We start from the raw sequence: 84,192 nt of genomic DNA on the forward strand, positions 1-84,192 counted from the left end.
TGATCAGGTTCTATTACAACATCGTAGTGATGATCACTATTGGGGATTGCCAGGTGGTATTATGGAACTTGGCGAAACAGAGAAAGAAACCTGTATCAGAGAAGTTAAGGAAGAAACCGGGTTAGAAATAGAGGTTATATCATTTTTAGGGACCTTCCATAATAAGCATAAAACATGGCCAAACGGTGATGAAGCACATGTCATTTGTGCTATATTTACTGCTAAGGTGACTGGTGGTACTTTACATACAAACAATGAAGAGACTCTAGCACTAGATTTCTTTTCCTCAGATAATTTACCTAATATTGATGCAGTCGATCATTTAGAAGCATTAACCTATTACTATGATATAAAACGAGGTGACTAACATGAAGAAACGCAAAAAAGATATCCAACAAGATGTTTTATTAAAAATCGTTAAGCAATTTGCGAAGGTATGGATGTTATTCGACGCTAAAGTTAAGGCTATTTTCCATGGAGACTTTTCCAAGAAACGACAAACACCATATGTATTACTCGCAAATCATACCTTTTTATTCGATGTAGTACATGTGCCATTGCGACTCAGAAAGACCCCATTTATAATCGCATCACATAACCTATTTACAACTCAGCCTACAAAATTTTTATTAACAGAAATTGCCCATGCTATTCCAAAGTCTAAAGGAGCGAGTGATATTCGCGCAGCCCGTGAACTGATCGGTGCAGTTAAACGTGGGTACCCTATCTTGATTTTTCCTGAAGGAAATACTACCTTTAATGGCGAAACTAACTACATTGAGGAAGCGACAATGAAACTGATAAAAAAACTAAAAGTAGATGTGATCGCCTGTAATGTTAAAGGTGGCTACTTATCTAAGCCACGTTGGGCCACAGGGAAGCGCAAGAAACGACAAATTCAAATGGATTATTTTAAGATAATCGATAAAGAGGATTTAAAAACTATGCCACTAGATGACATTTCTCAAAAAGTGAACGAAGCATTGTATTTTAATGCCTATGAATATCAACGGAAACATATGATTAAACACCCTGGTAAAACGCTCGCAGAAGGTATTGATAATTTACTTTATTTGTGTCCCCATTGTCATCATGTAAACACGATCGAAGCAGAAGGGAATACGTTTTACTGTACACATTGTGACACAATAGGGACTTATGATGAGTATGGGTTTTTAAATGGATTTAAATTTGATAATACCGTCGATTGGGATAATTACCAAAAAGAACACAACCATTTACTGTTAAACGCAGCGTTTTCATCACCTGCGAAATCATATCAGGTTAATTCGAAAACGTATGAACGAACATTTTTAGGTAATGTTACCCTTACCTACAAAGATCATGCGTTTCATATAACGGGTGATTACGAGATGATATTACCGTTTGCGGAAGTATCCAATCCAACAATAACCCTCAGGCGCGACTTTAATATTTTTATGAAGGACACCCAATATGTCTTTAAGATAGAGAGTCATGTCATGGCATTTTTACGCGTCGTACAAGATAAATATTAAAAGATGTTTAAAGCACTTAGCAATGTATGATATAATTGAAATAGGAGGCGATTGTTATGAGTGAACCAGTACGTGCTGGCGATGGACCACAAAAAGTTACATTAGAAAAAGGGAAAACGTATTTATGGTGTCAATGTGGCCGTTCAGATACCCAACCATTCTGCGACGGATCTCACAAAGAAACCGAGTTTACGCCAAAGAAGTTTAGCCCAAAAGAAACCGGTGATTACTATCTATGCATGTGTAAACAAACGAGTAATCAACCTTATTGTGACGGATCACATAGAAAAAAATAAAATTAGTGGACATTCCACTAATTTTTTTCTGTGAAATTATGATATAATAAATCATTGAAGGATGTGATATGATGACAGAACTTATATTACGATTAATAACACTGATAGTTATTGGGGGATTGATTGGTTATTTCACCAATAAACTGGCAATAAAAATGCTTTTTAGACCCGTGAATCCAATCAATATTTTAGGCTTTAAAATTCAAGGTGTCTTTCCTAAACGAAAAGATAAAATGGCTAAATCATTGGCAGAAATTATCGAACGCGATTTACTAACGAAAGATGTGTTAGTAGAGGAATTGCTTAATGATGAAAATATAGGCAATTTAAAAGTGAAAATCAAAGACCATTTTATTGAAGCAATTAGTGATAGTATCCCACCGATGGTGAAAATGTTCTTAGGCGAAAATCCAAAAGCTAAAATAGCTGAAATGATTGAAAAACGTGGGGATGCAATTCTCGACCAGCTTGTAGAAGTCTTGAAAGCAGAAGGGTTCGATAATATTGATGTTTACGCTATAGTGAAACGGAAAATTGATGAACTTGACTTTATAGAGTTTGAACAACTCATCTTTGGCTTAATGAAACAAGAACTTAAGTTTGTCGAAGTAGTGGGACTTTTCTTAGGAGCCTTTATTGGCGCCTTACAGTTTGTGATAACGCTAGTATTACCAATGATTTTATAAAAGTAAGAGCTATGAGTTGCCTCATAGCTCTTTTCATTTATACAGTTTATTTTTTAAGAGGATCTAATATCACATTTAGAGCTTGCTCTATGGCATAAGTGACTTCTATCAAGGTTTGTTCATTGAATCGTTTAGCTAAAAAGTAACTACCAATTGGCATGTTGTCTTCATCTAATCCTAATGGAAGAGTTAAAGAAGGAAATCCACAAGTAGGACCTAAAGATGTATAATTAGCAAAGAGAATAACATCTATATGATTATTATCAAAAGTATTATCCAGTGTCTCTTGTAAAGTTTTTCGCTCACTCAGACCTTCAACATATTCCACTTCATTACATCGGCCGCTCGTATTATATTCACTTTCTTCTAAAAGATGTTGACCATACTTAAGTCTATCGTACGAATATGCTCGGTTTTGTGTGATTAATTCATGCAACGATTTCACTGGCATATCTTCTGTATTTAAGTAATGGTTAAAACATTGCTTGAACTCATACAATAATATATTATACAGTTTTTTAGGCTCATTAAGTTCAAAATCAGTTATTATCTTAGCACCTAAACCTTGTATAGTGTCTACAAGGTGGTCAAATTGCTTCTGAGATTCTTTAGACAGGTCTTCGTACCCTTTTTTATGAATCCCGATGGTCTTACTTTTGAGTGATTTTGATAGGCTTGAAAGATCAATCTTATCAATAGATTTTGTCAGTGTAATTGGATCTTCCGAGTCCGCTGTCATCATACTATTTAATAAAGTGGCAACATCTTTTACCCGGTTTCCTATGGGTCCAGCAGTGTCAAGTGTTGTCGATATTGGAACGATACCTGTTCGACTTACTAAGCCAATTGTTGGTTTTAATCCGATAACACCATTGGTGCGCGAGGGGGAAATGATACTCCCTGATGTCTCAGTTCCAATAGTAACTGGTGCTAACCTTAAACTCGCAGCTACGGCACTACCTGTTGAACTTCCTGATGGGTCGTGTTTGACATCCCATGGACAACGCACATAACCACCATAAGATGAATAGCCGTTCACATTATTTAAAGTCATAAAATTAGCGAGTTCGGTCAAATTTGCTTTACCAAGAATAACTGCACCATCTTTGAGTAGACTCTTCACCAAAGTTGCATCATCGCTAGCATAATGATTTTTAAATGCTAGTGCGCCTGCGGTTGTATGCATTTTGCCTAATGTCGAAATGTTATCCTTTAAGATTACTGGTATACCATGAAGTTGACCAACATCTTTATTTTGACCTCTTTCATAGTCTCTTTGCTGTGCTTGATTTAAAGCGTCAGGGTTTACTTCTAGAATACTGTTATATCGTGGTTCACCTTGATCGATAGTAGCAATACGGTTTAAAAAATGCATTGTTAAGGTATATGAGGTGAGTTTCCCCTCACGCATAAGTCCTTGTAATTCTTCAATTGATAGATCATGAAAATTTGACATAATCATTCCTCCTTTTTATTATTATATCATATATTTTAAAACATTCGTTTTTTGTTTGTTTGATATCATGACATTTAGTATAATATAAGTGGTGATAAGATGAAAGCAGACTTACATATGCATACGACCTTTTCAGATGGTCGTAAGACACCTGAGGCGTTAATTAACCGTGCTAAAGCTAAAGGGCTCGACATTATTGCAATTACAGATCATGATACTATCCAAGATGTTGAGCGCATTCAAGAATTGGCAAATCAAGCTGGTATACGTTATATTCCTGGTGTTGAGTTGTCGACAGTAGTAGAAAACATAAGTGTTCACATATTGGGATACTTTAGAGATGATTCTTATAATGGAGAGCGTCTACAAAATTATTTCAGATTTATCAAAGAAGCGCGTGAAAAGCGTGCAAAAAAAATCATTACGCGATTACAAAAATATTTTGATATCGAGATTGAATATGATCGTGTATATGATATAGCGAGTGGCATTATCGCAAGACCTCACATAGCTAAAGCCATTACTGAAAAATACCCTGAGTATACACATGATGATATTTTTGATACAATGATTGGCGAAACATGTAAAGCGTATGTACCAACAAGCGAGTTGGATGTAGCTTCTGGTATCAAGCTATTAAAAGATCATAATTGCTTGGTTGTATTGGCTCATCCAACATTAGTGAAACCACAAATCAAAGATAAGGTTTTTACCTATGACTTTGATGGTCTTGAAGCAAAATACTATAGAAATAAACCAGGTGAGGAAGACAAGTTTCGTTCTTTTGCGAAAGAGAATGGAATGATTATCACAGGGGGTAGTGATTACCATGGCATTGCAGGTGATACAAAACATGGGGACCTAGGCGAGGTCACATTATCGGGTAAAGATTTAGATATATTTTTAAAAAACATTAAAAAACGTGGTTAAATTATTCAAATTACGTTATAATAGAAACACGAAAAGGATGTGATGATTATGATGGAAAGCAAAGCAGTACGTGAAACGTTACGTTATAAAGACCGCGGAGAAATTGAATATGTTATTATAGAAGGTTTTGACGGGGCTGGAGATTGCTTAACGTTAAACTATAAGGATGATCAAAAAGAATATACATGGGAATACCATTTCAGTAATGATGGAAAAAGTCCATTAGAACATGTTAAGGACACCAGCTATGAAGAACTTAAGAAAGGATTTGTAGAAAACCTTTATGAAAGAGGATATAACCCACATAAAGGAGAATATCAACTATTAAAAGAATCAATTGTAATCTTTGTCAGTCACAAAGAATACATCGTTGATATTTGTAAGATGAATGGACTATGCTAAAGATCAGCCAAAGCTGATCTTTTTTATTGCCCACTTTTACCATAGTTTGATAATACACGCGCACTAGGATCGGATACTTTACATCCTTCCCATGATTTATTTGGCATCCAATAGTCTTTTATGAGATGACTATGATTAGGATAATATTGATCGAAAATTTCACGATAGAGTAGTGCTTCTTTTGAAAGGGGGATTGGGGCATAATTCAACCGTTTTTGCTCGTAAGCTTGATCTGTATAATGTGCGTTCGCATAAGCTTTTAATTCATCCACAAGAGAATGCCCAACCGCATCTGAAAAAGCCGCTTTTTCTCGGTATAATATAGAATGTGGTAGATAGTCATTTGAATCGAATGCTTTACGTAAAATGAACTTACCTGTTTGATATTTATTCATTTTAAACAAAGGATTAATTCTTAAGACGTATTGGGCAAAATCAGGATCTCCAAACGGAACTCTAGCTTCTAGAGAGTTCGCCGCCAAACATCGATCTGCACGTAAGACATCATACATATATAGTTCCTTCACCCGTTTAATACTCTCTTCTTGAAATGCCTCTTTACTTGGCGCAAAGTCAGTATACTTATAACCGAATAGTTCATCACTAACTTCCCCTGTTACTAACGCTTTGATAGAAGTGTTTTGATGTATATGTTTAGCTAATAAATACATACCTATGCTTGCTCTAATCGTTGTGATGTCATAACTTTCAATAGCGTAAATCACAGATTCTAATGCATCAATAACATCCTCTTTAGTCATTGTTACTTCGGTATGATCAGTTCCAAGATATTCAGCGACTTGTTTCGCATATTTTAAATCTATTGGATCTGTATCCATACCGATACTGAATGTTTTAATAGGTGCTTTTGTATACTTTTGAGCAATGGCACAAACTAAAGATGAATCTAAGCCTCCACTCAGTAAAAATCCTAATGGAGCATCACTTATTAGTCGTTTTCTAACCGCAGCAACAAGTTTATCGTGAATGCTATTTGTGATATCTTCAAAGAAATGGGTATGATAATGGGAGATTTGTGTTAAATCACTGTATTCAATAAAACGCCCATTTAAGTAATAAAACCCTGGTGGAAAGGGGATCACTTTTTTTACGTGGGGTAACAGTGCTTTTACCTCACTCGCAAACATGATAGCGCCATCTTTTTGATGGTACCCATAAAATAATGGCCGAATCCCGATAGGATCTCTAAAAGCAATTAACATATCTTTCTTTGCATCATACATCACTGAGGCAAATTCACCGTCAAGATAATCAATAAAATTAATTCCAAGCGCCTCGTATAGGGGGAGCAATATTTCACAATCAGAATGTGATTTAGGTGTGAAATCTGATAGGTCATTAAGTAACGACTGATTGTTATATATTTCTGCGTTTGCGACAAGAATAGAATCCCCATGATAAAAGGGTTGGTTACCGGCCTCGGAAAGACCCATTATGGCAAGTCGTGTAAACCCAAACTGATAGGTATGAAACCGCTCAATTTGTTGTGTATCTGGTCCACGTTTCATTAAAACTGTTAAATCATCTTGTGTTAGTGGTTCTTGTGAAGTACTGACAATAATTCCGCACATCAAATCAACTCCTTATTAATATTAAAAAAAGCCCGCCCCAATATGGGACGGACTATTGTCCGCGATACCACCCAAGTTGCATGAAAATCACGCCACTTAACATGATAACGGAATGACCGGCTATATCTACTATTATTTCGATACAGCAACTCATAGGTGTTCAGAATATCTGCTTATTTATCTAGCTCTCACCATCCTAGACTCGCTTTAAAACAGGGAAGATACCTGGTGTCCTAATCATCGTTTTATGCGCTTAAATATGCTTCTTTAATTTTATCATCGTTTAATAAATCTTTAGACTTACCTGATAATGTAATCTTACCTGTTTCTAACACATAGGCTTTATCAGATATGTGTAACGCTTGATTAGCGTTTTGTTCAACAAGTAGAATCGTTGTACCTGCCTCATTTATTTCACGAATGATATCAAATATATCTTTTACCAAGATAGGGGCTAGACCCATAGATGGCTCATCTAGTAATAAAATTTTCGGATGACTCATTAAAGCTCGTCCTATCGCAAGCATTTGTTGCTCACCACCGGATAAAGTCCCAGCGATTTGATTGAGGCGCTCTTTAAGTCTTGGAAAACGGATGAACACTCGTTCTAAATCCGACTTAATCTTGGCTTTATCTTTACGGTAATATGCCCCCATTTCAAGATTTTCTAGCACTGTTAAATCGGGAAAGACATGACGTCCTTCAGGCACATGAGAAACACCAATATGGACAACATCATGTGCCTTGTAGTTACTTAATGAGTTTCCTAAAAAGGTGATATCACCATCACTTTTATCAAGTAATTGTGATATGGCTTTTAAAATCGTTGTTTTACCCGCGCCATTTGAACCAATTAATGTGACAATGTCACCTTCGTTAACTTCAAATGAGACGCCTTTAATGGCGTGTATCACACCATAGTGTACATGTAAATTATCTACTTTTAACATTTTACTCACCTAAATATGCCTTTATAACGTCTTTGTTTGTACGAATCTCTTCTGGATTACCTTTCGCAATTACTCTGCCATAATCAATCACGACAATCCGTTCACAAATACCCATGACAAGTTTCATATCATGTTCTATGAGTAATATGGATACTTTAAATTGGTTTTTAATTAACTTAATTGTTGCCATGAGTTCTTCAGTTTCTTGCGGATTCATCCCAGCAGCTGGTTCGTCTAATAAAAGAATTTGTGGATTTGTTGCGAGTGCACGAGCAATTTCTAGCTTACGTTGCTTACCATAGGGTAGATTTTTAGCTAAATGGTCTTTAAACTCTAGTAAATCAAACACATCGAGTAACTCTTTCGCGATGCCATTTGCTCTTGATTCTTCAATTTTGTATTTACGCGTTTTAAAAATACTGGCTAATAACGTGTAGTCCATCCGGTTGTGATAGGCAACTTTGATATTATCAAGTACTGTCATATTTTTAAACAAACGAATATTTTGAAATGTTCGTGAACTACCTAATAAGACGATATCACTAGGACGTTTACCAATGGTGCTGACACCATTTAACCGAATAGTACCTTCAGTTGGTGTGTAAACGCCTGTTAGGAGGTTGAAAATCGTCGTCTTACCTGCACCATTAGGTCCAATCAGACCCACAAGTTCATTATGATCGACTGATAGATTAAAATGATCGACAGCCTTTAGACCACCAAAATGAATACTCAGGTCGTTAATTTCTAAAATAGCCATTAGTGATCACGCCCTTTACGGAATCTCGTTTTAAGTCGTGTAACAACACGTGATACGCTTGCCTTAAATTGAGTGAAATTAAATTCTTTGGTTCCCATCAATCCTTTTGGTCGATAAAGCATCGTAATAACCAAAATAGATGAGTATAGTAAGTATCGATATTCTTTAAAGTCACGTAGATATTCTGGTAAGAAAACAAGTACTATTGAACTTACAATACTACCTGACAAGCTTCCCATACCACCTAATACGACAATAACGAAAATCTCAACAGACTTTAAGAAATTGAATGATACAGGTGCTAAGAAACCTTCTTTGAAGGCAAACATTGCACCACCTATACCAGCAAACATTGATGCCAAAACAAACGCTATGAGTTTGTACCTCGTAATATTGATACCAACACTTTCGCTGGCAATTTCATCTTCACGGATTGACAGGATCGCGCGTCCGTGTCGTGAGTTCATAAATAAGAAAATGACAGAGACGATTAACACGGTTGTCCAAAACGCTATCGGGAAAGTCATAATTCTTGGAATACCAGCCAGACCTTGTGCCCCGTTTGTTATAGAGGAAAGATTGGTAATTAAATTTCTAACAATCTCGCCGAAGCCTAAGGTCATAATACCTAAGTAATCCCCGCGCAGTCTCAAGGCAGGTGTCCCGACTAATAATCCAGCAATGCCAGCTAATGTCATAGCGCCTATAGCACTTACTACAAATAACAGTAAATCAGCCCCAATGTACGGTCTTAATGCAATACCGATAATCGCTGCGGTGTAGGCACCAATCCCCATAAATCCAGCGTGGCCAAGAACAAGTTCACCTAAAAATCCTGTCGCAATATTCAAACTGGTTGACATCACAATCATAATCAGGACCATAACCAGTAAGTTATAAATATAACGGTTGACTAATTGAAATTGAATGAGTGTAAACATCACAATAAAAATACTTGCAATAAGTGTATAATTGACAAAACGGGGATCAAGTAAAAATTCTTTAATGGTTTTCACTTTTGCTTTCATCATTACACCTTCTCTTTTCTATTTTTACCAAGAATCCCAGATGGTTTAAATAGGAGAATGACAATCAATAAACCAAAGACAATAACATCAACCCATTTACTGGAGATATAGGCTTTTGTCATTGTTTCAATGATCCCAATGAGATATCCACCAATCATTGCCCCACCAATACTACCAATACCACCAAATACAGCTGCGATAAATGCTTTTAATCCTGGTAAGACACCCATTGTTGGATAAATTTGCGAATAGGTCATCGCATAAAAGATACCACCTAGCGCACCGAGTGCACTCCCAATCGCAAAGGTTAAAGAAATGATGTTGTCAACATTGATTCCCATCAGTATAGCTGCTTCTTTATCTTGGCTGACTGCACGCATTGCTTTTCCTGGTTTTGTCTTGTATACAAATAAAGTTAATAAAATCATAAATAAAATACTTAAACCAATTGTTAATAGCGTTAATCGTGAAATATCAAAATTTAAAATTGTAATTGGTGTTGTATCAACAAGTGGTTTCATTACATAAGGGGTAGCACCAAAAATGAGCTGTGCGAGATGTTGTAAAAATAAACTCATTCCAATAGCTGTGATTAAGGCGCTAATCCTTGGTGCTTTACGCAGTTTTTTATACGCAACACGTTCAATTAATATACCGAGTATTGCCGCAAAAAACATTGATAATACAATCACCACAAGAAATGGTAATTGAAATGATAATGAAAATGCAAATAAATAGGCAAAATATGCCCCAAACATCATGATCTCGCCATGAGCGAAATTAATCAGTTTGATGATGCCGTATACCATTGTGTATCCAATGGCAACTAATGCATAAATACTCCCTGTATTTAAGCCGTTTATAAGTTGACTAATAAATAGTTCCATTCTATCACCTCGAGTTAAAAAAAGGGGGAAAACAATTTTTCCCCCGTATTCTGTTATTCGTCCCCAGCTTCTACTTTAGCAAAGACTTCATGGACACCATCGACAACTTGAATGATTGTTATGGATTTAATCGGATCTCCATTTTCATCAAATGTGATTGGACCTGTGACGCCATCTAAGAAATTTAGATTACTTAACGCAGTCACTAAATCGTCTGCCTCTAAACTATCCGCATTTTCAATAGCTTCAACCATTGCATAAACAGCGTCGTATGCTAAGGCAGCAAGTGCGTTTGGTGCTTCACCATACTCAGCAGTATAGTTCACGACGAAGTCTTGTACATTGCTTGCTTCATCTGTTTTAGAATAATGATTTGCGAAGTAGAATCCATTTGCGACATCAGCGTAGTCTGCTTCAATACCATCCCAACCATCACCGCCAATAAATGGTAAGTCTAACCCTAAGGTATCTGCTTGAGTTAAAATCGCGCCAACTTCTGCAACGTATGCTGGTAAGAATACAGCGTCATATGATCCATCTTTGATATTTGTCAATAATGCACTATAATCATCATCTTGTGCGCCAAACTCAAATCTATCATATGACAACCCGCGTGCATCAAACTCATCCATAAAGGCTTGAGCTAATCCTTGAGAATACGCATCGTCTCGGTTATACATGACAGCGGCATTCGTAACATTTAGTTCAGTGTTCGCAAATATTGCGGCGGTACTTCCTTGATAGGAATCGGAATAACACGCTCTAAATACGTTCGGTGCATCTAATGTCACGGTATCATTTGTTGCAGTTGGTGTTAAAATTGGTATATTGTCTTGTACAGCCAACCCTTTAATAGCTAATGTGACACTACTGAATGTTCCCCCGATTAATGCATGAATTTCATCTTGATCGCGTAAGCGATTATAGGCATTAACACCCTCAGTTGAATCACCTTTACTATCGTATGCGATGATATCAATATCTTTATCTAGCACACCGCCTGCCGCATTAATTTCTTTTGCTGCAAGTTTTGCCCCATTTTCAACCGCAAGCCCATACATTGAATATTGTCCTGTCAGTGGTCCAATCACACCTAATCGAACCGTATCATCTGTCTGTCCACATGCTGTGAGTGTAGCGGATAATAATACGACACTCACAATTAACAATAATTTTTTCATTAGAAATACCCTCTCTCAAATTGTATTTTGTGAAAATGATACACCTTTTTATTAATAGTTACAAGGCTTTTTACAAAATGAAAACGTTTATATTTAATGAAAATGTTTTCATAGAATTATATTGCAACTATATTTGAAAAGAATATAAAAACCACAGCCATTAGACTGTGGTTTGGATTAATGTTTGTTTGTCATCAACCAATCAAATAATGCAAGTGCTGCTTCTTCAGGTCCTTTGCGTTCAAATCCTTCTATTGCTAGTTTTGTATACATTTGACCAACAGGAATCGCTGTATCAAATAACGTGTCATATGTTTTGTCGATGATATCTAATGTTTGATCTTGCCGTTGTAAAGGGCCAAATGGGTTAGCAAAGAAGGAGGTAACAACACCTGTTTCATTGGTTGTACCTTTTGCTTTTCTAGCGCCTTTAATATAGGTTTCTTTCGCTTTTTCAACATTTTCGAATAAAACGATTGTCTCATCATTATCTTCAAAGTTGTTGGCATAAAGCAAGACATCGACAGGGTAACCTTTTTGGATGGTCTGATACGTTGTTATTGGGAGAATGACACGGGCATTGATTCTGTTTGGATTCATGAATATCGCGCGATCCATTTCTTTGAAAGAGTAACCCATATCGAGATCATCTAATCTAACAAAAGCGCCAATTTCTGTACCGTAGCCTTTGACAGTATTGTCTTCAACTTTAAATGTTCCCATATCGTCAAAGATAATTTTCATTTCTTTCAAATGGTCTTCACTTAGCGTTCTAAGAGCTTCTAGGCTTTCACTTTTACCGGCACCGCTATCCCCTATAATAGCGATATTGGCGGATAATCCATTTTTTAAGGTGATATTTACCATGGCGCCATGCATTGGTAAGTGACCCTGGTTAAGCATTTTGACATTGTGTAGTGTTAGAATCATTTTCTTCATGTATCCAAAATAGTCAATTGATTCTGTATTACTAACATAGCCTACAAGTAGATCATTCTCTTGATCATCATAAAAGACTGTTTCTTTTGTTTTGTCACTATTTCTAGCGCCAAAAACATAAATTAAATCAGGGCGTTTGCCTTTGATTTCTTCTTGCGTTGCTAATTCGAAAAGGTTTGCCAAAGCAATGCCTTGTGACAAGAAATCCCGGTGAAAATAAATGTAGGTAAAAAATTCTCCCACTTTTGCAGGATAACAGAAGAAGTGGTCTGTGTTGATAGCTATGTCTTCTAATGGATTTGTAAAAACTTCTTCAAAAAACCCTTCACGTTTATTCATGATTGGATACATTATAAATGGGGGTGTCAGGATTATTTTACTGATTGTATTAATCGGTTTTAACTGATTGTATTGTTTTGGCAAGTCAGTCTCAACATGTGATAAAACAAAACCAACATTAATCCCTGCATGTGCTTGGCGATAAACATTGGGATAACTGTTTGTGATATTATGTTCAATCAAACGATAGGTTGTTAAAATTAAGTTCGCAAAGTTATTGTTTGCTTTTATGAACTGATTGTGTTCAATACCACTTGTGATATTGTCTTTTTGAATTAACGCATATCGTTCAAGGTGACGCCAATAAAAATAAAGACCTTCTACAAAGTCAATAATATCCGTTGTATCTTCTAAAATAGCGTGGTATTCTGGATTTAAGTTTTTTACCTCTTTGGTATCAAGAATAAGTAGTAACTTAAATAATTCTAGTAATATGTCGCTTAATGGTCGCTCTTGACTAAATGATTCAAGACGTTCAATTAAAAGAGTATCTTCCTTCTTTTGTTGTCTAATGAAGTGTTTTAAAACGGCGAAAAACCCTTTTGATTCTAACAACTCCTTAGATGTTTTACAGTAGTTAAGCGAGAAATTAAGGATGACATTGTTTCTGTTATGTGAAAATTCTTTAACCATAGTTATCACTCCGTATCGCTATTTTACCAAACAAACTGCAAAATAACACAAAGAAAGTGTTTTCATACATAGGAACTGCAAGTGAAAATGTTTTCATTGTCAAAAATAGTGAAGTAATGTTATCATAAAAGAACAAGGTGGTGATGAGATGGTTTTAAGTACACGAAGTAACCATATAGTAGATATTGAAACAGCCCTCTTAAATGGGTTGGCAGAGGATGGTGGACTCTATGTAATTGATGAGTTACCAGCGTTTTTTGATCACTCTTTAAAAATGGATAATTATAAAACCATTGCATTTAAGTTATTACACACGTTATTACCATTTGAAGAGGCAGATTTGATACAGCTGATTAATGACGCTTACAAACACTTTCCTAAAGAGATTATTAAATTATCACATCATGATAGATATAGTTTTTTAGAGTTATACCATGGACCGACGTTCTCATTTAAAGATATGGCCTTACAACTCTTGCCACAATTAATAGAACATGTGAAAACAAGACAAGGTATCAAACGACAAACACTTGTTTTAACCGCAACATCAGGTGATACTGGTAGTGCTGCTTTAGCGGGATATGATTCTTTTAAGAACGCCAAAGTGATTGTTCTATACCCTAAACAAGGTGTGAGTCCTTTTCAGGAACATCAAATGAACAGTTATCAAGATGATAACCATCATATATATGGAATAGATGGGAACTTTGATGACTGTCAAAGCGTTATCAAAGACGCTTTTCAAAACGTGAATCGTAATGAGGTCCTTGTAACCTCTGCAAACTCAATAAATATTGGACGATTAATCGCTCAAATAATTTATTACTTCGCCAGTTATAACAAGTTTATGAATGCTCATAATTTAACATATGGTCAACCGATTAACGTGGTTGTACCGAGTGGTAATTTCGGGAATGTATTATCCTGTTATTATGCGAAACAAATGGGACTTCCTATCCATAAAATGATTATAGCTTCAAATCAAAATAATGTTCTTACAGAGTTCTTTAAGACAGGTATCTATAAAGTTGATTCAGAGATTAAGCAAAGCTATTCACCGTCAATGGATATATCAATTCCAAGCAACTTAGAACGATATATATTTGCATTATTAGACCGTGATCATCAGGCGTTAAACAACTTGATGAAAACACTCAAAAAAACACATAAAATAGAAGTTAAAGAGGTATTAGAACAAACGGATTTTTATGCCAATTATGCTTCGGAAGAAGATACTTTAGAAACAATTAAAAACGTGTTTCATAAAGAACGAAAAGTGATTGATCCACATACGGCTGTGGCAAAAAAAGTCTATGACAAATATTGTCAAGAAACACAAGACGATACACGGACCATGATTGTCTCTACAGCGAGTCCATATAAATTTTCTAAAGCAGTATCTGAGGCACTTTCCTTACCGAAAAGTCATGATCTTTTAACACAAATAAAACAGATTGGTCAACTCGATCAATTATCAATTGATCCACGCATTATATCGCTCTTTGATACTACCGTCATCGAAAAAGAGCTATCTAAGAAAGGCGCATTAGATCAGGTGTTGAAGACACTTGACAACGACTATGTTACGAGTTAGAGTACCAGCAACAAGCGCAAACCTTGGTAGTGGGTTTGATATGGCTGCGCTCGCATTAGATTTGTATAATCAGTTTGATATAAAACGGTATCATCGGTTAGTATTTAAAGGATTTGACCCCCGGTTTAATCATCCAGATAATTTAGTTTATCAATCCTATTTAAAGGCGTTAAAACACATAAATCCTATGACAGAAGCATTCACGTTCCATATTACGCTTAGTGAAAATGCGATACCCGTCGCCCGAGGACTTGGCAGTAGTGCAAGTTGTATAATTGCAGGGATTATGGCTGCGAACCACTTTCATGAGCTTAACTTAGAAGGGCGGGATATATTTCAATTAGCTGTCAAACTAGAAGGCCACGCTGATAATGTAGGGGCTGCTATTTATGGTGGTTTAATTAGTGTTATGCAAACAGGTAAGGAGTATACGATCATTAAGCATGATATCCATAAATCTTTTACATTTGATCTTTTTATACCGGACTTTACAGGAGACACAAAAACATTAAGAGACGTCGTACCTACGGATTTTCATCGTCAAGATGTTGTCTATCAATTAGAACGTGTTGCTGCATTGTTTAAAGCATTTAAAGATGGGGATATTACGTTATTAAAAGAGGCTGTAAAAGATGGTATACACCAAAATAAACGTATTCAGGTATTAAAACTTTATACGTATATTCACGCATTATCAAATGATGATTGTGTTATGGTATTAAGTGGATCAGGACCGACTTTGTTAAGAATCCGTGGGAAAGGTAAGGTCTTGCCGGAACAAACGACTACATTAAATAAGATAGAATCATTACAACTAAGTAATGGGACAACAATAGAGGTGTTAAAATGAAACAATATAATGTCGCAATAGTTGGCGCAACAGGACTTGTTGGGCAGACATTTTTAGAAATCTTAAACAATACGGACTTACCGATTAAGTCATTACGTCTTTTCGCATCAGAAAAATCTAAAGGAAAAACCTTATATTATAAGGATCAACCGATAACAATTGAGACAATTGAAAAAGGAGTTTTTGAAACTGTCGATTATGCCTTGTTTAGTATCGGAAGTTTACTTAGTAAACAATACGCCAAACAAGCAAATAAAGAAGGGTGTAAAGTTATTGATAATTCAAGTGCATTTCGTTTTGATGATGAGGTTCCTCTTGTCGTACCCAGTATAAACTTTGATGATGTCATAACTCATGATTTGATAGCGAATCCAAATTGTTCAACCATTCAAAGTGTCATTCCGCTTGATGTGATTCGTCAATTAGCAAATATTTTAACCGTTCGTTACACCACTTACCAATCAGTATCCGGTAGTGGTCATAAAGGCCTTGAAGCGCTACATGAAAACACAGGCTTTTATCCTGTTGATATCAAACAAACGGTTTATCCCAAAATTGATGTTTTATTAGATGATGGATACACCTTTGAAGAAAAGAAAATGATTGATGAAACACAAAAAATATTACATGATCCTCATATACTCTTAAACGCGACATGTGTACGTGTCCCGGTAGAACGAGGTCACGCCGTTTCAATCGAAGTAAAAACAGATAAACAGATTGATCTTGATGTCTTAAAAGCGGCTCTTAATGACCATCCGATGATCACACTCGACGCATTTCCTAATACAGTTGATGTGAGTCGTAAGAATATCGTGAGTGTAGGGCGCATTCGTCGCGATAAAATTGATCAAAATGGGATCTTGCTATTTATCGCTGCGGATAATTTATATGTTGGTGCTGCGCAAAATGCAGTTGATATCTTACAAAAGATGATGGCTCATGAAGCGTGATATTAAAGTCTGTAAATTTGGGGGGACATCTGTCGCATCAAGTCAGCAGTTTAAACAAATACAACATATTGTTTCATTAGACAATACACGTAAAATTATTGTTGTGAGTGCTCCCGGTAAAATAGCAGATAGCCAAGCAAAAGTGACTGATTTATTATACTTATTATATGAACATATTAAATATGACACAGATTACCGCCATTTACTACACCAAATAACTGATCGATTCATTGAAATAAAAAACAATTTAGGATTATCTTTTGATGTTAAACAGTACATGAGTGATCTTTCAAAAAATCTAAGTAAGACGGTTCATCGTGATTGGCTTGTGAGTCGTGGTGAATACCTCACCGCAAAACTTATGAGTGAGTTTTTAGGGTATACCTTTTTAGATAGTTACCAACATATTTTTGTCAATTATGATAAACAAATTGATTATGATAAAACAGAATCAACTATGGCAAAAATTAATGTAGATCATGGCATTGTGATGCCAGGGTTTTATGCCACGACACCGAATAAAGATGTTACCCTGTTATCTCGTGGGGGTAGTGATACCACCGCAAGCATTATTGCATATGCACTAAACGTAAAGGCTTATGAAAATTTTACAGATGTGAATGGCGTATATGTGACCGATCCAACAATTGTCAAAGATGCTAAAATCATTCCTGCTTTAAACTATAGTGAAATTAAAGAACTATCGTATCGCGGAGCGAAATTGTTTCATCAAGAAGCAATCACACCTGTCGCAAAAAGAGATATTCCAATTATCATTAAAAACACCAATCAACCAGAAGAAGCGGGTACGATCATTTCTTCGAATGCCTCACCTAAAGAGCATATTGTTACGGCTATTTCAGGAAAAAAAGAGTTTACGATATTTAACATTACTAAAACCGGAGACGAGGCAAAAACAAAAATATTACAATCAATCATCACTATTTTCATGCGTCATAATATTGAAATAGAACATATCCCAAGTGGCATTGATTCGTTTAGTGTGATTGTGTCACATGACCAAGTGGATACATCTAAGTTTATGATTATGAGTCAACTTAGTGAATTAGACGGTATAGAACGGATTGATATTGAAGAATCCCTTGCATTAATTGCCGTTGTGGGTAAAAATATGGCCAAAACTCCTGGTGTGGCTGGTAAGTTATTTAGTGCATTAGGAAATGCCAAGATTAATATTAAAGTAATCGCCCAATCATCAACAGAGTTAAGTGTCATCGTTGGTGTTGATGAACCCGACTATAGTGATGCTATTACGACCATATATCATACCTTTTTTGAATAAAGAAAAAGCCTGCTAACTTGACAAGGTCAAGCTAGTAGGCTATTTTTTTATATGCGTTCTCCTTTTGTATAGCAAGTGTGGAGTAAGTCATGTGCTTTTTCCCCGTATGGATCGCCAAGAAAATCTTGATATAGTTTTAATACCATCTCATTTTCATGACTCTTACGTCTAGGCATTGATTTATCAATCTCATAAATGGCTTTTTGACGTGCTTCAATAATAGACATATCTCCATGATGATAAGGTTGTCCACCACCACCGATACAACCACCAGGACAAGCCATGATTTCAATTGCATGATAATCAACATTACCAGCTTTAATTTCTTCTAATAAGTGTCTTGCATTACCAAGACCATGAGCAATACCAATTTTTAAGTCTAAATCATTGATTGTAATAGTTGCTTCTCTAATGCCTTCCATACCACGTAACTCTTGGAAATCAATACGTTCTAGATTATCCCCAGTCAATAACTCGTACGCTGTTCGTGCAGCAGCTTCAATGACACCACCTGTCGTACCAAATATAGCAGCAGCACCCGTTGATTCTCCTAAGATATTATCAAATTCACCATCTGGTAACTTCTCAAATTCAATCCCAGCTTCTTTAATCATATGACCAAATTCACGGGTTGATAAGGTGTAATCCACATTATGTAGATTTTCTTTTGATAATTCAGGACGTGCACTTTCAGCTTTTTTTGCCACACAAGGCATAATTGAGACAACTTTGATTTGCTTACTTGGTAAGTGTATCTTTTCAGCATAATAGGTTTTTGCAATCGCCCCAACCATGGTTTGTGGAGACTTGCACGTGGATGGCACATCTAACATTTCAGGGAACTGATGTTCAATAAATTTAACCCACGCTGGACAACAACTCGTTAACATTGGTAAGGTGCCACCGTGTTCAATCCGGTGAACCAATTCTCTAGCTTCTTCCATAATGGTTAAATCTGCGCCAAAGTTGGTATCAAATACGGCATCAAATCCAAGCCGTCTTAAGGCTGTAACAATTTTGCCTGTTGAAATACTGCCTGGGTCCATCCCAAACATTTCACCTAAAGCAACCCGCACAGCTGGGGCAACTTGTACAACCATATGATAATTTTTATTCGCAAGCCGTTTCCATACCCGTGGGACATCGTTACGTTCTGTTAATGCTCCTGTAGGGCAGACTGCCACACATTGTCCGCAATAGGTACATGATGTATCAGCCATATCTAAGTTAAACGCTGGTGCGACAACCGCATCAAAACCACGTCTTAACCCACTTAATACTCCAACAGTTTGAACCTCGTTACACATTGTTTCACAACGTCGACACATGACACATTTATTCGGATCTTTCACTATTGATTTGCTCGACTGATCAATCGAATAGGCCATTTTTTCACCTGTAAATGAGATTTCGCGAATATTGAGTTCCTCCGCAAGGGATTGTAATTCACAGGTTAAGTTTTTTGTACAAGTTAAACATTCAAACGGATGATTACTTAATAATAATTCAAGATTATTTCGACGCGAATTAATCGCACGAATACTATCGGTTTTAATATGCATACCTTCATAGACTTTTTCAGCACAACTAGGTACCAAAGCTTGACGGTTTTCAACTTCAACAACACACACGCGGCATGATGCGACTTTATTGACAATACCGTATTCTTCTAAATTTAAATGGCAGAGTGTTGGTATTTTAATGCCTGCTTGATCACATGCATCAAGCACAGTAGTGCCTTTTTTTACCATCATTGGTCTACCATTGACATGGATATTTACTGTATTCATAGTGACCTCCTAAGGTTTAATAATGGCATCGACTGGGCAGGCATTATAACATGCGCCACAGGCAATACATTCAGACTCGTTAATAACATGAGGTTGTTTAACCTCACCAGTAATACAATCAACTGGACATACACGTGAACACTTAGTACACCCAATACAGTTATCTTTATCGATACTGTATGTTGTTTTCTTCGTTCTATATGCATACGCTTCATACTCTTCACGGAAACGATCAATGGTTGATAAAATTGGATTTGGTGCACTTTGTCCAAGACCACATAACGAACTATCTTTCACATTGTGCGCAAGTTCTTCTAATAAGTCTAGGTCTTCAGGTTGTCCTTCCATTGATGTTAAGCGATCTAAAATTTCATATAAGCGCTTTGTTCCAATTCGACACGGTGTACATTTTCCACACGACTCATCTTGGGTAAAGTCTAAATAGAACTTAGAGATTTCAACCATATCAGTATCTTCATCTAATACAATCATTCCGCCACTACCCATCATACTACCGATTTTACGAATAGATTCATAATCAATCGGAGTATCAAGATTTTCTTCTGTGATGACACCACCACTTGGACCACCTGTTTGAACAGCTTTAAAAGCTTTGCCATCAGCAATACCACCACCAATATCATAAATGATGTCACGCAGTGTTGTTCCCATCGGGACTTCAACAAGACCAACGTTATTGACTTTCCCCGCTAAAGCGAATACTTTAGTTCCTTTAGAATGCTCGGTTCCGATGGTGTTGAACCAGTCAGCACCTTTCATAATAATAGCTGGTATATTCGCAAACGTTTCAACATTATTCACACTCGTTGGTTTTCCTCTAAACCCACTCACACTAGGAAAAGGGGGTTTTTTATTTGGTTCTCCACGTAGTCCTTGAAGGCTGTTAATCAGGGCGGTTTCTTCACCACAGACAAATGCCCCAGCACCTAATTTTAATTCAATATCAAAGTCAAAACCACTATCAAAGATATTGTCGCCTAATAGGCCATAATCTCTAGCTTGATCAATCGCAATTTGTAAACGTGAAATTGCTAGTGGATACTCAGCACGGATATAGATATAGCCTTTATTAGATCCAATCGCATACCCTGCAATTGCCATTGCTTCTAATACAGAATGGGGATCACCTTCTAAAATAGAACGATCCATAAATGCCCCAGGATCTCCCTCGTCTGCATTACAAATAATATATTTTTCATCACTTTGTTCGCGTGCGGTTAATTCCCATTTTAAGCCCGTTGGGAATCCACCTCCACCACGTCCACGCAAGTGGGCTTCTTTCACAATATTTATTACTTCTTTAGGCGTATACTCAGTTAACGCTTTACCTAAAGCTTGATAGCCTTTAACAGCAATGTATTCATCGATATTTTCAGGATTAATAAAGCCACAGTTTCTTAAGGCAATACGGTATTGTTTAATCGGTTCAGTTTGTGTCATCTTAAAGCACCGCCTTATCAAAAGATTGTGTAATTAAATAGTCATCAAATGCCTTACGGTCCTTTAAGACTGTATCGACAAACTTCTCAGCCATCTTTTCTGTAATAGGGCCATAAAGACGTGGCGTTTCCCCTGGAATATTGACTTGAATAGTTGGTTCTATATGGCAGTAACCAATACACCCAACCCCAACAACAGTCGCATCAATATCTGTTTCTTTAATCCGTTTTTCAATCGCCATCATTGTATCATCCGCACCAACCGCAAACCCACAGGTCGCAAGGCCAACAAGGACTTCAATTTGATCTGATGATGATTTCCCCTCATGACGTAAACTTACCTGATTTTTTAATGCCTTTTGTTTTGCTTGCAATTTATCTAAGGTATTAATTTTCATTATGTTCACCCCGATAGTAATCAATAATATCTAAGGCTATATCTTCAGTGGTATGCCCATAGACTTTTTCACCAACAGTGACAACAGGTGCTAAGCCACATGCCCCGATGCATCTCACGTCGCGCACACTAAAGAGACCATCGTCTGTCACTTTTCCCTTTTCAATTTCTAATGTGTCAAGCAATGTATGAAGCACCTTTTCAGCACCTCTTACATAACACGCTGTTCCCATGCATACACTAATATCATATTTACCTGGCTTGTCTTCATTAAAAAACGAATAGAAGCTTACCACACCATTTACACGGGCAGCGCCAATATGTAACTGTTTAGCGACAAAAAACTGTAAATTATGCGGAATATGCCCAAATAGTTTTTGGGCACGGTGTAACACATGAATTAATGATTCTTCAGGACGTTCTAGTTCATCAATATACGTTTGTAGTAATGCTAATTTTTCTTGATCTAAGGTATCAACATTTAAATGAATGTTTCCCATTTTGTTACTCCTTTCAACAGTAATAACACGCTTACATTTATTAGCATAACAAACTATTTCGATAACTCACGATTTCTTTATTTTTTTTACTTACTAAATTGGCCATATGTCCCCTTATAAAGATGTAAGCGGAAACATTTTCAATATAATATAAGAAATGGATCGAATGAAAGGTGTTACATCGATAGGTAAATTTCAATCGAAATCTTGTGAAATCCTTAATAGAAAAACGTACAAATATCTACAAAAGGTTAAACCTATAAAGCGCTTTTTTAAGACGATAACAAAAACCTATTTAATCTCTATTTAATTAGAAGAAACTGGTTTTTTCAAAAAAATACGAAAACGGTATAGTAAATTTTTTTAATCTATGCTATACTATTAACGAAAACGGTATAGTAAATCGCTTACATTTTATTCAAAAGGAGTTTAAAAATGATTGTTCAATACCAAACGACCAAAGATCATCTTTGGCAAATAATAGAGAAAGAAAATAAGCTTTATCGCAACCAAAAATCATTAGTGGTTGATTCAAGTACAACTTTTCAAACCATGCTAGGATTTGGTGGCGCATTTACAGAAGCTGCTGGATATACATTTGCACAGTTATCAAAAGAGAATCAAGATAAAGTATTAAAAGCATACTTCGATCCGGTTGTTGGATTAGGCTATAATTTGGGGCGTGTATCGATTCATAGTTGTGATTTCTCGTTAGATAATTATACATATGTAGAAGACAACGATACGGAATTAAAAACGTTTGATATTAAACGCGATCATGATTATGTGATTCCGTTTATCGAAAAAGCCGAAAAAGTGGCGGGTAAACAAATGAAATTGCTCGCATCACCTTGGAGTCCACCTCCTTGGATGAAAACAAATGGTGAAATGAATAATGGCGGTAAATTAAAAGAAGAATATTTCCAAACATGGGCAGATTATTTTGTGAAGTTTATTGATAGTTATCGTTCCATTGATAAAAATATTTTTGCTGTGACGGTTCAAAATGAACCAGCCGCAAAACAAATTTGGGATAGTTGTTTATATACGAAAGAAGAAGAACGTGACTTTGTAAAAAATTATTTAGGGCCAACGTTGAAAAAAGCATATCCTGATATCCATATTATTATTTGGGATCACAATAGAGATATTATTGTAGAACGCGCAGATGCAATTCTATCTGATGAAGAGGCACGGGAATATGTTTGGGGCACAGGCTTACATTGGTATGTGAGTGAAGAGTTTGAAAAAGTCGGTAAAGTTCATGAACTTCATCCTGATAAACACATCTTATTTACAGAAGGATGTATTGAAGGTGGTGTTCACTTAGGTGCTTGGCACACGGGGGAACGCTATGCACGTAATATGATTGGAGACTTCAATAATTATTGTGAAGGCTATATTGATTGGAACTTAATCTTAAATGAAATCGGTGGACCAAATCATGTTGGAAACTATTGTGACGCACCAATCATTGGTGACACAAAGGAAGATACCATACATTTTAATAGCTCATATTATTACATTGGGCATTTTAGTAAGTTTATCCAACCAGGGGCTAAACGTATTAAACATACATTTGACGATAACGACCTAGTGACCGTCTCATTCATCAATCCAGATAAACGGATTGTGACGGTGGTCTTAAATGAAACTGAAGAAGAGAAAGAAATTACTTTAAAGATGGACACAGAAGAACAAGTTGTGACCCTAGCACCAAGAAGTATTTCGACATTTATAAAGGAGTGATTTCATGAGTGATTATAGCTTTGATGGCAGAACATTTGTGATAAAAAATTATTTGAACCAACAAACCTTTTCCAATTTTCTACCAGGATTAGCCGGTAAAAAGGGGATCCCACTATGGGCTTTTTACGTTAATCGTGGTCAAGGAATTAGTGGATTCGGACTTCAAAACAAAAATCGTCCGATTATGGAATTTAGCCCAGCAAATAAAGCCTATGAGTCTGTTGGGCAAATTGGGTTTCGAACATTCTTAAAAGTGAATGATACCTATTATGAACCATTTAAATTAAGTAATCAAAAACCTCATGAAATGGCAATAGACCGTGAACGGTTCATTATTCAAGATAATAACAAAGACTTAGGCGTTCACACAAAAATTACCTATTACGGATTGCCAACTGAAAATATTGGTAGACGCTTATTTAGTTATGATGATGGCGGGACTTATATGCGTAGTGACTCACTAGCAGTCTATTTAGAAGTGCTTGAAACATATCAAGATATTGGCTACCATATTGCTCCTAATGCCTATGCGTATCAATATACTAATGGGTATTTAGAAACACCGCTTTATAATTCCCAACTTAAATACTTTGATGATTTAGTCCCATTACTACAAATTGTATTAAAAGGGTATATCCCAATGTATAGTCCAATGTTAAATTATAATTCACTTGGACAAGAACAAATTCTCGCATTAATTGATTTTGGTGTCTCACCAACCTATATTTTGACCGAACAACCATCAAGTCGTTTAAAAGACACTGACGTTGAAAATTTTTATACCACAGAATTTAATTTATGGAATGACTCAATTGTTGATACGTACCAGTATATTGACGGGGCATTAAGTCATGTCATTAATGCATCAATAGTTGATCGTGATGTATTAGCTTTAGGGGTTGTAAAAGTGACTTATGATAATGGTGTTACCATTTATGTCAACTATACAACCAATGATGTGACAACTGATGATGGCATGATAGCACGTCAAGATTATTTAGTTGTAGGCGGTGATCAGTCATGAAGAAAGTGATGGCAAAATTACGTGCCTTAGGTCAAAAAGTGATGGCAAAAGTGATCGCTATTCCAAAGAATCATCCCAAGTTTTGGGAAGGTGTAACAAAGGTTGGTCATGGGGTTGCTAAAATTGGCGTATTCATCAAAAAAATAGGCTATGTTTTAACCCATAATAAAGTCTTGAATACAACAACCCATCATGTCGTTGTACTTGGTAAAATTAAATTTAAGATCACCAATAAACGTCGTGAAGCATTACTTGGGTTATCATTTATCTTCATCTGGATTGTTGGATATTCCATCTTCACGTTATATCCTGTGTTTAATTCATTATACTTAAGTTTCTTCAAAGTGCGATTAGATGCGGAGGGTATTCAATCGACATTTGTTAACTTTGATAACTTTAAAGCTGCGTTTATCTCTGATCCATACTTTGTTGAGATTTTGATTGAATATGTCTTAGAAATGATCCTGAATGTACCAGTTGTTATTGTCTTTGCCTTAATCATTGCGATGTTGATTAATCAAGATGTGAAAGGAAAAGGTGTCTGGCGTACGATTTTCTTCTTACCAGTCATTATTTCAACCGGACCAGTAATCTCTGAATTGATGCAGCAAGGGGCAACCACATTGCCATCGATTGAGAACTATGATTTTGTTCAATTGGTGTTAGATAATGTCAGCGAAGCAATAGCTAATCCTATTCAAGCTTTGTTTGACACCATATTACTGGTCTTATGGTTTGCGGGAATTCAAATCTTAATCTTACTCGCTGGATTACAAAAAATAGATCGTTCAATTTATGAAGCATCCATGATTGATGGCGCAAGTCCATGGGAAAGTTTTTGGAAAATTACATTACCATCGATTATGCCATTAATTAGTGTTACAATCGTCTATACCGTTGTCAGTATGAGTGTCTTCTCACTCAACTCAGTAGTAGTCTATATTCAAGACAAAATGTTGGCGGAATCTACCGTAGGAACCCTAACAACAGGGTATGGATATAGTGCCGCATTAAGCTGGATTTACTTCTTAGTGATGGCTTTACTGATTTTAATTTTTATTGGCTTAATCAATATTAGAAGAAGGGGGCGTCATTCATGAACATGATCCGAAAAACACGTCACTTCTTTAAGGACATGAAAGCGCTAATTAAAGCAAAAGAGTATACGCAAGCACGTACGAAAATGAAACGATTGCTTGTTGGTATGAAGTTTACAGATGGGTTAATTTATACCTTATTAATTTATACCATGCTTATTTCTCTTGGCTATATTTATCTTTATCCAGTGCTTTATATGATAACGAACAGTTTTATGACAGTTCAGGATATTATATCCTCAACCGTCAAATGGATTCCGTCATCATTAAACTGGGAGAATTACCGACTCGTATTAGAACAAATTGATTATGCGAATAGTTTGCGCGATGGCATCATACTTGCTGCGTTACCAGCAATTAGCGCTACCGCAAGTAGTGCGTTAGTGGGTTATGGATTTGCACGCTTTGATTTTCCACTGAAAAAAGTTTTATTTGTCTTAATGATTGCTAGTTTTATCATTCCGCCACAAATTACGATGTTACCAACCTTTAGAATGTATTCAAACTATGGGTTACTTGGAAGCATTTGGGCGTTTATCTTGCCAGCTATTTTAGCACAAGGATTAAATGGTGCAATCTATATTTTAATTTTCTATCAATTCTTCAGAATGATACCAAAAAGCTTAGAAGAATCTGCTAAATTAGACGGCGCAAGTAGTTTTAAAATATTTACTAAAATTGCGTTACCGCTTGCGATCCCATCAATAATTATTGTTTTCTTATTTAGTTTTGTATGGTATTATAATGAGACGTACCTCTCTGGATTATTCTTACGTGATAGTGGTCTAATGACTTTACCGTTAAGACTACAAAATTTCTTCAATCAATACTCAAGTATTTATCCAGAAGGATCCCGTGCTCGTGAATTAATTCAAGCCGTTAAATTAGCAGGGAATATCTTAACATTATTCCCATTACTCGTATTATATTTCTTTACACAACGATATTTCGTTGAAAGTATAGACAGAACAGGAATTACAGGTGAATAATTATGAAAAGATTTATTATTATAACTTTAACACTCGTTTCTACACTCACATTAAGTGCGTGTGGAAACGGGAATTATAACGATCGTACGCTCGTCACTGACGAATGCGATCACTTAGATAACATCAATGAATGGCAACCCGTTTGGTGTGATGAGTTCGAGTATGAAGGACTCCCAGACGATACGAAATGGGACTATGATGTTGGTGGTAGTGGTTGGGGGAATAACGAACTACAATACTACACTGAATCAGATTTAGACAATGCCTTTGTTAAAGATGGGGTATTAACGATAAGAGCGCTCCAAGAAGCAATGAGTGGACGTAACTATACCTCGGCACGTTTAGTCACAAAATACCGTGGTGATTGGCAATATGGTAAGGTGCAAGTGTGCGCTAAGTTACCTGCAGGTCGTGGAACCTGGCCAGCTCTTTGGATGTTACCAACAGATTGGCAATATGGTGGATGGCCTGATAGTGGCGAGATTGACATTATGGAGCATGTAGGATATGATGAAGGTACTGTCCATGGGACCATTCATACAGCTGCTTATAACCATGCGTTAGGAACACAAATCGGATACTCAAAAACAGTTGAAGATGCCACGAGCGCGTTTCATGTCTATGAAATGGAATGGGAGCCAAGTCGTATAACATTATATATTGATGGTGAACAGTATGCTGAGTTTGGATATAACCCTTATGCGAATATTGGGACACCAAACAGTGATGCTTGGCCATTTGATCAAACCTTCCATCTTATTATGAATATTGCTGTTGGTGGATTCTGGGGTGGTGCACAAGGTGTCGATTCGTCAGCCTTCCCAACACAAATGGAAGTTGATTATGTCCGTGTCTATCAAAAAGATTATGCAGGGATGGACAATGAAGACCCAGATACTGTCACAGATTTAGGATTATTAGATGCAACATTTAATACTGTTCAAGTCATGTGGGAACATGCTGAAGATGATGTTATGACAGAAATGTATGAAATATTTGTCAATGGGGAACTAGTGGGAGAAACCACTGTCAATAGTTTTATTATTGAAGACTTAGACCCAGAGACATCCTATGAAATTGGTGTTGTTGCAAAAGACTTTGCAGGCAATAGAAGTGATATGGAAACCGTTAATATTCAAACCGAAACGCTTCCTTTAGTAACAGAAAGAGTTGAAGCGGAGAACTATGTTTTACAAGTTGGTACAATGCGTGAAGACACTACAGATATAGAAGGTGGTCAAAACGTTGGCTACATTGATACTGGTGACTATTTAGAGTATTTGGTGTATGTTGAAGAAGAGGGTACCTATCAAGTAACTTACCGTGTTGCTAGTGAATCTGGTGGCGGTGAAATTGAGTTTTATGGTAAGGGGAATTTCCCACTAGCTAGAACAGAGATTGCCGCAACTGGCGGTTGGCAAACGTGGACCGATGTAACTAGTGAGACCTTTACCTTATATGAGGGTGTTCTTAGAATACGACTTACCGCAAGCTCAGGAGGATTCAACATCAATTATTTTGATATAGAGAAGGTGGACTAATGGTTACAATTAAAGACATATCCAAAAAATCAGGATTCAGTGTTACAACGGTATCAAAAGCACTGAATGATTATCCGGATATTTCGTCGAAAACAAAGACCAAAATTTTACAGCTATGTGAAGACATGGGATATGTACCAAATTTAAGTGCTCGAAGTTTGGTCAATAAGAAATCATATACAATCGGTGTCATTTTTGAAGAGATTACGGGACTTGGATTACAACATCCATTATTCAGCAAAATCTTAGAAAGTTTTAAAAATGACGTCGAAAAAAGTGGGTATGACATCTTATTCTTGAGTAAAAAAATGGGAGAGAATAATGGGTCCTATTACCAACACTGTTTACGTAAACAAGTGGACGCAGTGCTTGTCGTATGTGCTGAGTTTGATAGCGATGAAATGCATGAACTGTATGATGGTGATATACCGACTGTCGTGATTGATTTTGCGTACCGGGATATATTGAACATTACATCAAACAACCGCTTAGGTGTTAAACAAGCTGTTAAATATTTAAAAGATCTCGGTCATGAAAAGATTGCGCATATTCATGGGAGCTTACAAACTTATATTGGTGGCATTCGTCATGACTACTTTAAAGACTATATGCAATTATATGATTTACCACTCTCTGAAGACTACCTTGTCAATGGAGAATTCTTTAGTAAAGAAGACGGATACAATGCAATGCAAAAGATATTGCATCTAAAGGATCAACCAACCGCAATATTCTGTGCGTCAGATATGCTTGCGATTGGGGCCATCCAAGCCATCCAACAAGCCGGTAAATCTGTCCCTGAAGATTTTAGTATTATTGGGTTTGATGGTATTGATATCGGACAGATATTCTCACCAAGACTGACAACTATCAGACAGGATTCCCGTAAAATGGGTAAAATCGCTGCGAGCAATGTACTGACAATGATTACTGAAAATCAATTTAAGAAAAATAATACAATCACAGTAGACACATATTTAATTACAGGAGAGACAACGAGGGTGTTACGATGAAAACATTACTAGATATTGATTTTACACAAACACACATATTAGATGACGATATATTTAATATAGCTGTTGGTGAAAAATGGGCTAACAATGAATTACAACACTATGTCAATAAGCCTGAGAATCTATTCTTTACGGATGAGGGATTAGTTTTACGCGCAACACATCCTAAAGCGGGGATTTATGAAAGTGTTCGAATTAATACGCGTGATAAATTTAGTTTCCAATACGGTGAAATCAAAATTCGCGCTAAAGTGCCAAAAGGTAAAGGAACTTGGCCGGCGCTTTGGATGATGAGCCAAGAAAACCGGTATGGCCACTGGCCAAAAAGTGGAGAAATTGACATTTTAGAACATGTTGGTAGAGATGCAAATAATCTATTTTTATGCCTTCATACAGAAACCTATAATCACCGTAATGATGAAGAATACTATACAGAATATCACCTTGAAAATGCCACAACTGAGTTCCATGATTATGGGGTTCGTTGGACTGAAGAAACCATTACATATATCATTGATGGGAACGAGATTGTAACGTATAGTAAGTATGATAAAGCGGACTCATCACATAAAGGATGGCCATTTCATCAACCGTTTTATTTGATTATGAATTTAGCCATTGGTGGTAAATTTGGTGGGCCTGTTGATGACAGTATTTTTCCCAAAGACTTTATCATTAAGCGCATAACTGTCGTACAATAATGATTCCTGACTTAGCAATTGTTAAGTCAGGGTTTTCTTTTACAATAATTATGGATGATTTTTTATACGAAATATCATATAATAGGATAAAAGGAAGTGATTAACTTGAATGTCATTGTGACTGGATTTGGCCCGTTCGCAAATCAAAAATATAATCCAACAAAAGCCGTCTTAGAGGCCTTAGAGAACCGTGTTAAAGACAGTACTATTTATCCAATTGAATTGCCTGTCATTTATGATGAATGCTTTACCGTATTAGAAGATGCGGTTGAAACATACAAACCAGACCTAATATTATTATTAGGTGTTGCCGCAAAGCGTGATAAGATTAACCTAGAACGCGTTGCGATAAATCTTAAAGAAGCCAACATACCGGATAATTTAGGTATTATGTTCCATGATGAACCCATCATAAAGCATGGTGAAACCGCGTATTTTTCAACCTTAGATTTAAAAGGTGATTTGCGCGCCTTAGAAAATGCTCAAATTCCAACGACGATATCGAACACCGCAGGAACCTTTGTCTGTAATAACATCTTTTATTTAACGATGCATTATCTAGACACACATAAGTTAGATATACCAGCAGGGTTTATTCATGTGCCTGACATCATGGCATCTGAAGAAGAAGAGACAATAAACATCTATACACAAATGATTTATACCATTATAGAAAATGAACAAAAGAAAGAGGGATAAAGGATGGGAAAACGTTTCACAGTAACGGGTAAAAACGACTGCCCTATAGCGGCCATTAAAAAAGTACCACGCAAGCCGAAAGCTATTGTACAAATATTTCATGGTATGGGAGAACATAAAGAGCGGTACATACCATTTATGGATTTTTTGTATGAAAATGGGTATGGTAGTTATATTCATGATCATCGTAAACATGGTGAAAGCCTAAACGAAGCAGATGAACTGGGGATATTTACCCACTATGATTTATGGCAAGATGTTTTAGATGACTGTTATTTCATTAGTCGTAGAATCTTAAAGGAACATCCCGGGGTACCAATTATTATTATGGGTCACTCGATGGGCAGTATTATCGCAAGAGGTTATATTACGCGATATCGTACCGTAGCGAAAAAAGCAATCTTCATGGGGACATTACCCCCATATGGGTTTTTCAAAGCGATTATACCACTAACCTTAAGCAGGATTATTGGACTATTTAAAGGGAATAAACCGAGTCCATTTCTTGCTGAAAAATTAAATCAACCCTTACTCAAAAACTTAGAAAAAGCAGATAGTAAGTTTGCTTGGATATCAAGTGATGAAAAAGTCGTTAAAGCCTATGAAGAAGATATATTATGTGGGTTTCCATATAATCCTCGGTTTTATCAAGAGTTTTTTAAAGCCATTATTGATGTCAACAAATCAAATACCATTGCCTTAACCAAAGATATTCCATTACTCTTTATAAGTGGACAAGACGATCCTGTTGGTGAGTTTGGTGAAGGTGTTGATGCTTTAGTAAAACTTTACAAAGGTCATGGTATGACCCAAACCAATACCTTGATTATTGAAGATGCCCGTCATGAAGTTTTAAATGAAACCAATAAAGACGTCAGTTACCAAGCTATTTTGAGATGGTTAAACGACGCATAACACACGCCCCTTCTAAGTTGTCTTAGAAGGGTTATCATTTGATTAGGGTTTTTTACTCTTTTTTTGTATAATAAAACCAGGTGATAAAAAATGAGTCGATTTTGTAATACATGTATATATGAAACCTTACCAAGCCGTCAAGTCAACATAAAAAAAGGCGAGTTTATCTTCCATCAAGGCGATGACTTGCATTCTATTTTTTACATTCGCGATGGCATTGTTAAAATAACAAAACTCCATGAAGATGGTGAAGAAAAAATTCTTGAACTTGTTGGTCGCGATGACTTTATTGGATTATTGGCTGTATTGAGAAACCAAACGACCTATCCTGCAAGTGCAGAATGTCTTACCGATGTCACAATGACTGTATCCAGTAAAGCGGACACGTTACAAGCCTATGAAGATCATCAACCGTTTAAAGAGGCATGTATGCATTGTGCCACAACCCGAGCTGATGTTTTCCAAAGTCAATTATTTCAACTATCGAATCGCTCGACTGATGATAAAATTGTTGGCTTTCTAACACAGTTAGCGCAGCGCTTTGGGACGTATAAAAATGATCAATATTGTGTTGAGTTGCCGTTAACCCAACAAGAGTTAGCTAGCATTATTGGCTTAAGGCGAGAAACCTTAAGTCGACGACTGAATGCATTAAAAGATGAGAGCATCATTGATTTTAAAGGCAGCAAATATATTATTAAGTAGGTGTGATTTGAGTCACAGCCTGCTTTTTTTATATGTGATATACTTTCAGTAGGAGTTGATATAATGAGCGAGTTTATTAATAACAGTCAAGAACGTCAAACAGTATTAAAAGAGATTATTCATAAAATTCATGATGGGATGCCACTAGATGAGGCAAAAGCCCTATTTAAACAACATTTTGAGACTGTCAGTACGGAAGAAATTACCCAAATGGAACAGAGTTTAATCGAAGAAGGGATGCCTGTTGAGGATGTGCAAGGACTCTGTGATGTCCATGCGAGTGTATTTGATGGGTCTATTTCAGATATTCATAAGCCAAGTGATGCGTTAGAAATACCTGGACACCCCCTACATGTCTTAACGGAAGAAAACGATCGTATTTTAGCGTTGATTGAAGAAGAAATCCGTCCTTACATAGAGAATGATACCAAACATAACCAATTAATGTTGCGTGTTGGATTTGAACGGTTGAGTGAAGTGAGTCATCACTATAGTCGTAAAGAAAATCTATTTTTTCCCTATTTAGAAGAAGCAGGGATTACCTCTGTATCGAAAGTCATGTGGGGTGTTGATAATGAAATCCGTCAAGAAATAAAAGAAGTATTAACTATCTTGTCACAAGCATCGTACGACTACGATCACTTAAGTCAAGCAATAGATCAGGTCATTACCAAAGTAGAAGATATGGTAACTAAAGAAAATAATATATTACTACCAATGTTGAAGGAACATATTGATTTTTATGGATTTATAAAAATTGACATCGCATCTAAAGAAATGAATTACTTTTTAGAACCACCAAAAGCGTCGTGGGCAAAAGAACCTGAAGATACTATTGAACATGATGAAGATATCACCAAAACAATAGATGGTGAGATTGCAATGGACGCAGGGAGTTTATCGCAAACAGAAGTGAACGCGTTATTAAATACGCTGCCACTCGATATGACTTTTGTTGATAAAGATGGCATCGTAAAATACTTCACACAAGGTAAAGAACGCATCTTCGATCGGCCTAAAACGATCATTGGCCGTCATGTCAATATGTGTCATCCACCACAGAGTGTTCACATTGTTGAAGAGATTGTCAAACGCTTTGAAACAGGCGAGAGTGACCATGAAGACTTCTGGATTCAAATGAAAGATGCTTTTGTTCATATCCGGTATTATGCCGTGAGAGACGAAAATAACGCCTTTTTAGGAACCTTAGAAGTTACCCAAGATATTCAACCACTCAGAGAACTAAAAGGCGAAAAACGGTTGTTAGACTAATGCGTGTTTTCTATGGTTCCTTGGGCTTTTTAACTTTTGGTCTTGGGACAATTGGGATCGTCATGCCAGTCTTACCGACAACCCCGTTTTATTTATTAACAGTGTATTTCTTTTCAAAAAGTTCTCGACGTTTCTCAGACTGGTTTGAACAGTCATCATTTTACAAACACCATCTCGAAGAATTTATGACGACAAAAGCCATGACCAAACGAAAAAAATGGCAACTGATGATCTGGGTTGATACGATGCTTCTCATTTCCTTCTTGTTGGTTGACAATTTATTTGTTAAACTATTATTAGGAATATTAGCCATTATTAAGTACTGGTATTTCTTTACTCAAATAAAAACAATCCCACAAAAGGAGTGAGAAAATGGAAGTATTTCAGTATGATGAAGATAAGATAAAACGCTTGAATGAGTTTATGAAAGCATTTGAAGAAGCTGATTCTGGAAAAGCAAGACGACAAATCTATATGACGTATGAAGATACCATTGATTCGGTGCAGGCATTAGATTTATTCTACACCCATTTTTACGGAGAAACTTCAAATAAGTCAGTGGATAATATACTTGAATCAGCCGATTTATTTGTCAATATGTTTTCTACCCCATTAGAACGCCATAAACCTGACTATAATCATGTCTATTTCAAGCTTTTTACAGACGAAAACAAAGCCATAACAACACGCTTTGATCAAGCAAAAGCGATTATTAAGCGCAATGACTTAAAAAAGGATAAAGATGACTTAAAAGAAGCACTAGGTAAACCGTATGAAATCAATAAAATGTTTGTTAAACGGGAAAACATTTTATTTCCGCATCTAGAAGAAGTCGCCCCAAGTGATAAACCACTACAGGTACTTTGGCAACTTCATAATGAAGCAAAAGCATCGTTAAAAGAACTGATTAATCAATTAAATAGTGATGACTTTGACGATAAAAATATGCGGTATTTAATAGGTGAATTTTATTTTCTACTCTATGGCATTATTACAAAAGAAGAACTCATTTTATTGCCAGCAGCACATCACTTATTAGATCGTAAAACGCTAAACCAGATGACCAAAGAATTATTTAATTATGGCTTTGCCTATATTCATCCAAATATGCCCGATTTATCTAATGATGACACAGATAAGCACGTAGCAGATTCATTAGATGAAGCTCCTAAGAACTTAGAAAGCCCATTTTTCTCAAGTGAGACAGGCTCACTATCAATAGAACAAGTCCGTTTAATCTTTGGCACAATTCCCCTAGATATTACGTATGTCGATGAACATGATCAGGTAGTTTATTATAATGACCGACCAAGTCGGCATTTTCCGAGAAATCCTTCGATTATCGGACGATTAGTTGAAAATTGTCATCCACCGAAGAGTGTCCATGTCGTTAAACAAATTGTAACAGACTTTAAGTCTGGTAAACGCGATATGGCAGAGTTTTATATAAACTTTCAAGGCGTTTTTCTTTACATTACCTATTATGCGGTAAGAGATAAAGAAAACACGTATAAAGGAGTGCTAGAGGTGTCACAAGATGTTACTCACATTCGTGAGCTCGAAGGTGAAAAACGACTACTCGATGAATAATATTGACCATACCACCAATTTTTGGTGGTATTTTTGTGAAATAATTTAAAAAAATCACAAAAAAGTGTTAAAATAAATAATAGGTGGGAAAAAGGAGGAAACTGTATGGCAAATACAAAGGAAGATATTTTAAAACAATTAGAAAAGAATTATTATGATTTGCAAAAACAAGAACTGCAAATTTATGACAACAATCAGACATTACGCAAAGAAATTGATGAGGAATTTAAAACGTTAAAAAAAGGTTTAGAGGAAGCCATCAAGGTTCATAAAAACACTTTTGAAGAGGCAAAAGAAGCTAAAGAAGAACGTGACAAATCCATTAAAGCAAAAACAAAGAAACAATTAAAAACATTAGAAAAAGCGTTAAGTGATGCTGAAAAAGAACATGATAAGACTGTTGAAGAGATAAAGCAAACATTTGAAGAGACTAAAGAAACTATTGAAGATCAAATCAATGAAGAAAAGAAATCAACGGAAAGTCACAAACAAAAGCTCTTGAAAACCTATGAAAAGGAACAAGAGAGATTTGATCATGAAATAGCAAAATTGAAAGAAAAAATAAGTGATATACAAGCCGATTATCAAACAAAACGTGAGAAGCGTAACCGTCGCTTTGATGAAGATTTGAAAAAAGAACAAAACAAATACGATCAAGCGCAAGAACATGAAAAAGAAAAAGCCAAAGATAAAGAGATTGAACTAGAAGAAAAAATCGCGAAAGAAAAAGAAAAAGTCACAGAAAAAATCGAACTGTTAAAGCCTGTTTATGAAGAAGAACTTGAAGAAATCAATGATAAAATCAAGGCTGAAAAAGCAGATTTAGAAGCGAAGCGTGCAGATGTTATTGACAGCGCAAATCAACGCATTGAGGTACGCAAGAAACATTTAGAACGTGCAGAAAAAGAAAAGGATAAACGCAGCATTAAACAACATAAAAAAGATATTAAAAAAATTACTAAAGAACGCGATAAAGATGTTAAAGTACTTGATGAAGACATTCAAAAAGCAACAAACGAATCTGAAGAGTACCGGTTTAAATTTATGCGTGATCATCATGAAAAAATGCATAAAATCAATACACAATTACAAGAGTATATTCACGATCAACGACACAAAATTAGTGAGCGAAAAGAAGCGTTAACCCATGCATTAAACTTACTTGAACAGGATTTTAAAGATACAAAAACACACTTACAAGAAACGCTTCAAGAAGCATTACTTGAATTAGATCAAGAAGAACTAAATACGATCAAGCAATTAAAAGTAACCATAGAAAAACACGCATTATTGAAAAAAGAGTCTGAGTTAGACTATGAACACGCAACGAATAAAGCAGATCATTTACTTAAAGATCGTATTAATGTCTTAGAAACACAATTAGATAAAGCACGTGTTGAGCGCGATCGTGACATTAATATCAAAGATATTGAGTTACAAATTGACAAAGCAGATATTGATCATCAAACAGATATTGAAGATGCCCAAGAAAGTTTTGACTATTATATGAGTGATGTTCGCTTAAAGCAAGACGAGGTTGATTACTTAGTGAACGTTCAACAAAGTCAAAAAGAGTCATATCTAGATCTCCAACAACGATACAAGCCCGTCATAGAAGAAAAAGCTGAACGGATGTATGACTATGAAGCACATCAAGTGGATACTGTCATTGAACAAAAGGTTAGTTTCTTAGAACATGAAAAACAAGATCTTGCCACATATTACGAAGACTTAACAACACAAATCAACGCTGAATTTGATCAAGACAGTAAACCATTCTTAGAAGCGATTAAGTCATATAAGAAACCTCATGAACACGTGTTAGAAGATTTCAAAGAAGCTTACAACAAAGATAGTGAGCTACTGAATAAAAAACTTAATGCCGCTGATAAGCGCAAAGATAAAAAAACAATTGAAACTGAACTTGAAGACCGCACTGCTTCATATGAAGCAGCTGTTGCTAGAGAAAATAAAGCGTATGAAAAACAAATCTCACTCTATGAAGTCGCTATTGAAGATGCGCGTAAACGACGTGACAAAGCTTTAGAACAAGCAGATAATGTTTATCAAATGCAGCTAGACCGGTTCGACCAAGCAATTGCAGAAACACATGAAACCAGACAAGCGCAGAAAAAAGATGCTGAACAACGGATGCAATCATTATTACAAGGTGTGCATGCCTTTGATCAACACGCAGAAAAACGTGACGATGCCCATGAACAGACGCTAGAGACATTCAAAAAAGCGAAAAAACAGAATATTCAAGATGCCATTGACACAAGAACAGAAGCCTTTAATGATACTGTTAGAAAGGTTGAAGAAGACTTCAATCAAACAAAAGAAGCCTTAAAAGACAATATTGAATCCCTTAACCAACAGTATCAATCGGACACGAAGACAATTGATGAGAATAGAGAACAGAAAAAAGCTGAGATTGAAACGGCTATTGCTGAATTGAAAGCACGCATCGACCAACAAAAAGAAGCCGCTGAAAAGAATTACAAAGATGCGGAGGAAACAATTAAAGGAGACATCAATGCTCGTGAAGAAAAATTATTAACCATTCGAAAAGAACAACACACCGGGTATAATGATATGTTAGATGCGATTGAAAAAGCCAAAGAAGATGAACAAAAACGGCATGAGCATGCCTTGAAAACCATCGAAAAAGATACCGAAAAAGAAAAAGAAGCATCCCTTAAAGCACTCGAACAAGAAAAAGATAAAACAATCGCTAGTTTACAGTAGTGAATAATTTTAAAGAACGCTCTAGAAAGAGCGTTCTTTTTACGCTATAATAACCTTAGGTGAGTAAAATGAAAATGAATTTTAAACGCAATGTGTGGATTGGATTAATTCTTGTATTAGCCATCATTGTACGAATTGTCTTTGAAATTATCATAAGAACGTTTCGCATTGACTATTCTTTTGCGAACTTCTTATTACAATTTTTAAGATACTTTGTCCGTTTTATAGCTGTATTAATATGGTTGAGAATTGTTTATAAAAGTGAATATACAATCAATAAATTACCCTGGCTATTATTCTTGATTTTAGATCCTCTAACAGGTACGGTCTTTTTCTTAACGTTTGGTCGTGATTTTAGAGAGAGCTACCGATATGCATCACACCCTTTAATGCAAGATGGACAGTATCTTACGCATGAACCACTCACAAACTTTAATAATGCGTTACTTAGTAAGATGGATACAGAAATCACCGATATCTATAAGACAGCGTATAATATAACGCATCATCACGTATATCAACATGATAGTCAAGTAACCCCTATTACAAAAGGGGATGTATTCTTTAATGAACTTGAATCGCATATCTTAAAAGCACGATCATTTATTTTATTCCAAACCTATATCCTAAGAACAGACGATACCGGTAAACGGATTTTACATGCCTTAAAGCAAAAAGCCGAAGAGGGGGTTGAAATCTATTTACTCTATGATGCGGTAGGTAGTGTGTTTTTAGACCGTAAACTGATGAAGGCATTAAAAGAAAGTGGTGTCATAGTACATCCAATAGATTCTGTCTACTTTGGATTTTTTGATACGCGTATCACTTATAGAAATCACCGAAAAGTGTGTATTATTGACGGCGAGACAGCCTTCTTAGGGGGCATGAATATCGCAGACGAGTATCAAAACCAATCGAAGAAATTTCCGCCGTTTAGAGATACGCAACTAAAAATAAAAGGGCAAGTGATTAATAGTCTTGTCCAACTGTTCTTTAAAGATTATTATTATGTCACAGATACTTTAATTGACGATGACAGATTTTATAACGCTAAACGAGTGAGCTCTAATGGTCTCGTTCAAGTGATTCCGTCTGGACCAGATGATAAATACCCACCCATTCGTAATGTTTATGTTAAAATGATCAATAATGCCAAAGCCTCGATAAAAATCATGACCCCGTATTTAGCGCTTGATAATGAACTCGCCACATCGTTAATTATCGCGGCACGTGGCGGCGTGAAAGTGGATATCATTGTCCCCGGTATCCCCGATAAAAAATCGGTGTACATGGTCACTCAATCTTTCTTTGATGAATTGTTACAAGAAGGGATAAACATTCATTTATACAATGATGCGTTTTGCCACGCTAAAGTGTTTATCATTGATGACCGATTAGCATCATGTGGTACGTATAATTTTGATAATCGTAGTGCAAGAAGTAATTTTGAAGTGACAATGTTACTATATCAAACTGGTGTTGAAGCGTTAGTTGAAGCGTTTAATTTAGATCTTCAAAATGCAACTAAAGTGATTGAAAACGAATGGGAAAATAAATCGATGTTTAAACGGTTACTGTTAGGGATAATGAACTTATTTGCGCCACTAGTCTAAATTCTGAGGAGAGATACAATGTTTAATGAAATCTATGCTCAAACGTTTCAACTATTTTCGATTATGCACATCATTCCTGTAGGCATCATTTTTATAATTATTACCTTGATATATATTAAGCGTGATTGGCTAAGAGATTCTAACAAAGAAACAATATTACGATACAGTCTAGCTGCCTTAATTGTGCTTCAAGAGATAACTTTACAAGTGTATCGTTTGGTCTTTAATACTTGGGAGTTAAGCACGAGTTTACCATTACAACTATGCGCTATTGGTGTGATGATGACCGCAGTTATATTAATCACAAAATCAAAAACACTGTTTTTAAAAACGGTTTTCATTTTGTTTATCGGTGCGTCTTTAGCACTGATTACCCCAGGGATTGAAAACAATTATGGATTCCCCCATTTTCGCTATTATCAATTCTTTGTATCACATGGCTTAATTGTTATTAATTTAAGTGTTATTCTATTTGTCTTTAACTTTCAAAAAGACATCCGGTATAAGCATTTATTAGATAATTTTGTCAGTCTCATGCTGATTGCGATAATCCTTTATATAATCAATATCATCACTGGGGGTAATTACATGTATTTAATGGAAAAACCCGCCCCAGGTACTTTATTCGATGCCTTTGGACCATATCCTATCTACATTGTTCAGATTTTATGTTTCGGCATACCGTTTTTCTTTCATCTGTTTTATATTCCCTTTTTTATCCGGGATTTTAGAATGTCAAATACGAGACAAAACGCATAAAAAAAGCGCTTCTAAGCGCTTTTTTTTAGTTACTATCACCCATATCAATAACAGTGAAATCTTGTACTTCAATGGTGATGGTATCGCCAATATCTTTTTCGATAAAGTATCGCATTTTATCAAAACTAAAGGTCGATACATTGATAACATAGTACACATCATTATCGATTTGTACCCAGTAAATCGTATTACCTTCATTGACATAAGATGTCACATCGGTAATCTCACCTGTAATGTTGGTTAAGTTCGTTTGATTCGATATCCCTAAATTAAGAAGATAGTCACTATAGGCATTTGTTTTTTTCTCTGCAATACCATAGGTTTCTAAATCTGTTACATTCATAAAGACATGGCGGATGATTCTGCCATCTTCCCCTTTGATTAAAATATAGTAAGTTGGCGAACCATTGACGTTGATTGGAATCGGGAATGATGTCGAAATGTTGTTTTGTGGAATCAAGGTTAAGGTTTTACTCATCGCCGCATATTCTGTAGCGCCAGGGAATTGATATAAGGTGGCTTCTTTGGTTTTAACATTCATATAGACAAAACCAATCGTTGATTCATCGCTTCCGGCGCTGGTTAACCCAGTAAAGTAATACAGTCCATTATTGTTTTTAATCGTCCGTTTGCCATCACTTGACTTTAAGACACCACGTTGTGCTAAGAAACTATTGAGCCAGCCATCTTGTAAAGTACCCCAGTAGTCTAAATGTTGGAGTAATAGTCCTGGCGGATAGACACTTTCGACCCAATCAGGTACGTCATCGGGATCGTAAATATCGACATCTCCTGTGACCGCATCAACAACGGCAATCTTCGCAATATCATCGCCCCCATTTAAAAAGATTGTCGGTAATGAATACTGTAAGATATAATACGGATGACCACTTTCGTCAATTTCGAAGTAGCTTTGTTCAAACCGGTATTTGTTCAAACCATTCATATAGGCATGACGTTTTAAATCTTGTTCAAAGAAAGCACTTGGTGTGTATTTTAAACCAATATCTTCTGTAGCACTCAAGTTGACAAGGGTGGTTTCTGAGGTGACTTTATTAATTAAAATATAACCTGGCGTTCCTTCGTTATTATTGTTTAACCATTTAAAGATACCACGGTATTCTAGAGGTGATACTAAGTATTGTTCCCCTTGATAAATGATATCTGAGTATGCGCCTGGTTCAAACTCCGAGCCAATACCAGGATACTCTCCTAGTTTTAATGATCCGAGTTTGACGCCATAACTCTTATCTACAATCGGTAAGGTATTCACATCAACCGTTTGAACATCATCATCAAAGACTTTTTCATCAACATGTAATAATTCACTATACGCTTCACTATGTAAAAAGACCCGTCCACCAAATAATCCATAAACAAAAATAGACAAAATAACAACAAGGCCAAATAGGGCACTTGAGGCTTTTACGACATAGTCATGGGCTAAGTTAAAGTCACGATAAGTCAACTGTAATCCTAAAATGACAAACGCAACGCCATAGATAATGATCGCGAGGTACCGCAAATTAAATTTAAATAATACAAAGTAATTAAATGCCCAGAATAAGAGTAATAGACCAAGTAATTTCAAAACACCTATTCCAATATCTTTGATTGTGGGTGTCGATACTTCTTCAATATGATCATGTGACTTGTCAAATATAGTTTGAAAGGTATATGATGCGACTAAAAATAATAAGATTGTACCAATTAATGCTAGAATGCCCATTAAATCAACTCCTTGAGTATAGTATATCAAACTTCAAATCAATCCTAAAACAAAATCCCTTTATTTACAAAAAGGGATTCAGATAATTGAGTAATATAATTAGTAAATACAACGCCATACTGTAAATCAGTACGACAGTTGGTCCAAATAATAAACCTGTGATAAAGCGTTTAATTTGAGTACTTTGATAGTGGCTGTTATGTTGAAGATAACCATCAATGACGAGTGGTAGACCTAAAATAAGATACACCCAGTAATATATTTGCCAATAAATCAATATCCCCGTCATAGCGATGCCGACCATAATCCCAAGACACCGTACACAGATAGGAAATAGTCGTGTAAGCATTGATAGTGACCGTGAGCTTTTCTGGTGGCAATTAAATAGTGCGGCTAAATAAGGGCGTTTTAAAATATACCCTAGTAACGTAACAAACACGAGGACACTACTTAAGGCAAAGTACCCATATAAAACAGCGTGATGTGATAACGGCAGATATACTTTCGGTAATATGATGAATGCACTCATTGATAAAAACATCATAATACTGATCAATATAATCCGTTCAAAAACCTTTAAAGGAACGGCATGTATACATGCGTTTTCCTTGATATCACGGCCACACTGACGACAAAACATGTTAATCAATAACACCAAAGCCAAAAATACTCATAAAAAACATGATATAGATAAAAACAAAGGTTAAACTCAGTCCTACATATACTAATGCCCCAATACCTGCAGAACGTGCATTCAACGGCTTATCATCTTTCCAAATTAAATAAACAATTAATCCTGCGACAGGTACCAAAAAGCCTAATAGACCCCATAAAAAACCACCTTCATCTTTGACAGATGATAAGGTATTTTGTGATTGTCTATGACGTTCTTTACCACAGTGTAAACATACATCTTGTGTGGGAGTGACTTCCTCACCACAGTAATAACAATATGTCATCTTCTCACCTCACATAAAAAGGGTGCAATGCACCCTTTTAGTCATCTTAAAATGATGCTGCGCCAGCCAAAGCAAATACAACAATGTACATAAAGATTGAAATACCGACTGAAATAAGTGCACCCATTCCGGCAGCTTTAGCAGTCAATGGGCGTTCATTTTGCCAAACAAGAAATAAGATAAGTCCGACAATTGAGACACAGAAACCTAATAATCCCCACAAGAATCCACCTTCATCAACGGGTGCTTTAAATCCTGAACTTTGGGATTTTAATTTGTGGCCACAGTTTAAACATACGTCTTGATCCTCGTTAACTTCATTCCCACAATTAGGGCAATAAGCCATAGTAAACATTCTCTCTTTTTTACGTTTTTTAATTGAAATGAATTATAATTATACTATACATTTTAAGTCTATACAAGGATATTTATGCGATAGCTATAATTATCAAACAAAGAAAAAACACTCAAAAATTTGAGTGTTTAAACACGCGTTTTCACATCTAAATAAAATTCAGTGAGGGTTGCTTGCATGTATGGTCCAACATAGATAATCGCAAGACCAAAAGTAATCGCAACAAGAAGTCCCCAGAAAAAGAATGACAGACCTAAGAGGAACAAGTCCATTTTACGACCATCCATCATGCGCATACTGAGTTTAATTGCTTCACCAAATTTCACATTTGGATAATCATCATCAGCTAGTATAAATGGCGTCATCGCATACGACAAGGCTTTAATAATCCCTGGGATGATTAATAGTAATGCCCACAAAAAGATGAGCAATCCCATCAATAGTAACGTAACTAAGTTACGTAAGTAATGCCCATTTGTAAAGGCATCTAATAAGTTCCCTACTTATGCAGGTTTATTTTGTGCATGAAGTAAATAAAAACGGTGATATCCAACCGTAATAGGAATCACTAAAACGGCAATGATTGATCCAAAGAAGGTAGCGTTGTCACCTAAGACATTCACGCCATTTGGAATCGATTGAACTAAAATGTAAATTAAGGTAGCGGCAATCGCAGTACCCCAAAAGCCTTCTAATTTGGCTTTGGCTGTTTCCTTATATCTCATAATCCTCTCCTTTAAAGTGTTAATCATCTTATAACAAAAGGTATTTATAAATAAAAGGATTTTTGTTACAATTAAAAGCGTAATAGAAGAAGTGTTTTATGATAATGATAAGGAATCTATCGGTTGTACCTCTTATTTATGAGTTTTTTTACAAGATATGATAAATTAGAAGGAGGATATTATGCGCACAATTATTGACGTTAAGCATTTAGTCAAACATTATGAAGACATTCAAGCTGTAAAAGACATTAGTTTTACTGTTGAAAAAAAAATAGTTTTTTTGCTTTCTTAGGACCTAACGGCGCAGGAAAAAGTACAACAATTAATATTATTTCAACGTTATTAAGCTATGATCAAGGTGATGTGAGAATATTTGATCAAACACTTGGAAAGCAGGATGCTTTAATAAGAGAAAAGATTGGTGTTGTATTTCAAAAGAGTATGTTAGATGATTTATTAACGGTATATGAGAATTTAAAAATACGCGCAAGTTTTTATTAACTCGACAAAGCAGACTTTGAAAAACGGTTACGTGAACTCAATGATTTTATGAATATTACTGATTTTTTAGATCAACGATATGGTGACTTAAGTGGAGGCCAACGCCGTAAAGCAGATATTGCCCTTGCATTATTACATTGGCCATAACTCTTAATGTTAGATGAACCTACGACAGGGCTTGATCCGAAGAGTCGAAAAGATATTTGGGCATTAATTGAAAAACTACGTCAGGAAAAAGATATTACCATTTTTTAACTACCCAATATATGGAAGAAGTTAAAGATGCCAATAAAGTCGTTGTCTTAGATGAAGGGAATATAGTGGCAGTAGGAAGCAGTGAAGCCTTACGCCGAGAGTATTCGTTTGATCGTGTTAAAATGATCCCCAAAAAAGGATTAGTCGCTGCATTACAAAAAGCCAACATCGATTATTATCAAGTGAATGATACGATTAATATTAAAGTTGAGTCAAGCTTTGATGGGATTCCATTGGTCAAACAATTTGAAGAGTATATTGAAACCTTTGAAATTATTCGTGGTGACATGGATGATGTTTTCTTAAATATTACCGGCCGTAAATTAGAAGGAGGTAGCCAATGATATTACTGAGATTAATTGAACGTAATTTAAAACGTTATTTACGTGATAAAGCTGCCGTCTTTTTTAGTTTTTTAAGTGTTATCATTATCATTGTACTCTATATTTTATTCTTAGGGAAAATGCATGGTGATAATCTAACGTATGAAATGGGTAATATCGACGGCATTGACTGGATGATTTCATCTTGGATTATGGCGGGGATTATCATCGTCAGTACAGTTACCGTTCCTTTAGGCGCTGTGGGTAATTTAATTGATGACAGGGACGATGGGATGTTAAATGATTTTTATTCGTCACCAATTAGTCGGAATACTTTAGCCTTATCGTATTTAATCAGTGCCTGAGTGATTGGATTTATCATGGTCATCGCAAACTTAGTGATTGCCCAATTTTACGTGATGACACAAGGTGGCGACATGCTATCTTTTATGCAGTTAGTGAAAGTCATTGGTTTAATCATATTATCGATTATGACCTTTAGTAGTTTCTTTTTCTTCATTGCCATTTATATGAAAACGCGTAACGCATTTGGCACTTTGTCGACATTAGTTGGCACCTTTATCGGATTTTTAGGCGGAATTTATATCCCGATTGGCGTATTGAGTAAAAGTGTCCAAAATGTTGTTAACTTAATACCAACGGCACATGCCGTAACTTTAATGCGCCGTGTCTTTATGCAAGGGGCAATTGATCAAGTATTTGATGGCGCACCTGAGGAAGCCTATCAAAGTTATGCCGATATCTATGGACTGAATGTGAATATCTTTGGCTATACGATGACAAACTGGCAGATGGTATTATCAATGGTTATATTTATGACAATATTCTACTTGTTAAGTGTTATTAAACTATCGCATTCTAAATTATAATGAAAAAAGGTTCTGGTCATCCAGAACGTTTATTTAGTACATTGGTGTAAAAGTTTGTTTAAATTAATTATAATAAAGATGAGGTGATCATTTTGGGAAGTCCAGAAAACTATGACATTGCATTAAAACATAAAAAACGCGTTCAAGACAGATACACTGTCTTTGAGTTTGAACGTCCTGATGGATTTACGTTTACACCGGGGCAATATGGTGTATTTAAACACATTAATAAAGCGGTGAACGGTCGTAAGGTACGAGCCTTTTCACTTGCGATGAAACAAGATGAAGACTTGATTCGGATTGCGACTCGAATTGAAGCACCTGTGAGTGATTTCAAACAACACCTTGATGCCTTAACATATGGCGATAAACTAACAATGCAAGCGCCTGTTGGTAACTTTACTATAGTAGATCCTAGCCCTGCGGTCTTTTTAGTTGGGGGCATTGGTATTACGCCGGTATACAGTATGGCCTTGAGTCATCCAGTCTTAGATAAAACACTTGTGTATTCTGAACTTGATCACATTTATCCGTTTAAAGAGGAACTTGAACAGATTGATCACTTAACCATCCATTATACCAGTGGGGTAGAGCCTACCCAACATGCAATCAAAGAAGTCGTGAATACCCATTCCGATGCGCTTTACTATGTTGTCGGTAGTCCTAATTTTGTGAATGGGATAAAAGCCTTTTTAAATGAACTTGGTGTCAACCCCAAACAGATCTTTAATGATTCTTTTTCAGGATATTAAAACACACTAAAAAAGTTGGCATTTATGCCAACTTTTCTTTATAATAAAAGTAGATAGACATCCGATTAAACAACTTTTTTTAGAAGAGGTGAATATGGGTATTGTATCGAACAAGAGAAAGTTTGATGACAGTAAGGCATTGATTGAACCGAGTGAACGGTTACCAAAGTTACCAAATATGCCAAAACGTGTTGTCTTAACCTTTTTTAGGACAGAAGTAGAACGGTTGTATGAAGATTATGAAATTGAAGTCATTTATACATTAGAAAGTGAAATGGGTGAACAGCCCGTGTTTAAATTTCGCGATAGTGATATTGCCTTAGTACCTCTAGGCATCGGCGCACCACTCGCAGCCGGTATGTTTGAGGAGATTATTGCTTTAGGCGGAGAAATCTTTTTCTGCACGTGCGGCGCAGGAACATTAATTAATAAAGAACTTGGCGCACTGATTTTTCCAACCAAAGGCATCCGTGATGAAGGGACAAGCTATCACTATGTCAAAGATCAAGAAGAGATTAAAATACATCGTCATACAAATAAACGCGTCCAGGACATTTTAAGCGAATTAAAGATTGATTATATCGAAGGGACCACTTGGACAACGGATGCCTTTTATCGAGAAACACCATCGAAAATTGAAGCGATGAAACAGCGTGGTTGTCTAACAGTAGAGATGGAATTTACTGCCTTAGCCGCAGTTGCTGAGTTTCGAAATGTTCAGTTCGCAGAACTGTTATATTGTGGAGATAAGCTATCAGACAATAAATGGGAAGGAAGAGAGTGGAATAAACAAGAACTGTTGCGAAAAGATTTAATCTTTTTGGCAAAGGATGTCGTCGCAAAAATGTAACGCAAATCAAACTATAAAAATTCTAAATTATGATAAAATTAGACTAGGTGATAAAAATGACAACTTTAAATGGAACAGACTTATTTAACATGTTTGCGCACGGTACATCGCATGTCATGAAACAACGACATTTATTAAATCATATTAATGTGTTTCCTGTGCCCGATGGGGACACAGGAAACAATTTAGTCCACACGATGCAGACGATTTACAGAGAAGCAAGCCACTCTGAAGACTTTAGTGAAAGCTTGGAATCAATTAGTGATTCTGCGTTAGTTGGTGCTAGAGGAAATAGTGGTGTTATTTTTGCGCAGTTTGTCAATGGGTTAAATTTATCTAATCAAACAGGCGCAAACCACGTTAAAGTATCGGATTTTGTCGATATGGTTTGTGAGAGTGTAACACATACGTACAACTCACTCAGTAACCCTGTGGAAGGAACGATGATTACAGTCATTAGACACTGGGCAGAAACCTTGAAAGAACAACTTGGATCAATTGAAAACATTAAACTACTTTTTACAAATGCTTTGGAAAAAGCAAAAGAATCTTTAGAAAAGACGAAAGAGACATTAGCAGTCCTTCGTAAACATAATGTTGTTGATAGTGGCGCACAAGGGTTTGTTTTGTTCGCAGAAGGCATGTTATCTTACTTTAATGGAGAGACCTTAGATTTAGATGAAAATGAAGTGGTTGAATTAGAAGATACGCATGATTTTGAAGGTGACATCGCCTTTCGGTATTGTACAGAAGGATTAGTAAGAGCGAATAATATTGATGAAGATAAGATTAGAGAGACATTAAAGGACCTCGGTGATAGTTTAATTGTTGCGATGGGGAAACATATGTTTCGGATTCATATCCATACAAACAATCCCGAACATGTCTTTAAACGCTTAAGTGAATTTGGACAAATCGAATCACAGAAGATTGATGATATGAAAATGGATGTGGCGTTAAAAAATACAGATAAAAAACGCGTCATTGTGACCGATTCAATTGGCGATATAGCCAAAGATGTATTACTCGATCATAACATTGTTGTGATTCCGATATTTGTCAATGTCGATCAGGTTCAGTATTTGGATAAATTGAGTATGACAAATGAAACGTTATTTGACTATATTGATGATGCTCTTGCGTACCCAACCACAAGTGCCCCGTCAATTAAGTATGTCAATGATTTATTTAATAGACTCTTGTTGCGCTTTGATGAAATCTTAGTCTTTACGGTATCATCTAAGTTAAGCGCAACATATAACATTATTAAAGGTGAAGCTGATAAATTAGCGAAAAAAGGGAAAAGTATTAAAGTCATTGATACATTAACGAATAGTGGAGCACAAGGATTGTTGGTAGCAAAAGCTGCTGAAATGCTAGATGAAGGTGTTCCAACGGATGAGATTATTGACACCATTAACAACGATAAAAAAGAGACTGAAATTCTTGTGTGTTTAGAAACATTTAAATACGCAACAATGAGTGGTCGATTGCCTAAGGTGGTTGGGAAAATCGGTATGACACTTGGCATTAGACCAATTATGACAATTAACAAAAAAGGTGAGGGGTCAGCCTTCGGTATGGCCCTCAGTCAAAAAGGAATTACGAAAAAAATCAGAAAATATGTCGAAAAAACATTAGCCAAACATGATATAGAACGCTATAGTTTAGTTCATTGTTTAAATGAACCATTATTAGAAGAATATGACGCACTATTTACAGAGATTATTGGCAAAACACCAGAATTTAAAACTGAAGTTTCTAGCGCTGTTGCTGTTCATAGTGGCATTGGCAGTGTGGCAATTAGCTATATAAAAACTTAGGAGTGGTAAAATGACACGCATTGATGACTATAAGATGATTTCTACTAAAAAAGGTGATAAAGGGACCTCAAAGAATTATTCAAACGAAGCCTTTAGTAAAAGCGATACTGTCTTTGATACACTGGGCGTACTAGATGAATTATCTAGTTTTCTTGGCCTGAGTTATCATTACACCCCTTTTAAAGACGATATTAAAACCATTCAAACGACAATCCAACATATCAATTCTTTAATTGCGACGAATCCTGATGATACCAAAAAACGCAATCTAGCACAGATTAGTGATGAAGATATTGATAAATTAGAAGCAATAGAAGCACGTGCGATTAACGATACCAACATTCAACCTAAGTTTGTATTACCCGGTAGTGAGTCTACAAAGCCTGGGGCCTATTTGGGTGTATGCCGTGCACTTGCAAGAAAAGCGGAACGACAAGTGAATCGCTTTTATGAAGTAAAACAACGGGATAAAAATGATTTGTTACTCGCATACTTAAATCGATTAAGTGATGTGTTATTTATTCTTGCCAGATCGCAAGATTAATGAGGAGAGGAACTATGCAAGAGAGATATGATGAAGTAATTGAAACTGACTCACCACAACAAGCCTTATATCTTATGACAAAAGCGTTTCGCATTCGCAATAACTATGCCTTGAATGCGTTGACGCATTTTGATCAAGATATGCGCCACGTTGTGGTTTTTCATACAGATGAAAAGAACGACAGAACCAATCATTTTTATCATCAGCTAACGCAGGATTTACCGGAAAAACTTACCCAAATGACCGAACATGTCGATATCAAAAACACCCTTGATGATATCAGTGATTTGATCAAAGACGTTGATATTGTGTATACTGATAAAGCGTATTTAAAAGAGGATAAACACCGATTCAATCAATTAAAAACCATGTGTGAAAAGCATCATACAGGACTCGTCACCGTTGAAAATAATGTGTTTGTTCCTGTTGTCATCGCAAGCGATAAAGAAGAATACGCCGCAAGAACCATTCGCCCGAAAATTAATCAGAAACTTCAAGACTTTAAGGATACAGTCTTGATGGAGTATGATGGGTGCTTAGGAGAACGTGAAGCGTATGAAGTCTTAGAATCTTTTGTCAGACATAAGTTAGATCATTACGATCAACGCAATGATCCTGCAAAAGAAATGACCTCAGGCTTAAGCCCATATTTAAAGTTTGGGTTTATCTCACCTGTCCAAATCTTTCACATTATTAACGAACAATCATCTCCGAATAAGGATGCATTTTTAGAAGAGCTGATTGTAAGAAGAGAACTCGCATATAATTTTGTCTATTACAATGAAGGGTATGATACGTTTGATCAAATGACCTATGGTTGGGCCTATCAAACGATGGATAACCATATATTAGATAAACGGGAACATCTCTATACGATAGAGGATTATAAAACGTTTAATACACATGATAAGTATTTTAATACGGCGATGAAAGAAATGATATATTTTGGTGAGATGCATGGGTATATGCGGATGTACTGGGCCAAAAAGATTATTGAATGGTCAAAAAATTACGAGTATGCCTTCAATACAGCGTTAAAACTGAATAACTATTACTTTTACGATGGCAATACCCCAAACGGGTATACAGGTGTCGCGTGGTGTTTTGGTAAACACGACCGGGCTTGGACAGAAAGACAAATCTTTGGTAAACTTAGGTATATGAATGCGAACGGTTTAAAACGAAAATTTGATATCGATGACTATGTCGATATGATTAATCAACGAGTGGAGGATATGGATGAGTAATTTTAAAAAACCGAATATTGTATTAAGTGCGTGTATTGAGCATAAGCATGTACGCTATGATGGCTCAATGATTTCAAGTGAGTTTGTCAAACGGCTTGAGCCGTTTGTCAACTATATATTAGTTTGCCCAGAAACAGAAATTGGCTTACCGAGTCCACGAGAAGCTTTACGACTGGTGAGAGAAAATCATGATGATGAGATCAAACTCATCTCAAGTATTCACGGTAAAGATCATACCAAAGCCATGGTCGAATTTACGAACAGTTTTATTGAATCATTAGATGCGCGTGAAATAGATGGCTTTTTACTAAAAGCAAAAAGTCCAACCTGTGGCTACAATGGCGTTAAAGTCTATCGCGGGGTAGGGAAAGCGAATGTATATAGTCAAAAAGTTCCAGGGTTCTTTGGCGGGGCTGTTGTGGAACGATTCCCAGATTATCCTGTTTCAACAGAAAGACATATTTCCAACTTTGTGATTCGTGATCACTTTTTCACAAGTATTTTCACATTAGCTCAGTTTCGTCATTTGAAAACACATCACAAAATAGGACACTTACGTGATTTTCATGCCGAAAACAAATACTTATTGATGACCTTCTTTCAAGATGGCGTGAAACGCCTCGGTCAAATTGTGGCAAATCATGATAAACTACCAAGCAAAACAGTCTATGAATTTTATGAAAAAGCGCTCCGTGATTTATTACAACATGAGCCAACAAAGGAAAAACGAGTGAATGTTTACACGCATATGTATGGCTACTTTAAAGATAAAATCAAAACCAGTGAAAAAGATCATTTCTTCGAGACATTAAATGATTATCAAAACGATAAATTACCCTATACCAATGTTTTAACCTTGCTTTTAGGCTATGCGGTAAGATTTGATGAAGATTATTTATTAGATCAAACGATATTTAGTCCATACCCTAAAGACTTATTACAAGTTGCGGACAGTGGTAAACAATTATAAGGGATTGTTAATGTGATTTTTGCTTTGATGATTGTCAGAAGTTGATGAACTTGATATTTGTATTTAAGAAAATAATCCAAAAGAATTTAAAAACGGCTAATATTAGCCGTTTTTTTGTGATAACTTATCAAAATCAACAAACATCTTTAAGTAGTCTAAAATAGATGCGATGAGAACGACAACCCCGGTGAAGATGAGGGCATATTTAACCACATCCGTCACAATATCTAAATTATAGCCTTCAATGAGTGTCATGTTAAAGATGTTTTGTGTTGCCATGTATATCAAGATAATACTGACAAAGATACCATTCATTAATGCCATCGTTTTTGTAAAATAATTTTTACGCCGTAAGAATGCTTGGGTGGTGTGAATAATGATTGAAATAAAGATACTAATATTAAACAGTGGTAATACGCGACTGAAATGATCGTTAAGTAAAGGGATTTGATTGCCTTCAAAATATATGGCAATCAATCCTTGCTGGTAGTTAAGTATATACAATATAGCAACGTTGACGAGAATGCCTATGATATTTCCAACAAGATTCGTTCTGAATACTTTTGTTGGTGCGTCTGGTAAATCTCTTGGGTCGAATGTGTCATGGTCTACAGTAAACCTTGGTTGAATATACCGTTCAATTAAGACAAAGACAATGAAAATCATACCAATCATCGATAACAATGTACTGATGATGACAGGGAGTTGATACATTAAGTGCAATAACAGCTCCATCGTTGTAAAGGAATTATGTGAGACTAAAAATTCAATCAGATTCACAAACAACAACAAAAGAGGTAATGCGATTGAAATGATTTTGATCATCATTTCAATGATTGGTTCAAAATCTCTACTGATTAAGGTGGTACTTCCCCGGTACTCCCTAGCGACATCTCTTGGATGTCCCATTTCCTGTAAGACATCAATGATTGATTAATCGTTATTTTCATCAACTTGTTCTAAAATGTTTGCGCGTAATTCTTTGATGATGTCATCTCTTTCTTTTAAGGGTAAATACCTTTTTACCTGATACAAATAATTATCTATAAGCGTCATGTTCATTCCCCCATTAATTGTTTTATTACTTTATGTAGTGCATGATATTCGTCTTTAAGTGATGCATAAATCTTTTTACCATACGTACTAAGTTGATAGTATTTTCGTGGTCGAGCACGCTTTGTATCCCAAGTGGCCGTTAAAATATCTTGTTTTTCAAGTCGTCTAAGTAAGGGATAAAGCGTATTTTTATCAATATCTAACCCCTTTTTTTGTAACGTATCAACAAGACTATAACCATAGTGTTGAGTTGATAACTGTGAACAAACGGCAAGCACTAAGGTGCCTTTTCTTAACTCTTGAATTAAATTATCGAGTGTGTTATCTCCCATCGTATCACCTCAATACTATTATAGTGTATAATGCACACTATTGTCAATATCAAAATAATCTAAATTTAAAACGCGTATTAGGGTTCCAGAAAGTGACAAGATATAGTATAATACATTTAAGGAGTTGATTGTATGGGTTTTATTAAATTATATTTGATATCATTTATTGTCTTTTTAGCGATTGATGCGATATGGCTAGGACTTGTTGCGCCAAAGTTTTATAAGAGTCAAATCGGTCATTTAATGACTGAGACACCAAACTTTATTGCGGCGTTAATCTTTTATCTCATCTTTGTTGTTGGGATTGTCTATTTTGTGCTTATGCCTAATATAGATGGTAATCTTAGTGGTGTAATTATCTCAGGCATGCTATTTGGTTTTATCACGTATGCAACGTATGATCTCACCAATTTGGCAACGTTAAAAGATTGGCCAATACTCGTGACAGTTGTTGATTTAGCGTGGGGAACATTTTTAAGTACTTCAGTAGGGGTAATTACTTACTACATTGTACAATTATTTTAAAATAACAGGCGAAAGCCTGTTTTTTAATGCATATATTTATATTTTAAGATATACTAAAGTTATCAAGACGTAGGAGTGATATCATGTTTAAATCGCCAAAACAGTTGACGCGTTTTATTCTATTTAGTTATTTCTTTACGGTCTTTTCTTTATGGATCATCACTGAATTTGCCACAACGAGTGTTGTTGCGGCAATAGTTGTGATTATTATTTTATTAGTGGATGGCATTGTTAAATTTGTGATGATGATAACAAGTATGATTCATCTCGTTCAGTTTGTCTTTCAGATTAAACATGGTCGTTTCATGAGACGTCTTATGAACGTCGTATTGTCAGTTGTATTATTTGTGGGCACATTCTTAATTGTCCTTTTCGTAGTATTAGGGTCATTGATTATTATCTTGCCATTTACGGCATAAAAAAAGACACTTGAAGTGTCTTTACTTATAAAATACGTCTCTAAATAAATCAATATATTCTTCGATATCTTTTTCTAACTCACCAAATGCGTCTTCTTTAAATTGATTGTCATTATCCGCAAACCATTCTTGTGAGATCCGATCAATGGTCCAACGGACAACATTCAAGGTTTTTTCGATGTTGACTTTCTCATCGAATAAGAAGTAGTCAATATTACTGAATAGTTTGTTATAAATGATCATCTGTTCATGCTCGGATTGTATTTGGCAACGTTGTTTGATTTCTTTTTCTTTGACCTGAGTGAGTTTTTCTAAGAATGCCATAAACTCAGGGTGTTGGATATAAGAAGAGATTTTTTGAACAGTCGTCGCGCTTAATCGATGAAAGACATCACGATCAGCAAAATTCACTCCATCATACAGTTCATTACGAAAAACATCCAAAATATGTTGATGGACGGTAATATACAATTCTTTTTTCGAAATGTAATAATGGAAGAGTAGTCCTTTTGATACGCCAGCGTCTCTAACAATACTGTTGGTGGACGCTTTTTTATATCCCTTCTGTGCAAATTCTATAATCGCAGCCTCAAGAATACGTTCTTCCTTTGTTAAAGCCTGATCGCTCATGGAATCATCCTTTCTCATAATACTCTCGTAGTATAAGTTTATCATTAACATGGTCAATTTGTCAATAAGATTTAAAGAATACTTCTTTAAGGGATTTCTTCAACTTATTCTTTTTTCAAGAGTTCATGGATACTTATTTGGTCATAACGTCGTTGTTCAATGAACACTAAAACACCGAAAAAGAAATGTGATGCGATGAAAACGATGCCGAATGATACAGGGTTGATGTCTAACACAAGTTTAAAACCGATAGTTTCAATGATGACGTTTAATAGCTGTTGGATAAGATAAGTTGATACAGGGATACTCAGGATAAAACCACTTACAAATCCAATATAAAGTGGCAATGTATATCGAATATGTATTTCTTTTAAGGTGTAACCTAAACTTTTTAAAATCGCAATATTAATCGATTGGGTATCATTATATTCAATCATGACTAAAATAAACAAGTATAGACCAATGATGACACTTAACGTTAATAAGACATTTAAGATATACGTACTGATGGTCAAGACATCAGCCATTTGATCGACAGAAGCGTTGTAATCAATCCGTGAGGTAATATAAGGATGATCATAGGTATGATCGGTTGTATAAATACCGTTATACGCATCATAATTGAATCCTAATTGAGCTAACATCTCACTTTTTAACATAAAGATATTACTATCGATGAGTTCATTAGAGATACCCACAATCTCTTTGGTTAATGACACCGACCCAAGTGTGAAACTGATTGAGTCACCCATGTCTAACGCTAATTGTGTACTTAAATAGTCACTGATAATAATGCCTTCTAAAAGTAATGCATTGTTAGTGACATCGTCATCAATCAAGCGTTTTAATGATGTGTCAGAGTCAATGCCATAAAGCATGGTTCTTTTTGGTGTAATCTCGTTATGATTGATAGAGGTAATAGTGATCGTTTCTTTTGTGTAAGATTCATACGAATCTTTCAAAGGATCATTTTCATAATATTGTAAGTTAATCATTTCTTCATAATGATTGCCTGTTTTCGTGGTATCAATAAAATCAGAAAACATATTACTCGCAAGAACACCGACATGGACAAACACCCCAATACTTAAAAATAGAATGAGGGTATAAACGAGTGTTTTGATGGGGACAAATTTAAATATAAACCGTTTCTTAGTCACTGTTTTAAACAATAGCGCTTTATGTATTGTGATGTAAGAGACGATAAGAATGAACATGAACGGGATAATGACAGTGAACAGAAAAATCGTAAACTCAAACTGAAATGGTGCTTTCGGATATAAATAACGTGCACTATATAGTCTAAAAATATAAGGGTGTAAAGCTAGGCCAATCACGTAACCTAATACACTTAACGACCCTAACAGTAAAGGGAGTGTAAAAAGCCCTAGATGTATTTCTTTTTGAGTATAGCCAAGTTGTTTAAATATTAAAATATCGGCTTTATTATCTTTAATATATCGCGTGATAAACAGGGTTATAATAAGTAACGTTAATCCATAAAAGACCGGTAAAAAAGTATTCATAAATACTCTAGCGTTCGTGACCTCTTCATCAAGCGCAATAATCCGGTAATTTAGTTCCTTAGGAAATACAATCTGAACCATGCGCATCCCTTGATTTAACCGCGAGTAATCAGCATTCATTAATTCATCATACCCAACATCACCAATCAATTCCACAAGATCGCCTTTGACATGATACTTCGTAAAGGCAAAGCCACCTAAATGATTAATCGTTTCCTCGGTCGTTAAGACCAATGTTTGAACATTCGGATCAAACTCAATGGTTGATAAACTAAAGATAGGATAGATAAAATCGACTTGATAGAAAAAACCAGTAATTGTATAAAAGGTCCCATCAATCTCTAACGTATCATGAATTTCTAAATCATTTGCCTCTGCGAACACCTGAAATATAGCAATCTCACCAGTGGTATTTGGTAGCCTTCCTTCATGAATATAAGGAATACTGATAGACTCGGTGATACTGATGAATTTATAGATATAAGGATCATCGATAATATTCTTTGTTACCCGTTTTTCAACGGTATAATTGTACTGATCTTCAAAGATAGTAATCGCGTCTTGAACAATCCTGTCATAGACGTCTGGCGCATCTTTAATTTTTTGATTGACCAAGATATTTAATTCATTTTGCAGGATAGAATTATGTGGTTGCGCTAATGCTAATGAACAGTCTGTCAAGATATCAAGTTCTTGACATAAGGTAATGGTTTGACTCCCTGTGAGATAATTTAAATCAATATCGCCCATGCTAAAATAAAAGTCTTCAACCTGTTGGGTCTTTAAAAACGCATCATAGTTTTGATCAAGGCGATCCACACTGGTTTTCATGACAGTGTAAGTCGCACTGATCGTAATGATTAACAGGCCAAGGCTTATAACGTAAAACCAATGCGTTTTGAGTTTTCTGAATTGATCAATCATTATCCATCGCATGATTAACGCTCCTCATCTTAATATTATTATAAGCAATTTCTCCTAAAAACACCAAAATAATTCGATATTTTATATTTCGAAGTAAAATTCACAAAAAATTCATATGCGCTTGTTATAATAAAGATAGAAAGAAAAATTAAAAGGAGAGGTGTTATTAATGAAGAAATTATTAGGGTTATTTCTAATTGGGCTCATGGTTTTATCGTTATCGGCATGTGGTATGTTTTCTGAAGAGGATGTCGATGATATTGTGAACTGTGTAGAAAACCCTGATGATCCATCGTGTGAAGAAGTCATCCCAGATGACGATGACGACCGCACGGCAGAAGAAATTTTGATTGATACAATGATCGAAAACTATAATGTTTCCGGTGATTTAACATTTTTATCTACTGCGATTAATTCTATGGATTTCAGTAGTGCATTAGGGCAAACGACTTCTTTATACCTAGAGGTGACTGAAGATATTGATGAAACGCATTATATCGACGCAGTCATTACTGATAAATTTGTGGACAATAATGGCATGATGATATTAGAGCGCCATGTGGTCTTAGACATAGATGGTGAAGAAAGTATCGATATTACCATGTACTTTGAAGAAGTTGATATGGGCGTTCATGTCTATGTTGAAAGAGCACCAATTGTGGCAGAACTTGATCAAACTGCGCAAAATGAACTCGCGTGGATGGGCTTTGAATCTGAGTATGTCTTATTCCAATTTGATGATACCATTGAAAACATGATTCAAATTGAAATGATGAAAGATATTTTAGCCGATATGTTCTTTGATGATGTTGGACATGATGTCTTTGTTAACGCACAAGCTGAGATAGATAATGCCTTAGGCATTACATCCGCAACCTATAATGTTAACTTAGATGACTTATTCACAACCCTTGTCATCAATGAAGATGTGGCAGGGTTTGAAACCAAGTTACAAGCAATTGACTATGACGGTTTATTGCTGGCGATTGACCAGGCAAATGTCGCACCAATGATTGTCAATTTACTCAATCAAATCGATGCGAGTGATGGAACAGTGAACGGTACTGTGGGAAGCATTACTATTTCGGACGCAGCCAATATATTAACCAATGACACATTAACTAACTACGGAACTGAGTATTGGCTAAACAATTTAACCCCCCAAGAAATGACAGACTTTAAAGAATTGGTGGTTAAACCAACCATTGAACAAAACATGTTTATGTTCTTAACGAGTGAATTAACCCACGTGAATGAGATAGAAGCAGCGGTACTCACTCTAATCAATAATGATACTGGAGAGATGGCTTACTATAAAGGCATTGATTCAGATACCTTACTCACGAGTTACCAAGCTGCGACAAACTTTGAAACATGGTTTAATAGTCTTACATCTCAAGAAGTTGCTGCCTTAGAATGGGCTGCAATGCAAGAAGATGATGGGACAAATGATAATTATTATCAAGATATGGTTTGGGACGCAAGTGACATAGCGAATCAAAAAGAAGATATCATTGCATATTTAACCACACATCAAACTGCGCTTGAAGCGTTATCGCATAATGGTGAAGTCATTGATGTCAATGCGATGTTAAATGATTTAAACACAGGTGGCTTAACGTTATTCTTACAAAACTTAAGTGTAACAGATATTGAAATATTAGTTGAAGGCTATGTTTATCCTAAACTAGAAACACTGATGACATCGATTAACAATAATACCGTCTTAGAAGGTGTGATTGAGATTATTTGGGGTGACCCTCATATTGAAGAAGCTGTCAGACAAATTCCACACTTTGATGGTGAATTATGGCTAACCAATATCCAACAAATTGATCCCGACGCGCTTCAAACAGAAACCTTAAATGTTGACAGTTTATTGCTTGCGATGCGTGCTGGACAAACGACCTTTGATGCGTATGTGACATCATTAAGTACAACGGCACCAAATATGGCACTGTTGCTCGCACCATTTAGTCCAACTGTCCTTTACTTAGAACAATACAGTGACTATGGTGACGATATTGAATATGCCTTGAATAATTTAGATCAATTTGATCCTTATCTTAATTTAGAGTATTATTTAAATCATGAGGATATGACTGGTACATTATCACGGACTGAGGAGACAACGTTACTTGTTGAAATGGATTTGACACCATCAATGTATGAAAGTGTCTATACCGAATTCGTCGAAGATGCCTATACTTATCTCAGTGGCTTTAAAACATTGCCAGTTGATATGATCAATGATTATACATCTCACTTAGAATGTCAAGACGGTGCACCTGATACGTGTGATGATATCATGCCATATACAGAAGCGATGAATGAATTATCAGGACTCGCACCTATTGATATGACAATGGAATATGATCCAAACAATATTAATCGTATGGACATGATGATTGATTTAACCACATTCGCAGATCAACTTGTGACAGATAACTATAATGATATTTCAAGTGATATTGAATTCACCCCTGACACGAAAAATGATATTTTTACAGGTGTGAATGAATTTACAATCAATATAACCATGACAGACAGTGCGACTGTTACATTACCAACAGAGTTAGATGATGCGAACGCATTACTCACAGAACATGCTAAACTCAATCTGATTTGGGAAGTTGAAAGTTTACTATATGATATTGAAATGTATGATATGTCGAACAATACAGATTTAGCAGCCATTGTGAATACGGCAAGAACGCTAGATCAATTTGATTACTGGGTTGAGACCAGCGCGGTGATCGATGACTCTAAATCAACTGTTACTTGGGATGGTACTGAGTATACCGTTGAATTACACTGGGTAGGTGGCGATGACGCAACAGATGTCTTAGTCTTTACAGAATCAATTAGTGAAAGTGATTTAGCATCTTACTTAACTAATGGAGAAATCACCACAGAAGCTGATTATGATGCCTTAATTGCGCTTATAGATGATGATAATTACAGCTTAACCAAACTGTTAATGTATTACTTCTTTGAATAGCGCACAGCTTGGCTAAGAAACTCATTTCTATAAAAAAAAGAAAGCAAAATGCTTTGTAAACTAATTTAAAATGTATTATAATATAAGCGTAGGAGAGATCCTACACTTATCCCTTACATAGCATGGTGAATAATTTATTTATTCACACATCCCCTTCCTTAAGGGCCGCCGAGAGGCGGCTCTTTCCTTTGGGAGAGATAATAAAAAAACGGACAATCTGTCCGTTTTTTAGTTTCCTGGTTTTAAATTTAAAGTGTCTGGTACATAGTGCGTGACATAATACAAAATATTCATTGTGATAAAAACGGCACTCAAATGGACAAAGACATAGAGTTGATAGAGTGGAAATAACTCTTCAACATTTGTTGGTACGTAGTTAATGAACCAATAATTCGCATCAAATCCAAGTCTTAATAATATCGCATTGATTAAATAAATCACGACACCGATCATAAATGCGTGTTTATAAACGGTGAGCAAATCGCTATACTCCACACGATAATCATAGGCTTTATAATAATATAAAGGAATAAAGATAATAATCATATGAATAAGCATAAAATGATAATATCTAACATTATAGTATGTGTAGCCTAAACTATTTGGGAATACAAGAGCCATTAAGCCACCGAGTGTTCCAAAGAAAAAGGCATATTTGAAGACATCTTGCCGGTCAGTCAGTAGTAGCCATATATTTAAAAAGACGGCAATAGAACAAATATGTAATGGTAGACTTAATCGAGGATAAGTAAAGTTATGAATATGATACGCTACCTCTAAGATAATGAGTGTGATAATAAGCCCCCGCTTGATTACATCTTCTTTAGTTAAGTCGTGAATCTTTTTGCCAAACAGTATCGCTGTCCCCACAGCGATGACGGCACAAATAACATAAAACAAATGATGAATCGTAAACATGGTCGCGGCCTTCGAATAATCAATATCGTGACCAAAAAAACGTTGTATTGACATATATAATCCCCCTTTAAACGATACTATTATACCATATCTTTGTGATATTAACTAGATGAAATACAACAATTATATTCTTCTTAAAGCGCTTAAACAAGCGCATTTTATTTTATATTAAAAAAAGTTAATCACGGGGGTTGACAAAATAAAGAAATGTGATATTATATAAATGTAAAGTTGTTAGCACTCAACAAAAGAGAGTGCCAACAAAACAAAATAAGGAGGAATAACTATGTTTAGATTAACACCTTACAGAACCAATGCAGTGAATAGAAATGATCGTGGATATCGTGATGTATTTGATCTATTCGATGATTTCTTCAGTGAACGCGATTATGGCTATCGCAATTTCAAACTTGATGTTAGAGATACAGGAGACGAATATATAGTAGATGCCGATATGCCAGGTATTGACAAAAAAGATATCAGTGTTCACTTTGAAGATGAACAATTAATTATCTCAGTTAATCGCGAAGAAGAAACTGAAGAAGACGTGAAAGATTATATCCACAGAGAACGCAGTGTCGAGTCTTATGAACGTAGACTCCACTTAAAAGATGTTGATCCATCTAAATTCACAGCGAAATTAGATAATGGTGTCTTAACAATTCATGCACCAAAACTTGAAGAAAAAGTAAACAAGTATATGATTGACATCGACTAATACTCAAAAAACACTTCAAGGCAACTTGAAGTGTTTTTACTCTAAAAGGACGTGAGAACCAATGAAACCAGAACAAATGACACAAGCCACACGCCAAGTGTTTAATAATGCCAATCAATTAGCGCTTGAACATAATCATCAAGAGATAAAAGATATCCATTTACTTTTAGCGATGTTAGATGATGAGTCGGCGTTAATACCCAAATTATTACATAATATGAATGCCAATTTAACGGCACTTAAATCAGACGTGAATAAACACATTAGACAACTTCCACAAGTCACGGGGACTGATCGTCAACCTTATATGTCTCGCTTTGCGTCACAAATCTTAGTGAATGCCGAAAAACAGATGTCACAGTTTCAAGATACATACCTTTCTGTTGAACATCTCTTTTTAAGTATGTTAGAGACTAAAGGGACCGATGTCTATACGCTCTTAAAAAATCATAATATTACAAAAGGGGTCTTTTTAGGCGAACTCAAAAAAGTCAGAGGTAACCAAAAAGTCACCAGTGATTCACCTGAACAAAGTTATGATGCCTTAACAAAATATGGGCGTGACTTAGTCGAACTAGCAAGAGAGGGGAAACTCGATCCTGTGATTGGTCGAGATACCGAGATTAGACGGGCAATTCGAATCTTAAGTCGTAGAACAAAAAATAACCCAGTCTTAATCGGTGAACCAGGGGTCGGTAAGACCGCTATTGCCGAAGGCTTAGCGCAACGGATTTATCATGAAGATGTTCCAGAAGGATTGAAAGATAAAACCATCTTTGCCCTTGATATGGGAAGTTTAATTGCAGGAGCAAAATACCGTGGTGAGTTTGAAGAACGCTTAAAAAGCGTCTTAAATGAAGTCACTAAGTCCGATGGACGGATTATTCTCTTTATTGATGAACTCCATACGATTGTTGGCGCAGGCAAAACAGAAGGTGCGATGGATGCCGGGAACTTATTAAAACCACTACTTGCTAGAGGAGAACTCCATTGTATTGGCGCAACGACCATCGATGAATACCGGAAGTATATTGAAAAAGACGCAGCTTTAGAACGTCGTTTCCAACCGTTGATGATTGATCAACCCAATATCGAAGATACGATTAGTATCTTACGTGGGATAAAAGAAAAGTTTGAAATTCATCATGGGGTTAGAATTACAGACAATGCCTTAATCGCCGCCGCAACCCTATCTAATAAATATATTAGTGATCGTTTTTTACCGGATAAAGCAATTGACCTCATGGACGAAGCGGCTGCGCTCATCAGAACTGAAATCGATTCAATGCCCGCAGAACTCGATCAGTTAAACCGTAAGATTTTACAACTTGAGATTGAGCGTGAAACGCTCAAAAAAGAAAGTGATAAAGACTCTAAAGAACGACTCAAACGCATTGAAGAAGAATTATCAAACCAGCAACAAGAGCTATCTCGCTTAAAGGCAACATGGGATAAAGAAAAAGGATCAATTGCGCACATCAAAGAACTCAAGGCAGGAATTGACCAAATCAAACGTCAGATTGAAGAAGCAGAAAAAGCGTATGACTTAGAAAAACTTGCCAAACTAAAATATGGTGACTTACCTGAAAAGGAAAAAGCGTTAGATGCATTAAGTGAACAGACTGATCATGAACTGTTAAAAGAGGAAGTCACCGAAGAAGAAATCGCAGAAATTGTTTCAAAATGGACAGGGATCCCCGTTAGTAAACTCGTTGAAAGTGAACGTGAGAAACTGTTACATTTAGAAGATATCTTACACAAGCGTGTAATTGGCCAAGATGAGGCTGTTACGTTAGTGAGTGATGCGGTCTTACGTGCCCGTAGTGGATTAAAAGATGCACAAAAACCTATCGGGAGCTTTATTTTCTTAGGGCCTACCGGAGTGGGGAAAACAGAACTTGCTAAAACATTAACAGAAACACTCTTTGATAGTGAACACAATATGATCCGTATTGATATGAGTGAATATCAAGAGCGACATACTGTCGCAAGACTTATCGGTGCCCCACCGGGTTATATCGGGCATGATGAAGGTGGCCAACTAACAGAAGCAGTTAGGCGTAAACCATACTCAGTGATCCTTTTCGATGAAATCGAAAAGGCCCACCCAGAAGTCTTTAATACCTTATTACAACTCTTAGATGATGGACGGTTAACGGATAGTAAAGGACGAACTGTTAACTTTAAAAATACGATTGTGATTATGACCAGTAATATCGGTAGCCAACATTTACTCAATGGCATCGATCAAGACGGTAATATTACAGACGAAGCCAAAAGTGAGGTTGAAGCATTACTTCATAAACACTTTAAACCTGAATTCTTAAATCGTATTGATGATACCATTTTATTTAAACCACTGACTAAAGATGAAATGATTCAGATTATTGAATTATTACTGCATGATTTAGAGTATAAACTAAACGAACAAGATATTACCTTATCAGTGACAGATCGCGCAAAAGCATTCATTAGAGACGCGTCTTATTCATCAACCTTTGGCGCACGACCTACTAAGCGGTATATTGAGCGTCATATCGAAACCACTGTCGGGAAACACATTATTAAAGGTGCGTTAAGTCCCGGTGACACATTAACGATTAACGCGAATGACAATGAATTACTTTATGAGATCACGCAATAATGATTAACTTAGAAGTCAAACAGACTGAATCTGTTTGACTTTTTTTGTCAATTACAATAAAAACCTTTACATGTTAAATGATAACATTTACCTGTTAGAACGAATTGAAGGAAAGACTGCTTTTATATTACACTATAGGTATAAAAGGTATGGAGTTGAGTGTATGTTTAAACAGTGGAAAGCATTTAAAGGGGATACGTGGCAAAAAACCCCTAATGTACGTGACTTTATTCAAGCGAATTATAATCCTTATTATGGAGATGACTCTTTTTTAGAAGATGCGAGCGCGGCAAATAAGGCGTTATGGTCGCTCATTTTAGAAGAACTTGAAATTGAAAAACATAAAGGTGTAAGAGATATGGATACATCTATTATCTCTACCATCACCTCACATAAACCAGGATATATAAACAAAGACGATGAAATCATAGTCGGTCTTCAGACCGACAAAGTGTTAAAACGGTCTTTCCAACCGAATGGTGGGATTAGAGTAGCCGTCGCCGCCGCAAAAGAATATGGCTATGACATTGATCCTGACATCGTCGATATTTTTAACAGCTATCGTAAAACACATAATCAAGGGGTATTTGATGCCTACACGAAAGAGATGTTAAATGCGCGTAAAAGTGGGATTATCTCAGGATTGCCTGATGCTTATGGACGTGGTCGTATTATTGGTGACTATAGACGTGTGGCGTTATATGGTGTTGACTTTTTAATCAATCACAAACAAGCGCAATTAAAAAACGATACCAAAACGATGACTGAAGACGCAATACGACTTCGTGAAGAACTCACAGAACAAATGCATGCCCTAAATGAACTCAAAGAAATGGCACTTAGTTATGGTTTTGATATCAGTGAACCAGCAAGTAATGCTAAAGAAGCCATTCAATGGACGTATTTTGCCTACCTAGCGGCGATTAAAGAACAAAATGGTGCGGCTATGTCTTTAGGACGTGTATCGACCTTTTTAGATATTTATATTACCAAAGAGTTAACTGAAGGGACCATCACAGAATTTGAAGCCCAAGAACTGATTGATCAATTTGTGATGAAATTACGATTGGTCCGTTTCGCAAGAACACATGCTTATAATGAACTCTTTACCGGAGACCCAACTTGGGTCACTGAATCCATTGGCGGGATGGGACTTGATGGCAGACCCTTAGTTACCAAAACATCCTATCGGGTTTTACATACATTATATAACTTAGGGTCTGCGCCAGAACCTAACTTAACAGTGCTTTGGTCCGATGACTTGCCGGATAACTTTAAATCCTATTGTGCGAAGGTATCAATCGATACCTCGTCGATTCAATATGAAAATGATCAATTAATGCGCAACGCGCATGGGGATGATTATGGGATTGCCTGTTGTGTGTCTCCAATGGAACTAGGTAAAGAAATGCAATTTTTTGGCGCACGTGCTAATTTAGCCAAAGCATTACTATATGCGATTAATGGTGGGGTTGATGAAAAAACAGGCAAACAAGTAGGGCCTAAAATTGCTCCAATCACCAGTGATATTTTAACCTATGAAGACGTCATGACAAATTATGATCTAATCACAGATTGGCTCGCAGAACTGTATGTCAATACATTAAATGTGATTCATTATATGCATGATAAATATGCTTACGAACGTATTCAACTTGCCTTACATGATAAACATGTTAAACGGTATTTCGCCACAGGAATTGCGGGATTAAGTGTTGTGGCTGATAGTTTATCAGCCATCAAATACGCAAACGTTCATGTCATAAGAGATAAGAAGACAGGTCTCGCAAAAGATTATGAGATTGATGGCGAGTATCCAATGTATGGGAATAACGATGAACACGTTGATACAATCGCTTGTGAAATTGTTGAGAACTTTATGACAAATTACGACAACTTCATACATACCGTGATGCTATCCCGACAATGAGTATCTTAACGATTACATCCAATGTTGTGTATGGGAAAAAGACGGGGAGTACACCCGATGGTAGAAAAGCCGATGAACCATTTGCCCCAGGGGCAAACCCAATGCATGGGCGTGATCGTAACGGCGCTTTAGCGTCACTATCTAGTGTCGCAAAACTGCCATATGAGCATGCACAAGATGGGATTAGTTATACTTTTAGTATTACACCTGATGCTTTAGGAAAAGGAATGGAGCGTAAACAGACTAATCTAGTCGGTCTTTTGGACGGGTATTTCTTAAAAGGCGGACATCACGTTAACGTGAATGTCTTTAAACGGGAATTATTAATTGATGCGATGCGACATCCCGAACGGTATCCGCAATTAACCATTCGTGTATCAGGCTATGCGGTAAACTTTGTGAAACTAACTGAAGAACAACAACTCGATGTGATTAACCGAACCATTCATAAAGGTGTGTAAATGACACTTAACGTTCATTCAATTGAATCGTTCGGGACAGTCGATGGACCGGGGATCCGGTTTGTCATTTTTACACAAGGGTGTCATATGCGATGCCTTTATTGTCATAACCCAGATACATGGGAGATGAATCAAGGAACAGAGATGTCGATTGATTCGTTATTAGACCAAATTGATGATTTAAAAGTCTTCTTAAAAACGGGCGGTGTAACAGTCTCTGGTGGCGAACCATTACTTCAAGCAAAGTCAATCATTCCTTTATTTAAAGCATTACAAGAACGCGGGATACATACCTGTCTTGATACTGCTGGGTTTGTTGACTTAACAGAGGATGTAAAAACATTATTATCGTATACTGATTTAGTGATGATTGATATTAAGCATATGGATGATGACTTGCATCGAGATTTAACGGGCGTAAGTCATTCACGTACGTTAAGTCTGTGTCGCTATCTAGATCAAGAAAACATTCCGATTTGGGTGCGCCATGTCTTACTCCCATCGGTGAACGATAGTATAACGGACTTAAAGGCATTAAAAGATTTTTTAGATTCGTTAGATAGTTTGGTAAAAGTAGAAGTCTTACCCTACCATACATTAGGTAAAGTTAAATGGGAAGCCTTAGGCTACCCATATTTACTCAACCATATAACACCACCTTCTAAATCTAGAATAAAAGAAGTAAAAGCGTATTTACGAAAAAATTTAACACCGCATGATGACTATTAGGGTTTCATAGCGTTTAAGACATATATGAAAATGTTTTTCTATTTTGTTTTTTATCGGTTTACGGTATAATAATAGTAGAGGTGAAAAGAAAATGAAAAAGAATGTCGGTAGTTTAGATGCAAAAATTCGTTATGGTGTAGGGATTATCTTTATTATTTTAAGTTTCTTCTTTCAACCATTTTGGCTATTTCTAGTATTAGGTGTCATTAGTTTTGCCACAGCATATTTCCATACGTGTGGGCTTTACAAATTATTTGGTGTGAATACATGCCAAGTTGACACAGAAGAAGAGTAACGACAAAAAAACTTCAACATTTTTCTTGTTGAAGTTTTTTTTATGCCTGTTATAGTGTATAATACTAGATGTATTTCTACGGGGTGAGAACATGAGACAAGCAAAAGTATTAATACCAATCGGATTGGTATTTATTGTATCCATTATATTAATGTCTATTTTTAGTAATGAAGAAAGAGACATTATTATCAATCAAGCATATTGTGAAGAATATCCCGATATGCTTGTTTGTACAGAAACATCTGTGAGTGAGTTTGAGGTGGTTGAAGATATCTTTCAAGCATTGCTCATTGAAGGTGATGGTGTCATTGATGAAAGTTTTTGTGATAATCACTTTTATGGTAAAGTGAAAAGTTATTGCTTAAATGAAAATATTGAGATATTACCACATGATTTTTATAGACTCTCGAGTACCATTGGGGTTATTCCAAAAGATAATGGCAAATATACCATAACCACACAATATTATAATGAAGCACCAGGATATGAGTTCCATATTAGTTTAACAGTAGTCGATGGGATTTATCAGTTTTCTGGCTTAAGCTATGCTGAAGCAAGTGCTCCTACTGAATTAGACCTAACTGAAGAAACACTAAAAACCGTGTTTGAAGATATCATAAATGATTATGCGGCTAGAGACAGATGTCAAGAATACTTTATTGAAGAGGCGTATTATGACTGTAAAGAAAATCCAGAAGCGATTCTGCCACTTTCAGTTGTACCATCAAATTACACCATCACACAACTCGAACTGAATAGCTACTTATATGAATTTGATGATTTAGTTGACAATATAAGTTACAGCATCGTTTTGAATTACAAAGCAGTCGATGGCATTGTCCGTATAAATAACGTAATAGTCGAAAGTGCCACCATAACTGAATAATGTAATAAAAAGGTTGCTTGAAAAAATCCCCTTATGCCATTATACTACATATAAGAAAAAGGAAACCATTCTGTGTGTGATCAATAAAAGCAAAAGGGGAGCAAATAAGATGGGGAATTGTGATGCTATTTTAACAAGCAATGATGTTGAGAAAATGGAATATTATTTAGAGTATGTAAAGATTTTGATTGTTTTTTTTGAAAAGCGTGATACGATAGTTAAAGAGTTATATCACGAAAAAGAGATGTTAGAAAAACAATTAGCTAAACTAAAATGATGATATCATTTATATCATCATTTTCTAATGTTACCTTGTGTTTGCATTTTACAACAAAAATTAGTATAATTTTTACAAGGTAAAAGTATAATTTACAGGAGACATAATATGAAACGATTACTTATAGTGAGTTTGTTATCTACACTAAGCATCTTAACAGGATGTAACAACCCAGACAACTACCTGGATTACCATCAAGATTATATGAATAATCTTGATGCTTATACCATTCTCTATACGGAGACCAAAGGGTCCTTAGAGAATACAGAAGTTACCAATAAATATGTCTATGTCGATAATGATCATGAGATGTGGCGTATTAGTGATGTCTATAGTGAAGATTTAAACTATACAAATGGTGATATTATTTTTACAAAAAATAATGGTTCGTATTTTCAATACGTCTATGATGAACAATGGTTAAAGTATGAACGTGATGCATCAGTTGAAGTGACGAAATTCTTTGAGCAACCATTTTATGATTATGTTAAACATGGAACGATGACTAATAATAATACTGAATTAGTCTTTGAACATGATGTCTTGTTAGGTGACTTAGACCCATCAAAATATTATGATATATTTGGCATTGAGATCCCAACGACTTATCATAATTACCCGGTAAGATTAGTAGCAACATACAATACTGAAGATGATGTGTTTACATCTTTCAAAATAGACTTTACAGAGATCTATGAAGCATGGTTGTCTGATATTAATCAGAGTATGCCATCAGTCACATGGGAAATTGATATCGCTTATGATATGGATATGAATGCGTTTGCGTTATCATTGCCACAAGCGATTAACGATGATCATGCTAATAATATGAATCCATTTAATTTTATAAAAGTTGTAACGACAGATTCTTTTGAGTTTATTGAGGGTATCTTAAACTATGGCTCTGATATTGATTTGCTTGGTGTTCATATTGATCGAACAGATCGGTATCAATTAAGTCTACGAGAACTCACGGTACCAACAAACTTAATTGTAAAAATTTATGATGAAAATATGAATGTCATCGAAGAAATTCTTTTTGAAGATAACGATACCTCGACTTACTATAATCTACCAAAAGGAGATTATTATGTAGGGATTACATCAAACGATGAAAAAGAAGATGTGTATTATAAAATACTTTTTCAATCGCATTAAAAATTTTAAAAGCAGTATCTTTTTAACGTGTTTTACGGTATAATAAAAAACGTATTTATCAGATACCTATAGGAGGCTTACAAATGGAAAGAATGGAACAAGAATATGATGAAATTAGTTTAAAAGAACTCATTGAAGTGATATGGAATCGGAAAATTTTTATCGCAATTGTGACAGTCATTTTTGCGATATTCGCTTTTATTGGTGGAACAGTCTATAATAACTTAGAATCAGAAGTTGGTACCATCGTGACGATGCAATGGAATGGGGTTTCATCAGGTGAATATCCTGATGGTACACGATTTGACTATAGTGAAGCAATTGAACCGTATGTTATCACATTAGCCATCGAAGAAGTGGGTATGGAATTAACAACTAATGATGTCCGTAACAACTTAACAATTCAACCGATTGTACCAGGGAATGTTTTAGCATCGATTCAAAAATCCATTGAAGAAGGTGGCGAACCCATCACCTATTATGCTTCTAATTATAAATTATTGTTAAACAATGGTAATTTAACCATCAGTGTGGAACAAGCAAGAATATTATTAAATGAAATTATTGATCAATTTAGAATAGATTTTGAACGGAAATATATTAATCAGGCCACAGTTTATAATTTTACAAATCAAGATATTGACTCATATGACTATTTAGAGGCGTACGACATTTTAGATACGCAAGCAACATTAATAACAAACGCCATGAATGCGCGTGAAGATAGTGGATTTACATCACCAACACTAGGCATTACCTTTGGTGATTTAGTCGTCCGTACAAACTTAGTTGAACGTATTGAACTCAATCAAGTTGTGTCACGGGTGAATTCCTATTTGTTAACCAAAGATGTTGATTTCTTAATCACAAACTACAATTATAAAATTGAAACGCTTCAATTAGAATTAGATAAAGCCATTCTAAAAGAAGCCGATGCACAGGTTATGATTGATAACTATCAAGGCAGCACACAAACCATTTTAATTCCAGGTATGTCAGATACAGACTCATTAGAGTTTGATACGTACTATAATACATTACTAGAAACACAAATTTCTTTACAACAACAAATTGCTGATTTAACAGAAGATATTGCTTACTATGAACTTCAAATTGATCGACTCAATGGTGATGATCCTAACTTTGTTGTTACAGAAGCAAAACAAGCTGAAGAAGCACAAAAAGTAGAAGAAAACTTGCAATTAGCAGATGATAAATTAAGTTTAATCGTTAATGATGCGAATATCATCTTAGCAGAATACAATGAATATTTAACCAGTAACATTATTAAACCATTAATGGCACCAGAATATCAACCAAGCGCAAATGTATTACTCTATACTGCGATTGGATTAGTACTTGGTGGCATGGTTGGTGTTGGTGCCGTTTTAGGAAAACATTTTTGGAATCAAGCTGAATAATATTATAACTAGGGGAGTTATAATATGAATCATGACTGGGGGAATTAGTGTGTCTTCTTTTGAAAAAATAACAGGTAAAATTAGAAAGCGACTCAATATCTATTCGTTGATATTATTTTTTGTTGATGCGATAGCCATATCGCTTTCTTTTTTATTAACATTATTTATTAAAAACGATTTGATTATTAGTGAAACATTATTAATGCAGTTTGTATACGAGTTGCCCATCATTATTTTAATCTATTGGACGATTTTTGAACTCTTTCAAATGTACCGTAGTTTATGGGAATTTGCTGGTGTAGAAGAAGTCATTAAAGGCGTCATTGCCAATATTGTTGCGGCATTTGTATCCTACCTTATTGTTAGAATGGTTTATGAAAACCATTTACGGTTATCATATTATATCATTGGCCTTTTTATGGCAACGATGCTCACGTTACTTGTACGGTTATTCTTTAGAGTATACCGGTTTATTACAAGTTATTTTAAGTATGAATTGATTCGTAAACGGGCGTTAATTGTTGGTGCAGGAAGCGCAGGAACCCTCGTTTTAAATGAGACACAAAAAAACCATCGAATAGACGCCACAGTCGTTGGTTTTATTGATGATGATCCCCGTAAAATAGACCGAACAATCCACTCTGTACCGGTACTAGGTAGTACAGAAGAGATTGATTTAATCATCCACGAGCATGCTATTAATACAGTATATGTAGCGATTCCGAAAGCAAGTAAGGAACGTATCACAGAAATATTAAATAAAGTAGAAGGAACCGGGGTTAAAATTAAACTGTTCCCACCGTTCTATGAAATGTTACAAGAACGCTCTGATGATGTGAAGTTGCGTGATGTCAGAATTGAAGATTTACTTGGTCGAGATGAAATTAAACTTGATGAGACAGGTATCAGAGACTATATTGATGGTAAAACGATTATGGTCACTGGTGGTGGCGGATCAATCGGGTCTGAACTCGTTCGTCAGATAAGACATTTTAATCCCAAAGCGATTATTATTGTTGATATTTATGAAAATAACGCGTATGAATTACAAATGGAGTTAGATCGACTCTATCGAACCAACAAAGTGAAACACAAACCGGACATTATTGTCTTAATTGCGAGTGTAAGAGATTATGAAAGAATGGCCGAAATATACAAACAATACCAGCCTCATGTCGTCTTTCACGCCGCAGCTCATAAACATGTCCCGTTAATGGAAGTAAGCCCGAAAGAGGCAATTAAAAATAATGTCTTTGGCACACTCAATGTAGCGCGACTTGCTCATGAATATCATGTTGATAAATTTGTTCTGATTTCTACCGATAAAGCCGTAAACCCTACAAATATTATGGGCGCAACAAAACGGATCGCAGAAAAGATTATCATGGCGTTCAATGATCAGAGTGACACAGATTATGCCGCAGTACGTTTTGGCAATGTCTTAGGAAGTAATGGTTCAGTGATACCATTATTTAAAAAACAGATTGAAGAGGGTGGCCCTGTCACAGTAACTCATCCAGAGATCACACGCTTTTTCATGACAATCCCTGAAGCTTGTCAATTGGTTATACAAGCGGGTGCGTATGCCAACGGTGGAGAACTGTTTGTCCTTGATATGGGTGAACCCATGAAGATATTAGATTTAGCTCAAAAACTGATTCGCTTGTCTGGATTAGAACCACATAAAGATATCAATATCCAGTTTACAGGATTACGACCTGGAGAAAAAATGTACGAAGAGTTACTTGTCGATAAATCAAATGTCACAAGAACCAAAAATAATAAGATTTTCGTTGAGCCAAACGGAAATTGTAAACTCAATGTATTTGATAAATTAGATGATTTATCAAACGCACTGGTGGATGATCGATACAATCTCGCTAAACAAATTAAAGAACTTGTCCCACATTATGAAAAATAATACTGGTTTATTTAAATCAGTATTATTTTTTTAGGTACACTAGCAAAAACGGTTGGATTTAGGGTGTTTTAATTTTTTCATACTATATTATTGATGTCACCAACATCCTTCTGAAAGGACTGTCGGTTCTATGTATGAATGACTGCAACCTTTGACATGAAAATTAGATATTTTCATTATTTTTAAGATTTACAGGATGAATTCCTGTATTTTTTATTGGAATATATTGGTTTTCCCAAATAGTATTTTATTCTACCCATAAGAAATGATACATATCCCCCATATTAAGAGAATAAGTGATAACAAAAAACAATGAAAAAACTAAGTAATAATTGCGAAAGTAAAGGTAGAACAATCAATAGTGGCTAGAAAACACATTTTATTTTTTCTTCGCTTATATTGTATAACAAATGTGTTACAATAGTTATTGAGGTGATACTGTGAGTAAAAATACGTATATTAATGTAAGAGTAGATGAAGAAACAAAAAAAGAAGTGGAAGATATTTTAGATATACTTGGTATAAATATGTCTACGGCTGTTGATTTATTCTTGAGCCAAATCATATTAAATAAAGGATTACCATTTAAAGTAAAATTACCAAGTAAGGATATTACAGTTAAAGAACAAGAGTTGGCTGAAGCATTAAATTTAACCGGAGGTAAACCATACCCTAAAAAGTTAAAAAAGATTATCAATCTTTATGCACGTGGAGATATTGATTATGAGGTAGCTCTATATGCCATCAAGAAAACCTATGAGAAAGATAGACTGAAAGATATATCAGAAGATCTTTTAGAAGAATATGCATCTGCCTATAATAAGCTAGCTAAGTAACTATATGTTTGGATCTATTATTCATCTTTGGATAACTAATCTTTGTTGATTGGGTATCCTTTTTATTTTTAATATGCTAAATGCCAAAAACTTTTAATATTGGTAGAACACATAAGTTGAAACTATTTAGCATAGCATTATTCTTTCTTCTCATTAATCTTGTTTACTTTACGATTAAATAATGATATAATAATTATATAAAAAATATTGCATTATTGAGGTGATAATATGAATGCAAGTATAATTATGGATGCTTTCGATGAAAGAGAACCTATTCTTAGAGATGAGATTCAAGATGTATTAAAGATTGAAAATATCAATACTTTAAATCAAATGGTTTCTTATTTGGTTTCTTTTGGCATATTAAAACGTTACGAAAATGGGGTATATTATGTTCCTAGTTCTACTAAGAAATTCTCTCATTTAAAACCATCACTTAAAGATGTTATAGATAAGAAGTATTTGCAAAAAAACCAAGGCATTAGAACAGGGTCGTATCTTTTATATAAGTATAAATTCACTTCCCAAGTTTCTTCATTTTATGAGATTTTATCAAACAATGTATCGATACATACAAGATCTAAACATTTATATGATGGGAAAATGGTTGTTTCTCATCCGCCTTTTGAAATCAACAGAGAAAATAGTCGTGTTTTAGAATTCTTAGAGCTTATTAAATATTTGGATTATAGTGATTACAATATAGAAAAATCAAAAAGTCAGTTACTAGATATATTAAATAGGCAAGGATTAAAAAAAGAAGAAATTATACATTATAGTGAGTATTATAAAGGTAAAAGATATGCTGGATTCAGAGAAACTGTAAGAAAGGTGGTCTATGATGAAGTTACATCTAAATAAAGAGTTATTTGAGAATTATATTGCATTAGCAAGTCAGGAAGAAGACATTGATGAAGCGATTGTATTAAAAGACTATTTTGTGACATTGGCACTTAAACATATATATGCTATTCATGATGATCTGGTGTTTATTGGGGGAACATCACTATCTAAATGTTTTAACATCATCAATCGTTTTTCAGAAGATATTGATTTAGTCGAAACCGCCAAAAGCAGAAAAGGCAAACAAAAAGCAACACATGAAATTATCAACGAACTTGCATCAGTATGGGCATGGAATAGTGAAGCCACTAACGATAAGTATGCTGACTTTAAGGAAATGTATTTATATTATGATACTAATGCTGTGAGTGATTTAGATCAAAGAGTTAAACTTGAACTAATCACATTTATGGATCCGTTTCCTGTCATTGAGAAGAAAGTAGAAGCGATTATTTTGAAATACATGGATCAAGAGGAGATCGCTGAATTTGATATGCAACCAGTAGCTGTTTTAACTCAAGAACCATATAGAACATTTTTTGAAAAAATAACATTAGAGAAAGAACTCTTCAAAAATGATATAGAAGGCAATCCGTTAGATGAAACACAAGAAAAGAGAGCTAGAGATTTTTATGATATCCATAAAATTTGGAATTTTTATGACAAAGCAGTTCCTATAGACATTGATAATTTTAATCAAATGATTACATCAAGACATAAACATAGGAAAAATAGAACAATAGTTAATTACGATGAATTTAATCAATATAAATTGCATGAAATGTTTAACAAGAAGAACATAAGAAAGCAATTAGAAGAAATTGACTTTAGAAAACTATCCATTAGAGATTTAGACTGTGATGATATAGAAACATCATTAAAAGAAATTGATGATTTCTTCCAAAAACTAATCATTTAAATCCAACAAAAAAACAGGGTTTTAGCACATAATTGCTAAAATCCTGTTTTCCACTTAGGGATATGATATTTAGACGTTGTCGATAAATAAAAACCTAATGTATGATCAATGCTATTTTCATCTAATATTTCTTTAAGAAAGGCTATGCTTCTTTTCTTAGGTTTAATAACTTTGATTGCATGATTCATGATTTTCTCATCGTAGCCGTTTATGAATGAACTGATATATTGATTGAAGTTTTCTAAATTGATATTATGGATAGATTCAAAATGTTCTATGATATCTATACATTCAATATGTTTTATAATATCCTCATTAATTTCAGAATGAATTCTAATAAATCTGGTGTTTTGAATGGTTCTAGTCTTTTCTTTAATATGGTTTACATAGTAAGTATAATTTCATGGTTTCTTTGATGACAGTTTTAACCGGTAATATAGTGATTCACCAACCGCAAAACCTAAACCATGATATGGCAGCATAAATTTCTTTATATGTTTGTGTGTTAGTGGAAACTGATTACCGTTTTTATATTCAGGACTATAGTAGAGTCCTTTAGCGACTTTAATAAGTCGATTATTTTTCACCATTCTAGATAATACTTGATAATAGTTTTCTTCATTAAAAAAAGGATGGAAATGATCATGATAGATTTTGCTTGCATCATAGATGACCCCTTTTTCAAGCATTTCATAAGTTCCTGTAATTAAGTCTGATTCTTTCATCTTGCACCTCACCTCCTTATATTTTATCATGAGATATTCATAATATAATCATGTTTTTACACAAAAAATTAGACCTCTGTAAATTAACGAAAAGAAATCCATTTTCATGTTGAACTTGACATTATGGACCCTTTACTAACAACTGCCTGTTTAACTGAAACCCTTCACTTTGAACAGTCGGTTTTATGTAGTTTCTATACACCTTTACTAAATGAACGTATTAGAAAAATAAATTTATAACATGCCTTATTATCAAAGAGTAAAAACAATTTGAACTTGACACTATTAAAAGTACTTTTATAATGAACTTGACATTCTAGACCCTTTGTTCACAACTGTCGGTTTCATGTATTTTTCACTGCAACCATTGTCATAACAATAAGCTATTTTCATCATTTTTAAGATTTACAGGATTATTTCCTGTATTTTTTATTTGATTTTATTGGTTTTTCCAATTAGTGTTTTATTCTACCCATAAGAAATAAGACTTATGGTCCATATTAAGACGATAAGTGGAAAGTAAAAATCAAAAAATATGCAATTTACACTTGTCTATAACTAATAATTCTAAAATGGCATAGTTCACCGAAGTTGTAAATGCAGACCATTTAGATTTGAGAGAAATATCCAAACGCATTTAGAATGATTTTAACGTTTTAAACAAAATATTAAATATTATAAACATAAAATCATTAGGTTTTAAACGTTTTTTGTGTTTGAAACTTTACAAATTGAAATTTTAGTAGTATAATTTTAGTCAAAGGAGGAATCGATATGAAGATTCTTAAAATTAAAGTATCTGGTTATAAACTCTTAGAAGATCATTTTGAATTAGATTTTCTAAATAAAGCAAGAGTTAGTGTCAATGATAAAGAAGATGAAATTATTGAACTACTGGATAATCTTTATATGCCAACAACAACAGTATTCACAGGTAAAAACTCAAGTGGTAAATCCACTGTTTTATCGCTTTTAGAGTTTGTGAATGAGTTACTATACAAAGGCCGTATAGAATACAACAAAATGGATTTTAGAAGCAATACAATAGATATTGAATTACATTTCTTATTAAAAGAAACAGTCTACAGATATTCAGGCACAATATCAGTTCCTAATAAGAATGTTTTAGATGAAACGAGTTACTGCACATTCTCTAATGAAAAGCTATTTTCAAAGAAATATTTTAAATCAAAAGGCAAAAATATTATTGATGCTGATTTTGATATTGATAAGAACTATGATTCCAATGTAGCTGATACATCGATTCTTTATAAGCTGACTAGTAGTAAGTACTATATGATCAATACAAATAATTGGATAAACGCATCGAAAATATCGATGATTTTTGACTTGTTTGAAACGTTTGAAGTGAATGAAAAACTCATGTTGAAAATAACCAACTTATTTGATGATAGTGTAAAAGAGTTTAAATATGACAAAGAAAGAAAACTATACAGTATTGACTTGCAAGGATTAGGATTAAAGAACTATAGTGAAGCTGAAGTCGATATGTTGCTTTCAGATGGAACTAAAAAAGGTCTAATCATGTTTGCATTAACTATCGCTATGCTTAAACTAGGCGGTAGTCTTATCATCGATGAAATTGAAAATAGCTTCCATAAAAACCTTGTTGAAAACATTATTATGATATTTAATGACAAACGAATTAATAAGAATCAAGCCAACTTAATATTTAGTACGCATTACGTTGAGATATTAGACATTTTTAGAAGAAGAGATAATATCTATATCATGAATAAGGAAGACTTCATCACGAACTGTAATTTATATGATGATTACGATGAAAGAACCGATTTAAGTAAGAGTAACCAATTTAATAATAATACCTTTAAAACCCTTATCAACTATGAAAGATTAATGGATTTAAAGAAAGAACTTATTAATGAAGTACCTGGTACTACTAGAGGGTAATACAGAAAAAGCATTTATTGAACTATTGATGGATAAGGGGATGTTCAAAATAGATGCAGATGATATGCTAGATTTAAGACCACACCAAAAAAGACAGATTGATCCTGCCTTACAAGCTTTAATTAGACAATTGCCTCCTGAAGAAAAAGTCAAGATCATAAAGATTGGCGATAAGTTATCAGATAAACTTAAAATACCTAAAGATATTAAAGAGAAAATAGATTCAGAAGAAAAATATTGTACAAAACCTGAGTTTGAAATACTCATCATTATTTCTGAAGGATTATACAATGAATATCAAAAGGTAAAAAGTAAAATGAAGCCAAAAGTGTTTGCTAAAGAAAATATCAAACATAACGGTAAACGCTATACAAATTCACAGGAGTGGATTAAAGGATATTTTAATAAAGATAAGATTTTGAAATCTTTAATGGAGTATAAAAGAATTTCAAAACATAAAAAACAAGAAAGATACTTAACAGATTTAATGAGAAAATCACTAATAAGATAGGGGTGTAAAAATGGATGTAAAAGTTAAAACAATGGAAAATTTCTTTGATGACAATAAAAATATATTAGAATCTAGTAATGTAAATTTTTTGATTGGATCAGGGATTTCCGCATCAATTTTAGCTACTTTAAATGATTTAGAAGATTTAGTAGAGTATAACAATGACGTAATAAAAAATCAATCTTCATCTAGCAAAAAAACCCAAATAGAAGCAATTCTATATTGGCGGTTCTTTTTTGAATAGAAATATACAAAGGTTCATTATTATGAAAAGAAAAAAAAAAAACATATTGGTGATATCGCAAAATTTTTTAATGTTGTCTATAAGATACTTGAAAAGAAAGAAGATTCTAACTTAGAAAAACAAGTAAATGTTTTTACTACCAACTATGATGTGTTTTTTGAGTTGGCATTAGAATCTCAGTCATTATATTATAATGATGGATTTCTAGGAAGATTTAATCCGCGTTTTGATATGTTAAATTATAATGTTTCTCTAAATTCAATATCTAACTTAAACTTTAAGAAAGTTCCAAAAACGCATTTTAATTTAATCAAATTTCATGGAAGTTTAAACTGGAATAGATTAGATGAACAAATAATGTTTGACTATAATTATTTAAAGAAAATAACGGATTTTTATGATAAGTATGAAGGATTGTTTAAAACCGACTATGAAGAACTAAAAAAACTATATTCGTTAGAAAAATTTTGCAAATCAAATATAGAAGAGAAGTATGATGAATTCAAAAAAATATTTACAAATAGAAAGATTAATGATTATATAGATTTTATAATAGATTATAAATCAAATTTTTCAATCGTAAACCCCACTAAAGAAAAATTTACCGAGACATTATTAAGTTTAAGTTATCATGATATGTTAAGATTATTTTCAACACATTTAGAAAGAGAACATGTCTCGCTGTTTGTATTTGGTTTTTCTTTTTCTGATGAACATATTTTAAAAATAACTGAAAGATCAATGATAAACCCAGAATTAAAAATAGTGATTTTCGCATATGATAAAAAATCGCTAGATAAATACTTGGATATCTTCTCAAAAATAAATTCTAGTAATGAAATTACAATTGTATTTGAAGAAGATAAAAACATCAATATAGATTGCTTAATAGAAATGTATGAAAAATTCTCCGATAAATTATATAAAGAAAAGAGGAGATAAAAAAAATGAAACCACTACAGTTTGCTGATATTGTTGACGTTAGAGGTATAAAAGTGCGTGCTAAAGTATATTCAAAAAAGAACACAACCATGTTATTTCATTATGGAAATATAATTAAAAATGTTTCAGTTGGAAGTTATGTTAAGATAGTAAAGGGATTTACTGAAATTGTAGGGGTAGTAGAAGGGGAATACATTAACGAAAAGATATCTAATGGCAATGACTTTATATCTTCGGAAGACAAATTTGATAGAGTTATAGAGATAAAAATATTAGGAATTATTACTGGCGATGGATTCAAAAGAGGGATTTCAGAAATGCCATTATTATATAATCCAGTTTTTATCCTTGCTCCACTAGAGTTCGAGATGATATTTAACCAATCATCAGGTGGTGCACCAAATAATGGGTTAATAAATCTAGGGTCTTTAATAAATGATGAGAGTATAAAAATTACTGTTGACATAAACGGAATATTAAATGGCCATATAGGGATTTTTGGAAATACGGGTAGTGGGAAATCCAATACTTTAGCTAAACTATATAAAGAATTATTTATTATTGCTGAGCAATCAAAGCACTTTAAAAATAAGTCAAAATTCATTTTTATTGATTTTAATGGAGAGTATGAAAAAAAATCACTTTCACCGAATAAAAGAATTATTAGTATTAATACAAATAAGAACCATGGAGAAGACAAAATACCTATAAAAGAAAAACATCTTTTTAATATCGAAATGCTATCAATTATTTTAGAAGCTACAGAAAAGACGCAACAACCTTTTGTCGAGAGATGCTTAAAATTTACTAACAAATATTATCCAAGCGTCTTTTCTGATGAGACTACTATTCTAAATAATATTTCTCAGCTAATATATGATAATCAAAAAAATCTTAAAGATCTACAACAATATTTCAATGAATTTTTGAAGTTAATAGCAAAAGAGGAAGTGAATGATTATTTTAGTAAATTTCGATATGTAAATAACGACAAAGCCGACTCATTGATAATGAATAAAAAAGATTGGATAAATACCATAGAGGAGTTAAGGGAAGAAATATTTAAAGACCTTCAAAATAAGATTAATCCTGATTTGCAAAGTTTAGAATATGCGATGAAAATGAAAATAGCTTTCAATTATAAATTTTTAGAAGAACTAGGTAAAGGCTATATTAGTAAAGAACATATTGCTCCACTTATGAAAAGACTAGATAGGGTTTTTGAATTAGTCAATAAAGTTTTCAATGTAGAATCAAATGAAGAAATATTCGAATCTATACAAGTGGTTAATCTTAGAAAAGCAAATCTTCAAGCAAAAAAAGTCATTCCACTAATAGTTTGCAAATCAGAATATGAAAAACACACTAGACGTGAGAATATTAGAGAAGACAAGATACTAAATATTATTATAGATGAGGCACATAATATACTTTCAACGCAATCTGATCGTGAATCAAAAGAGTGGAAAGATTATAGGTTAGAAATATTTGAAGAAATTATTAAGGAAGGGAGAAAATTTGGGGTATTCTTAACAATATCTAGCCAAAGACCCTCTGATATTTCATCAACATTGATTTCACAGCTTAATCATTATTTAATACACAGACTTATGAACCAAGAAGATCTAAATAAGATATTATCTACTGTAACTTTCTTAGATAGTAATTCATTCAACATGATTCCATCACTGCCTCCCGGAGGATGTATTTTAACTGGCTCATCAATAAACTTCCCTATATTGATTCAAGTTGATAAATTAGAAGAAGACTTTAGACCAAGCAGTGATAATATTGATGTAGTTAACATGTGGTTTCCAAAAAACAAATAAAAAACAAGAGAGAGGTAAGAATCAATGACTTTTTTAGAATATGTAAATAAATTATTAGATGAAATTAAAGACAACAAATCTTTAGATTTCAAAACAGCAGATAATTTTATTCAAAGGATTAATGAATTAAATTATCAAGATGGCACGAAACTTAGCTATGAAGATAAAGTCAAAATAATTGACTTATTAAAGCAGGAAGCAGAAAAGCGTAATTATTCTCTACAATATTATATAAATGATTCAACGAATTCACGTAGTTTATCAGTTATAGCACATATGATTGATAAGATTAATCAAAATTCAACAAGTGTGCAAAATAAAAATGGTGGTAAAAATAATGGAACCAAATGAGATACAATTTTGGCTGGAAATTCTTAACATAGTTACAATAAGTGCACTTAGTATATCTACTATAATTTTAACGGTTCTAATCAGCAAAAAGAATACGGGTTTTAACGAAATTCAAATTAGGGAAATTATTAATAATGCTTTCTATAAGATTAATGAAAGTTCAATTAATCTTGATCAAGACCCAACTAATATAACATATCAGAGGATTTTCTTTTCACATGTAGAATGCTACTTGAACATATATGATGATTTATGTGGTACTTATTTAGATGGGAAAATAGATAAGAAAAGATTCGAAAAAAACTATAAGGATGAACTGATAAATTTGGTAACAGATGAAATGTTTAAGGATTATTACAAGCCTGAGGATCAACTTAAAAGTAAGTATGGTGTTAGTATAGTTTAGTAGACAGTGTAAGTAAGAATCTAATCTTTATGATAGAATAAGGAAAGGAGGTTTTACTTATGGCTAAAGGAAAAGGGTATCGATACCCTCAAGATTTTAAAG

The 84,192-nt window shown here is 34.9% G+C and carries 86 protein-coding genes and 1 other annotated feature (1 of these 87 running past the window's edge); of the genes, 60 read left to right on the forward strand and 26 right to left on the reverse strand.

Translation table 11 applies throughout. The features are described 5' to 3' along the window. The 4 genes from UMR38_05940 to UMR38_05955 form a co-directional block, all read left to right on the forward strand. A protein-coding gene (locus UMR38_05940; protein MEC9485397.1) for an NUDIX domain-containing protein crosses the window boundary here: on the forward strand, positions 1 to 367 show its 3' portion. It extends 89 nt beyond the left edge of the window; the window shows 367 of its 456 coding nt (coding positions 90–456); its start codon lies beyond the left edge, outside the window; its stop codon occupies positions 365 to 367. 1 nt (position 368) lies between these two features. Next, positions 369 to 1,517, forward strand: coding sequence for a lysophospholipid acyltransferase family protein (locus tag UMR38_05945; protein MEC9485398.1), 1,149 nt, complete (start codon positions 369 to 371; stop codon positions 1,515 to 1,517). Between the two features lie 56 nt (positions 1,518 to 1,573). Continuing rightward, positions 1,574 to 1,813, forward strand: coding sequence for a CDGSH iron-sulfur domain-containing protein (locus tag UMR38_05950; GenBank protein ID MEC9485399.1), 240 nt, complete (start codon positions 1,574 to 1,576; stop codon positions 1,811 to 1,813). Between the two features lie 68 nt (positions 1,814 to 1,881). Further along, a complete protein-coding gene (locus UMR38_05955; protein ID MEC9485400.1) occupies positions 1,882 to 2,499 on the forward strand; it encodes a DUF445 family protein in 618 nt (205 codons plus the stop codon). Between the two features lie 46 nt (positions 2,500 to 2,545). Here UMR38_05955 and UMR38_05960 read toward each other — a convergent pair whose 3' ends face one another. Beyond that, positions 2,546 to 3,955, reverse strand: coding sequence for an amidase family protein (locus UMR38_05960; protein ID MEC9485401.1), 1,410 nt, complete (start codon positions 3,953 to 3,955; stop codon positions 2,546 to 2,548). Positions 3,956 to 4,054: 99 nt separating this feature from the next. On the opposite strand from UMR38_05960, the gene UMR38_05965 reads away from it, so the two are divergent. Together UMR38_05965 and UMR38_05970 are read left to right on the forward strand one after the other, a co-directional pair. After that, positions 4,055 to 4,885: a PHP domain-containing protein gene (locus UMR38_05965; protein ID MEC9485402.1), complete on the forward strand. Its 831-nt coding sequence runs from the start codon at positions 4,055 to 4,057 to the stop codon at positions 4,883 to 4,885. A gap of 48 nt (positions 4,886 to 4,933) precedes the next feature. Continuing rightward, positions 4,934 to 5,287 carry a hypothetical protein gene (locus tag UMR38_05970; GenBank protein MEC9485403.1) on the forward strand — a complete coding sequence of 118 codons (354 nt, stop codon included), beginning with the start codon at positions 4,934 to 4,936 and terminating at the stop codon, positions 5,285 to 5,287. A 23-nt stretch (positions 5,288 to 5,310) separates the two neighbouring features. Here UMR38_05970 and asnB read toward each other — a convergent pair whose 3' ends face one another. The 7 genes from asnB to UMR38_06005 all read right to left on the reverse strand — a co-directional run bounded on the left by asnB (position 5,311) and on the right by UMR38_06005 (position 13,596). Further along, positions 5,311 to 6,879 carry an asparagine synthase B gene (gene asnB, locus UMR38_05975; protein ID MEC9485404.1) on the reverse strand — a complete coding sequence of 523 codons (1,569 nt, stop codon included), beginning with the start codon at positions 6,877 to 6,879 and terminating at the stop codon, positions 5,311 to 5,313. A gap of 40 nt (positions 6,880 to 6,919) precedes the next feature. Next, positions 6,920 to 7,129: a binding site (T-box leader), on the reverse strand. Next, complete coding sequence (locus tag UMR38_05980) at positions 7,125 to 7,829, reverse strand: ABC transporter ATP-binding protein (GenBank protein MEC9485405.1); 705 nt, start codon at positions 7,827 to 7,829, stop codon at positions 7,125 to 7,127. It overlaps the preceding feature by 5 nt. 1 nt (position 7,830) lies before the next feature. After that, a complete protein-coding gene (locus tag UMR38_05985; protein MEC9485406.1) occupies positions 7,831 to 8,589 on the reverse strand; it encodes an ABC transporter ATP-binding protein in 759 nt (252 codons plus the stop codon). Beyond that, positions 8,589 to 9,620 carry a branched-chain amino acid ABC transporter permease gene (locus UMR38_05990; protein ID MEC9485407.1) on the reverse strand — a complete coding sequence of 344 codons (1,032 nt, stop codon included), beginning with the start codon at positions 9,618 to 9,620 and terminating at the stop codon, positions 8,589 to 8,591. Before UMR38_05990 ends, UMR38_05985 begins: the two co-directional genes overlap by 1 nt. Next, positions 9,620 to 10,504, reverse strand: a complete 885-nt coding sequence (locus UMR38_05995; GenBank protein MEC9485408.1) for a branched-chain amino acid ABC transporter permease — start codon at positions 10,502 to 10,504, stop codon at positions 9,620 to 9,622. Before UMR38_05995 ends, UMR38_05990 begins: the two co-directional genes overlap by 1 nt. 53 nt (positions 10,505 to 10,557) lie before the next feature. Next, entirely contained in the window at positions 10,558 to 11,685 is a 1,128-nt protein-coding gene (locus UMR38_06000; GenBank protein MEC9485409.1) for an ABC transporter substrate-binding protein, read from the reverse strand. 177 nt (positions 11,686 to 11,862) lie between these two features. Continuing rightward, positions 11,863 to 13,596 carry a hypothetical protein gene (locus UMR38_06005; protein ID MEC9485410.1) on the reverse strand — a complete coding sequence of 578 codons (1,734 nt, stop codon included), beginning with the start codon at positions 13,594 to 13,596 and terminating at the stop codon, positions 11,863 to 11,865. 148 nt (positions 13,597 to 13,744) lie between these two features. Here UMR38_06005 and thrC point away from each other — a divergent pair, with 148 nt between their 5' ends. The 4 genes from thrC to UMR38_06025 are packed head-to-tail and all read left to right on the forward strand — an operon-like array spanning position 13,745 to position 18,296. Beyond that, on the forward strand, positions 13,745 to 15,190 hold the full coding sequence (gene thrC / locus UMR38_06010; protein MEC9485411.1) for a threonine synthase: 1,446 nt from the start codon (positions 13,745 to 13,747) through the stop codon (positions 15,188 to 15,190). Further along, positions 15,165 to 16,040: a homoserine kinase gene (gene thrB, locus UMR38_06015; GenBank protein ID MEC9485412.1), complete on the forward strand. Its 876-nt coding sequence runs from the start codon at positions 15,165 to 15,167 to the stop codon at positions 16,038 to 16,040. Before thrC ends, thrB begins: the two co-directional genes overlap by 26 nt. Beyond that, positions 16,037 to 16,993: an aspartate-semialdehyde dehydrogenase gene (locus UMR38_06020; GenBank protein MEC9485413.1), complete on the forward strand. Its 957-nt coding sequence runs from the start codon at positions 16,037 to 16,039 to the stop codon at positions 16,991 to 16,993. The genes thrB and UMR38_06020 overlap by 4 nt, the downstream gene beginning before the upstream one ends. Beyond that, positions 16,983 to 18,296 (forward strand): aspartate kinase, encoded by a 1,314-nt coding sequence (locus UMR38_06025; protein ID MEC9485414.1) that lies wholly within the window; start codon positions 16,983 to 16,985, stop codon positions 18,294 to 18,296. Before UMR38_06020 ends, UMR38_06025 begins: the two co-directional genes overlap by 11 nt. A 47-nt stretch (positions 18,297 to 18,343) precedes the next feature. Here UMR38_06025 and UMR38_06030 read toward each other — a convergent pair whose 3' ends face one another. The 4 genes from UMR38_06030 to UMR38_06045 are packed head-to-tail and all read right to left on the reverse strand — an operon-like array spanning position 18,344 to position 22,443. Beyond that, positions 18,344 to 20,086, reverse strand: coding sequence for an NADH-dependent [FeFe] hydrogenase, group A6 (locus UMR38_06030; GenBank protein MEC9485415.1), 1,743 nt, complete (start codon positions 20,084 to 20,086; stop codon positions 18,344 to 18,346). Positions 20,087 to 20,095: 9 nt separating this feature from the next. Continuing rightward, positions 20,096 to 21,547 carry an NADH-quinone oxidoreductase subunit NuoF gene (nuoF, locus tag UMR38_06035; protein MEC9485416.1) on the reverse strand — a complete coding sequence of 484 codons (1,452 nt, stop codon included), beginning with the start codon at positions 21,545 to 21,547 and terminating at the stop codon, positions 20,096 to 20,098. 1 nt (position 21,548) lies between these two features. Next, complete coding sequence (locus UMR38_06040; protein MEC9485417.1) at positions 21,549 to 21,944, reverse strand: (2Fe-2S) ferredoxin domain-containing protein; 396 nt, start codon at positions 21,942 to 21,944, stop codon at positions 21,549 to 21,551. Continuing rightward, complete coding sequence (locus UMR38_06045; protein ID MEC9485418.1) at positions 21,934 to 22,443, reverse strand: NAD(P)H-dependent oxidoreductase subunit E; 510 nt, start codon at positions 22,441 to 22,443, stop codon at positions 21,934 to 21,936. Before UMR38_06045 ends, UMR38_06040 begins: the two co-directional genes overlap by 11 nt. 435 nt (positions 22,444 to 22,878) lie before the next feature. Here UMR38_06045 and UMR38_06050 point away from each other — a divergent pair, with 435 nt between their 5' ends. The 16 genes from UMR38_06050 (at position 22,879) to UMR38_06125 (ending at position 40,858) form a co-directional block, all read left to right on the forward strand. Then, positions 22,879 to 24,192 carry a glycoside hydrolase family 30 protein gene (locus UMR38_06050; protein MEC9485419.1) on the forward strand — a complete coding sequence of 438 codons (1,314 nt, stop codon included), beginning with the start codon at positions 22,879 to 22,881 and terminating at the stop codon, positions 24,190 to 24,192. Positions 24,193 to 24,196: 4 nt separating this feature from the next. Continuing rightward, positions 24,197 to 25,216: a DUF5696 domain-containing protein gene (locus UMR38_06055; protein MEC9485420.1), complete on the forward strand. Its 1,020-nt coding sequence runs from the start codon at positions 24,197 to 24,199 to the stop codon at positions 25,214 to 25,216. Then, positions 25,213 to 26,316, forward strand: coding sequence for a sugar ABC transporter permease (locus UMR38_06060; GenBank protein MEC9485421.1), 1,104 nt, complete (start codon positions 25,213 to 25,215; stop codon positions 26,314 to 26,316). The genes UMR38_06055 and UMR38_06060 overlap by 4 nt, the downstream gene beginning before the upstream one ends. Next, the gene (locus UMR38_06065) at positions 26,313 to 27,302 is read left to right on the forward strand and encodes a carbohydrate ABC transporter permease (protein MEC9485422.1); all 990 of its coding nucleotides are present in this window, start codon (positions 26,313 to 26,315) and stop codon (positions 27,300 to 27,302) included. The genes UMR38_06060 and UMR38_06065 overlap by 4 nt, the downstream gene beginning before the upstream one ends. 2 nt (positions 27,303 to 27,304) lie before the next feature. Then, entirely contained in the window at positions 27,305 to 28,843 is a 1,539-nt protein-coding gene (locus UMR38_06070) for a family 16 glycosylhydrolase (protein MEC9485423.1), read from the forward strand. Continuing rightward, complete coding sequence (locus tag UMR38_06075; GenBank protein ID MEC9485424.1) at positions 28,843 to 29,856, forward strand: LacI family DNA-binding transcriptional regulator; 1,014 nt, start codon at positions 28,843 to 28,845, stop codon at positions 29,854 to 29,856. Before UMR38_06070 ends, UMR38_06075 begins: the two co-directional genes overlap by 1 nt. Further along, positions 29,853 to 30,557 carry a glycoside hydrolase family 16 protein gene (locus UMR38_06080; GenBank protein ID MEC9485425.1) on the forward strand — a complete coding sequence of 235 codons (705 nt, stop codon included), beginning with the start codon at positions 29,853 to 29,855 and terminating at the stop codon, positions 30,555 to 30,557. Before UMR38_06075 ends, UMR38_06080 begins: the two co-directional genes overlap by 4 nt. 96 nt (positions 30,558 to 30,653) lie before the next feature. Next, positions 30,654 to 31,256: a hypothetical protein gene (locus UMR38_06085; protein ID MEC9485426.1), complete on the forward strand. Its 603-nt coding sequence runs from the start codon at positions 30,654 to 30,656 to the stop codon at positions 31,254 to 31,256. A 3-nt stretch (positions 31,257 to 31,259) separates the two neighbouring features. Further along, complete coding sequence (locus tag UMR38_06090; GenBank protein ID MEC9485427.1) at positions 31,260 to 32,171, forward strand: alpha/beta hydrolase; 912 nt, start codon at positions 31,260 to 31,262, stop codon at positions 32,169 to 32,171. Positions 32,172 to 32,261: 90 nt separating this feature from the next. Next, on the forward strand, positions 32,262 to 32,876 hold the full coding sequence (locus UMR38_06095) for a Crp/Fnr family transcriptional regulator (protein ID MEC9485428.1): 615 nt from the start codon (positions 32,262 to 32,264) through the stop codon (positions 32,874 to 32,876). Positions 32,877 to 32,939: 63 nt separating this feature from the next. Continuing rightward, on the forward strand, positions 32,940 to 34,148 hold the full coding sequence (locus UMR38_06100; protein ID MEC9485429.1) for a DUF438 domain-containing protein: 1,209 nt from the start codon (positions 32,940 to 32,942) through the stop codon (positions 34,146 to 34,148). Then, positions 34,148 to 34,516 (forward strand): YbaN family protein, encoded by a 369-nt coding sequence (locus UMR38_06105; GenBank protein ID MEC9485430.1) that lies wholly within the window; start codon positions 34,148 to 34,150, stop codon positions 34,514 to 34,516. The genes UMR38_06100 and UMR38_06105 overlap by 1 nt, the downstream gene beginning before the upstream one ends. 4 nt (positions 34,517 to 34,520) lie before the next feature. Beyond that, positions 34,521 to 35,738 carry a PAS domain-containing protein gene (locus UMR38_06110; GenBank protein MEC9485431.1) on the forward strand — a complete coding sequence of 406 codons (1,218 nt, stop codon included), beginning with the start codon at positions 34,521 to 34,523 and terminating at the stop codon, positions 35,736 to 35,738. Positions 35,739 to 35,843: 105 nt separating this feature from the next. Continuing rightward, positions 35,844 to 38,486, forward strand: a complete 2,643-nt coding sequence (locus UMR38_06115) for a hypothetical protein (GenBank protein MEC9485432.1) — start codon at positions 35,844 to 35,846, stop codon at positions 38,484 to 38,486. Positions 38,487 to 38,554: 68 nt separating this feature from the next. After that, on the forward strand, positions 38,555 to 40,099 hold the full coding sequence (cls, locus tag UMR38_06120) for a cardiolipin synthase (protein ID MEC9485433.1): 1,545 nt from the start codon (positions 38,555 to 38,557) through the stop codon (positions 40,097 to 40,099). A gap of 18 nt (positions 40,100 to 40,117) precedes the next feature. Continuing rightward, positions 40,118 to 40,858 (forward strand): TIGR02206 family membrane protein, encoded by a 741-nt coding sequence (locus UMR38_06125; protein ID MEC9485434.1) that lies wholly within the window; start codon positions 40,118 to 40,120, stop codon positions 40,856 to 40,858. A 25-nt stretch (positions 40,859 to 40,883) separates the two neighbouring features. Here UMR38_06125 and UMR38_06130 read toward each other — a convergent pair whose 3' ends face one another. From UMR38_06130 to UMR38_06155, 6 genes are all read right to left on the reverse strand, one after another. Continuing rightward, positions 40,884 to 42,587: a hypothetical protein gene (locus UMR38_06130; protein MEC9485435.1), complete on the reverse strand. Its 1,704-nt coding sequence runs from the start codon at positions 42,585 to 42,587 to the stop codon at positions 40,884 to 40,886. Between the two features lie 64 nt (positions 42,588 to 42,651). Beyond that, positions 42,652 to 43,227 carry a DUF2085 domain-containing protein gene (locus tag UMR38_06135; protein MEC9485436.1) on the reverse strand — a complete coding sequence of 192 codons (576 nt, stop codon included), beginning with the start codon at positions 43,225 to 43,227 and terminating at the stop codon, positions 42,652 to 42,654. A gap of 1 nt (position 43,228) precedes the next feature. Next, positions 43,229 to 43,546, reverse strand: coding sequence for a hypothetical protein (locus tag UMR38_06140; protein MEC9485437.1), 318 nt, complete (start codon positions 43,544 to 43,546; stop codon positions 43,229 to 43,231). 46 nt (positions 43,547 to 43,592) lie between these two features. Continuing rightward, a complete protein-coding gene (locus UMR38_06145) occupies positions 43,593 to 43,901 on the reverse strand; it encodes a zinc-ribbon domain-containing protein (protein MEC9485438.1) in 309 nt (102 codons plus the stop codon). A gap of 128 nt (positions 43,902 to 44,029) precedes the next feature. After that, positions 44,030 to 44,320 (reverse strand): DUF975 family protein, encoded by a 291-nt coding sequence (locus UMR38_06150; GenBank protein ID MEC9485439.1) that lies wholly within the window; start codon positions 44,318 to 44,320, stop codon positions 44,030 to 44,032. An 84-nt stretch (positions 44,321 to 44,404) separates the two neighbouring features. Next, on the reverse strand, positions 44,405 to 44,626 hold the full coding sequence (locus tag UMR38_06155) for a hypothetical protein (GenBank protein ID MEC9485440.1): 222 nt from the start codon (positions 44,624 to 44,626) through the stop codon (positions 44,405 to 44,407). A gap of 327 nt (positions 44,627 to 44,953) precedes the next feature. Between UMR38_06155 and UMR38_06160 the strand changes: the two genes are divergently transcribed. The 10 genes from UMR38_06160 to UMR38_06205 all read left to right on the forward strand — a co-directional run bounded on the left by UMR38_06160 (position 44,954) and on the right by UMR38_06205 (position 52,781). Continuing rightward, on the forward strand, positions 44,954 to 45,127 hold the full coding sequence (locus UMR38_06160) for a hypothetical protein (protein MEC9485441.1): 174 nt from the start codon (positions 44,954 to 44,956) through the stop codon (positions 45,125 to 45,127). A 266-nt stretch (positions 45,128 to 45,393) separates the two neighbouring features. Next, complete coding sequence (locus UMR38_06165; GenBank protein ID MEC9485442.1) at positions 45,394 to 45,726, forward strand: hypothetical protein; 333 nt, start codon at positions 45,394 to 45,396, stop codon at positions 45,724 to 45,726. Continuing rightward, entirely contained in the window at positions 45,723 to 46,070 is a 348-nt protein-coding gene (locus UMR38_06170) for a hypothetical protein (GenBank protein ID MEC9485443.1), read from the forward strand. The genes UMR38_06165 and UMR38_06170 overlap by 4 nt, the downstream gene beginning before the upstream one ends. Positions 46,071 to 46,085: 15 nt before the next feature. After that, the gene (locus UMR38_06175; GenBank protein ID MEC9485444.1) at positions 46,086 to 46,595 is read left to right on the forward strand and encodes an ABC transporter permease; all 510 of its coding nucleotides are present in this window, start codon (positions 46,086 to 46,088) and stop codon (positions 46,593 to 46,595) included. Positions 46,596 to 46,687: 92 nt separating this feature from the next. Continuing rightward, positions 46,688 to 47,347: an FAD-dependent oxidoreductase gene (locus UMR38_06180; GenBank protein MEC9485445.1), complete on the forward strand. Its 660-nt coding sequence runs from the start codon at positions 46,688 to 46,690 to the stop codon at positions 47,345 to 47,347. Positions 47,348 to 47,441: 94 nt separating this feature from the next. Further along, positions 47,442 to 48,197, forward strand: coding sequence for a nucleoside phosphorylase (locus UMR38_06185; GenBank protein MEC9485446.1), 756 nt, complete (start codon positions 47,442 to 47,444; stop codon positions 48,195 to 48,197). Between the two features lie 56 nt (positions 48,198 to 48,253). Next, complete coding sequence (locus UMR38_06190) at positions 48,254 to 50,020, forward strand: DegV family protein (protein ID MEC9485447.1); 1,767 nt, start codon at positions 48,254 to 48,256, stop codon at positions 50,018 to 50,020. A 10-nt stretch (positions 50,021 to 50,030) separates the two neighbouring features. Then, on the forward strand, positions 50,031 to 50,564 hold the full coding sequence (locus tag UMR38_06195; GenBank protein ID MEC9485448.1) for an ATP:cob(I)alamin adenosyltransferase: 534 nt from the start codon (positions 50,031 to 50,033) through the stop codon (positions 50,562 to 50,564). A 14-nt stretch (positions 50,565 to 50,578) separates the two neighbouring features. Beyond that, the gene (locus UMR38_06200; GenBank protein MEC9485449.1) at positions 50,579 to 51,811 is read left to right on the forward strand and encodes a deoxyribodipyrimidine photo-lyase; all 1,233 of its coding nucleotides are present in this window, start codon (positions 50,579 to 50,581) and stop codon (positions 51,809 to 51,811) included. Then, complete coding sequence (locus tag UMR38_06205) at positions 51,804 to 52,781, forward strand: DUF523 and DUF1722 domain-containing protein (protein ID MEC9485450.1); 978 nt, start codon at positions 51,804 to 51,806, stop codon at positions 52,779 to 52,781. The genes UMR38_06200 and UMR38_06205 overlap by 8 nt, the downstream gene beginning before the upstream one ends. 102 nt (positions 52,782 to 52,883) lie before the next feature. Here the strand turns inward: UMR38_06205 and UMR38_06210 are convergent, their stop codons facing one another. The 3 genes from UMR38_06210 to UMR38_06220 are packed head-to-tail and all read right to left on the reverse strand — an operon-like array spanning position 52,884 to position 54,169. Continuing rightward, positions 52,884 to 53,690 (reverse strand): hypothetical protein, encoded by an 807-nt coding sequence (locus tag UMR38_06210; protein MEC9485451.1) that lies wholly within the window; start codon positions 53,688 to 53,690, stop codon positions 52,884 to 52,886. A 24-nt stretch (positions 53,691 to 53,714) separates the two neighbouring features. Continuing rightward, positions 53,715 to 53,837 carry a hypothetical protein gene (locus tag UMR38_06215; protein MEC9485452.1) on the reverse strand — a complete coding sequence of 41 codons (123 nt, stop codon included), beginning with the start codon at positions 53,835 to 53,837 and terminating at the stop codon, positions 53,715 to 53,717. Positions 53,838 to 53,839: 2 nt separating this feature from the next. Then, positions 53,840 to 54,169: a PadR family transcriptional regulator gene (locus UMR38_06220; protein MEC9485453.1), complete on the reverse strand. Its 330-nt coding sequence runs from the start codon at positions 54,167 to 54,169 to the stop codon at positions 53,840 to 53,842. A gap of 132 nt (positions 54,170 to 54,301) precedes the next feature. On the opposite strand from UMR38_06220, the gene UMR38_06225 reads away from it, so the two are divergent. Together UMR38_06225 and UMR38_06230 are read left to right on the forward strand one after the other, a co-directional pair. Then, the gene (locus UMR38_06225) at positions 54,302 to 54,694 is read left to right on the forward strand and encodes a DUF2177 family protein (GenBank protein ID MEC9485454.1); all 393 of its coding nucleotides are present in this window, start codon (positions 54,302 to 54,304) and stop codon (positions 54,692 to 54,694) included. 83 nt (positions 54,695 to 54,777) lie between these two features. Beyond that, positions 54,778 to 55,113 (forward strand): hypothetical protein, encoded by a 336-nt coding sequence (locus UMR38_06230; protein ID MEC9485455.1) that lies wholly within the window; start codon positions 54,778 to 54,780, stop codon positions 55,111 to 55,113. A 21-nt stretch (positions 55,114 to 55,134) separates the two neighbouring features. On the opposite strand, the gene UMR38_06235 is transcribed toward UMR38_06230, so the two are convergent. Both UMR38_06235 and UMR38_06240 read right to left on the reverse strand, forming a co-directional pair. Then, the gene (locus tag UMR38_06235) at positions 55,135 to 55,743 is read right to left on the reverse strand and encodes a TetR/AcrR family transcriptional regulator (protein MEC9485456.1); all 609 of its coding nucleotides are present in this window, start codon (positions 55,741 to 55,743) and stop codon (positions 55,135 to 55,137) included. A gap of 104 nt (positions 55,744 to 55,847) precedes the next feature. Further along, on the reverse strand, positions 55,848 to 58,205 hold the full coding sequence (locus UMR38_06240) for an FtsX-like permease family protein (protein MEC9485457.1): 2,358 nt from the start codon (positions 58,203 to 58,205) through the stop codon (positions 55,848 to 55,850). A 157-nt stretch (positions 58,206 to 58,362) separates the two neighbouring features. Between UMR38_06240 and UMR38_06245 the strand changes: the two genes are divergently transcribed. Next, on the forward strand, positions 58,363 to 61,194 hold the full coding sequence (locus UMR38_06245; protein ID MEC9485458.1) for a hypothetical protein: 2,832 nt from the start codon (positions 58,363 to 58,365) through the stop codon (positions 61,192 to 61,194). 228 nt (positions 61,195 to 61,422) lie between these two features. On the opposite strand, the gene UMR38_06250 is transcribed toward UMR38_06245, so the two are convergent. Beyond that, positions 61,423 to 62,166 carry a TIGR02206 family membrane protein gene (locus UMR38_06250; protein ID MEC9485459.1) on the reverse strand — a complete coding sequence of 248 codons (744 nt, stop codon included), beginning with the start codon at positions 62,164 to 62,166 and terminating at the stop codon, positions 61,423 to 61,425. 232 nt (positions 62,167 to 62,398) lie between these two features. Here UMR38_06250 and UMR38_06255 point away from each other — a divergent pair, with 232 nt between their 5' ends. The 14 genes from UMR38_06255 to UMR38_06320 all read left to right on the forward strand — a co-directional run bounded on the left by UMR38_06255 (position 62,399) and on the right by UMR38_06320 (position 77,150). Then, complete coding sequence (locus UMR38_06255) at positions 62,399 to 62,830, forward strand: Hsp20 family protein (GenBank protein MEC9485460.1); 432 nt, start codon at positions 62,399 to 62,401, stop codon at positions 62,828 to 62,830. A 61-nt stretch (positions 62,831 to 62,891) separates the two neighbouring features. After that, entirely contained in the window at positions 62,892 to 65,474 is a 2,583-nt protein-coding gene (gene clpB / locus UMR38_06260) for an ATP-dependent chaperone ClpB (protein MEC9485461.1), read from the forward strand. 163 nt (positions 65,475 to 65,637) lie between these two features. Then, a complete protein-coding gene (locus UMR38_06265) occupies positions 65,638 to 67,404 on the forward strand; it encodes a pyruvate formate lyase family protein (protein MEC9485462.1) in 1,767 nt (588 codons plus the stop codon). Between the two features lie 101 nt (positions 67,405 to 67,505). Beyond that, a complete protein-coding gene (locus UMR38_06270; protein ID MEC9485463.1) occupies positions 67,506 to 67,865 on the forward strand; it encodes a glycine radical domain-containing protein in 360 nt (119 codons plus the stop codon). Next, positions 67,866 to 68,594 (forward strand): pyruvate formate-lyase-activating protein, encoded by a 729-nt coding sequence (gene pflA, locus UMR38_06275; GenBank protein ID MEC9485464.1) that lies wholly within the window; start codon positions 67,866 to 67,868, stop codon positions 68,592 to 68,594. It begins immediately after the preceding gene. Between the two features lie 91 nt (positions 68,595 to 68,685). Next, positions 68,686 to 68,889 (forward strand): DUF2892 domain-containing protein, encoded by a 204-nt coding sequence (locus tag UMR38_06280; protein ID MEC9485465.1) that lies wholly within the window; start codon positions 68,686 to 68,688, stop codon positions 68,887 to 68,889. A gap of 91 nt (positions 68,890 to 68,980) precedes the next feature. After that, positions 68,981 to 69,775, forward strand: coding sequence for a hypothetical protein (locus tag UMR38_06285; GenBank protein MEC9485466.1), 795 nt, complete (start codon positions 68,981 to 68,983; stop codon positions 69,773 to 69,775). Between the two features lie 109 nt (positions 69,776 to 69,884). Beyond that, a complete protein-coding gene (locus UMR38_06290) occupies positions 69,885 to 70,052 on the forward strand; it encodes a hypothetical protein (GenBank protein ID MEC9485467.1) in 168 nt (55 codons plus the stop codon). Between the two features lie 108 nt (positions 70,053 to 70,160). Next, positions 70,161 to 71,210 (forward strand): hypothetical protein, encoded by a 1,050-nt coding sequence (locus tag UMR38_06295; GenBank protein MEC9485468.1) that lies wholly within the window; start codon positions 70,161 to 70,163, stop codon positions 71,208 to 71,210. 83 nt (positions 71,211 to 71,293) lie between these two features. Beyond that, the gene (locus UMR38_06300) at positions 71,294 to 72,631 is read left to right on the forward strand and encodes a Wzz/FepE/Etk N-terminal domain-containing protein (protein MEC9485469.1); all 1,338 of its coding nucleotides are present in this window, start codon (positions 71,294 to 71,296) and stop codon (positions 72,629 to 72,631) included. 31 nt (positions 72,632 to 72,662) lie between these two features. Beyond that, positions 72,663 to 74,552, forward strand: a complete 1,890-nt coding sequence (locus UMR38_06305; protein MEC9485470.1) for a nucleoside-diphosphate sugar epimerase/dehydratase — start codon at positions 72,663 to 72,665, stop codon at positions 74,550 to 74,552. Positions 74,553 to 74,992: 440 nt separating this feature from the next. Further along, a complete protein-coding gene (locus UMR38_06310; protein ID MEC9485471.1) occupies positions 74,993 to 75,388 on the forward strand; it encodes a type II toxin-antitoxin system RelB/DinJ family antitoxin in 396 nt (131 codons plus the stop codon). Positions 75,389 to 75,616: 228 nt separating this feature from the next. Then, positions 75,617 to 76,249 carry a hypothetical protein gene (locus UMR38_06315; GenBank protein MEC9485472.1) on the forward strand — a complete coding sequence of 211 codons (633 nt, stop codon included), beginning with the start codon at positions 75,617 to 75,619 and terminating at the stop codon, positions 76,247 to 76,249. Then, positions 76,230 to 77,150, forward strand: coding sequence for a nucleotidyl transferase AbiEii/AbiGii toxin family protein (locus tag UMR38_06320; GenBank protein MEC9485473.1), 921 nt, complete (start codon positions 76,230 to 76,232; stop codon positions 77,148 to 77,150). Before UMR38_06315 ends, UMR38_06320 begins: the two co-directional genes overlap by 20 nt. Before the next feature lie 35 nt (positions 77,151 to 77,185). On the opposite strand, the gene UMR38_06325 is transcribed toward UMR38_06320, so the two are convergent. Both UMR38_06325 and UMR38_06330 read right to left on the reverse strand, forming a co-directional pair. Next, a complete protein-coding gene (locus tag UMR38_06325) occupies positions 77,186 to 77,338 on the reverse strand; it encodes a hypothetical protein (GenBank protein ID MEC9485474.1) in 153 nt (50 codons plus the stop codon). A 213-nt stretch (positions 77,339 to 77,551) separates the two neighbouring features. Then, positions 77,552 to 77,875 carry a hypothetical protein gene (locus UMR38_06330; protein ID MEC9485475.1) on the reverse strand — a complete coding sequence of 108 codons (324 nt, stop codon included), beginning with the start codon at positions 77,873 to 77,875 and terminating at the stop codon, positions 77,552 to 77,554. Between the two features lie 774 nt (positions 77,876 to 78,649). On the opposite strand from UMR38_06330, the gene UMR38_06335 reads away from it, so the two are divergent. The 7 genes from UMR38_06335 (at position 78,650) to UMR38_06365 (ending at position 84,090) form a co-directional block, all read left to right on the forward strand. Continuing rightward, the gene (locus UMR38_06335; GenBank protein ID MEC9485476.1) at positions 78,650 to 79,807 is read left to right on the forward strand and encodes an ATP-binding protein; all 1,158 of its coding nucleotides are present in this window, start codon (positions 78,650 to 78,652) and stop codon (positions 79,805 to 79,807) included. A 40-nt stretch (positions 79,808 to 79,847) separates the two neighbouring features. Then, positions 79,848 to 80,318: a hypothetical protein gene (locus UMR38_06340; protein ID MEC9485477.1), complete on the forward strand. Its 471-nt coding sequence runs from the start codon at positions 79,848 to 79,850 to the stop codon at positions 80,316 to 80,318. Between the two features lie 10 nt (positions 80,319 to 80,328). Beyond that, the gene (locus UMR38_06345) at positions 80,329 to 80,562 is read left to right on the forward strand and encodes a hypothetical protein (protein MEC9485478.1); all 234 of its coding nucleotides are present in this window, start codon (positions 80,329 to 80,331) and stop codon (positions 80,560 to 80,562) included. A gap of 84 nt (positions 80,563 to 80,646) precedes the next feature. Continuing rightward, on the forward strand, positions 80,647 to 81,504 hold the full coding sequence (locus UMR38_06350) for an SIR2 family protein (GenBank protein ID MEC9485479.1): 858 nt from the start codon (positions 80,647 to 80,649) through the stop codon (positions 81,502 to 81,504). Positions 81,505 to 81,509: 5 nt separating this feature from the next. Next, positions 81,510 to 83,333 (forward strand): ATP-binding protein, encoded by a 1,824-nt coding sequence (locus tag UMR38_06355; GenBank protein MEC9485480.1) that lies wholly within the window; start codon positions 81,510 to 81,512, stop codon positions 83,331 to 83,333. 24 nt (positions 83,334 to 83,357) lie between these two features. Then, entirely contained in the window at positions 83,358 to 83,684 is a 327-nt protein-coding gene (locus tag UMR38_06360) for a hypothetical protein (protein MEC9485481.1), read from the forward strand. After that, the gene (locus UMR38_06365; GenBank protein ID MEC9485482.1) at positions 83,671 to 84,090 is read left to right on the forward strand and encodes a hypothetical protein; all 420 of its coding nucleotides are present in this window, start codon (positions 83,671 to 83,673) and stop codon (positions 84,088 to 84,090) included. The genes UMR38_06360 and UMR38_06365 overlap by 14 nt, the downstream gene beginning before the upstream one ends. The last annotated feature ends 102 nt before the right edge of the window (positions 84,091 to 84,192 follow it).

Source organism: Candidatus Izemoplasma sp., assembly GCA_036172455.1.
In the GTDB taxonomy this organism is placed as follows: Bacteria; Bacillota_I; Bacilli_A; order Izemoplasmatales; family Izemoplasmataceae; genus JAIPGF01.

What these genes read in the sequence shown, in the direction of transcription:
- UMR38_05945 (MEC9485398.1), top strand. Translation starts at nt 369, where the DNA reads ATGAAGAAACGCAAAAAAGATATCCAACAAGATGTTTTATTAAAAATC.
- UMR38_05950 (MEC9485399.1), top strand. Translation starts at nt 1,574, where the DNA reads ATGAGTGAACCAGTACGTGCTGGCGATGGACCACAAAAAGTTACATTA.
- UMR38_05955 (MEC9485400.1), top strand. Translation starts at nt 1,882, where the DNA reads ATGATGACAGAACTTATATTACGATTAATAACACTGATAGTTATTGGG.
- UMR38_05960 (MEC9485401.1), bottom strand. Translation starts at nt 3,955, where the DNA reads ATGTCAAATTTTCATGATCTATCAATTGAAGAATTACAAGGACTTATG.
- UMR38_05965 (MEC9485402.1), top strand. Translation starts at nt 4,055, where the DNA reads ATGAAAGCAGACTTACATATGCATACGACCTTTTCAGATGGTCGTAAG.
- UMR38_05970 (MEC9485403.1), top strand. Translation starts at nt 4,934, where the DNA reads ATGATGGAAAGCAAAGCAGTACGTGAAACGTTACGTTATAAAGACCGC.
- asnB (MEC9485404.1), bottom strand. Translation starts at nt 6,879, where the DNA reads ATGTGCGGAATTATTGTCAGTACTTCACAAGAACCACTAACACAAGAT.
- UMR38_05980 (MEC9485405.1), bottom strand. Translation starts at nt 7,829, where the DNA reads ATGTTAAAAGTAGATAATTTACATGTACACTATGGTGTGATACACGCC.
- UMR38_05985 (MEC9485406.1), bottom strand. Translation starts at nt 8,589, where the DNA reads ATGGCTATTTTAGAAATTAACGACCTGAGTATTCATTTTGGTGGTCTA.
- UMR38_05990 (MEC9485407.1), bottom strand. Translation starts at nt 9,620, where the DNA reads ATGATGAAAGCAAAAGTGAAAACCATTAAAGAATTTTTACTTGATCCC.
- UMR38_05995 (MEC9485408.1), bottom strand. Translation starts at nt 10,504, where the DNA reads ATGGAACTATTTATTAGTCAACTTATAAACGGCTTAAATACAGGGAGT.
- UMR38_06000 (MEC9485409.1), bottom strand. Translation starts at nt 11,685, where the DNA reads ATGAAAAAATTATTGTTAATTGTGAGTGTCGTATTATTATCCGCTACA.
- UMR38_06005 (MEC9485410.1), bottom strand. Translation starts at nt 13,596, where the DNA reads ATGGTTAAAGAATTTTCACATAACAGAAACAATGTCATCCTTAATTTC.
- thrC (MEC9485411.1), top strand. Translation starts at nt 13,745, where the DNA reads ATGGTTTTAAGTACACGAAGTAACCATATAGTAGATATTGAAACAGCC.
- UMR38_06020 (MEC9485413.1), top strand. Translation starts at nt 16,037, where the DNA reads ATGAAACAATATAATGTCGCAATAGTTGGCGCAACAGGACTTGTTGGG.
- UMR38_06025 (MEC9485414.1), top strand. Translation starts at nt 16,983, where the DNA reads ATGAAGCGTGATATTAAAGTCTGTAAATTTGGGGGGACATCTGTCGCA.
- UMR38_06030 (MEC9485415.1), bottom strand. Translation starts at nt 20,086, where the DNA reads ATGAATACAGTAAATATCCATGTCAATGGTAGACCAATGATGGTAAAA.
- nuoF (MEC9485416.1), bottom strand. Translation starts at nt 21,547, where the DNA reads ATGACACAAACTGAACCGATTAAACAATACCGTATTGCCTTAAGAAAC.
- UMR38_06040 (MEC9485417.1), bottom strand. Translation starts at nt 21,944, where the DNA reads ATGAAAATTAATACCTTAGATAAATTGCAAGCAAAACAAAAGGCATTA.
- UMR38_06045 (MEC9485418.1), bottom strand. Translation starts at nt 22,443, where the DNA reads ATGGGAAACATTCATTTAAATGTTGATACCTTAGATCAAGAAAAATTA.
- UMR38_06050 (MEC9485419.1), top strand. Translation starts at nt 22,879, where the DNA reads ATGATTGTTCAATACCAAACGACCAAAGATCATCTTTGGCAAATAATA.
- UMR38_06055 (MEC9485420.1), top strand. Translation starts at nt 24,197, where the DNA reads ATGAGTGATTATAGCTTTGATGGCAGAACATTTGTGATAAAAAATTAT.
- UMR38_06060 (MEC9485421.1), top strand. Translation starts at nt 25,213, where the DNA reads ATGAAGAAAGTGATGGCAAAATTACGTGCCTTAGGTCAAAAAGTGATG.
- UMR38_06065 (MEC9485422.1), top strand. Translation starts at nt 26,313, where the DNA reads ATGAACATGATCCGAAAAACACGTCACTTCTTTAAGGACATGAAAGCG.
- UMR38_06070 (MEC9485423.1), top strand. Translation starts at nt 27,305, where the DNA reads ATGAAAAGATTTATTATTATAACTTTAACACTCGTTTCTACACTCACA.
- UMR38_06075 (MEC9485424.1), top strand. Translation starts at nt 28,843, where the DNA reads ATGGTTACAATTAAAGACATATCCAAAAAATCAGGATTCAGTGTTACA.
- UMR38_06080 (MEC9485425.1), top strand. Translation starts at nt 29,853, where the DNA reads ATGAAAACATTACTAGATATTGATTTTACACAAACACACATATTAGAT.
- UMR38_06090 (MEC9485427.1), top strand. Translation starts at nt 31,260, where the DNA reads ATGGGAAAACGTTTCACAGTAACGGGTAAAAACGACTGCCCTATAGCG.
- UMR38_06095 (MEC9485428.1), top strand. Translation starts at nt 32,262, where the DNA reads ATGAGTCGATTTTGTAATACATGTATATATGAAACCTTACCAAGCCGT.
- UMR38_06100 (MEC9485429.1), top strand. Translation starts at nt 32,940, where the DNA reads ATGAGCGAGTTTATTAATAACAGTCAAGAACGTCAAACAGTATTAAAA.
- UMR38_06105 (MEC9485430.1), top strand. Translation starts at nt 34,148, where the DNA reads ATGCGTGTTTTCTATGGTTCCTTGGGCTTTTTAACTTTTGGTCTTGGG.
- UMR38_06110 (MEC9485431.1), top strand. Translation starts at nt 34,521, where the DNA reads ATGGAAGTATTTCAGTATGATGAAGATAAGATAAAACGCTTGAATGAG.
- UMR38_06115 (MEC9485432.1), top strand. Translation starts at nt 35,844, where the DNA reads ATGGCAAATACAAAGGAAGATATTTTAAAACAATTAGAAAAGAATTAT.
- cls (MEC9485433.1), top strand. Translation starts at nt 38,555, where the DNA reads ATGAAAATGAATTTTAAACGCAATGTGTGGATTGGATTAATTCTTGTA.
- UMR38_06125 (MEC9485434.1), top strand. Translation starts at nt 40,118, where the DNA reads ATGTTTAATGAAATCTATGCTCAAACGTTTCAACTATTTTCGATTATG.
- UMR38_06130 (MEC9485435.1), bottom strand. Translation starts at nt 42,587, where the DNA reads ATGGGCATTCTAGCATTAATTGGTACAATCTTATTATTTTTAGTCGCA.
- UMR38_06135 (MEC9485436.1), bottom strand. Translation starts at nt 43,227, where the DNA reads ATGTTTTGTCGTCAGTGTGGCCGTGATATCAAGGAAAACGCATGTATA.
- UMR38_06140 (MEC9485437.1), bottom strand. Translation starts at nt 43,546, where the DNA reads ATGACATATTGTTATTACTGTGGTGAGGAAGTCACTCCCACACAAGAT.
- UMR38_06145 (MEC9485438.1), bottom strand. Translation starts at nt 43,901, where the DNA reads ATGTTTACTATGGCTTATTGCCCTAATTGTGGGAATGAAGTTAACGAG.
- UMR38_06155 (MEC9485440.1), bottom strand. Translation starts at nt 44,626, where the DNA reads ATGAGATATAAGGAAACAGCCAAAGCCAAATTAGAAGGCTTTTGGGGT.
- UMR38_06165 (MEC9485442.1), top strand. Translation starts at nt 45,394, where the DNA reads ATGGAAGAAGTTAAAGATGCCAATAAAGTCGTTGTCTTAGATGAAGGG.
- UMR38_06170 (MEC9485443.1), top strand. Translation starts at nt 45,723, where the DNA reads ATGATATTACTGAGATTAATTGAACGTAATTTAAAACGTTATTTACGT.
- UMR38_06175 (MEC9485444.1), top strand. Translation starts at nt 46,086, where the DNA reads ATGGTCATCGCAAACTTAGTGATTGCCCAATTTTACGTGATGACACAA.
- UMR38_06185 (MEC9485446.1), top strand. Translation starts at nt 47,442, where the DNA reads ATGGGTATTGTATCGAACAAGAGAAAGTTTGATGACAGTAAGGCATTG.
- UMR38_06190 (MEC9485447.1), top strand. Translation starts at nt 48,254, where the DNA reads ATGACAACTTTAAATGGAACAGACTTATTTAACATGTTTGCGCACGGT.
- UMR38_06195 (MEC9485448.1), top strand. Translation starts at nt 50,031, where the DNA reads ATGACACGCATTGATGACTATAAGATGATTTCTACTAAAAAAGGTGAT.
- UMR38_06200 (MEC9485449.1), top strand. Translation starts at nt 50,579, where the DNA reads ATGCAAGAGAGATATGATGAAGTAATTGAAACTGACTCACCACAACAA.
- UMR38_06205 (MEC9485450.1), top strand. Translation starts at nt 51,804, where the DNA reads ATGAGTAATTTTAAAAAACCGAATATTGTATTAAGTGCGTGTATTGAG.
- UMR38_06210 (MEC9485451.1), bottom strand. Translation starts at nt 53,690, where the DNA reads ATGGGACATCCAAGAGATGTCGCTAGGGAGTACCGGGGAAGTACCACC.
- UMR38_06215 (MEC9485452.1), bottom strand. Translation starts at nt 53,837, where the DNA reads ATGACGCTTATAGATAATTATTTGTATCAGGTAAAAAGGTATTTACCC.
- UMR38_06220 (MEC9485453.1), bottom strand. Translation starts at nt 54,169, where the DNA reads ATGGGAGATAACACACTCGATAATTTAATTCAAGAGTTAAGAAAAGGC.
- UMR38_06225 (MEC9485454.1), top strand. Translation starts at nt 54,302, where the DNA reads ATGGGTTTTATTAAATTATATTTGATATCATTTATTGTCTTTTTAGCG.
- UMR38_06230 (MEC9485455.1), top strand. Translation starts at nt 54,778, where the DNA reads ATGTTTAAATCGCCAAAACAGTTGACGCGTTTTATTCTATTTAGTTAT.
- UMR38_06235 (MEC9485456.1), bottom strand. Translation starts at nt 55,743, where the DNA reads ATGAGCGATCAGGCTTTAACAAAGGAAGAACGTATTCTTGAGGCTGCG.
- UMR38_06240 (MEC9485457.1), bottom strand. Translation starts at nt 58,205, where the DNA reads ATGCGATGGATAATGATTGATCAATTCAGAAAACTCAAAACGCATTGG.
- UMR38_06245 (MEC9485458.1), top strand. Translation starts at nt 58,363, where the DNA reads ATGAAGAAATTATTAGGGTTATTTCTAATTGGGCTCATGGTTTTATCG.
- UMR38_06250 (MEC9485459.1), bottom strand. Translation starts at nt 62,166, where the DNA reads ATGTCAATACAACGTTTTTTTGGTCACGATATTGATTATTCGAAGGCC.
- UMR38_06255 (MEC9485460.1), top strand. Translation starts at nt 62,399, where the DNA reads ATGTTTAGATTAACACCTTACAGAACCAATGCAGTGAATAGAAATGAT.
- clpB (MEC9485461.1), top strand. Translation starts at nt 62,892, where the DNA reads ATGAAACCAGAACAAATGACACAAGCCACACGCCAAGTGTTTAATAAT.
- UMR38_06265 (MEC9485462.1), top strand. Translation starts at nt 65,638, where the DNA reads ATGTTTAAACAGTGGAAAGCATTTAAAGGGGATACGTGGCAAAAAACC.
- UMR38_06270 (MEC9485463.1), top strand. Translation starts at nt 67,506, where the DNA reads ATGCATGGGCGTGATCGTAACGGCGCTTTAGCGTCACTATCTAGTGTC.
- pflA (MEC9485464.1), top strand. Translation starts at nt 67,866, where the DNA reads ATGACACTTAACGTTCATTCAATTGAATCGTTCGGGACAGTCGATGGA.
- UMR38_06280 (MEC9485465.1), top strand. Translation starts at nt 68,686, where the DNA reads ATGAAAAAGAATGTCGGTAGTTTAGATGCAAAAATTCGTTATGGTGTA.
- UMR38_06285 (MEC9485466.1), top strand. Translation starts at nt 68,981, where the DNA reads ATGAGACAAGCAAAAGTATTAATACCAATCGGATTGGTATTTATTGTA.
- UMR38_06290 (MEC9485467.1), top strand. Translation starts at nt 69,885, where the DNA reads ATGGGGAATTGTGATGCTATTTTAACAAGCAATGATGTTGAGAAAATG.
- UMR38_06295 (MEC9485468.1), top strand. Translation starts at nt 70,161, where the DNA reads ATGAAACGATTACTTATAGTGAGTTTGTTATCTACACTAAGCATCTTA.
- UMR38_06300 (MEC9485469.1), top strand. Translation starts at nt 71,294, where the DNA reads ATGGAAAGAATGGAACAAGAATATGATGAAATTAGTTTAAAAGAACTC.
- UMR38_06305 (MEC9485470.1), top strand. Translation starts at nt 72,663, where the DNA reads ATGACTGGGGGAATTAGTGTGTCTTCTTTTGAAAAAATAACAGGTAAA.
- UMR38_06315 (MEC9485472.1), top strand. Translation starts at nt 75,617, where the DNA reads ATGAATGCAAGTATAATTATGGATGCTTTCGATGAAAGAGAACCTATT.
- UMR38_06320 (MEC9485473.1), top strand. Translation starts at nt 76,230, where the DNA reads ATGAAGTTACATCTAAATAAAGAGTTATTTGAGAATTATATTGCATTA.
- UMR38_06325 (MEC9485474.1), bottom strand. Translation starts at nt 77,338, where the DNA reads ATGAATCATGCAATCAAAGTTATTAAACCTAAGAAAAGAAGCATAGCC.
- UMR38_06330 (MEC9485475.1), bottom strand. Translation starts at nt 77,875, where the DNA reads ATGAAAGAATCAGACTTAATTACAGGAACTTATGAAATGCTTGAAAAA.
- UMR38_06335 (MEC9485476.1), top strand. Translation starts at nt 78,650, where the DNA reads ATGAAGATTCTTAAAATTAAAGTATCTGGTTATAAACTCTTAGAAGAT.
- UMR38_06340 (MEC9485477.1), top strand. Translation starts at nt 79,848, where the DNA reads ATGTTCAAAATAGATGCAGATGATATGCTAGATTTAAGACCACACCAA.
- UMR38_06345 (MEC9485478.1), top strand. Translation starts at nt 80,329, where the DNA reads ATGGATGTAAAAGTTAAAACAATGGAAAATTTCTTTGATGACAATAAA.
- UMR38_06355 (MEC9485480.1), top strand. Translation starts at nt 81,510, where the DNA reads ATGAAACCACTACAGTTTGCTGATATTGTTGACGTTAGAGGTATAAAA.
- UMR38_06360 (MEC9485481.1), top strand. Translation starts at nt 83,358, where the DNA reads ATGACTTTTTTAGAATATGTAAATAAATTATTAGATGAAATTAAAGAC.
- UMR38_06365 (MEC9485482.1), top strand. Translation starts at nt 83,671, where the DNA reads ATGGAACCAAATGAGATACAATTTTGGCTGGAAATTCTTAACATAGTT.